This window comes from Variovorax sp. 10N420, from assembly GCF_056394705.1.
In genome coordinates this window covers 399,242-513,092 of sequence record NZ_JBFTIJ010000005.1, presented here as the reverse complement: position 1 = coordinate 513,092, position 113,851 = coordinate 399,242, and the positions used below count along the sequence as shown (strand labels likewise).

General features: G+C 65.0%; 106 protein-coding genes and 1 pseudogene (1 of these 107 only partly in view). 40 read left to right on the top strand and 67 right to left on the bottom strand.

The window, feature by feature from the left end; genetic code table 11:
• From AC1DEK_RS16295 to AC1DEK_RS16255, 9 genes are all read right to left on the bottom strand, one after another.
• Positions 1-2,310, bottom strand: the 5' portion of a protein-coding gene (locus AC1DEK_RS16295; protein ID WP_478126287.1) for an efflux RND transporter permease subunit. Its footprint begins 132 nt before the window's first position; only the first 2,310 of its 2,442 coding nucleotides appear in the window; its start codon is at positions 2,308-2,310; its stop codon lies beyond the left edge, outside the window.
• The gene (locus AC1DEK_RS16290; protein WP_478126286.1) at positions 2,310-3,374 is read right to left on the bottom strand and encodes a WD40/YVTN/BNR-like repeat-containing protein; all 1,065 of its coding nucleotides are present in this window, start codon (positions 3,372-3,374) and stop codon (positions 2,310-2,312) included. The genes AC1DEK_RS16295 and AC1DEK_RS16290 overlap by 1 nt, the downstream gene beginning before the upstream one ends.
• Before the next feature lie 13 nt (positions 3,375-3,387).
• Positions 3,388-4,749: a DUF1329 domain-containing protein gene (locus AC1DEK_RS16285; RefSeq protein ID WP_478126285.1), complete on the bottom strand. Its 1,362-nt coding sequence runs from the start codon at positions 4,747-4,749 to the stop codon at positions 3,388-3,390.
• Between the two features lie 41 nt (positions 4,750-4,790).
• The gene (locus tag AC1DEK_RS16280) at positions 4,791-6,626 is read right to left on the bottom strand and encodes a DUF1302 domain-containing protein (RefSeq protein WP_478126284.1); all 1,836 of its coding nucleotides are present in this window, start codon (positions 6,624-6,626) and stop codon (positions 4,791-4,793) included.
• Positions 6,627-6,703: 77 nt separating this feature from the next.
• A complete protein-coding gene (locus tag AC1DEK_RS16275) occupies positions 6,704-7,507 on the bottom strand; it encodes an SDR family NAD(P)-dependent oxidoreductase (protein WP_478126283.1) in 804 nt (267 codons plus the stop codon).
• Between the two features lie 9 nt (positions 7,508-7,516).
• Positions 7,517-8,758, bottom strand: a complete 1,242-nt coding sequence (locus AC1DEK_RS16270) for a thiolase family protein (protein WP_478126282.1) — start codon at positions 8,756-8,758, stop codon at positions 7,517-7,519.
• A gap of 7 nt (positions 8,759-8,765) precedes the next feature.
• A complete protein-coding gene (locus AC1DEK_RS16265) occupies positions 8,766-9,128 on the bottom strand; it encodes a hypothetical protein (protein ID WP_478126281.1) in 363 nt (120 codons plus the stop codon).
• A gap of 45 nt (positions 9,129-9,173) precedes the next feature.
• Positions 9,174-10,730 (bottom strand): class I adenylate-forming enzyme family protein, encoded by a 1,557-nt coding sequence (locus AC1DEK_RS16260; protein ID WP_478126280.1) that lies wholly within the window; start codon positions 10,728-10,730, stop codon positions 9,174-9,176.
• Positions 10,731-10,747: 17 nt separating this feature from the next.
• The gene (locus AC1DEK_RS16255) at positions 10,748-11,881 is read right to left on the bottom strand and encodes a saccharopine dehydrogenase family protein (protein WP_478126279.1); all 1,134 of its coding nucleotides are present in this window, start codon (positions 11,879-11,881) and stop codon (positions 10,748-10,750) included.
• Between the two features lie 365 nt (positions 11,882-12,246).
• Here AC1DEK_RS16255 and AC1DEK_RS16250 point away from each other — a divergent pair, with 365 nt between their 5' ends.
• Positions 12,247-14,793, top strand: a complete 2,547-nt coding sequence (locus tag AC1DEK_RS16250; RefSeq protein ID WP_478126278.1) for a winged helix-turn-helix domain-containing protein — start codon at positions 12,247-12,249, stop codon at positions 14,791-14,793.
• Between the two features lie 34 nt (positions 14,794-14,827).
• Here AC1DEK_RS16250 and AC1DEK_RS16245 read toward each other — a convergent pair whose 3' ends face one another.
• The 11 genes from AC1DEK_RS16245 to AC1DEK_RS16195 form a co-directional block, all read right to left on the bottom strand.
• Positions 14,828-16,321, bottom strand: coding sequence for a DUF1254 domain-containing protein (locus tag AC1DEK_RS16245; protein ID WP_478126277.1), 1,494 nt, complete (start codon positions 16,319-16,321; stop codon positions 14,828-14,830).
• 147 nt (positions 16,322-16,468) lie between these two features.
• Positions 16,469-16,849 carry a response regulator transcription factor gene (locus AC1DEK_RS16240; protein WP_478126276.1) on the bottom strand — a complete coding sequence of 127 codons (381 nt, stop codon included), beginning with the start codon at positions 16,847-16,849 and terminating at the stop codon, positions 16,469-16,471.
• 40 nt (positions 16,850-16,889) lie between these two features.
• Positions 16,890-17,537 carry a response regulator transcription factor gene (locus tag AC1DEK_RS16235; protein WP_478126275.1) on the bottom strand — a complete coding sequence of 216 codons (648 nt, stop codon included), beginning with the start codon at positions 17,535-17,537 and terminating at the stop codon, positions 16,890-16,892.
• A complete protein-coding gene (locus AC1DEK_RS16230) occupies positions 17,534-19,405 on the bottom strand; it encodes a sensor histidine kinase (protein ID WP_478126274.1) in 1,872 nt (623 codons plus the stop codon). Before AC1DEK_RS16230 ends, AC1DEK_RS16235 begins: the two co-directional genes overlap by 4 nt.
• Before the next feature lie 161 nt (positions 19,406-19,566).
• Positions 19,567-20,286: a maleate cis-trans isomerase family protein gene (locus tag AC1DEK_RS16225; protein ID WP_478126273.1), complete on the bottom strand. Its 720-nt coding sequence runs from the start codon at positions 20,284-20,286 to the stop codon at positions 19,567-19,569.
• Positions 20,287-20,457: 171 nt separating this feature from the next.
• Positions 20,458-21,402, bottom strand: coding sequence for a flavin reductase (locus tag AC1DEK_RS16220; protein ID WP_478126272.1), 945 nt, complete (start codon positions 21,400-21,402; stop codon positions 20,458-20,460).
• The gene (locus tag AC1DEK_RS16215) at positions 21,399-21,782 is read right to left on the bottom strand and encodes a VOC family protein (protein WP_478126271.1); all 384 of its coding nucleotides are present in this window, start codon (positions 21,780-21,782) and stop codon (positions 21,399-21,401) included. The genes AC1DEK_RS16220 and AC1DEK_RS16215 overlap by 4 nt, the downstream gene beginning before the upstream one ends.
• Positions 21,779-22,594, bottom strand: coding sequence for an SDR family NAD(P)-dependent oxidoreductase (locus tag AC1DEK_RS16210; protein ID WP_478126270.1), 816 nt, complete (start codon positions 22,592-22,594; stop codon positions 21,779-21,781). The genes AC1DEK_RS16215 and AC1DEK_RS16210 overlap by 4 nt, the downstream gene beginning before the upstream one ends.
• A gap of 16 nt (positions 22,595-22,610) precedes the next feature.
• On the bottom strand, positions 22,611-23,678 hold the full coding sequence (locus tag AC1DEK_RS16205) for an LLM class flavin-dependent oxidoreductase (protein ID WP_478126269.1): 1,068 nt from the start codon (positions 23,676-23,678) through the stop codon (positions 22,611-22,613).
• Positions 23,679-23,862: 184 nt separating this feature from the next.
• Positions 23,863-24,882: a Bug family tripartite tricarboxylate transporter substrate binding protein gene (locus AC1DEK_RS16200; protein ID WP_478126268.1), complete on the bottom strand. Its 1,020-nt coding sequence runs from the start codon at positions 24,880-24,882 to the stop codon at positions 23,863-23,865.
• Entirely contained in the window at positions 24,879-25,949 is a 1,071-nt protein-coding gene (locus AC1DEK_RS16195) for an LLM class flavin-dependent oxidoreductase (protein WP_478126267.1), read from the bottom strand. The genes AC1DEK_RS16200 and AC1DEK_RS16195 overlap by 4 nt, the downstream gene beginning before the upstream one ends.
• Positions 25,950-26,058: 109 nt before the next feature.
• Between AC1DEK_RS16195 and AC1DEK_RS16190 the strand changes: the two genes are divergently transcribed.
• Positions 26,059-27,018, top strand: coding sequence for a LysR family transcriptional regulator (locus AC1DEK_RS16190; protein ID WP_478126266.1), 960 nt, complete (start codon positions 26,059-26,061; stop codon positions 27,016-27,018).
• On the opposite strand, the gene AC1DEK_RS16185 is transcribed toward AC1DEK_RS16190, so the two are convergent.
• Positions 27,015-27,896 (bottom strand): SMP-30/gluconolactonase/LRE family protein, encoded by an 882-nt coding sequence (locus AC1DEK_RS16185; RefSeq protein ID WP_478126265.1) that lies wholly within the window; start codon positions 27,894-27,896, stop codon positions 27,015-27,017. The two genes, AC1DEK_RS16190 and AC1DEK_RS16185, sit on opposite strands and share 4 nt — an antisense overlap.
• A 364-nt stretch (positions 27,897-28,260) precedes the next feature.
• Here AC1DEK_RS16185 and AC1DEK_RS16180 point away from each other — a divergent pair, with 364 nt between their 5' ends.
• From AC1DEK_RS16180 to AC1DEK_RS16150, 7 genes are read left to right on the top strand one after another with little or no spacing between them, the layout of a single operon-like run.
• Positions 28,261-29,031, top strand: a complete 771-nt coding sequence (locus AC1DEK_RS16180; protein ID WP_478126264.1) for an enoyl-CoA hydratase/isomerase family protein — start codon at positions 28,261-28,263, stop codon at positions 29,029-29,031.
• 2 nt (positions 29,032-29,033) lie between these two features.
• The gene (locus tag AC1DEK_RS16175; protein ID WP_478126263.1) at positions 29,034-31,157 is read left to right on the top strand and encodes an acetate--CoA ligase family protein; all 2,124 of its coding nucleotides are present in this window, start codon (positions 29,034-29,036) and stop codon (positions 31,155-31,157) included.
• A gap of 8 nt (positions 31,158-31,165) precedes the next feature.
• Positions 31,166-32,383, top strand: a complete 1,218-nt coding sequence (locus AC1DEK_RS16170; RefSeq protein ID WP_478126262.1) for an acyl-CoA dehydrogenase family protein — start codon at positions 31,166-31,168, stop codon at positions 32,381-32,383.
• Positions 32,380-33,363: an acyl-CoA dehydrogenase family protein gene (locus AC1DEK_RS16165; RefSeq protein WP_478126261.1), complete on the top strand. Its 984-nt coding sequence runs from the start codon at positions 32,380-32,382 to the stop codon at positions 33,361-33,363. Before AC1DEK_RS16170 ends, AC1DEK_RS16165 begins: the two co-directional genes overlap by 4 nt.
• Before the next feature lie 14 nt (positions 33,364-33,377).
• A complete protein-coding gene (locus AC1DEK_RS16160; protein WP_478126260.1) occupies positions 33,378-34,136 on the top strand; it encodes an SDR family NAD(P)-dependent oxidoreductase in 759 nt (252 codons plus the stop codon).
• 20 nt (positions 34,137-34,156) lie between these two features.
• Positions 34,157-35,380 carry an SDR family NAD(P)-dependent oxidoreductase gene (locus AC1DEK_RS16155; RefSeq protein WP_478126259.1) on the top strand — a complete coding sequence of 408 codons (1,224 nt, stop codon included), beginning with the start codon at positions 34,157-34,159 and terminating at the stop codon, positions 35,378-35,380.
• Entirely contained in the window at positions 35,377-36,150 is a 774-nt protein-coding gene (locus AC1DEK_RS16150; protein WP_478126258.1) for a carboxymuconolactone decarboxylase family protein, read from the top strand. Before AC1DEK_RS16155 ends, AC1DEK_RS16150 begins: the two co-directional genes overlap by 4 nt.
• 3 nt (positions 36,151-36,153) lie before the next feature.
• Here AC1DEK_RS16150 and AC1DEK_RS16145 read toward each other — a convergent pair whose 3' ends face one another.
• The gene (locus AC1DEK_RS16145) at positions 36,154-36,864 is read right to left on the bottom strand and encodes a helix-turn-helix domain-containing protein (protein WP_478126257.1); all 711 of its coding nucleotides are present in this window, start codon (positions 36,862-36,864) and stop codon (positions 36,154-36,156) included.
• A 246-nt stretch (positions 36,865-37,110) separates the two neighbouring features.
• On the opposite strand from AC1DEK_RS16145, the gene AC1DEK_RS16140 reads away from it, so the two are divergent.
• The 9 genes from AC1DEK_RS16140 (at position 37,111) to AC1DEK_RS16100 (ending at position 47,560) form a co-directional block, all read left to right on the top strand.
• Positions 37,111-38,274, top strand: coding sequence for an NAD(P)/FAD-dependent oxidoreductase (locus AC1DEK_RS16140; protein WP_478126256.1), 1,164 nt, complete (start codon positions 37,111-37,113; stop codon positions 38,272-38,274).
• Between the two features lie 33 nt (positions 38,275-38,307).
• Complete coding sequence (locus AC1DEK_RS16135; RefSeq protein ID WP_478126255.1) at positions 38,308-39,762, top strand: M81 family metallopeptidase; 1,455 nt, start codon at positions 38,308-38,310, stop codon at positions 39,760-39,762.
• Positions 39,763-39,814: 52 nt separating this feature from the next.
• Positions 39,815-41,407, top strand: a complete 1,593-nt coding sequence (locus AC1DEK_RS16130; RefSeq protein WP_478126254.1) for an ABC transporter substrate-binding protein — start codon at positions 39,815-39,817, stop codon at positions 41,405-41,407.
• A gap of 21 nt (positions 41,408-41,428) precedes the next feature.
• Positions 41,429-42,364 carry an ABC transporter permease gene (locus tag AC1DEK_RS16125; protein WP_478126253.1) on the top strand — a complete coding sequence of 312 codons (936 nt, stop codon included), beginning with the start codon at positions 41,429-41,431 and terminating at the stop codon, positions 42,362-42,364.
• Between the two features lie 350 nt (positions 42,365-42,714).
• Positions 42,715-43,602 carry an ABC transporter permease gene (locus AC1DEK_RS16120; protein ID WP_478126252.1) on the top strand — a complete coding sequence of 296 codons (888 nt, stop codon included), beginning with the start codon at positions 42,715-42,717 and terminating at the stop codon, positions 43,600-43,602.
• Positions 43,603-43,626: 24 nt separating this feature from the next.
• Positions 43,627-44,676, top strand: coding sequence for an ABC transporter ATP-binding protein (locus AC1DEK_RS16115; RefSeq protein WP_478126251.1), 1,050 nt, complete (start codon positions 43,627-43,629; stop codon positions 44,674-44,676).
• The gene (locus AC1DEK_RS16110) at positions 44,673-45,668 is read left to right on the top strand and encodes an ABC transporter ATP-binding protein (RefSeq protein ID WP_478126250.1); all 996 of its coding nucleotides are present in this window, start codon (positions 44,673-44,675) and stop codon (positions 45,666-45,668) included. The genes AC1DEK_RS16115 and AC1DEK_RS16110 overlap by 4 nt, the downstream gene beginning before the upstream one ends.
• Positions 45,669-45,713: 45 nt before the next feature.
• Positions 45,714-47,192, top strand: a complete 1,479-nt coding sequence (locus AC1DEK_RS16105) for an N-acyl-D-amino-acid deacylase family protein (protein WP_478126249.1) — start codon at positions 45,714-45,716, stop codon at positions 47,190-47,192.
• The gene (locus AC1DEK_RS16100) at positions 47,189-47,560 is read left to right on the top strand and encodes a RidA family protein (RefSeq protein ID WP_478126248.1); all 372 of its coding nucleotides are present in this window, start codon (positions 47,189-47,191) and stop codon (positions 47,558-47,560) included. Before AC1DEK_RS16105 ends, AC1DEK_RS16100 begins: the two co-directional genes overlap by 4 nt.
• A 17-nt stretch (positions 47,561-47,577) precedes the next feature.
• Here AC1DEK_RS16100 and AC1DEK_RS16095 read toward each other — a convergent pair whose 3' ends face one another.
• The 4 genes from AC1DEK_RS16095 to AC1DEK_RS16080 all read right to left on the bottom strand — a co-directional run bounded on the left by AC1DEK_RS16095 (position 47,578) and on the right by AC1DEK_RS16080 (position 50,438).
• Positions 47,578-48,537: a universal stress protein gene (locus tag AC1DEK_RS16095; protein ID WP_478126247.1), complete on the bottom strand. Its 960-nt coding sequence runs from the start codon at positions 48,535-48,537 to the stop codon at positions 47,578-47,580.
• Positions 48,538-48,636: 99 nt separating this feature from the next.
• A complete protein-coding gene (locus tag AC1DEK_RS16090) occupies positions 48,637-49,038 on the bottom strand; it encodes a GreA/GreB family elongation factor (protein ID WP_478126246.1) in 402 nt (133 codons plus the stop codon).
• A 301-nt stretch (positions 49,039-49,339) separates the two neighbouring features.
• Positions 49,340-49,744 (bottom strand): VOC family protein, encoded by a 405-nt coding sequence (locus AC1DEK_RS16085; RefSeq protein WP_478126245.1) that lies wholly within the window; start codon positions 49,742-49,744, stop codon positions 49,340-49,342.
• 190 nt (positions 49,745-49,934) lie between these two features.
• Complete coding sequence (locus AC1DEK_RS16080; protein WP_478126244.1) at positions 49,935-50,438, bottom strand: DinB family protein; 504 nt, start codon at positions 50,436-50,438, stop codon at positions 49,935-49,937.
• Between the two features lie 138 nt (positions 50,439-50,576).
• Here AC1DEK_RS16080 and AC1DEK_RS16075 point away from each other — a divergent pair, with 138 nt between their 5' ends.
• Together AC1DEK_RS16075 and AC1DEK_RS16070 are read left to right on the top strand one after the other, a co-directional pair.
• Positions 50,577-51,209, top strand: a complete 633-nt coding sequence (locus tag AC1DEK_RS16075) for a TetR/AcrR family transcriptional regulator (protein WP_478126243.1) — start codon at positions 50,577-50,579, stop codon at positions 51,207-51,209.
• Positions 51,210-51,379: 170 nt separating this feature from the next.
• Positions 51,380-51,940: a lipid-binding SYLF domain-containing protein gene (locus AC1DEK_RS16070; RefSeq protein ID WP_478126242.1), complete on the top strand. Its 561-nt coding sequence runs from the start codon at positions 51,380-51,382 to the stop codon at positions 51,938-51,940.
• A gap of 106 nt (positions 51,941-52,046) precedes the next feature.
• Here the strand turns inward: AC1DEK_RS16070 and AC1DEK_RS16065 are convergent, their stop codons facing one another.
• The 8 genes from AC1DEK_RS16065 to AC1DEK_RS16030 all read right to left on the bottom strand — a co-directional run bounded on the left by AC1DEK_RS16065 (position 52,047) and on the right by AC1DEK_RS16030 (position 59,637).
• Complete coding sequence (locus AC1DEK_RS16065; protein ID WP_478126241.1) at positions 52,047-52,301, bottom strand: hypothetical protein; 255 nt, start codon at positions 52,299-52,301, stop codon at positions 52,047-52,049.
• Positions 52,301-52,573 (bottom strand): hypothetical protein, encoded by a 273-nt coding sequence (locus AC1DEK_RS16060; protein WP_478126240.1) that lies wholly within the window; start codon positions 52,571-52,573, stop codon positions 52,301-52,303. The genes AC1DEK_RS16065 and AC1DEK_RS16060 overlap by 1 nt, the downstream gene beginning before the upstream one ends.
• Positions 52,574-52,726: 153 nt before the next feature.
• Entirely contained in the window at positions 52,727-54,130 is a 1,404-nt protein-coding gene (locus AC1DEK_RS16055) for a Coenzyme F420 hydrogenase/dehydrogenase, beta subunit C-terminal domain (RefSeq protein WP_478126239.1), read from the bottom strand.
• Entirely contained in the window at positions 54,117-55,262 is a 1,146-nt protein-coding gene (locus tag AC1DEK_RS16050; RefSeq protein ID WP_478126238.1) for a polysaccharide pyruvyl transferase family protein, read from the bottom strand. The genes AC1DEK_RS16055 and AC1DEK_RS16050 overlap by 14 nt, the downstream gene beginning before the upstream one ends.
• A 194-nt stretch (positions 55,263-55,456) precedes the next feature.
• Positions 55,457-56,380 (bottom strand): HpcH/HpaI aldolase/citrate lyase family protein, encoded by a 924-nt coding sequence (locus AC1DEK_RS16045; RefSeq protein WP_478126237.1) that lies wholly within the window; start codon positions 56,378-56,380, stop codon positions 55,457-55,459.
• Between the two features lie 19 nt (positions 56,381-56,399).
• On the bottom strand, positions 56,400-57,557 hold the full coding sequence (locus tag AC1DEK_RS16040) for a CaiB/BaiF CoA transferase family protein (protein WP_478126236.1): 1,158 nt from the start codon (positions 57,555-57,557) through the stop codon (positions 56,400-56,402).
• Positions 57,558-57,571: 14 nt separating this feature from the next.
• A complete protein-coding gene (locus AC1DEK_RS16035) occupies positions 57,572-58,735 on the bottom strand; it encodes an acyl-CoA dehydrogenase family protein (RefSeq protein WP_478126235.1) in 1,164 nt (387 codons plus the stop codon).
• 32 nt (positions 58,736-58,767) lie between these two features.
• On the bottom strand, positions 58,768-59,637 hold the full coding sequence (locus tag AC1DEK_RS16030; protein ID WP_478126234.1) for an HTD2 family dehydratase: 870 nt from the start codon (positions 59,635-59,637) through the stop codon (positions 58,768-58,770).
• A gap of 89 nt (positions 59,638-59,726) precedes the next feature.
• Here AC1DEK_RS16030 and AC1DEK_RS16025 point away from each other — a divergent pair, with 89 nt between their 5' ends.
• Positions 59,727-60,617, top strand: coding sequence for a LysR family transcriptional regulator (locus tag AC1DEK_RS16025; RefSeq protein WP_478126233.1), 891 nt, complete (start codon positions 59,727-59,729; stop codon positions 60,615-60,617).
• Between the two features lie 194 nt (positions 60,618-60,811).
• Here AC1DEK_RS16025 and AC1DEK_RS16020 read toward each other — a convergent pair whose 3' ends face one another.
• The gene (locus tag AC1DEK_RS16020; protein WP_478126232.1) at positions 60,812-61,969 is read right to left on the bottom strand and encodes a CaiB/BaiF CoA transferase family protein; all 1,158 of its coding nucleotides are present in this window, start codon (positions 61,967-61,969) and stop codon (positions 60,812-60,814) included.
• A gap of 440 nt (positions 61,970-62,409) precedes the next feature.
• Here AC1DEK_RS16020 and AC1DEK_RS16015 point away from each other — a divergent pair, with 440 nt between their 5' ends.
• Complete coding sequence (locus AC1DEK_RS16015) at positions 62,410-62,730, top strand: hypothetical protein (protein ID WP_478126231.1); 321 nt, start codon at positions 62,410-62,412, stop codon at positions 62,728-62,730.
• Between the two features lie 403 nt (positions 62,731-63,133).
• Here the strand turns inward: AC1DEK_RS16015 and AC1DEK_RS16010 are convergent, their stop codons facing one another.
• The gene (locus AC1DEK_RS16010; RefSeq protein WP_478126230.1) at positions 63,134-64,033 is read right to left on the bottom strand and encodes a LysR family transcriptional regulator; all 900 of its coding nucleotides are present in this window, start codon (positions 64,031-64,033) and stop codon (positions 63,134-63,136) included.
• A 116-nt stretch (positions 64,034-64,149) separates the two neighbouring features.
• On the opposite strand from AC1DEK_RS16010, the gene AC1DEK_RS16005 reads away from it, so the two are divergent.
• From AC1DEK_RS16005 to AC1DEK_RS15975, 7 genes are read left to right on the top strand one after another with little or no spacing between them, the layout of a single operon-like run.
• On the top strand, positions 64,150-66,243 hold the full coding sequence (locus AC1DEK_RS16005; protein ID WP_478126229.1) for a hydantoinase/oxoprolinase family protein: 2,094 nt from the start codon (positions 64,150-64,152) through the stop codon (positions 66,241-66,243).
• A gap of 8 nt (positions 66,244-66,251) precedes the next feature.
• The gene (locus AC1DEK_RS16000; RefSeq protein ID WP_478126228.1) at positions 66,252-68,000 is read left to right on the top strand and encodes a hydantoinase B/oxoprolinase family protein; all 1,749 of its coding nucleotides are present in this window, start codon (positions 66,252-66,254) and stop codon (positions 67,998-68,000) included.
• 1 nt (position 68,001) lies between these two features.
• Entirely contained in the window at positions 68,002-69,084 is a 1,083-nt protein-coding gene (locus AC1DEK_RS15995) for an alanine racemase (RefSeq protein WP_478126227.1), read from the top strand.
• 22 nt (positions 69,085-69,106) lie between these two features.
• Positions 69,107-69,976: a transporter substrate-binding domain-containing protein gene (locus tag AC1DEK_RS15990; protein WP_478126226.1), complete on the top strand. Its 870-nt coding sequence runs from the start codon at positions 69,107-69,109 to the stop codon at positions 69,974-69,976.
• Positions 69,977-70,005: 29 nt separating this feature from the next.
• Positions 70,006-70,800, top strand: a complete 795-nt coding sequence (locus tag AC1DEK_RS15985) for an amino acid ABC transporter ATP-binding protein (RefSeq protein WP_478126330.1) — start codon at positions 70,006-70,008, stop codon at positions 70,798-70,800.
• Between the two features lie 10 nt (positions 70,801-70,810).
• Entirely contained in the window at positions 70,811-71,512 is a 702-nt protein-coding gene (locus AC1DEK_RS15980) for an amino acid ABC transporter permease (protein ID WP_478126225.1), read from the top strand.
• 13 nt (positions 71,513-71,525) lie between these two features.
• Entirely contained in the window at positions 71,526-72,197 is a 672-nt protein-coding gene (locus AC1DEK_RS15975) for an amino acid ABC transporter permease (RefSeq protein ID WP_478126224.1), read from the top strand.
• 57 nt (positions 72,198-72,254) lie between these two features.
• On the opposite strand, the pseudogene AC1DEK_RS15970 reads toward AC1DEK_RS15975, so the two are convergent.
• From AC1DEK_RS15970 to AC1DEK_RS15960, 3 genes and pseudogenes are all read right to left on the bottom strand, one after another.
• A pseudogene (locus tag AC1DEK_RS15970) lies at positions 72,255-73,073 on the bottom strand (transposase); the annotation flags it as partial.
• A gap of 684 nt (positions 73,074-73,757) precedes the next feature.
• Complete coding sequence (locus AC1DEK_RS15965; protein WP_478126223.1) at positions 73,758-73,913, bottom strand: hypothetical protein; 156 nt, start codon at positions 73,911-73,913, stop codon at positions 73,758-73,760.
• A gap of 700 nt (positions 73,914-74,613) precedes the next feature.
• Positions 74,614-75,138 carry a hypothetical protein gene (locus tag AC1DEK_RS15960; protein WP_478126222.1) on the bottom strand — a complete coding sequence of 175 codons (525 nt, stop codon included), beginning with the start codon at positions 75,136-75,138 and terminating at the stop codon, positions 74,614-74,616.
• Positions 75,139-76,134: 996 nt separating this feature from the next.
• Between AC1DEK_RS15960 and AC1DEK_RS15955 the strand changes: the two genes are divergently transcribed.
• Entirely contained in the window at positions 76,135-76,326 is a 192-nt protein-coding gene (locus AC1DEK_RS15955) for a hypothetical protein (RefSeq protein ID WP_478126221.1), read from the top strand.
• A 137-nt stretch (positions 76,327-76,463) separates the two neighbouring features.
• Here AC1DEK_RS15955 and AC1DEK_RS15950 read toward each other — a convergent pair whose 3' ends face one another.
• A complete protein-coding gene (locus AC1DEK_RS15950) occupies positions 76,464-76,817 on the bottom strand; it encodes a hypothetical protein (RefSeq protein WP_478126220.1) in 354 nt (117 codons plus the stop codon).
• Positions 76,818-77,016: 199 nt separating this feature from the next.
• The gene (locus AC1DEK_RS15945; RefSeq protein ID WP_478126219.1) at positions 77,017-77,430 is read right to left on the bottom strand and encodes a hypothetical protein; all 414 of its coding nucleotides are present in this window, start codon (positions 77,428-77,430) and stop codon (positions 77,017-77,019) included.
• Between the two features lie 430 nt (positions 77,431-77,860).
• Here AC1DEK_RS15945 and AC1DEK_RS15940 point away from each other — a divergent pair, with 430 nt between their 5' ends.
• Positions 77,861-78,976: an OmpA family protein gene (locus AC1DEK_RS15940; RefSeq protein WP_478126218.1), complete on the top strand. Its 1,116-nt coding sequence runs from the start codon at positions 77,861-77,863 to the stop codon at positions 78,974-78,976.
• Between the two features lie 714 nt (positions 78,977-79,690).
• On the opposite strand, the gene ccmI is transcribed toward AC1DEK_RS15940, so the two are convergent.
• Genes ccmI through napE form a run of 14 tightly spaced genes read right to left on the bottom strand, consistent with a single transcriptional unit; the run spans position 79,691 to position 90,678 of the window.
• Positions 79,691-80,911: a c-type cytochrome biogenesis protein CcmI gene (ccmI, locus tag AC1DEK_RS15935; protein ID WP_478126217.1), complete on the bottom strand. Its 1,221-nt coding sequence runs from the start codon at positions 80,909-80,911 to the stop codon at positions 79,691-79,693.
• On the bottom strand, positions 80,908-81,342 hold the full coding sequence (locus AC1DEK_RS15930) for a cytochrome c-type biogenesis protein (RefSeq protein ID WP_478126216.1): 435 nt from the start codon (positions 81,340-81,342) through the stop codon (positions 80,908-80,910). The genes ccmI and AC1DEK_RS15930 overlap by 4 nt, the downstream gene beginning before the upstream one ends.
• Positions 81,339-81,860 (bottom strand): DsbE family thiol:disulfide interchange protein, encoded by a 522-nt coding sequence (locus tag AC1DEK_RS15925; protein WP_478126329.1) that lies wholly within the window; start codon positions 81,858-81,860, stop codon positions 81,339-81,341. The genes AC1DEK_RS15930 and AC1DEK_RS15925 overlap by 4 nt, the downstream gene beginning before the upstream one ends.
• Positions 81,857-83,860 (bottom strand): heme lyase CcmF/NrfE family subunit, encoded by a 2,004-nt coding sequence (locus tag AC1DEK_RS15920; RefSeq protein ID WP_478126215.1) that lies wholly within the window; start codon positions 83,858-83,860, stop codon positions 81,857-81,859. The genes AC1DEK_RS15925 and AC1DEK_RS15920 overlap by 4 nt, the downstream gene beginning before the upstream one ends.
• Positions 83,857-84,315 (bottom strand): cytochrome c maturation protein CcmE, encoded by a 459-nt coding sequence (gene ccmE, locus AC1DEK_RS15915; RefSeq protein ID WP_478126214.1) that lies wholly within the window; start codon positions 84,313-84,315, stop codon positions 83,857-83,859. Before ccmE ends, AC1DEK_RS15920 begins: the two co-directional genes overlap by 4 nt.
• Positions 84,305-84,451, bottom strand: coding sequence for a hypothetical protein (locus AC1DEK_RS15910; RefSeq protein ID WP_478126213.1), 147 nt, complete (start codon positions 84,449-84,451; stop codon positions 84,305-84,307). Before AC1DEK_RS15910 ends, ccmE begins: the two co-directional genes overlap by 11 nt.
• Positions 84,448-85,218, bottom strand: coding sequence for a heme ABC transporter permease CcmC (ccmC, locus tag AC1DEK_RS15905; RefSeq protein WP_478126212.1), 771 nt, complete (start codon positions 85,216-85,218; stop codon positions 84,448-84,450). Before ccmC ends, AC1DEK_RS15910 begins: the two co-directional genes overlap by 4 nt.
• A gap of 11 nt (positions 85,219-85,229) precedes the next feature.
• Positions 85,230-85,895, bottom strand: coding sequence for a heme exporter protein CcmB (ccmB, locus tag AC1DEK_RS15900; RefSeq protein ID WP_478126211.1), 666 nt, complete (start codon positions 85,893-85,895; stop codon positions 85,230-85,232).
• A complete protein-coding gene (gene ccmA, locus AC1DEK_RS15895) occupies positions 85,861-86,538 on the bottom strand; it encodes a cytochrome c biogenesis heme-transporting ATPase CcmA (RefSeq protein ID WP_478126210.1) in 678 nt (225 codons plus the stop codon). Before ccmA ends, ccmB begins: the two co-directional genes overlap by 35 nt.
• Complete coding sequence (locus AC1DEK_RS15890; protein WP_478126209.1) at positions 86,531-87,208, bottom strand: cytochrome c3 family protein; 678 nt, start codon at positions 87,206-87,208, stop codon at positions 86,531-86,533. Before AC1DEK_RS15890 ends, ccmA begins: the two co-directional genes overlap by 8 nt.
• 18 nt (positions 87,209-87,226) lie before the next feature.
• On the bottom strand, positions 87,227-87,700 hold the full coding sequence (locus AC1DEK_RS15885; RefSeq protein WP_478126208.1) for a nitrate reductase cytochrome c-type subunit: 474 nt from the start codon (positions 87,698-87,700) through the stop codon (positions 87,227-87,229).
• A 19-nt stretch (positions 87,701-87,719) separates the two neighbouring features.
• Entirely contained in the window at positions 87,720-90,209 is a 2,490-nt protein-coding gene (gene napA, locus AC1DEK_RS15880) for a periplasmic nitrate reductase subunit alpha (protein WP_478126207.1), read from the bottom strand.
• On the bottom strand, positions 90,199-90,477 hold the full coding sequence (locus AC1DEK_RS15875; RefSeq protein ID WP_478126206.1) for a chaperone NapD: 279 nt from the start codon (positions 90,475-90,477) through the stop codon (positions 90,199-90,201). The genes napA and AC1DEK_RS15875 overlap by 11 nt, the downstream gene beginning before the upstream one ends.
• A 48-nt stretch (positions 90,478-90,525) precedes the next feature.
• Positions 90,526-90,678 carry a periplasmic nitrate reductase, NapE protein gene (napE, locus tag AC1DEK_RS15870; protein ID WP_478126205.1) on the bottom strand — a complete coding sequence of 51 codons (153 nt, stop codon included), beginning with the start codon at positions 90,676-90,678 and terminating at the stop codon, positions 90,526-90,528.
• Positions 90,679-90,930: 252 nt separating this feature from the next.
• On the opposite strand from napE, the gene AC1DEK_RS15865 reads away from it, so the two are divergent.
• Entirely contained in the window at positions 90,931-91,326 is a 396-nt protein-coding gene (locus AC1DEK_RS15865; protein WP_478126204.1) for a CBS domain-containing protein, read from the top strand.
• A 262-nt stretch (positions 91,327-91,588) separates the two neighbouring features.
• Here AC1DEK_RS15865 and AC1DEK_RS15860 read toward each other — a convergent pair whose 3' ends face one another.
• Positions 91,589-92,875 carry an alpha-hydroxy acid oxidase gene (locus AC1DEK_RS15860; RefSeq protein WP_478126203.1) on the bottom strand — a complete coding sequence of 429 codons (1,287 nt, stop codon included), beginning with the start codon at positions 92,873-92,875 and terminating at the stop codon, positions 91,589-91,591.
• Positions 92,876-93,070: 195 nt separating this feature from the next.
• On the opposite strand from AC1DEK_RS15860, the gene ctaD reads away from it, so the two are divergent.
• The 6 genes from ctaD to coxB all read left to right on the top strand — a co-directional run bounded on the left by ctaD (position 93,071) and on the right by coxB (position 99,241).
• Complete coding sequence (gene ctaD / locus AC1DEK_RS15855) at positions 93,071-95,026, top strand: cytochrome c oxidase subunit I (protein ID WP_478126202.1); 1,956 nt, start codon at positions 93,071-93,073, stop codon at positions 95,024-95,026.
• A 67-nt stretch (positions 95,027-95,093) separates the two neighbouring features.
• On the top strand, positions 95,094-95,618 hold the full coding sequence (locus AC1DEK_RS15850) for a cytochrome c oxidase subunit 3 (RefSeq protein ID WP_478126201.1): 525 nt from the start codon (positions 95,094-95,096) through the stop codon (positions 95,616-95,618).
• 7 nt (positions 95,619-95,625) lie between these two features.
• Positions 95,626-96,072 carry a hypothetical protein gene (locus tag AC1DEK_RS15845; RefSeq protein ID WP_478126200.1) on the top strand — a complete coding sequence of 149 codons (447 nt, stop codon included), beginning with the start codon at positions 95,626-95,628 and terminating at the stop codon, positions 96,070-96,072.
• On the top strand, positions 96,069-96,926 hold the full coding sequence (locus AC1DEK_RS15840) for a cytochrome c oxidase assembly protein (protein ID WP_478126199.1): 858 nt from the start codon (positions 96,069-96,071) through the stop codon (positions 96,924-96,926). Before AC1DEK_RS15845 ends, AC1DEK_RS15840 begins: the two co-directional genes overlap by 4 nt.
• A complete protein-coding gene (locus tag AC1DEK_RS15835; protein WP_478126198.1) occupies positions 96,923-98,233 on the top strand; it encodes a c-type cytochrome in 1,311 nt (436 codons plus the stop codon). The genes AC1DEK_RS15840 and AC1DEK_RS15835 overlap by 4 nt, the downstream gene beginning before the upstream one ends.
• 30 nt (positions 98,234-98,263) lie before the next feature.
• Positions 98,264-99,241, top strand: coding sequence for a cytochrome c oxidase subunit II (coxB, locus tag AC1DEK_RS15830; protein ID WP_478126197.1), 978 nt, complete (start codon positions 98,264-98,266; stop codon positions 99,239-99,241).
• On the opposite strand, the gene AC1DEK_RS15825 is transcribed toward coxB, so the two are convergent.
• From AC1DEK_RS15825 to AC1DEK_RS15790, 8 genes are all read right to left on the bottom strand, one after another.
• Positions 99,235-101,022, bottom strand: a complete 1,788-nt coding sequence (locus tag AC1DEK_RS15825) for a glycoside hydrolase family 15 protein (protein WP_478126196.1) — start codon at positions 101,020-101,022, stop codon at positions 99,235-99,237. The two genes, coxB and AC1DEK_RS15825, sit on opposite strands and share 7 nt — an antisense overlap.
• Before the next feature lie 67 nt (positions 101,023-101,089).
• A complete protein-coding gene (locus AC1DEK_RS15820; RefSeq protein WP_478126195.1) occupies positions 101,090-101,971 on the bottom strand; it encodes an SMP-30/gluconolactonase/LRE family protein in 882 nt (293 codons plus the stop codon).
• Positions 101,972-101,981: 10 nt separating this feature from the next.
• On the bottom strand, positions 101,982-103,637 hold the full coding sequence (locus AC1DEK_RS15815) for a GMC family oxidoreductase (protein WP_478126194.1): 1,656 nt from the start codon (positions 103,635-103,637) through the stop codon (positions 101,982-101,984).
• Complete coding sequence (locus AC1DEK_RS15810; RefSeq protein ID WP_478126193.1) at positions 103,627-104,280, bottom strand: gluconate 2-dehydrogenase subunit 3 family protein; 654 nt, start codon at positions 104,278-104,280, stop codon at positions 103,627-103,629. The genes AC1DEK_RS15815 and AC1DEK_RS15810 overlap by 11 nt, the downstream gene beginning before the upstream one ends.
• The gene (locus AC1DEK_RS15805) at positions 104,273-105,196 is read right to left on the bottom strand and encodes a hypothetical protein (protein WP_478126192.1); all 924 of its coding nucleotides are present in this window, start codon (positions 105,194-105,196) and stop codon (positions 104,273-104,275) included. Before AC1DEK_RS15805 ends, AC1DEK_RS15810 begins: the two co-directional genes overlap by 8 nt.
• A gap of 4 nt (positions 105,197-105,200) precedes the next feature.
• Entirely contained in the window at positions 105,201-106,985 is a 1,785-nt protein-coding gene (locus AC1DEK_RS15800) for a thiamine pyrophosphate-requiring protein (RefSeq protein WP_478126191.1), read from the bottom strand.
• Between the two features lie 55 nt (positions 106,986-107,040).
• Complete coding sequence (locus AC1DEK_RS15795) at positions 107,041-108,033, bottom strand: SDR family oxidoreductase (RefSeq protein WP_478126190.1); 993 nt, start codon at positions 108,031-108,033, stop codon at positions 107,041-107,043.
• A 523-nt stretch (positions 108,034-108,556) separates the two neighbouring features.
• A complete protein-coding gene (locus AC1DEK_RS15790; protein ID WP_478126189.1) occupies positions 108,557-110,089 on the bottom strand; it encodes a nitronate monooxygenase in 1,533 nt (510 codons plus the stop codon).
• A 719-nt stretch (positions 110,090-110,808) separates the two neighbouring features.
• Here AC1DEK_RS15790 and AC1DEK_RS15785 point away from each other — a divergent pair.
• Positions 110,809-111,129, top strand: a complete 321-nt coding sequence (locus AC1DEK_RS15785; protein ID WP_478126188.1) for a hypothetical protein — start codon at positions 110,809-110,811, stop codon at positions 111,127-111,129.
• Positions 111,130-111,234: 105 nt separating this feature from the next.
• On the opposite strand, the gene AC1DEK_RS15780 is transcribed toward AC1DEK_RS15785, so the two are convergent.
• From AC1DEK_RS15780 to AC1DEK_RS15770, 3 genes are all read right to left on the bottom strand, one after another.
• A complete protein-coding gene (locus AC1DEK_RS15780; protein WP_478126187.1) occupies positions 111,235-111,435 on the bottom strand; it encodes a hypothetical protein in 201 nt (66 codons plus the stop codon).
• Between the two features lie 109 nt (positions 111,436-111,544).
• Positions 111,545-111,805, bottom strand: coding sequence for a hypothetical protein (locus AC1DEK_RS15775; protein WP_478126186.1), 261 nt, complete (start codon positions 111,803-111,805; stop codon positions 111,545-111,547).
• A 237-nt stretch (positions 111,806-112,042) separates the two neighbouring features.
• The gene (locus tag AC1DEK_RS15770; protein WP_478126185.1) at positions 112,043-112,744 is read right to left on the bottom strand and encodes a CBS domain-containing protein; all 702 of its coding nucleotides are present in this window, start codon (positions 112,742-112,744) and stop codon (positions 112,043-112,045) included.
• A 116-nt stretch (positions 112,745-112,860) separates the two neighbouring features.
• On the opposite strand from AC1DEK_RS15770, the gene AC1DEK_RS15765 reads away from it, so the two are divergent.
• Positions 112,861-113,781, top strand: coding sequence for a LysR family transcriptional regulator (locus tag AC1DEK_RS15765; RefSeq protein WP_478126184.1), 921 nt, complete (start codon positions 112,861-112,863; stop codon positions 113,779-113,781).
• Positions 113,782-113,851 lie beyond the last annotated feature (70 nt).

Genomic DNA, 113,851 nt, shown 5'->3' with positions numbered 1-113,851 from the left:
GAACTTGATGGGCGAGAAAGCCCAGGTGACGACGCCCGCGGCGAGCGTGACACCCACGAGCGCAACGACCCTGCCCGTGAAGGTGACCGCCTCCGAGTACGCCTGGGCCAGGCTGAGCCCGCGCCTCTGGCCTGCCAACTGCACGGAGAGCAGGTACAGCGCATAGTCCACGCCGATGCCCACGCCCAGCGCAATCACCGGCAAGGTCGCCACCTTCACGCCAATGCCCAGCCACACCATCAGCGCCTCGCACAGGATGGAAGTGACCACCAGCGGAATCACCGCCACCAGCACCGCGCGCCACGAGCGGAAGGTCAGGAAGCACAGCGCGATCACCGCCGCATACACGTAGAGCAGCATCGTGCGATTGGCCTCGCGCACCACGATGTTGGTCGCCGCCTCGATGCCGGCCGAGCCCGCAGCCGGCAGGATCTGCACCAACGCAGGGTCGGTCGGATGCGCCTTGACGAAGTCTTCGACGACCGCCAGCACGCTCTGCAGCGTCTTGGCCTTGTGATCCGAGAGATAGACCACCAGCGGCATCACCGAGCACTCGGTGTTGAAGAGTTCCGGATTGTTCACCGTCGCCTGTTGCCCGCCGTAGTTCAGGACATCCTGGTTGCGGCTGATGGTGAGCCACTTCGGGTTGCCCTCGAAGGAGCCGGCCGTGATCTGCCGCACCACATCCTGCAGGCCCACCGTGGCGCGCACCTGCGGAAGCTGCTGCAGTTCCCAGGCGAGCGCGTCCACGTGCGCGAGCGTGTCGTACTTCAGGCACCCTTCCTTGGGCGTCTTCACGATCACCGCGAACAGGTCGCTGGAGAGTGAGTAGTTCTTCGTGACGAAGGCGTTGTCGCGGTTGTAGCGCGAGTCGGGCCGCAGCTCCGGCGCGCCGGGATCGAGGTCGCCCACCTGCAAGTTCAGGCTGACTGCAAAGCCGAAGACAGCGAGCGCCGCCGACACCAGGACTGCGCTCAGAGCCCAACTGCGCCTGCTGGCGAAGTTGTCCAGCAGGGCCCACAGCCGCGTGCCTCGCCCTGCAGCCTGTTCCTGCTCCACGCGAAGGCTGCGTGCGGCGGCCCTGGGACTCACGCCCACGTATGACAACAGCACCGGAAGCAACAAGAGGTTGGTGAAGATCAGCACCGCCACCCCGATGCTGGCCGTCATCGCGAGTTCGCGGATCACCGGAATCGGGATCAGCGCCAGCACCGCGAAGCCGACCGCATCGGCCATGAGCGCCGTGACACCCGCCAGGAACAGGCGCCGGAAGGTGTAGCGCGCAGCCACCAGCCGGTGCGTGCCGCGGCCGATGTCCTGCATGATGCCGTTCATCTTCTGCGCGCCGTGGCTCACGCCGATGGCGAAGACGAGGAACGGAACGAGCATCGAATAGGGGTCGAGTTCGAGCCCGAACAGCCTGACCAGGCCCACTTGCCAGAGCACCGCGACCAGCGAGCACGCGAGCACCATCGCCGTGCTGCGCACGCAGCGCGTGTAGCCGTACAGCAGCAGGGCCGCAATCAGCGTGGCGACGCCGAAGTACATCATCACCTGCAAGAGGCCATCGAGCAGATCGCCGATGATCTTGGCGAAGCCGATCACGTGCACCTTGACGCCCCAGGGCTTGCCGTCGGGCGCGACGCCATGCTCGTACTTGTCGCGGATCTGGGTCTCGATCTCGCGCGAGAGGCGCCAATAGTCCAGGCGACCGTCCTTGTCGTTGTCCAGCAGCGGGGCGACGATGGCGCTGGACTTGAAGTCGTTGGCCACGAGGCTGCCGACGAGCCCCGCGCGCGCGACATTCAGGCGCAGCTTGTCCACGCTGGCGCTCTTGCCGTCAAAGGTGTCGGGCATCACGGGGCCGCCCTGGAAGCCCTCTTCGGTGACTTCGGTCCAGCGCGTGGCCGGCGTCCACAGCGACTTGACCCAGGCGCGATCGACACCCTGCGTCAGGAACAGGTCGTCGTTGATGTGCTTGAGGGCATCCAGGTAACGTGCATCGAAGATGTCGCCGTTCTCGTTCTCGACGACCACCCGCAAGGTGTTGCCCATGCCGCGCAACTCGCTGCGGTTTTGCAGGTAATTCTGGATGTAGGGATGACCCACGGGGATCATCTTGTCGAAGCTGGCGTTGAGCGACACGCGCGTCGCGAAGAAGCCCAGCACCAGCGTGGCGACCACGCAAGCCAGAGTGACCACCAGGCGATGATTGAAGACCGCGCGCTCGAGCCAGTTGCCCGAGTTGCGAGGAAACTGGGCGAGGTCGCGCACGACCGGCATCTGGCCCAGTCCGGAAGAGGTGGCCATTACTTGTCCTTGGTGATGAGGTCCAGCGTGCGCAGGCCTCGCGGGCCGCCCAGCACGAGCGACGAAGTGCTTGCGAAGGCAATGGCCGCGAGCGGCGCCTGCGAGCCGATGGGCGAGCGCGTGAAGCTCAGGCCGCCGTCAATGCTGAAGGCGATGCCGCCGCCCTGGTCCGCCAGGGCCAAGGTGCCGTTGGCGGCGACCGCGGCACCGACGATGCTCGCGGCCAGCTGCGTATCCACGGACGACCAGGCCGCCCCGCCGTCGGTGCTGATGAACGCATGGCCGCGCATGCCGAAGGTCAGGATGGCGGTCTTGGTGACCACCAGGCCGAACAAGCTGCCCTTGTACGGCGAGGGCAGCGCCGTGAAGCGCTGGGCGCCCGCGTCCAGCTTGAGCAGCAGGCCGCCCTCCCCCGCGATGTAGACCGCTCCGCCTGCGGCGCGGATCGCGTAGAGATTGAGAAGACCGGGGTTGTCCACGCGATCGAACCACGGCTCCCAGGTCTTGCCACCGTCGGCGGTGCGCATCACGAGCCCGTAGGCACCCACCACGAAGCCCTCGTTCGCGTTGACGAAGCACAGGTCGAGGAAGGGCTTGTCGGGCCCGGCGTCCGCGTTGCGCTGCGCTTCGTCGAGCAGCTTGCGATCAGCTTCGCTTGCGTCGGACGTGGCGACGCGACGCTTCATATGTTCGAGCACCAGCGCGTTGACCTGGCGGCCATCGAGCAGGCGCGTCCAGCTGTTGCCGCCATCGCGCGTGCCGAGCACGACGCCGTCGTGGCCGGTGATGTACCCGGTCGTGTCATCGACGAAGCTCACGGCCGTGAGGTCCGAGCGCACCGGCACCAGCGCCTGCGTCCAGCTACGGCCGCCATCGCGCGACAGCACCACATGCCCGCGCTGGCCGACCGCGACCAGCCGCTCGCCGGTGCGTGCGATGCCGGTGATCAGCCGCTGGCTGGCCAGCGCACTCATGCGCGCGGGTTGCTCCAGGACCTCGCCGGCGCGCAAGGCGGAGGCGCCCAGCGTGCCGAGCACGGCCAGCAGCATGGTTCTGCGGTGCACAGGTCGCTCCTGCTCAGCGCACGCCCGAGCCCGCCAGCGCGTCGGCGGACCAGGCGTTGGCGGACAGCGGGTCGATGTACTTCACGCCCACGTTGTAGGCGCCCAGCAGCCCGGTCATGTTGTAGCCGCCGCTGGTGAAGTCGTGAAACGACTGGCCCATGGCCGCGGGTGCCGGCAGTTCGTAGGACGGGTTCGTATAGACGAAGCTCGCGCGATAGAGCTGATCGCGCGCGTCGTACATGTCCGAAGCCACCGCGACCCAGCTGTCCTCGTCCACGTAGAAGGTGCGCTTGGCATAGATGTGGCGCTTGCCAGGCTTGAGCGTCGCCTCCACCACCCACACGCGATGCGCCTCCCAGCGCACGTAGTCCGGGTTCAGGTGGTTGGGCGTCGTCACCGCATACGGGTCCTTGGCGTACACCAGCTTGAAGGTGTTGTAGGGCACCAGCATTTCCTGCTTGCCCACCAGCTTGAAGTCGTAGCGGTCCATCGCGCCGTTGAAGACCCAGGCGTCGTCGTAGGTCGATGCGCCCGCCGAACCCGGATTGGGTGTGTCGTAGGCGATGTCCGGTGCCAGCTTCACGCGGCGCTGGCCCGGCAGGTACTGCCAGGCGCGGCGGCCGTTCTTCATCGGGTTGATGTAGTCCTGCGCGAGCAGCGCCTCTCCGGCACGGCGCGCCGGTGCGGTGTAGGCGATCTTGGTGCGGAAGTAGACATCGTTGTCGGCCGAGGCGCCCGTGCGCTTGGGGTCGTAGTACGGGTAGTCCATGTAGATCTGGCCGGTGGTGGCGAGGACCGCCTTGCCGGCCGAATCGACGTTGATCGAGTCGTACTGCGTGAAGTAGCTTTGGCCCGTGTAGCGCAGCAGGTGGTTCCACATGACCTCGTTGCCCGTCTTGGGGACGGGAAAGGGAATGCCCGCGTAGGTGCCTTCCAGGCCCAGGCCGTCATCGGTGGTCTTCACCGATGTGGCGTTCTTGACGGTGTTGTCCAGGACGTACTTCGGGAAGGCGACCGAACGGTGCGACGGATAGACGTCCACGCGCATGGTCGGGTATTTCTTCAGCAGTTCCTTCGTGCCCGCTGTGAGCTTGCCTTCGTACTGCGCCATGTTCTGCGCAGTGATCGCATAGAGGGGCTTCTCGGCCGCGAAGGGGTCGGGACGCATGCCCGAGCCCTTCTCGTAGCCGGCCGGCGGCGTGGTCAGGCCGCCGGTGTACTCGGGGATGCTCTTGTCGGCATTGCCTGCACGTTCGGCACCCGTGGGCGTGAGGGTGGTGCCGAGCTTCTTCGCTTCTTCGGCGCTGACGGCGGCCAGCGCCGAATGTGCGGCCAGCGCGAACACTGCGCCTGCCACGATGGAACGGGTCTTCATGGGTTGTCTCCTGATGGGGGTGGGATGGCCTGGAAAGTGGCCTAGAAAGTAGCCTTGAAGGTGAACAGCACGTGGCCCCGGTCGGACAACACCGCGTTGGTGCCGTTGGCCACGTTCATCGCACCGGTGGGCGTGGTGCTGTAGTCGCCATAGAAGCCCACGTAGCGCAGCGAGAAGTTGTATTTGGCATAGACGTCCGCCGCGATGCCGATGCCGAACGATCCGGCGTTCTTGTTGCCCCCGGAAAGCACGGCCGAGTTGCCCGAGAGGCCTCCCGACCAGCTCAACGGCATCGAAAGGTCCACGCCCGGAAAGACCTGGTACCAGGTGGGCGTGAAGTTCAGGCCCAGGCCGAAATAGTCCTTGCTGACGGCATCGACGTTGGCAGGGTTGGCGATGTAGGCCGCGCTGCCCTTGAAGGCGCCAGGGTTCTGCGAGACGCTCAGCCAGCGGTTCCACACCAGTTCGGCATTCCAGGTGGCGGAGTCGAACACGGGTGTCTTGGAGAGCGTTCCGAGGAAGTTCAGCACACCATGCGCAGTGTTGCCGCGCGCGCCGGGCGTGTCGCCGCCGAGCTGGTTGAGCTGCGCCAGGGAGATCGCGCCCGTCGCCGGGTTGACCAGTGCGGCGGGCAGCACCTGCACCGGCACGCTCTGCAGCGGCATGTCGTGCCGATAGCTGAGCTCGGCGCCCACGCTGATTCCGGCTACGTTCTTTGACAGGCTCACGCCGTACATGTCGATGTCGCGGCCGTAGTAGGCCTGGTACTGGCCGACATAGCCCGCCTGGATCTGCGGCAGCGTGGCCGCGCCGGGGTTGATGTAGCAGGTCGTCGGGCCGATGGCGCGCAGGCCCGCTCTCGCGCAGGCGGCGGCGGGTACGCCTGCGGCCACCGCGGGCAGCAGCGCGAGCTGCGGCTGGATGTCAGCGGTGCGGCGGCCATAGAGCCCCGCGGTGCCGTCGAGCCACTCCGGGCTCCAGCGTGCCGAGAGGCCGAAGTCGCCGGTCTTCTTGGGGTCGCCGCCCGTGCTTTGCAGCAGCCGCTGGCCCGGTCCCGCGATGAGCGACTCACCGCCGTGCAGCAGCGCGTCGTTCACCGTCAGGTAGCTGCCCGACTCCGGATAGCGCACGCTCTCCCAATCAAAGAAGGTCTGCGCCGAGAAGGACAGCTCGGGCGACGGCTGCGCCTGCAAGGTCATCGAGTTGCGCGGACGATAGATCTCCTTGGCCTCGATGCCGGGGGTGGCCAGCGCCTTCCACAGGTCCAGCGAGTACTGGCCGTAGCTGATGCCGTGGATCGCGCCTGCACCCAGCAGGCTCTCGCCCCAGTACACGGTGTGCTTGCCAAGGCGCAGGCTGACATCGGTCTCGCCGAAGGTCTTGCTGCCGAAGACGAAAGCATCGAGCAGTTCGCCCGAGGGGCCCTTCGCATAGCGCGAGGTGTAGTCCGAGAGCGCACCGGCCGTGGGCAGACCGTAGACCAGCGTATTGGCGGTGGCGTTGCTGCGGTTGTCCAGGTTGCTGTATGCCGCGTCGTACCAGGCCGCGCCGCTGACGCGAAAGCCGTAGTTCTTGTCGACCACCAGGTCGAGTTCGCTCAAGAGGTCCAGGCGGTTGGCAATCAGCGAGTGATTGTTGAAGTTGCGGTCGCCATCGTCGAAGTTCGGGTTGCCGAGAATCGCCCTGTCCTGCCCTTGCGTGCGCTGGCCGAGGTTGTAGCGAATGGTGTTGTCCCAGCGCAGGACGACGTCCGGGTTGCCGGTGTCGATCTCGATGGCGTGTGACGTGGATGCGAGCGTGCAGAGCACGAGCGTTGCGCAAGTCAATGCGCTGAGGCGGTGCGCGGCAAAAGGCGTGCGCGCGAAGTGGTGAGGCATGAGCTTGTCTCTTGGTTTTTAGTTCTGATGGATGACGCAATGACGACGATGGCGGCGATGACGCCGAAGTGTTGGGCTCAGGCGATCAGCTTCACGAGGCTGTGATAGCTGTTGGGCATCAGGCGCGACAGCCAGAACAGCGTTGTCGACTGATTGCCCGTTACCACGCGCTTCTTGCCTTGGCGAACGCCTTTCAGGATGGCGGCGGCACAGTCTTCTGGCGGGGTGGTCAAGAGCCTCTCGCCCAGGGCCGAGAAGCGCGCTTCTTCCTGTCCGGAATTTCTGCAGCGCCGGCCCGCTCGCTCGAAGTTCGTCTTGATGCCGCCCGGATGCACTGAGAGTGCTCGCACGCCCGTCCCTTCGAGTTCGCGCCAGAGGCACTCGGTGAGCCCTCGAACGCCGAACTTGGAGATGTTGTAGGCACTCTGGGCCGGAAAGCCGACCAGCCCGAAGACGCTCGACAGGTTCACGATGCAGCCTTCGCGCTGCGACAGCATCATCGGCAGAAAGGCCTTGGTGCCGTAGATCACGCCCCAGAGGTTGATGCCGAGCTGCCACTCAATCTCGTCGATCTCCAGATGCTCCACCGTGCCGATCACGGTGACGCCTGCGTTGTTGAAGACGAAGTGCGCTGTGCCGAAATCGCGCCTCACGTCCTCCGCGTGCGCAAACACGGCCTCTCGCGACGAAACATCGAGCGCATAGCCGCGCACTTCGGTGCCGGCGGGAAGCAGGCGGATGGTCTGGGCGAGTCCTGTCGGATCGACATCGGAAAGAGCGAGCCGGGCGCCGCCCGCCGCCATTTGAAGGGCCAGTGCCCGACCGATGCCGGAACCGGCGCCGGTGACGACCGCGACCTTGTCTTTGAAATACGTTTGCACGATGTCTCCTTAGTTCTTGGTAAGAATGTGAATGGCCAGGGCAGCCTCTTCGACGCCATGGAGGCCGCCCCCGTTTTCCTGAATGGCACGGCGTGCGCCCTGGACCTGCCGCGCGCCGGCTTCACCGCGCAGCTGCGTGACCAGTTCGTGGATCTGGCCCAGTCCGGTCGCGCCCAACGGGTGGCCCTTGGATTCGAGCCCGCCGGACGGGTTGATCGGAATGCGTCCGCCGATGGTGAAGTCGCCTCGCTCCGCGGCGGGTCCGCCTTGTCCGAGTGGGACGAGGCCGAGGTTTTCGGCCTGGATGATCTCGCCCATCGCCGTCGCGTCGTGCACTTCGGCCACATGCATGTCGGCCGGGCCGAGGCCGGCCTGTTCGTAGGCCTGCTGCGCGGCGAGCCGGCCGATGTTGAGCTCCGGCTGATCGAGCCCACGCACCGTGAAGCTGCGCATCACGCTCGCAGCGAGCTTGACGTTGCGCGACGGCAATGCGCCGATGCGGCGCAGTCCGCTGGCGCTGCAGAGCACGACCGCCGCGGCACCGTCCGAGAGCGGCGCACACATCGGCAAAGTCAGCGGGTAGGTGATCGGCGGCGCGGCCAGGACTTCGTCGATCGAAAAGGGCTTGCGAATCTGCGAGAGCGGGTTGTGCACCGAGTGCAGATGATTCTTGGCCGACACGGCCGCGATCTGCCGCTGCGTGGTGCCGTGGGTCTTCATGTGGTGGCGGCACAAGGCAGCATAGATCGCCATGAAGCGGCTGTACGGCTTGTCGGACTCGGATCCGGGCGGCAGCGTGATGCCCTCGCCCATTCGCATCAACTGCTCGTAGTTCTCTTGCGTGCGCGAGACGTCCCAGCCCGCCTCGAAAAGTGCAAGCGCCCGGGGCTTGTCGGCGATGTTCATCTTTTCCGCGCCCAGAGCCAGTGCGACGTCGCAAGCGCCGGCCTTCAGGTACTGGACGGCCAGGTGCAGCGCCGTGCTGCCGGAAGCGCAGGCGTTCTCGACGTTGAAGATCGGAATGCCCGCGACGCCGCTCTTGCCCAGCACGACCTGCCCCGGGATCGAGAGCTGCCCCTGCAAGGGCCCGTTGGTGATGCCCGCGTAGAAGGCCGCACCGACATCGCCGACGCCACAGCCGGCATCGCGCAAAGCGCCGTTCAGCGCTTCGCGTGCCATGTCCTCGAGAGAGCGCTCCGGGTGGCGCCCGAACACGGTCATGCCGATGCCGGCGATGTAGATGTCGCTCATGAGGAACTCAGGCGGGGGTGCGCTGAAGGAAGCGCAGGAACAGCAGCGAGTAGATGACGTCTCCGCTCACCAGCAGGGCCATCTGCGGCGTCGTGCTGCCGGAAACCCAGTTCGCCCACACGATCGCCACGACCGCCAGCTTGCCGAGCACCCCGAGCGCGACGATGCCGCGGTAGGCCCTCGGCGCCATGCCGACCAGCCCGTAGCCGCATCCGAAAACGAAGATGGCACCGAGTGTGATCTGGCCGAACAGGGATTGCAGCGGCGGCTCCAGGCCCAGGGGGCGCGCGAACAGCACGAAGATCAGGACGGCGCCCCAGTTGAAGAGCGCGGCGGAATAGAAAAGCGCCCGGGTTTGTGCAAGTGTCATCGTGGTTCTCGCAGTTCTTGTGGATGTACCGCGCAATGCGAGCACTCAGATCGCGCGTGCGGCGTCGGCCCAGTACGGCGCGCGCAGGTCCTTCTTGAGGACCTTGCCTGCGGCGCTGCGCGGGAGTGCAGGCGTGAAGTCGATTGTCTTCGGCGACTTCACGGCACCGAGCTTTTCGCGGCACAGCGCGATCAACTCCTCGGCTGCGACTTCGTGGCCGGGGCTCAGCTCCACGATGGCCTTCACCGCCTCGCCCCATTTCTCATCGGGCACGCCGATGACGGCGCAGTCCTGCACGGCCGGATGCGCCCAGATCACCTGCTCGACTTCGCTCGGATAGACGTTGAAGCCGCCGCTGATGATCATGTCCTTCTTGCGGTCCGTGATGTGCAGGTAGCCCGCCGCGTCGAGGTGCCCGACGTCGCCGGTGTGCAGCCAGCCGTCGACGATGGTCTCGGCGGTCTTTTCCGGGGCCTTGTAGTAGCCCTTCATGACCAGGTCGCCCCGCACGCAGATCTCGCCGGTCTCGCCCGGTGCGAGCAGCTCGCCACGGTCGTTCATGATCTCCACACGGACCAGCGCATTCGGCCGCCCGACGGAAGACAGGCGTTCATCCCCTGCGATGCGGCCCAGGACGAAGTGCTCCGCCGGTGTCAGGAACGAGATCGAGGCCGGGCATTCGGTCTGGCCGTAGCCGCCCATCATCACCGGCCCGAAGACCTCGATCGCGCGCTTGAGCTTTTCGACGGACATGGGCGCCGCACCGTAGAGAAAGTAGCGCAGCGAGGCGAAGTCGACCTTTTCGATGCCGGGGATGTCCAGCAGCTTGTAGATCACCGTCGGAGGCAGGAAGACTTCCGTGACTCTGTGGCGAGCGATCGATCCGAGCAGGACGGCAGGGTCCGGCTTGGTCAGGACGACGACGGTGCCGCCGCGCGCCGTGCACGGAACTGCCAGCATCCCGGCGGTGTGAGTGATCGGCGCGGCGGCGAGGTTCACCGGGTATTCGTCGCCCCCATAGCTCGCGGCGGTCATGAAGTGCGCAATGAAAGCCTGCAGGCTGCGGTGCGTGTTCATCACGCCCTTGGGCATGCCGGTGGTGCCACCGGTGGGCGACACCGCGACCACGTCATCCATGTCGACGCTCACCTCCGGCCGGGTGGTCGGGGCCGATTCGATCCAGCTCGCGAGCGATTCGACGCCCGGCAGGGAACCGTCCAGGCAGATCCAGCGCTGGACCTTGGGCAGGCGCTCGCGCAGCGCGGCAATCTGTGCGCCAAAAGCTTCCTGGAAGAACACCACTTCGCAATCGAAGCTCTCCAGGATGTAGAAGTTCTCTTCCGCGGCGTTGCGGACGTTGATCGGAATCCACGTCATGTTCGCGCGCCAGAGGCCGAGGGTGCAGATCCATGCGGTCACGTCGTTGCCCGCCCAGACGGCACCGCGCGTGCCCTTGGGAAAGCCGTCCGCAAGCAGTTGGTTGGCGATGCGGCAGGACAGGCTGCCGACCTCGTCGAAGCTGAACTTGCGCTCGTCCTGGATGTAGGCGATGCCTGTCGGATTGATGCGCCAGCCGCGGTCGAAGAAATCGATGATGGCCATGGGGCCTCCTTGAAGTGTCAGAGCTGCGTGACGGTGGCTCGTGCGAGTCCGCGCTGCTCGAGGAAGCCCAGCAGGTAGCGATGGCCGAGTGCCTTGACCGCCGAAGCGAAGCCGACCTTGGCGGTATCGCCGTCGATCAGCTTGACCGCGGCCGCTGCCTGCAGCACGCCGGTGGAGATGTACGGGGTCAGCCCATGCACCGTGGCGCGCACTGCCGCCAGATGGCCGCGGCCGATGGCGAAGTCGACCGTGCGCTGGGCCGTGGTGCGTTCGCGCGGCGGCATCTGGGGCGTCGTGGAGTCGACAAGATGCTTGACGACCGCAGCCTGTTCGCCTGCGCTCAGGTGCTTGTACTCGGCTTCCCACTTCTGGCCGACCGAATGCACCAGCTTCATGACCTCGTTGTCATAGAAGCCGACTGACGATATGCACGAGCGCACGCGTGAGTCCTGCTCCAGGAAAACCGGCAACGAGGTGCCGCCCCAGGGCAGGCAGAAGATCGGCTGCATGAAGTCGGGGGACACGATGTTGAAGCTCGTGCCGGCCGCATGCGGGACAAGCTTTTTCTCCCAGAGGTAAAGCTCCTGCTGGCGGTACTGGCCGAAGATCGAAGCGGTCGAACCGACGGTCACGCCCGCGCCGACGCCGCGCAGGCCACGGCACAAGGTCGCAGTCTCGAGCGCGTCCACACCTTCCGTTTCGAGCGCCAGCTCGGCGGCGATTTCCGCGAAGGTGAACATGTACGAGGTCGAGGGCGCGACGAGAAGGCCGGCTTGGCGGAACAACGTGCCGAACTGCTCGCGCACCTGCAGGATGTAGGCCTGCTCGCCGGTGCTGTCGAGATAGTGGCAGCCGGCCTTGAGCGCGGCTTCGACCCCGACCAGCCCGTAATCGATAAACGGGCCCACCGTGTTGCAGACGACTTTGGCGCCCTTGAACGCTTTCGTGAGCGATTCAACGTCGTGGTCGCATTCGATGATCTCGTAGGTGGCGGATTCCAGGCGCACCACACGCTGCGCCATCATTTCCCGCGTGCGGGCGGCACTGCGCGCAACGGCCGTGAAAGGGATGTTCTGGTCGATGAGCGCGTCCATGATGAGCATGCCGGTGTAGCCACTGGCTCCATAGACGACGACGGGGTGCTTTGCCATTTGAGTGTCTCCTGATTGAATGTCTGCGCTGCTTGACGAAAGGGCTGAATGCCTCAGCCTTGCAGCGAGTGTCCGGACTTGCCGCCCGTGCCTCAATCCCGGAAAGCCGGGAATTCATTGGCCACATCCATTCACGGAAATCCGTGAACGGGCCCGCGGCAGCACCGGCGTCCATCGCGCGACCTGCGCCTTCGCCATAGGTATTTACGTAAGCCGGAATCGAAGTTGCCAGTGGGACAATCGCCGCACCCCGAAAGCCACCGCCCGCTTCTGTGATGTTGTCCCATGCTCCAAGGCCGCTTTCTCTGAAGCTGTGCGCTCCCCGTCCGGTTCCTCATGAGATAGAACGCACCGCAGTCGCTGCATTGATTGCACAGTCGCCTGCGAAGGTGGTGCTGGTCAATGCACCAGCGGGATACGGCAAATCCACCGCCATGGGGCAATGCCATCGCACGCTGCAAAGCCAAGGCACTCCAGTGGCCTGGCTCACGGTCGATCACGACGACAACGATCCGGAACGTTTCATCTTCGATCTGCAATCGGCACTGGCGCCGGTGTTTTCAATGCCGCCTCCCGGCGAAACAGGCGGGCGTGCCCATCGGCTGCTCGATGAACTGGCCGCATTCCAAGGCGGCTTCGTGCTGCTGGTCGATGATCTCGAACACCTCGAGAGCCCGGAGATCCTGCAAACGTTCGCCCGCGTCATCGATGCGCTGGGACCGAACCAACGCGTGGTGATCGGCTCGCGTTCAATGCCGTCGCTGACCTTGGGTCGGCTCCGCGCGCAGGGTGCGTTGCTGGAGATCGATCGAAAGTCTCTGCGCTTCTCGATGGAGGACCTGCGCGACTACCTCGCGGCTCGCCTGGCGGCACGCGTCGACGAGGCGAACCTGACCCTGCTCCAGAGCCAGACCGATGGCTGGCCCGTGGCCGTGCAGCTGGTTGCTTCGCTCATGGGTCCAGCAGGCGCCGATGCCGCATTGCGGACGCCGGACTTCTCGCGGGCCATGGCGAGCTATCTTGCGGAAGACGTTCTCGCCAGGCTGCCGGCGCACGAACTGCACTTCCTGTTCCAGACCGCCTTGTTCGAAAGCTTCTGCGCCGCCATGTGCGACACCGTCCTGGAGCGCCAGGACAGCACGGCCTTGCTGCAGAAGATCGAGCGCGAAAACATTCTTCTCTTTGCCGTTGAATCCGAGGGTGGCGGCTGGTTTGAATACCACCCGTTGTTTCTGGCGTTTCTTCGCAGCCGGCCGGGAGTGCCGGCGGGCGAGGACGCAAAGGGGATGCATGTCAAAGCCGCAACCTGGCTGGCCCACGAAGGCCGGCTGACACAGGCGATCCATCATGCACTCGCGGGTGGGGCCAGCGAAGTGGCCGCGGAGTGGATGTCGCTTTGCGCCTTGGAGATGATCAATACCGGGCAGATCGACATCTTGCGCAACTGGGTCGACGCGACGCCCGAACACCTGTTGGAAAGGCACCCTGAACTGGCGCTTTCCGGCGCCTACGCCATGGCCATCCGGCATCGCCATACGGCCGCCATCCGGCTGATCGACCTCGTCGAACGCGCGGCGCCCCTGGACCCGCAAGTCGCCTCGGAAGTGGTGGGCGCAAGACTCGCTGCTTTCTCGTGGGGTGACGAGGTCCCCAAAGCGACGGCACTCGCCCGTGCCCACGTGAGCGGTTTGGACGATGCCCCCCCGAGAGTCCGCGGCCTGGTCCTGAACGTGGCCGCCTACGAGTGCATCAGCCGGGGAAACTACGCCCAGGCACTGCACCATCTCGCCACTGCGAAGCGCGCCTATGGCGGCGAGATCCACGGGATCAACCACACGCTCTGCTTCGAAGGCGCCATAGAGTTGCACCAAGGCAATGTCGCCGAAGCGCGCCTGCGTTTCGAGGCCACATTGCGCAGGATCATCGACGCGGGGTATCGCTTCACCGATGCATCGGGCGTTGCCGCCGCTCATCTGGCCGAAGCTCTCTACGAGCAGAACGACCTGCAAGCCGTGGAGCTTCTGCTCGAAGACTACCTGCCCACCATTCGCGACGCCTGCACAGCCGATCACGTGATCGTCGCCTATCGAGTGGCCGCGCGCACGCACGCCTTGCGAGGACGCCTTCGATCCGCCCAGCAGACACTCTCGGAACTGCTGGACCTTGGCGACGCCTGGGCCATCCCCCGCATCGCCGCTGCAGCCCGGCACGAGAGGCTGAGACTCGCACTCTTGGGCGGCGACCTCGCGAGTGCGCGCCATCTGATGGCGTTGATGGAACAAAGCGTCAGCTGGAAGGCCGACGCCGGCCAGTTCCTCCATGCCGACGATCTCGACGATGGCTTCATCGCGTCCGTGCGGCTCTCGATGCGCTCGGGCGCGGCACCGTCGATGATTCCTCGCGTGCAGGAGGCGGTGGCGAAGGCCGAGGCCGCGCATCACACCCGCCGTGCCGTGCGCCTGCGCTGCCTATTGGCGCAAGCCTGCGAGGCCGCGCTGAAGCGCTCGCAAGCGCTGGAGGTGCTCGAGCAAGCGCTGCGCGTTGCCAGCACCAAGGGGCTGATTCGCGTGGTGGCCGATGAGCCCTGGCACCTTCAGCCCCTGCTCGATGCGATAGGAACGCGTGACGGCATTCACCTACCCCACCTGGCCGCCGTCTGCGACGCCATGCAGCCGATGCTGACCCCTGTGCTTGCCGCTTCGGAACCGAGCGCCGGCGAAGCACTGCTGAGCGATCGCGAGCGCCAAGTACTGCGCCTGCTGGCCGATGGGCTGTCGAACAAGCAACTGAGCCGCGACCTGTTCATCAGCGAGAACACTGTGGAGAGCCACCTTCGCCGCATCAATGGAAAGCTCGGCGTGAGGAACCGCATGCAGGCGGTCACGCGAGCGCGCGAGCTGGGCCTGGTCTAGCGGTACCTCTTCCGCGCGCTTTCTTCCGAAGCCATCAGGGCTGCAGTTCGATCTCTCCGGGGCGCCAGGTCTTGTTGAACCATGGTTCCAATGGGCCGTACAGGCGCAGGAGCATGAACCAGCCCTTGCCTGGAATCGTCTGCACCCAGTTGTTCTCCATGCCGGCCGGGGCCTTCGGCCCGAAGTAGACATCCACCGAGCCGTCCGCATTGGTCTTGACGCCCTTGTCCTGGCTGCTGACGCTCGGGGCCTTTTGGTCGGTTTGCACCATGGAGCGGGTCTGGTTGTCATAGACGATGACTGACCAGAAATCCTTGACCGGAACGTTGGGCGGAAGGCGCAGCTTGTAGTTCTTGCCGCCATCCAACGGATTGCCCTTCGCATCCTGCACCGACCACGGATATTGCGAGCCACGGCCCACCATCTTCTCCTCCATCGCCGGCGTCACGGCAATGGCGAAGTAATAGAAGAAGACCGCGCCGTCCAGGTTGCTGACACCCGGCGCGGATTCGAACTTGTAGCCGCCGAGGAACGGCAAGCGCCAAGCGCTGTTGGGGAAGAAATAGGCGTCCTTGGATCGAATCTTGAAGGCGATTGATCGAGCCGTCACAGCGCCGATGTTGGCCGCATCCGTCAGGATTTTCTTCATTCGCTCGTCAGGATTGAATGGCTGGCCCTTGACGATGCCGATCGAGGCGAACAAGCCCAAGGTGGTTGGATCGGAGCCATTGGCCGGCTCTTCCTGGATGACCTGGTTCAACAAGGTCCAGAACGAGTAGTCACCCGGTGAAACGAAGTTCGCGGGAACGCCGGAAGCGTTGACAAAATTCATTCGCGGCGGATTGGCGGCCTCGGCCAGCGGATAGATGCGCAGGTTCTTCTTGGCGGAGTCGATCGCAGGTTGCGTGGAACCCTCTACCAGGAATGAGCGAAAGACAAGATAGCTGCCAAATGTGTTCGGCCGCAATACGTGGTAGCCGACTGGAATGCTGCCCTGGAACCCGGGCGGCAACAGGAGGTACTTGCCACCCTCGCCTTTATCGGCCCCGGTGATGCCGATGTCGCCCACCCACTTGTACCAAAAGTCGTCGACCGTCCCGAGGACCTTGGGCGGAATCTCGGCCACGACCGGACCTTTGCTCGTGTCCACCCACATGAAGTTGTAGATCGTGTTGTCGTTGCCCGTCAGCGCGACGGTCTTCGAATCCATCAGACTCTCCCAGATCACGTTGGTCTGGTTGTCCGGTCCGAACTTGCGCAGCGACTCTCGCATGCCTGCCTGGTTGACGATAGGAATGGCCAGCAGATAAGCCTGCAGCGCCCTCGAACGGTCCAGGTTGTCGTAGATCTTCTCGACCGTGTCGGCCGACGGGTAGCCGTAGTCGAGGTTCAGGGTCCCGATCGACGACTCGATCTTGTCCGGCACAGCGACGCCCGGTGCGATGGGTGTCGTCATCTTGAAGGGCTGTGCGGAAGCCGTCGTTGCGAAGGCGGCGGCGATCGCCAGGCCGAGCAGTAGCTGTTTCATTGCTTGGATTCCTCTTCTTCTCTTGTAGATCTCGCAGCCTGCAAGTAGCGCTACCTGCAGTTTGTGCTGCGCAGAGTACCGACAAACGCCGCCGCACGCACCTTCCCTAAAGGGAAGTAGACACCCTGGCAATGGAAGGCGGGCGGCTCAGGCAGCCGCTCGGCGGATGGCAGCCAGCACATCGGCCCCAAGGTCGTTCTTGCGAAAGTAGGCCGCGCAGCCGATGGCCTGCGCCGCGGCACGCGTTTCCGGGTCATCGTGCGCAGTGATGAAAATGAAGGGCGGATGTGCGCCTTCGACGCTTTCACTCACCAGCCGCTGCGCCAATTCGATGCCGGACATTCCGCCGAGCTGGACGTCGAACACCAGGCAGTCGAAGCGGGGCCGCTTCGCATCCGCAAGAAACGCTTCTGCCGATCCATAGGTGATCGGCTGCATGCCAGCCGCGCGCAGCAGCCTGCCGAGGGATCGGCAATGGCTCTCGTCGTCATCGACGACGGCAACGTAGAAGGGGGTGATGGTGCTCATCGGAGTCGACGCCGACTTTGGGCGTCACCCAGGCCGCTGTCTACTGCCCCTTAGGGAAGGTGGGCAAACCCGCGGTCATGACACCCGCTTCCTGTGACAACTGCGTGAGCGCCGCGACGGACGCCACGCCGAGTTTCGCCATCATTGCGGCCCGGTGCAGTTTCACGGTGCGCTCGTTGATTCCCAGGTCGCCGGCTATTTGCTTGTTGAGCCGGCCCCGCAGGACATGCCGGAGAACCTCGAGCTCTCGCGACGACAAGGCGCCGAAGCGCTGCTCCATCTCGCGTTGGCGAGACCTCGCCTCCCGTTCAAGCCCGTTGCGCGCCAGGGCGCGGCGGATGGCGTCGATCAGTTCGTCCCTGGAAGCCCGCTTCTCCAGAAAGTCTTCCGCGCCGCCGCGCATCGCGCGCACGGTCGACGCGATATCGCCGTCGCCGGTCAGAAAGACCAGCGGCAGCGGATTGCGCGTCGCAGCGATTGCCGATTGCAGGTCGAGCCCATTGAGGCCAGGCATCCGCAGGTCCGCCACCACACAACCCTGCGCGTCGCTGTCGCACTGCGCCAGAAACTCATTCGCGGACAGAAAGCTTTTCACGGCAAACCCGCTGACGCGCAGCATTCGGGTGGTCGCGGTGAGAAACGATTCGTCGTCATCGACGACATAGACGATAGGCTCGATCGTGATCATGTTGCAGTCATTTCCACTTCGCCCGACGGCGTCGCTACATTGCGTGCGGGGGTCTGCGCGACCGGCAGCGTAAAGCGCAGGCTTGCGCCGCCACCTTCGCTGTTCTCGGCCCACAAGCGCCCTCCATGCGCCTCGATCAACGAGCGCGAGATCGACAGGCCCATGCCCATCCCCGTGGATTTGGTCGTGAAGAACGACTCGAAGATTTGCTCCGTTCGCTCCTTGGCAATGCCCGCACCCGTGTCGTTGACGGCGATCTCGACCGTGCCGGCGGCACGGCGCATTGCGCTGACCACAATGCGCCGGCCCTTGCCTGCGGCTTCATCGATGGCGTCCATGCCGTTGGAGATGAGGTTGAGCAGCACCTGCTGCAGATGGATTCGGTCCCCAAGCACCGCGGGCAGACCGTGAGGCACTTGCAAGACCACCCGAATATGCCGTGCCGCCGCATCGGGACGCACCAGCGCGGTGGCATCTTCCAGCAGCTCATCGACCTTCAGGGGCACGACTTCGATTTCGTGGCGCCGCAGCATCGCGCGCATGCGGTCGATCACGGCACCGGCGCGCTGGTCGTCGGCGCGGATGTCATCGACGATCTCGCGGATCTCGTCGAGGTCCGCATGACCGGAGCGCAACATCAGTTCAGCGGCTTCGGCATTGCGAAGGATCGCGCCGAGCGGCTGGTTGATTTCGTGGGCCAGAGCCGCTGCCAATTGACCCATGACCGACAGGCGGCCCGCATGAGCGATCTCGTCGCGCAGGCGCAAGTTCTCTTGCTCGGCTTCCTTGCTCGTGGTGATGTCGCTGCATACGCCCCGGCTGCGGACCGCGCGATCGCGGTCGAATTCGAACTGGCCCTGTGCCGAGATCCACCGCGAATTGCCCTCGGCGCCGCCGACGCGAAACTGCATCTGGTAGCGGCCATCCCCGACCCCGGCGGCCGCTTGCGCGAACGCCGACCGAACTGCGTCGCGGTCGTCCGCATGCACCTTCAGCAGCAATGATTCGAAGCTGATCTCCTCGCCCGGCGAGAAGCCGAACAGCTGGCGGGTTCTCGGGCTCGCCCAAACGGCATCGCTCGCCATATCGTGCATCCACAGGCCGAGTTTTGCAGCCTGCGTGGCGAACGTCACGCGCTCTTCGCTCTCGCGCAAGGCGTTGACCAGTCTTGCTGCAGAACGCACGTTGCGGCTCAGTTCGTAGGCCATTGCAAACACGATGCCCAGGGAAAACAAGCTCACCGTGATGGGCATCTCGATGAAGCCCCAGAAGACGAGGATCGCCTGAGCGACACCGCCCAGGGCGAACAGGCAGGCTGTCCCGCCGATGGTGAGCGCGGCGGACCTGTCGCCGCGGCGCCAGGCCGATCGCCCGGCATCCAGCACAAAGATGGCGAGCAGGCCCATTGTCAGTTGTCCGACCAGCATCCAGGGATTGGGCGTCGCGACAGCGACCGAGACCTTCTCGCCCAGGAAGGGAATGGCGCGCAGTGCCGAGATCTCGTTGAAGTTCAGTGACTGGCCGCTCAGGAAGTTGGGCACCAGCGTGAAGGTCCTCAGCGCGATGACTGTCCACCCCAGCCACGGTCGGCCGGCTCCGAGATAGCTGCGCACGAACCCGACCAGTGAAAAGGTGGCAACCCAGACAGCCACTTGCCCGACGCGGTTCCCGAACGCAAATTCTTCCGGCGTCTGCGACTTCATGATGAAGAGTTCGCAGAAGGCAAGCGCAGCCGTCGCCATGGCCAGCATCGACAGGAACAGACTTGGCCATGCCGCCCGATCCTTCACCCAAACCGGCAAATGCACTGCAGCCAGCATGAGGCAAGCGGAACCGACCATGGCCCACACAACCGTGACCCAGCTCATGAAAACTCCACGCGATGATCAAGCATCATTGTGGCTGGAGTATGGCGCAGCACACGCCATCGGCTGGGCCCGCCGCGGGCTCTGCGACCTTGCCGGGGTAGCAATGGAAAGCGGCGGATCCTAGAGCGGGATCTTCATGGCCGGCCGGGCCACCATGGTGCTCATGCGAAGAGCCCTCCCCAGCCTTTGACCGCGCGAGTGTCGATGCCGGTGATCTTGAGCGCCTTCCACACGACGGTGGCAACCGAGTCGTAGATGGGAATGCCGAGTTCGCGCTCCAGGTCGTCGGCCAGCGGAGCGCCGTGCAGGTTGGTGCACATCACGGTGATGGCGTCGGGCTTTTGCTGCGCGACCTCGCGGATCATCTTGCGCAGGGTGTCAGCATCGACTTCGGCGAACGAGAAGTTCACCGTCAGGTCGAGGTGGCGTTCCGCGACGCACTGGATGTCGAGCGCAGCGTAGTTGGCCACGATGCGGCGCTGCACGTCCTCCACATAGGGCGACACCAGCCCCAGCGTGCGTGCGCCCTGCGCGGCCAGCAGGTCGTTGAGCGCCAACACCGACGTGGTCGCCGGGATGCCGGTCACTTCGGTGATGCGCGCGCACAGCGCACGGTCGCGTTCGAAGCCCAGCCAGCTGGCGGAGGTGCCGCTCCAGCAGATGACGTCGACGTTCGCATCGGCCAACAGCCTGGCCGCATCGAGAATGAGGCGTTCGTCGAACTGGTTCTGCGAGGTATCGCCCATCGAGATCTCGGTCACGCGGAACCGCGAAAAGTGCGCCGTGACGCCCGGCACGCCGGCGACCATCGCGCTGGTCAGGGGCTCGAGCGCCGTGTTGGAGGAAGGCGTCAATACGCCGATGCGCTTTTGCTGGGACATTTTGCGGATCTCGAAAAGTTAGGCGGAGGGGGACCTTCGTGCTGCAGGCCAGCGAGATCCGTGCCTATGCCCGCGATGACCAAGGCAAAGCCCCACCAGCCGAGCATCGCGCCCGGGCCTTGGCTCGTCAACATCATTGCTGAAAAACGCGTTGACGCTAGCTGATTGAGCTCATGACCCTGCCTCATTGGCACGGAGCACCGTGATGAACTCGTCCAACGCTGCAGCGGCGCCATCGGCATCGCGCGCCCTCAGGCGCTCGACGACCTTGCGCCGAAGCGGGAACACATCAGGTCGGGGGTGCGCCGGAATGACAAGAGCCATCCGTTCGCGCAGCACCGCCGTCATCGTCCGCGCCATGAGCTGGAGCACTTCGTTGTGGCCCGCCAGAGCGATCGACGAGAAGAAGCTCGTCATCGCTTCGATGCGCTGCGGGAGCGCCTTCTCGCCCTGGTGCTGCTCGATCCGGTCAACCGCCTGCTCGATCGCATCGACTTCCGCTTCGGAGGCGCGCGCGCAGGCCAGGCGAAGCAGCGTTCCGTACAGCGCGCGATAGGCCTCGTCCATGTCGTTCGTGCCGAGCTGGCCTTCGAGCACCAGCTTGCGCAGCGACTCGGCCAGCATCATGTAGGCGCCCTTGTAGAACACCAGCGCATGGTCCGGCGAGCCGGGCGCCATGTGCTTGACTTCGCCGATGAAGATCTCGTGGTCGCCGGCCTCATGGCGCGCATAGACGGAGCACTCGAAGCTGGCAAGGCAGTCGTCGATGAGCGGAGTCCCGAGCGGCCCGGCGCGCCATGCGACGCCTTCGAACTTGTCGGAGATCTTGCTCGAAGCAAAGCGCCCGGAGAGCGCGTCCTGGCTCTGCGACAGGATGTTGATCGCGAAGGTACCTGCCTCCACGAAGGCCGGCAACAGGCTGCTCGCCTTGCGCAGGCTGAAGAGCACCAGCGGCGGCTCGAGTGACACCGAGCTGAAGGAGTTGCAAGTCAGGCCCGCGGGGCGCCCGTCGCCGGTGGTCGTGGTGACGACCGCAACGCCCGTGGGGAAGCACCCCAGCAACTGGCGGAAAAGTTGCGGCTCGATCGCGTCGATCCGCGGCGTCTCATAGCTCATGATGCCGGCGTCGGCTGACGCTTGAAGAGTTGAACGACGTTGCCCTCCGGGTCTCGCAGCGACAACACGGCGCCATGCGAGCCCATGTCGCGCACGCCGAGCACCTCGCCGCCCGACGCCGCGACGCGCTCCGCGACGGCCGCGAAGTCTTCCACTTCGAACACCATCACGACCCCCGAAGTCGCGGGAACCGCTTCCTCGCGGCAAGCCAGCGCGACGTTGCCGTTGCCCACGCCGTACTGGATCCAGCGGTCCTTGTCGCGGAACTTGAGCTGCAGTCCCAGTGCCGACTCATAGAAGCCGTGGAGTTCCGCCGGCCGCTGGGCCACGATGAACACGTTCTGCAGGCGCTTTGGGGAGTCCATGGTGTTGTCGCTCACGTTGCGTTGTTGTTGTAGATATTGGTCAGCGATGCCTTGAGGAAGCCGCCATCGACCACGATGTCCTGCCCGTTGACGTACGCCGACGCATCGCTTGCCAGGAAGGCCACCACCGAGCCGATGTCCTCCGGACGGCCGATGCGGCGTGCGGGGATGGCGGCAGTGCGGCTCTTCAGCGTGGCCTCGTTGCGGTAATGCGGCTCCGACAGCGGTGTGCGGATCATCCCCGGGCTGACCGAGTTCGCACGGATGCCGCGCGGTCCCCATTCAACGGCCATCTGGTGCGTCAGCGCCCTGAGCGCGGCCTTGGTCGGGCCATAGGCGCCAACGCGGGTGGGCACCTGGGCGGCAATCGAAGCCACGTTGACGATGCTGCCCGCCTGCTGGTCGAACATCATCGGCACCAGTGCCTGCGCGCACAGCAAGGCGCCACGCAGGTTGACGCGGAAGATTCGGTCCCACACGTCGATCGGAAGATCGTGCAAGGCCACCGGCGGTGCGGTGATGCCGGCGTTGTTCACCAGCACGTCGCAGCGACCGAAGCGGGATTGCACCTGCCGCGCCATCGCGGCGATGGACGCGGGCTCGCCGATGTCGCAGTGCATGGTCAGCGCGCCATTGCTTTCTGTGATTCCGGCAGATTCGGTGATCTCGGCCGGATAGCTGATGTCGACCTGCACCACGGAGGCGCCCGCCAGCCGCAGGTGTTCGCAGATCGCAAGGCCGAGGCCGCCGGAAGCGCCGGTGACCACGGCCACCCTGCCCTGCAAGGCCTTGGTGTCGAAGGCAGTGGGAGCCGTGGGAGAAGGCATCGAGGACATATGCGCCTCAGGCGGAGACCGAATTCATCGAATCGACTTCCTTGCGGATCGCCGGGATGATCTTTTCGCCCCACAGTTCGATCTGGCGGAGCATCGTCTTCTGATCGCAATCGCCCAACTGCGTCTGCAGCGCAATGTGCTTGGGCCGCAGGATGCTGATTTCCTCCAGCATCTTGTCGATCACCTGGTTGACCGAACCCACCGGCAGGTTCTTGCGCAGTTGCTCGAAAGTCGGGTCGGTGGCCGACGGCACTTCCTTGACCATGTAGCCATCGTCGGACTGCGCGCGACGGAACTTGAGGCTTTCGGAGATGCGGCGCTGGAAGCGCGCGTTGTCGAGGTAGTTGTCGATCTCGGCCTGCTTGTCAGACGCGAACGCGCAGCGCAGGAAGCCGAACTTCACGTCCTCATCGAGATCCGCGCCGTTGTCCTCTGCGACCTTGTCGAGACGCTCGCGCAGCGAGACGATCGCTTCGGTGCCATTGAGCAGTGCGGTGACGAAGAGGTTATGACCTTCGCGCACGCCGCGGCCGAGCGTGACCGGATTGCCCGAGGTGATCCACAGGGGCGGCATCGGCGACTGCACGGGACGCACCGCGATCGAACTCGGCGGCAGCTTGAGGAATTTGCCGTCGTACGAGACGATCTTCTGCGTCAGGCCCTTCGGGATGATGTCGAGGAATTCGTTGTAGATCGCGCCCGAGTCCTCGATCTTCACGCCGAAGCGCTCGAACTCGAACTCCTGGTAGCCGGAGCCGATGCCAAGCTCCAGCCGGCCGTTGGACACCGTGTCCGCAAAGCCCACTTCCGCCAGGAAGCGCGCGGGGTGATACAGCGGCAGGATGCACACCGCGGAACCCAGGCGAATGCGCTGGGTCTTGGCGGCCATGTGCGCGATCATCATCAGCGGCGACGGCGAAAGCGAATAGTTGTTGAAGTGGTGCTCCGCATACCAGGCGGTGTTGAAGCCGGCCTGTTCGGCCACCACGGTCTGCTCAATCGAGTTGTTGATGACCTGCTGCGAAGTCTGGTGATAGCCGCGCTGCTGGGCCAGGATGAATACGCCGAATTCCATGGGTTCCGCCTTCCGAAGGGGTGATGTGCAATGACGGAAATTCTCTTGTTCGATCCCTCGCTCGTGAATACCGAAGGAACGTGATTCAGTCCTGCAAAAAAAGGTGGGATGCGCGTTGCGGACGCGCAAAAAAAAGGACCGGAGCGCGTGGCTCCGGTCCTGTTCCCGGGATGCGCGGTGGCGCTTACTTTTCCTTGAGATCCGTCGTTCGCGCGAGTCCCTGCCAGATGGCGGCATCGCGCTTGATGGAAGCGGTGAACTGCTTCGCCGTGGCGCTCGCGGGCACGATCATGTTCTGCACTTCGATCTTCTCTCGCACTGCGGGCGTCTGTTGCAGGCGGTTGATTTCCGCGTTGAGCCTGTCGATGATTTCCGGCGGCGTTCCTGCCGGCGCGAACACGCCATACCAGCCATCGGCCTCGAACTTGTATCCCTGCTCCGAAAGCGTAGGCAGGTCCTTGGTCGCCGGCCAGCGTTGCGAGCCGGTCTGGCCCAGCCCGACGAGTCGGCCCGCGCGGATGTGCGGAACGGGCGACGCGATGTCGGTGAAGCCAACGCTGATGTTGTTGCCGATGAGATCGGTCACTTCCGAAGTCAAGTTCTTGTAGGGCACATGCGGCATGTCGAGGCCGTAGCGCTCCTTGATGCCCTCCATGGCGAGATGGCCCGACGAGCCGGTGCCCCAAGAGCCATAGGCGAGCTTGCCCGGGTGCGCCTTGGCATAGGCCACCATGTCAGCGAGGTTCTTGAAGCCGGTGCCGGGATTGGCCACCAGCAGGATGCCGGCCGCTCCCACCTGCGCGATCGGCAGCAGGTCCTTCTCCGTGTCATAGGGCAGCTTCGAATGGATGACCGGGTTGATGAGGATCGCGGACGACGGCGCGAACAACAGGGTGTAGCCGTCGCCGGGAGACTTGGCGACCGTGTCGCAGGCGATCAAACCGTTGGCGCCCGGCTTGGAGTCCACCACCACCGGCTGCTTGAGCACTTCGGCCAGGGGCGCTGCGATGAGGCGCGCAAAAATGTCGCCGCCGGCACCGGGCGAACCGGCGACCACGATGCGGATGGGTCGATTGGGCCAGTTGCCCGTGTTCGCGAAGGCACTGAAGCCGGCACCCAGCAGCATGCTGCCGAGGAGGACGGTACGACGTTTGATGGGTATCTGGGTTGAGGTCGGGATCGGGGTTGGGGTTGGGGTGGTCATGCAAGTCTCCTGTTTTGATGGGTGCCCAGTTCCTTCTGGATGGCGGGAATGATCTTTTCGCCCCACAGCTCGATCTGCCTGAGCATCGTCTTCTGGTCGAAATCGCCCAACTGCGTCTGGATCGCGATGTGCTTGGGCTTGAGGATGCTGATCTCTTCGAGCATCCGGTCGATGACCTGGTTCACCGAGCCCACGGGCAGGTTCCTGCGCATCTGCTCGATGGTGGGGTCCGTCTCGTACGGCACTTCCTTGATCATGTAGCCGTCGTCGGACTGTGAGCGGCGGTACTTCAGGCTCTCGGAGATGCGGCGCTGGAAGAGCGCGCATTCCAGGTACGCGTCGATCTCGGCCCTGTTGTCGGACGCGTAGGCGCAGCGCAGGAAGCCGAACTTCACATCGCCATCGAGATTCCTGCCGTTGACGCCGGCCACGTTCTCCAGCTTCGCGCGCAGCGTGCGAATGCCCTCCGTGCCATTGAGCAACGCGGTCACGAACAGGTTGTGGTTCTCGCGAACGCCGCGGCCCAGCGTGACCGGATTGCCCGACGTGATCCAGATCGGCGGCATCGGCTCTTGCACGCAGCGCACGGCGATCGAGCTCGGCGGCATCTTCAGAAAGCGGCCGTCATGCGAAAAGATCTTCTGCGTCAGCCCCTTCGGGAGGATGTCGAGGAATTCGTTGTAGATCGCGCCCGAATCGGCAATGTCGACGCCGAAGCGCTCGAATTCGAATTCCTGGTAGCCCGAGCCCACGCCCAGGTCCAGCCGGCCATTGGAGACCGTGTCGGCAAAACCGACCTCCGCCAGAAAGCGGGCCGGCTGATAGAGTGGCAGGATGCATACGGCGGTGCCCAGGCGAATGCGCTGCGTCTTTGCCGCCATGTGGGCCACCATCATCAGCGGTGACGGCGAAAGCGAATAGTTGTTGAAATGGTGCTCCGCATACCAGGCGGCATCAAATCCAGCCTGTTCCGCCATGACGGTCTGCTGGATCGAGTTATTGATGACCTGCTGCGAAGTCTGGTGATAGCCGCGCTGCTGGGCGAGAATAAATACGCCGAATTCCATTCTTTTCTCCGGGAAAATACCGCCCGCAAGGATCGATAAATTCTAGAGAGACGAGCCGCATCGGCTATGGCTGAAACTGCAGATCAGAACTGCACCAACTGGAGGATTCATGGACAGGTTGCGCGCAATGGAACTGTTCCTGTCGATTTCCCAGACCAAGAACTTTTCCGAGACCGCACGTCGCTTCGGCATCTCGGCGACAGGCGTGTCGCGGATGATCACGGACATCGAGGAAGAGCTGAAGGTCAAGCTGCTGCTGCGCTCCACGCGCCAGATCGCGCTGACCGAATCCGGGCAGGAATATGCGCGCCAGCTCGAAAGCATCCTCTGGCGCATCAACGAACTGCAGAGCAACATCACGGCGATCAGCTCGGCGCCGCAGGGCTTGCTGCGGGTGCATTCGCGAATGATGTTCGGCCTGGGCGTATTGCCCAACCTCATTGCCGGCTTTCGCAAGCTCTATCCCGAGATCCACATCGAACTCACTCTGGGCGAGGCTGCGGTGGACCTGCGACGCAACCAGTTCGACGTGGACTTCCGCATCTCGCCGCCGGTGGAGGCCGGCGTCAAGCGCCGCATGCTGTTCCAGAGCGACCGCTACCTTGTCGCATCGCCCGCCTACCTCGCCGGCAGGCCGGAACTGACGGAACCCGCAAGCATCCTGGCCCACGAGTGCCTCGCCTATCAGCTGCCCGGCGATGAATACACCTGGACCTTCAAGCAGGAGGGGCAACTCGACCAGATCGCATTCAAGCCCCGCCACATCACCAACAGCGGCATTGCCCTGCTGGAGCTTGCGCGGCTCGGCGAAGGCATGGCGCTGCTGGACGACTACACGGTGCACAACGACATTCGCCAGGGTCGCCTCGTGCGCCTGCTGAGCAACTACCGCATCAGCAACAAAGGCTTCGACGAGGGCATGTACGCCACCATCCTCGACACGCCGATCATTCCGGCCAAGATCCGTCTCTTCCTCGACTTCGTGGCCGAGCGCGTGGCCGGACCCGAGCTTCGATTCCTTGCGCACGGCAAGGCCGCGGGACTGGACCCGTCGCCGGGCTCGCCCTAGAGCGGCAGGCGACACACCGGCCGCGCCAGGCCCCGGAAGCCCACGCCCGTGAGCTTGAGCACGGCGCCGTCCATGGGCCCGGATGCGCTGAGCCGTCCACTGTCGCTGATGCTGGTGACGAACAGGTCCGCCATGTCGGGGCCACCGAAACACAGCGCGCTGGGGTACGCCACCGGCAGATCGATGCGATGCGTCAACTGGCCCTGCATGTCGAAGCGCCCCAGCGCGCCTGCGCGCACCAGCGCGGTCCAGAGCCCGCCTTCGCTGTCGAAGGTGCAACCGTCAGGCCCGGAGTCGCAGGCATCGGTCCGCACGAACACCTGCTTGTCGGCCAGCGTGCCGTCGGGCGTGATCGCATAGGAATAGATCACCCGCTCGGCACTGTCCGCGACGTGCAGGCGGCCGTTGACGGGATTCACGCACGGCCCGTTCGCGATGCCGATTCCGCCATCGAGCTTGTGCAGGCGCAAGGCTGTGTCGAGGCGATACAGGCCACCCAGCGGCGGCTCGCCGGCTGCCCGAAACACATGCATCGTGCCGGTCACGAAGCTGCCGTCGGCAAGCGCAACGCCGTCGTTCAGTCGCAGATCAGGATGGCTCGCATCAATACGCGCCAGCGATCGCAGCTTGCCGGTGCGCAGGTCCAAGGCGGCGATTTCTTCCTTCAGGGACAGCACGATGCAGTCGCTGCCATCGCCATTGAATGCGAAGGAACCGAGGGGCGCGGGGGCTTCGTGGCGCGCAGTCACTTCGCCGGTGTCCGGATCCATGGTCAGGATCAGCCCCTGCCGGCAATCCAGCAGCCACAGCCGGCCGCCATGCCAAAGCGGGCATTCGCCCAATGCCAGTTTCAAGTTGCCGAGGCGCTGAATTTTCATTGATTTTCTGACTCGCTAATTAGCTCGCCAATTAATCAGCCAATTAACTGCATTAATTAATGCGACGAATTCAAACTGAATTGTTCAAGTAGACCCGGGTTGACGAATCCGCGCTGGCGCATCCTAGCAGCCATGCCCCAACGGACTCCTTCATTTTTTGCAGAACACTCCTTCAGAATGAATGGAGAACGATTCGGAGTGCCATTTCTATAATTTTCCGCAAGAGACAAACAGGCGGAACGGGCGTTTCATGCCGTCGCCGAAGCCAGGAAAAGAATTTGCCGCAGCGAAAAGCCTGTTTGTCGGAATCGTCCTTTATTCAGATGGATGCCGCAGCGCGCGGTGCCGATTACCGAGGTGATGTATGAGTGATGAATGGGTTCGTTTGGAAGTCTCCGAGGGCGTCGGCCTGGTCACGATGGACCGCAAGCCCGTCAATGCCCTGAACCGCGAAATGCGCCGCCAACTGGTGGCGACGTTCGACGCCATCTCCGAGCGTGAGGACATCCGCTGCGCCGTGCTGACCGGCACCGGCAGCGTCTTCTGCGCGGGCGCCGACCTGAAGGACCGCCCCGATCACACGATCGCCGGCGACTTCCTCGATCACAACCGCATCACCCGCGAGACCGGCAATGCGATTCGCGAATGCGCCAAGCCGGTGATCGCCGCAATCAACGGCACCGCCCTGGGCGCGGGGCTCGGCCTCGCTGCCGCCTGCGACATCCTCTACGCCTCCGAGAACACCACCGTGGGCATGCCCGAGATCAATGTCGGACTGGCCGGCGGCGCCTCGATGCTCAAGACGCTGTTCGGCCGCTCGACCTTGCGCCGCATGTTCTTCACGGGGCAGCGACTGACCGCGGAAGAGCTCTTCCGGCGCAACGTGATCGAGGAAGTGGTTTCCGAGAAAGACCTGCTCCCGGTGACGATGGCGCTCGCACGCGAGATCGCGTCGAAGGCACCGCTGGCCATCATCTACGCCAAGCGCGCGGCCAACATGGTCGACCTGATGCCCCAGCGCGACGCCTACCGCTTCGAGCAGGAATTCACCGTTGCGCTGTCAAAGACCGAAGACGCGCGTGAAGCGCGCATGGCCTTCCTCGAGAAGCGCACGCCGGTCTTCAAGGGACGGTGAAGATGCTGACCCAGGTTCAGGCCACGCCGGGCGCGGGGCTCGACGCATTCTTCAGCGCACGCAGCGTTGCGGTGATCGGCGCGTCCGACGACGTCACCAAGATCGGGGGCCGCCCGGTCCAGTTGCTGCGCAAGTACGGGTATGCGGGCGCGATCTATCCCATCAACCCGAAGGGCGGAACCATCCAGGGTCTGCAGGCCTACGCTTCGGTGCTGGACACGCCCACGGCGCCCGAACTCGCCATCGTGGCGGTGCCCGCGAACGCCACTCTGCAGGCCCTACGCGACTGCGGCAACCGCGGTGTGCGCGGCGTGGTGGTTCTCTCCACCGGCTTCGCGGAGGCGGGCGCCGAGGGCGCGGCGCTGCAGGCCGAACTGGTCCACGTGGCGCGCAACCACGGCATGCGTCTGCTCGGGCCGAACTGCCTCGGCGCGGTGAACGTGGTGGACCGGCTCGTGGCCTCGTTCTCCATCGCGCTCGAACAAAGCATGCCGCCTGCCGGGCAGGTGGGGATCGTCTCGCAGTCGGGAAACATCGGCAGCTTCACGATGCGCTGCATGGCCGATCGCGGCCTCGGCGTGAGCCGCTTCATCGCCACCGGCAACGAAGCCGACGTGGATGTCGCCGATGGCATCGCCGCACTGGCGAACGATTCCGCCACGCGCATCATTCTGTGTTGCATGGAGACCTGCCGCGATGCAGGAAGGCTGATCGCAGCGCTCGACATGGCACGTCGCCATCGCAAGCCGGTGATCGCGCTCAAGATCGGCGCCACCGCGCAAGGCCAGGCCGCAGCCGCCTCGCACACGGGCGCGCTGATGGGCTCGGACGCGGTGTTCGATGCGGTCTTCCGGCGCTACGGCGTGCTGCGCGTGCGCTCGTTCGAAGAACTGCTCGACGTCGGCCACGCAGCGGCCCTGCTGGGTGCGGACCGCCTGCCCACCACCGATGCAGTGACGCTGGTGGCTGCATCCGGCGGCTTCGGCATCATGATGGCCGACGCGATGGTCGAAGCCGGCATGACGCTTCCGCAACTGGCGGACACGACCCGGGCCCTGATCCGCGAAGCCGTTCCGACCGCCGGCACGAACAACCCGGTGGACGCATCGGCACAGATGTCCGCCCGGCCGGACATCCTCTTGAAGATGCTGACCGCACTGCAAGGCGATGCGGGCGGCAGCACACTGGTGCTGCTGCTCGCCCTCTCGCTGTACAACCCGCGGCTGCGCGGCGTGTACATGGAAGCGCTGTCGAAGATTCGCCAGAGCCACCCCGATCGCCTGATGGTCCTCATCAGCAAGGGCCCGGCCGATGCGGTGGCCGAGATCAATGCGCTGGGCATCCCCGTGTTCCCGAGCATCCCTGCGGCGGCCAGCGGGATGGCCGGGCTGGTTCGCCTCGGGCAACTCGCCAGTCTCTCTCCGGCAGCGGCGTACAGCGGCCCTGTCGACAAAGTCGATCCGGCTGTGTTCCGCAACGAGTTCCACGCCAAGAAGGCGCTGGCAGCCGCCGGCATCAGCGTGCCGCGCGAAGAGGTGGTTTCTTCCGCTGAAGAGGCCGTTCGCAGCGCACGGGCGACAGGCTATCCGGTGGTCCTCAAGATCGCATCGGAGGACATCGCCCACAAGACCGAAATCGGCGGCGTGGCGCTCAACCTGAAGGACGACGACGCGGTGCGCCAGGCTTATGACCGCCTGATTGCCAACGCACGCCAGCATGCGCCGGAGGCGCGTCTCGACGGGGTGCTCGTGGCACCGATGGCGCGCGGCGGCGTGGAACTGATCGCCGGCGTTTCGCGCGACCCCGTATTCGGTCCGGTCGTCATGGTGGGGATGGGCGGCATCCATGCGGAAATCCTGAAGGACGTCGCCGTGCAGGTCGCGCCCGTTTCCGAGGAAGAGGCCGCGCGGATGATCCGCAGCCTTCGCATGTATCCGCTGCTCGACGGCGCCCGGGGCCAGGCCAAGTCCGATGTCGGCGCCGCCGCGCGCACCGTGGCAAGGCTGTCCGAATTCGCATGCCGCCATGCGGGCGACGTGGCCGAGATCGACATGAATCCGATCCTTGTCAGGCCCGAAGGCGAGGGTGTGCTCGTGCTCGATGCGCTGATGGTTCCCACCTCTTGAAGGCTCTCATGCACACGGAAAAAAACCCGGCCATCCCGGCCGCCTCGGCGGGTCCGGCCGTCTACCGCCAATATGCGCGCGAGTGGCTCCGCACCCATCTGCCCGGGCACATGCGTGCCGACAGCCTCGACTACCGCACACCCACGCTGGACGAGTGCCGCGACTGGGAAGCCTCCATGTACGACGCGGGCCTGGCCGGCATGACATGGCCCAAGGCCTATGGCGGCCTCGGGCTCACGCTGCGCGAACATCTCGCCGTCAACAAGGAAGTGGGCGCGCTCGCCATGCCCGAGAGCGTGAGCTCGATCGGCAAGGAATTGGCCGGCCCCATCATCCAGACTGTGGGAACGGAAGAGCAGAAGCAGTTCTTCCTGCCGCGCATCCTCTCGATGCGCAACTACTGGTGCCAGGGCTTCTCCGAGCCCGACGCGGGCTCCGATCTCGCGCGATTGCGGACCAAGGCGGTGCAGGAAGGCGACACCTGGCGCATCAACGGCCAGAAGATCTGGACCAGCGGCGCGGCCAAGGCGCACTACTGCCTGCTGCTGACGCGCACCGGCACCGTCGCCGACAAGCACCGCGGCCTGCTGATGTTCGCGGTGCCGATGGACACGCCCGGCATCCGCGTGGTGCCGATCAAGTCGATCGACGGCAAGGACTCGTTCGCCGAAGTGTTCTTCGACAACGTGGTGGTGCCTGACAGCGCAAGGCTCGGCGCGCCCGACGAAGGCTGGAACGCGGCGATCCGCGTGCTGTCGATCGAACGCGCGACCAACCGCATCTACCGCGCGTGGCGCTTCGAATGCGAACTGCGCCAGCTCGTCAACGCCTGCAAGTCCGATCCGCAGTTGTCGAAGTTGCTCGATGACGGCTATTACCAGCGCCGCATCGGCGATGTGGTCGGCGAAATCGCGGCGCTCAAGGGACTGGTCGAACGCACGGTGGACCAGCTCGCGGCCGGCGACAGGATCGGCGCGCGCGGCTCCCTGACCAAGCTGTACTGGTCCGAATGCCACCAGGCCTTCATGGGCTTCGCGCTGTCGATCGTGTCCCAAATCAATCCGCGGTCGAGCCCGCTGGCGCAACGCGCGCGCAAGCACTTCACCGGCGCCTATCTCTATGCCCGCGCCGAAACTATCTATGCGGGCACCACCGAAGTGCAGCTGGACATCATTGCCCAACGCATCATGGATTTGCCCACGGACCTCCAGGAGTCGCTGAAATGAGCGCATCGGACAACGATCTCAAACCGGAGGAGTTCGCACAGGCCGCTGCCGATGCGATCGCAGACGCACAAGCCGCACAAGCCGCACAAGCCCGCGGCTTCCGCGAGGCCGCCGCAGTGCTCGCCAATGCGGGGCTGTGCGGCGTATGCGCAAGCGAAGATGCCGGCGGACTTGCGCTGGGAACCGAGTTCGCGCTGCCCATCGTGGCCGAGGCGGGCAAGCTGCGCCTTCAGTGGCCGCTGCTCGAAACGCTGCTGATCGCCAAGGCGCTCGGCGATTCGCCGCTCGCGGCGGAGCTGGCCGGCGGCACGCGTGTCGCCACCTGGGCGCTGCAAGGCAACCTGCGGGACGGCTTTGCAGGCCACGCGCGCCATGCACGCCACTGCGACTGGGTGCTGGTCGCCGATGGCCAGGGCGGCGGCGCGCTGCTGGATCTCGATTCGATCGAGATTCAGGACGACGCCGCGCTGGACCCGGACTACCCGCAGTCGTGGCTCACGCTCAGCAACGCCAAGGTGCTCGCCGAGATCGATGCCGGCACCTTCGCCACTCTGCAGCGCGACGGCGAGATCCTGATCGCCGGTTGGGTCAACGGCGCGGCCGAAGGGGCGCTCGCCACCACGGCCACCTACATGGCGACCCGCGTGCAGTTCGGACGCCCTCTCTCGGCCAAGCAGGCGGTGCGCCACCTGCTGGCGCGGATGCGGCTGGTGCAGGAGGCATCCAGCGCTGGAATCCAGCGTTTGTTGCGCAAAGACGAATACGGCCATGTGCGCGCGACCGGACCGGTGCTCGCCAATGCGCTGGCGAATGCGGCCTTCGTGCTGGAGAAATCCATCCACCTGCATGGCGGGATGGGCTTCACCTGGGAAGTGCCTCTGCACTACGCCCTGCGCGAAGTGCGCAAGTTCGATGCGGCGTTCGGATCGGGATCGCTGGCGCGCCAGGCCGGACTGGACTTCATCCAGTCCGCGGCATGAATGAAGGAGTTCGAATGAATCAGGATCTGCTCGGCCGCGTGGCCCTCATCACCGGCGCAGGCGCCGGCATCGGCCGCGAGACCGCACTGCAGATGGCGGCCCGCGGCGCCACGGTCTGCGTCAACGACATCAAGGAAGAACTGGTTTCCCCGGTCGTCGACACCATCAAGGACCGCGGCGGAAAAGCATTCGCCGTGCCGATGAACATCGCCACGCGCGAAGGCATCCGGGACGCCATCCGGCGCTCTTTGGAGCACGGCGGGCGCTTCGACATCCTGGTCAACAACGCGGCCTGGGTGCGCTACCAGACCATCCCCGAAATCATGCCCGAGACGATGGACCGCATGCTGGACGTCGGCTTCAAGTCGGTCGTCTGGAGCCTGCAGGAAGCCGTCGCAGTGATGGACCCGCAGCGCGGCGGCTCGATCGTCAATGTGGCATCGGTGGCGGCCCTGCGCTCGGCCGCCAACTCGGTGGTCTATTCGGGCATCAAGGCCGGGATCATGGGGATCACGCGTGCGGCGGCAGCGGAGCTCGGCGCGCGCAACATTCGTGTCAATGCGGTGTGCCCGTCGGCCGTTCCCACAGAAGGCACGCAGCGCAACCGCGACGCCGCGCGCGATGCCAACCGCATCGCGCGAACGCCGCTGGGCCGACTCGGCACGGTCGAAGACATCGCGCGCGCCATCTGTTTCCTGGCGAGCGACGAGGCGGGATTCATCACGGCGCAGGGCCTGACGGTGGACGGCGGCATCACGCTGACCAACATCTGACATTCGCAGGACACCCGCAGATGCAGACGGTCCTCATCACCGGTGCCGCTTCGGGTATCGGCCGCGATGCCGCGCGACGCTTCGCCGCCGCGGGCTGGCAATGCGTGCTCGTCGATCACAACGAAGAGGCCTTGCATGCGCTGGGGCGGACGTTGCCTCTACCCGCTTCGTCGGCGCATGTGCTCCGCACGATCGACCTCACCGATCCGGCGCAGATTGCATCGCTTCGGGACGGCACGCCGGCACTGGACGCGCTCATCAACAACGCCGGCATGTCCGATGCATCGAACACGCCGCTGGCCGAACAATCGCCGGCACAGATGGCCCGATTGCTGGCGCTCAACCTGGCTGCGCCGGCGGCCGTGATCGACGCGTGCATGCATCTGATCAAGCCGGCCGCGCGAATCGTGAATGTCGCATCCGGCGCGGGGCTGCATGCGATCCCATGGCGCGGCGCCTACAGCCCGAGCAAGGCGGGGCTCATCGCGCAGACGCGAGCCCTCGCGGCAGCGCGGCCCGACTGGTGCGTGACGGTGCTCGCGCCTGGCTTCGTGCGGACCGAGTTGGTGGACGGGCTGATTCAGGCCGGCCGGATCAAGCCTGAGAACGCCGTCGGAAAGATTCCGCTCGGGCGCATGGCCGCCCCTGCCGAGATGGCGCAGGCGCTCTTCTTTCTGGCAAGTCCAGGCGCGGCGCCTCTGCATGGACAGGTGCTGGCGTTCAACGGTGGCTCTTCCATCTTCGGAGGCAGCCAGCGCTTCGAGCCGGCCACGCTGGAGCCGCTGCCCTTGGACCTGCCGCTATGCCTCGAAGTCCACGGCGGCGATGCTGCGACGTGGCAAGCCGCGGCGACAGAGCCCACCGCGGCGCAGCACTACAACGGGTGTCTCGACCTGTCGCCGCTGTCCTGCGAAGGACCGGGCCTGTTGCAGGCGGTGCATGCCGCTGCCACGCGCTTCCATGCCCGCTACAAGCAGCAGGCCAGCCTGACGGTGCTGCTGCCACGCACCGGGCAGGGCCGCTGGCAGGAGGCGGGCGACGCTGCAGCGGCACGCATGCTGGTGTCGACCCTCGCCTGCGAATGGGGCGGTCGCGCCATGCGCATCAATGCGCTGGAAGTGCCGGAAGACCTCGATCCGAAATCACTCCACCCGCTGCTGCGTTTCGTCTGCGGCCCAGCCGCGCAGTACCTCACGGGGCAGACGCTGGTATGCGGCGGCGCCGCTCAGGGAGAGGCACGATGAGCGCGCAGCCGGAAAACATCACCGATGCCGAGCTCGCGCGGATCAAGGAGACCTTCATCGCCGAGCGCGGCTACTGGCGTCCCTGGACCGAGACCATGCTGCAGGCGTGTCCCGGCTTCGTGGCGCAGTACGCGCGCTATGCCGGCTATCCCGCGCGCACCGGGCCGCTCTCGCCGCGCATGGTCGAGCTCATCTATGTAGCCCTCGACAGCTCTTCGTCTCACCTCTTCGAATCAGGACTGCAGACGCACATGAAGCGCGCGCTCGAAGTCGGCGCGACGCAGGCCGACATCTTCGACGTGCTGCACCTCTTGGCCGTGCAAGGGGTCGCCAGTGTGGGGCAGGCCGCCGACATCCTCGCGGAGCTTGCCGGTACGGATGCACCCGGGTCAATCGGCGACGCGCTTCGGGGCCGGATCGATTCGCTCGGTCCTGCACATGGGCTGTCCCTTGCCGCTATTGCAAGGATGGACCCGGGCTATGCCGAGGTGCTGCTCGACTTCATCGAACAAGGCCGGCCTGGAGGCGGCCTCAGCGCGGCGGAGCGCAGTCTGGTGCAGGTGGCATTGCACGCATGCTTCACTGCCTTCAATCCCGAAGCGACGAGGCAGATGCTGTCGGTCGCGCTTTCGCAGGGCGTACCGCCGGCCGAACTGCTGCAGGCCATCCAGTTGGGATCACACCTGGCGGTGCATGGCACTGCATTGGGTGCGAATGTCTTCCGGCAGTTGGGACCGTTGCGGCAACCACCGCAGCAACTCACGTCGTAGCCGTCAGCTCTTGCCCACCTTGGCCCGCGAACGCACCGCAGGCTTGCTCACAACGGCGCGGACCGGCCCCCGCTGCTCCCCCGCCCGCGCCGTGCGCATCAAGAGGCTTTCCGTCGAAGTCACGCCGACGATGCGCGCCAGTTGCCGGCTGATGCTGACGTAGGCATGGCCGATGCGGCTGTCGAAGTAGAGCGAATCGCCGCGCTCCAGACGCACGACCTCGCCGACTTCGAAATGCACTTCGATCGTGCCCGAGAGCACGTAAGCAAACTCCTCGCCGTCATGGCGCGCGAAGTCCTCGGGTCCGTCGATGCGCCGCGCATGCACGGTGCCGATCACCGGGCTCATGAGCTTTCCGGTGGCGGTCGTACCCAGAAATTCGTAGGCAAAGGAAAGGCCGCGATACACCACGCCCTTTCCGGATCGCGTCACGACCGGCGCCTGCAGGGCCGTGGTCTTCACGCCTTCGCCCGCGAACATGGCGTTCATGTCCATCTTCAGTGCGCGGCCAAGTGCTGCGAAGTTCTCGTAGCCCAGCGCCAGTTGCCCGCGTTCCGCGCGCGAGATGGTCGGCACCGAAACGCCTGAGAGTTCCGACAACTGCTGCAACGTCCAGCCGAGACTCTTGCGGGCGCTTCGCAAACGGCGTCCGAAGGTCTCGCGGTCCAGCAACTGACCCTCGGGCTGCGCGTCCTCGCTCTCGCGCGGCTTCATAGATTCATCCTCGATCTCCTGTGTGTCTCGGCGGGCCTGCCCAGCAGGGATTCTGCCAGCCGGCGCCATGGACACGGCTGCTTGCTGGCCTGGATTTTGCGTCAACGCAAATTGCGGATGCGCAAATTCACCAATGTGAGCGGTGAGTGTTTACCCTGAAACTCCCCGACTGTTTTTGCGTATCCGCAAATTTGTCCCTACACTCCGCGTCTCCCGCACCCCTGACGCCAATCGCTCTTCCAAACCATGACTTCCGAGACCGCCGCCATTCAAGCCGACTTCCTCGTGATCGGTGCGGGCATCGCAGGCGCATCCGTCGCGCACTGGCTTGCACCGCATGGGCGCACCATCGTGCTCGAGCGCGAATCACAGCCCGGCTATCACTCGACCGGGCGTTCGGCGGCCCTCTTCATGGAAAGCTATGGCACCGAGCAGGTGCGCGCGCTCACGCTGGCCAGCCGCGCATTCTTCGAGTCGCCGCCAGCGGGTTTCACCGAGCATCCGCTGCTGACGCCTCGCGGCGCGATGATGGTCGGAACGCCCGAGCAGCACGCCGAACTCGACGCGCACTGGGAGGTGCTCAGCGCGATGTCGCCCCGTGCTCGCCGCCTGACGCCCGCCGAAGCGTGCGCGCTCGTCCCAGCCCTGCGGGCCGAGTTGCTGCACAGCGCCGTCTACGAACCGGATGCCGCCGACATGGACGTGCACGCAATCCATCAGGGCTATTTGCGCGGCATGCGGCGCGCCGGTGGCACGCTGGTGTGCGATGCCGATGTCTCGCAAATGCGGCGCGTGGGCGGCCGCTGGCAATTGACCGCAGGAGCGGCGACATACGAAGCCCCGGTCGTGCTCAATGCAGCCGGTGCGTGGTGCGACGTGATCGGGCAACTCGCCGGCGCACGGCCGCTGGGCCTTCAGCCGTGCCGCCGATCGGCATTCATCTTTGCCGCCTCGCCCGGGCAGGACCCCAGCCATTGGCCGATGGTTCACGGCGCGACGGAAGACTGGTACATCAAGCCGGATGCCGGCATGTTGCTTGGCTCACCCGCCAACGCAGACCCTGTCGATCCGCAGGACATCCAACCCGAAGAGCTGGACATCGCCATGGCCATCCACCGCATCGAGGAAATGACCACGCTGCAGATCCGCCGGCCCACGCGCACCTGGGCCGGGCTGCGTTCCTTCGTGGGCGACGGCAACCTTGTCGGCGGCTTCGACGATCAGGTGGAGGGCTTCTTCTGGATCGCCGCCCAAGGGGGCTATGGCATCCAGACTTCCGCCGCAATGGGCGAGACCTGCGCCGCACTCGCGCGCGGGCTGCCGGTGCCCCCGCACCCTTCTTCCTTCGGCCTCACCGAAGAGATGCTGAGCCCGCGACGTCTGCGCAAGCAGGACGTCGTCTCTGTCTGATTCCATTCGTCATTCACAAAGGAGTACTCCGCCGTGCGTGTCTTCAGCGCTTCCCTCGCCACCGAAACCAATACCTTCGGACCCATGCCGACCGGCCTGGCGTCGTTCCGTGATCGCGGCTACTTCCCGGCCGGCAAGCATCCCGATTCGATGATGCTGTTCTCCGGGCCCCTGTGGGCTGCGCGCCTGCGCGGCAAGGAAGCCCGCTGGACGCTCATCGAAGGCATGGTCGCCGCAGCCCAGCCCAGCGGCATCACGACGCGCCACGCCTACGAGTCCCTGCGCGACGAGTTGCTGCGCGACCTGAAGGCCGCCCTGCCGGTGGACGTGGTGCTGCTCGGCCTGCATGGTGCGATGGTGGCCGATGGCTACGACGACTGCGAAGGCGACCTGCTTCAGCGCGTGCGCGCGCTGGTCGGCCCGGACACGGTGGTCGGCGCCGAACTCGACCCGCACTGCCATCTCACGCCCGAGATGGTGAAGCACGCCAACCTGCTCATCGCCTTCAAGGAGTACCCGCACACCGACGTGCTCGAACGCGGCCTGGAACTGGTGGACCTGTGCGTGGCTGCCGCGCAGAAGAAGATCAGCCCGGTCGCCGCCGTGGTGGACACCGGCTTGATTCTCACGGTCCACACGTCCCGCGAACCCGCGCGCGGCTTCGTGCAGCGCATGCAATCGCTCGAAGGCAAGGACGGCGTGCTCTCCGTCTCTCTGGCGCACGGCTTCAGCTGGGGCGACGTGCCCGGCATGGGCACCAAGATGCTGGTCTACACCGACGGCGATGCCGCAAAGGCGCAAGCGCTGGCACGCCAGCTCGCGGACGAGGTGATCGGCATGCGCGATGCGCTGACCGTGAACTATCCCGCCATCGATGCCGCGCTGGACGAGGCGATGGCCTTCAAGGGCGGCCCGGTGGTCATGGCGGACGGCGCCGACAACGCAGGCGGCGGCGCCGCGAGCGATTCGACCTTCGTGCTGCAGCGCATGCTCGAACGGGGAATTACGAATGCCGCGCTCGGCCCGCTGTGGGACCCGATCGCCGTGCGCATCGCCTTCGATGCCGGTGAAGGCGCGCGCCTTCCGATGCGCATCGGCGGCAAGATCAGTCCGCTTTCAGGTCAGCCGCTGGACCTGGACTGCACCGTCAAGGCGCTCAAGCCCGCACTTGTGATGACGGGTCTCGCGGGCACGCCCACGGCAATGGGCGATTGCGCGCTCGTCGAAGTCGCGGGCATCGAGATCGTGCTGATCACGCTGCGCAACCAGGCCATGGGCACGGACCTCTTCACGCAGCTCGGCTGCGATCTCACGGCCAAGCGGCTCATCGTGGTGAAGTCTTCGCAGCATTTCTATGCGTCCTTCTCCAAGGTGGGCAAGCACGTGATCTATGTCGCCGCGCCGGGCTCGGTGACGCTCGACCTCAACACCCTGCCCTACCAGAAGATCCGGCGTCCCAAGTGGCCGATGGACGCGCTGGCCGCCTGACACGCGAACCCCTTTCCCTTCCCTTGTGACGACCCTTCCCGGAGTTCCGACGATGAAACGACGCACCCTTGCTGCCCTGGCCGCCCTTGGCGCCCTCACGCTGGGCATCCTCAGCCCGGCCGCGATGGCGCAGACGCAGCCACCGGCGAAGACCCTTCGCATCGTGGCGCATGCCGACCTGAAGATCCTCGATCCGACCTTCACCACGGCCTACATCTCGCGCAACTTCGGCTACATGGTCTACGACACCCTGTTCGCGCAGGACACCGCCGGCAAGCCCCAGCCCCAGATGGTGGAGAAGTACACCCAGTCGCCGGACGGCAAGCAGTGGAGCTTCACGCTGCGCCCGGGACTGAAGTTCTCCGACGGCTCGCCCGTCACGCCCGCGGACGTCATCGCCTCGCTGCAACGCTGGACCAGCCGCGACAGCCTCGGCCGCGCGCTGGCGGCAAACGGCGCCGAATGGAAGGCGGTCGACGCCCGCACCTTCACCCTGGCGCTGAAGGAGCCCTTCGGCATGGTGCTGGACGCACTCGCCAAGCCTTCGGGCTACCCGGCCTTCATCCTGCCGGAGAAGCTCGCCAAGCTGCCTGCCACCTCGCCAATGACCGAAGTGCTGGGTTCCGGCCCCTTCGTCTTCAAGCGCGACGAGTGGGTGCCCGGCAACAAGGCGGTCTTCGTGCGCAACACGCAATACGTGCCGCGCACGGAGCCCGTCAATGGCCTGTCCGGCGGCAAGAAGAGCAACTTCGATCGCGTGGAATGGCTCTACCTGCCCGACGCAAACAGCGCCGTGGCCGCCTTGCAGCGCGGCGAGGTGGACCTGATCGAACAGCTCCCGCCGGACTACATCGCACCGCTGCGCGCCGACAGCAAGATCAAGGTGGGGACCGGCGGCAGCTACCAGGCCTTCCTGGTGCTCAACCAGCTGCATCCGCCCTTCGACAACATCAAGGCCCGCCAGGCTTTCCAGTTGGCGGTGAACCAGGAGCGGTTCGTCGCGGCAATGGGCTACCCGGCGGACATGCGCATGGCCTACTGCCACACCTACTTCATCTGCGGCAGCCCCAACGACACGGCGGCCGGCTCGCAGGGTCACGCCAAGCCGGACCTCGCGAAGGCCAAGGCGCTCCTGGCCGAGTCCGGCTACAAGGGCGAGAAGGTTGTGCTGCTGGTGCCGACAGACGTCACCTACCTCAATGCGCTCGCGCTCATGGCCGCGCAGACCCTGCGCAGCATTGGCGTGAACGTCGACATGCAGTCGATGGACTGGGCCTCGATCGGTGCCCGCCGCGCCAAGCGCGACGCACCGTCGGCAGGCGGCTGGAACGTGTACGTGACCGTTGCCGGCGAGTTCGACGCCAACTCGCCCATCACCAATGCCTACCTGAGCCCGGCCTGCGGCAATTCCTTGCCCGGCTGGCCTTGCGACAAGGAACTCGACGCCTTGCGCGCCGCCTGGCTCCAGGCCACCGATGCGTCCCAGCGCAAGCCGCGACTCGACGCATTCCAGGCCCGCGCCTACGAAGCCGTGCCCTACATCAACGCCGGCCAGTATTCCGCCGTCTATGCCGCGCGCGCCGATCTCAAGGGCCTCGACAAGCTCTGGGGCGGCATGCCGCTGGTCTGGGCGCTGGACAAGTAAGACTGCCAGCAAGCGCCAACCATGGGCTACATCCTGCGTCGCCTTGTCGCCACCTTGCCTGTCATGGCGGTGGTGGCGGTGGTGGTCTTCCTGCTGATCCATCTGTCGCCCGGCGATCCGGCCGCGCTCATCGCGGGCGACCTTGCCACCGAGGACGACATCCGCCACTTGCGCGAAGCCTTGGGCCTGAACCTGCCGATCTGGCAGCAGTTCCTGATCTGGATCGGCAAGCTGGCGACAGGTGACCTGGGCACGTCGATCTTCACGCAGGTCCCGGTGACGACCCTGCTCGGCCAGCGCATCGCGCCCACGCTGACGATTGCCTTGGTCACGATGCTCTTCACGATCCTGATCGCCATTCCGCTCGGCACGCTCGCCGCGCATCGCGCGGGCAGTTGGGTCGATCGGCTGGTGATGCTGTTCGCGGTGCTTGCGTTCTCGGTGCCCTCGTTTCTGGTGGGCTACCTGCTGGTCTACGGCTTCGCCATCCGGCTGCCGTGGTTCCCGGTGCAGGGCTATGTGCCAATGAGCGAGGGCCTCGGCCCGTGGCTGCGAAGTATCGTTCTGCCCTGCGTGAATCTCGCGCTGGTCTATATCGCACTGGTCACGCGAATGACGCGCGCGACGGTGATGGAAGTACTGCACGAAGACTACATCCGCACCGCGCGCGCCAAGGGTCTCGGTGTGCTGCCTGTGCTGGGCCACGCATTACGAAATGCGGCGGTGCCGATTGCAACGACAGTCGGCGTGGGCATCGCATTGCTCATCGGCGGCGTCGTCGTGACGGAGACGGTGTTCGCCATTCCCGGTGTGGGGCGGCTGGTGGTCGATTCGGTTCAACGACACGACTATCCGGTGATTCAGAGCGTGCTGCTGCTCTCTGCGGGGGTGTATGTCGTGATCAATTTGCTGATCGACTTGAGTTATCAGCTCTTCGATCCTCGGATTCGGTATTGAGATGAAGCCCATCGTGCTTGGAATGCTGAAGCGAGGGCTGGGGCGGGATCGCGCCGACGGCGTACTCTGCTCCGCGAATGTCCCCCGGCCTTTGGCCTCCTCCTTTATTTCGCTGCGCAGAGCACACCATCGTCGCGATCCATGGGCGCAGCGGTGGTTGATCCGCCGGCACAACACGAGCGTCACTGTGGCGAGGATGCCCGGTGGTCCCCGCAGCGAAATAAAGGAGGAGGCGAAGCCGGGGGACATTCGCGGAGGGGACCACCGGGCATCCTCGCCACACACCCCCACCGCTTCAATGCAGCCTTCCACTGCATCCCATAGCTCCTGACACGAGGCACAACAACCCGATGTCCGCCGTCCCCCTATCAAAGACCGCACCACCGAGCGACGAATCGGTGTTCGTTCCTCCGCGCTGGCGGTGGGTGCGCAAGCATCCGACCCTCATCGTCGGCGCCGTGCTGCTGTTGATCATGGCTGCGATTGCCTTGGCAGCCCCGTGGATTGCCACCCACGATCCGCAGGACATCGACCCGCTCGCGCGCATGCAGGCGCCTTCATCGGAACATTGGTTCGGCACCGATGCACTCGGGCGCGATGTGTTCAGCCGCACTGTGTGGGGGGGACGCGTCTCGCTCATCGTCGGCATCAGCGTGGCCGTGGCTTCGACACTGCTTGGCGTGATGCTCGGGCTGGCGGCGGGGTTCGTGCGACGCGTCGATGGCTTTGTCATGCGCATCATGGATGGGCTGATGGCCATCCCCGGAATCCTGCTGGCCATTGCGCTGATGGCGGTGACGCGCGCAAGTCTCGCTACCGTGATCGTCGCGATCATCGTGCCCGAGGTGCCTCGCGTGGTGCGGCTCGTGCGGTCGCTGGCGCTCACGTTGCGCGAACAGCTCTTTGTCGAAGCCGCACACGCCGTGGGCACGCGGCTGCCGGTCATTCTGCTGCGCCATGTGCTGCCGAACATGGTCGCGCCGCTGGTGGTGCAGGCCACGTTCATCGCTTCGTCCGCGGTGCTGATCGAAGCGGCGCTTTCGTTTCTCGGTGTCGGCGTGCCGCCCACCACGCCCAGCTGGGGAAACATGATGGCTGAAGGGCGCAACTTCGTGGCCGTGGCTTTCCACATCATTCTTTATCCAGGGATGCTGCTGGCTGCCACGGTGCTCGCCATCAACCTGTTAGGCGACGGCCTGCGCGATGCGCTGGACCCGCGCCTGGCACGTCAACTCTGAAGCGAGGCTCTTCGGATGAACCGCATGGACATTCCCGCACGCACCGCGCCACCAGCAAGCAAAGGACATGGCGAGGTCCTGCTCGAGGTGGACAACCTCTACACCCGCTTCGACACGCTCGACGGCCCGGCGCGTGCAGTGGATGGTGTCTCCTACACCGTGCGCGCCGGACAGACGCTGGGCGTGGTCGGCGAATCGGGCTGCGGCAAGAGCGTCACGGCCATGTCGATCATGCGGCTTCTGCCCACGCCACCGGCGCGCCTGTATGGCGCGGTTCGGCTGCGGGGCACCGATCTGCTTTCGCTCAGCGAAGCGGAGATGCGCGCTATTCGCGGCAACCGCATCTCGATGATCTTTCAGGAGCCGATGACCTCGCTCAACCCGGTGCTCACGGTGGGCCGGCAGATCGCGGAGACGGTTCGCCTGCATCAGAAAGGGAGCCGCGCCGAGGCGATGGCACGCGCGGTGGAGATGCTGCGCCTGGTGCAGATCCCGGAGCCGGAGCGCCGCGCGAAGGAGTATCCGCACCAGCTCTCGGGCGGCATGCGCCAGCGCGTGATGATCGCGCTCGCACTGGCGTGCAACCCGGAAGTGCTGATCGCCGACGAGCCCACGACGGCACTCGACGTCACCATCCAGGCCCAGATCATCGATCTGATCAAGCGCCTGCAGAAGGAGTTGGGCATGGGCGTGGTGATGATCACGCACGACTTGGGCGTGGTGGCCGAGAGCTGCGACGAAGTGGCCGTGATGTATGCCGGGCGCAAGGTCGAAGAGGCTGATGTGCAGGACCTGTTCGACCGGCCACTGCACCCCTACACCCGCGCGCTGATGGCGTCGATGCCATCGATGAACACCCGCAGCCCGCGACTGACCGAGATCCCCGGGCTCGTGCCTTCGCCGCTGGCGCCGCGCCGAGGCTGCGCCTTCGCGGCCCGCTGCAGCCTCGCCAACGCGCGCTGCAGTGCGGAGATTCCGGGCCTGACAGAGCAAGGGAACGGCCACCGCGTGGCCTGCTTCGCGGTCGAGGAAGGCCGCTATACCCCTTCCACATCGGAGGCAGCGAGCGCATGACCGCGAACAACACCCTGCTGCGGGTCGAAGGCCTGCGCAAGCACTACAGCAGGCCTGGGCGCTGGCTCTCGCGCCCGCAACCGCCGGTCCAGGCGGTGGACGATGTCTCTTTCACGGTGGCGCGCGGCGAGACACTGTCACTTGTCGGCGAATCGGGCTGCGGCAAGACCACGACAGCCAAGTCCGTGATGCGGCTGATCGAACCCACGTCCGGTTCGGTGCTGCTCGATGGCGAGGACCTTCTCAAGCTCAGTCCCACGCAGATGCGCCAGCGCCGGCGCGACGTGCAGATCATCTTCCAGGACCCCTATGCGTCGCTGAGCCCACGTCTGAAGGCTGGCGAGATCGTGGCCGAGCCGCTGAAGAACTTCGGCGATCAATCCGCGGCCGAGCGTCGCGAACGCGTGCAGTGGCTGTTCAGCAAAGTGGGCCTTCGGCCCGAGGCGATCGACAAGTACCCGCACGAGTTCTCGGGCGGCCAGCGGCAACGCCTGGGCATCGCCCGTGCGCTGGCAATGCAGCCCAAGCTCATCGTCTGCGACGAACCGGTGTCCGCCCTCGATGTCTCGGTGCAGGCTCAGGTGGTCAATCTGCTGATGGACCTGCAGGCCGAGTTCGGGATCGCCTATCTCTTCGTCGCGCACGATCTCTCGGTGGTCCGCCACATCAGCCACCGCGTGGCTGTGATGTACCTCGGCCGCATCGTCGAACTGGCCGACCGCGACACCTTGTTCAACGCGCCGAGCCATCCGTACACGCAGATTCTGTTGTCGGCGGTGCCCGTGCCGAACCCGCGCTTGCCGGCACAGCGCATGCTGCTGCAGGGCGATCCGCCGAGCCCTGCCAATCCGCCTTCGGGCTGCCGCTTTCACACGCGCTGCCCGCTTGCCCAACCGGTCTGCAAGGAACAGGCGCCGCCGCTGTCGGCGCGCCCGGTCCCTGCCGGATCGGACGGCACGCAGGAGCACTGGGTGGCTTGCCACTTCCGTTGAGCGGCACCGCCGCCCTTTCGTTCAGGAGTCTTTCAGGAGTCGACCATGACCACCAACCACCATGACCTGCTGATCCGCGGCGGCACCGTGATCGACGGAACGCGCGCACCCCGCTTCGACGCGGATGTGGCCGTGCGCGACGGGCGCATCAGCGCAATCGGCGATCTTCGCGATCACAGCGCAGACAGCGTGATCGAAGCCGCCGGCCGCATCGTCGCGCCGGGCTTCATCGATTCACACACGCACGACGACCAGGCCGTGCTGTCGCAGGCGACCATGCCCTTCAAGGTCTCGCAAGGCGTGACGACCGTCATCGCCGGCAACTGCGGCATCAGCGCCGCGCCGCTGCGTGCCGAGATGGAATTGCCCATGCCGCTGAGCCTGCTGGACATGCCCGCCAAAGATCGCTTCACCACCTTCCGCGCCTACCTCGATGCGTTGCGCGCGCAACCTTCGTCGGTCAATGTGGCGGCGATGGTGGGGCATTCAACGCTGCGTGCAGTCACCATGGACTCCACCGACCGCGAAGCCACGCCCCAAGAGATCGCGCAGATGCAGACGCTCGTCGAGGAGGCGATGGAAGCGGGCGCCATCGGCCTTTCGACAGGCACGTTCTATCCACCGGCGGCCAAGGCCACCACCGAGGAGATCATCGAGGTCTGCCGCCCGCTCAGCGCGCGCAACGCGCTCTACGTCACGCACATGCGCGACGAAGGCGATCAGGTGATGGAGTCGCTCGACGAGACCTTCCGCATCGGCCGCGAACTGGGCGTGGCGGTCGTCGTCTCGCATCACAAGGTGCAGAACACGCAGAACTTCGGCAAGTCGCAGACCACGCTGCCGCACATTCGAGAGGCCATGAAGAGCCAGCGCATCTGCCTGGACTGCTATCCCTACACCGCCGGCTCCACCATGATCCGCGCGGACCGCGGGATGCTCGACTGCCGCGTGCTCATCGCGGACAGCCAGCCGCACCCTGAATGCGCAGGCCGCGACCTGGACGACATCGCGCGCGAATGGGGCGTCGACAAGGTCGAGGCATCGCGCCGTCTCCAGCCCGGAAGCGCTATCTACTTCCTGATGGACGAGAACGACGTGCAGCGCATCCTCGCCTTCGATGAAACCATGATCGGCTCCGACGGCATTCCACTCGGCGAGAAGCCGCATCCGCGCCTGTGGGGTACCTTCCCGCGCGTACTGGGTCATTACAGCCGCGACGTGGGGCTGTTCCCGCTGGAAACGGCGGTCTGGAAGATGACCGGTCTCACCGCACGCAACTTCGGGCTGCACGAGCGCGGCGCGCTCAAGGTCGGGCATTGCGCCGACATCGTCGTTTTCGACGCCGGCACGATCCGCGACTCAGCGAGCTACGAAGCCCCGAAGACCCCGGCCGAGGGCATCGAGGCCGTCATCGTGAACGGCCTCGTCACCTGGAAGCACGGCGCGCACACGGGAGCGCGCAATGGGCAGGTCATTACCCGGCAATCCTCGAACCCACAACAACAGCAAGGTGCACAGCCATGAACATCGAACGCATCCCCTCCCCTTTGCCGGTCCCGTTCTCCAAGGCAGTGCGAGCCGGTGGTTTTCTGTTCCTCTCGGGCGTGCTCGCGATGGACGCGAAGGGCGGCGTGATCGACGGCGACGTGCAGGTGCAGACCCGCGCCGTCCTGGAACGCATCGCGCAGACACTCGGGGAATGTGGCACCAGCATGGCCAGCGTGATTCGCGCGACCATCTGGCTGTCGGACCTCGACGACTTCGCCGCTTTCAACCAGGAGTACGCAAAGCACTTCCCGGACGGCCTGCCTTCGCGCTCTTGCGTGCAGGCCGTGCTCTACAAGGGCGCGAAGGTCGAGATCGAGGTTCAGGCCCTCGACGTTCGCCAGTGATCAAGGTTCATTGATTCTCACGCGCCACCCAGCATCGCGGCAGGATTGGGAAGGCGCGGTGGATTCGGCGCACCGGCCCTGACCCGGCGTACCTCCGGCTCTTCACTTGAAAGCCTCTTCGAAGCGGACGCGCTGGATGCGCGTTCGCAGTCGTTCGGTACCACGAGCACGTCCGTGTCCGAGCGGCCGATGATGCGATTGGCGGTGCTCTCCAGAAAGAGATCCCTCAGTCGCGACGAGGGTCGCCTGCCAACGACGATGAGCTCGGCACCGCTGTTCTGCTGTTGCACGATCGTCTGCCGCGCGGCGTCGCCGTGGCCGACGGCCGACAGCACCCGGTTGCGCCTCGAATCGTACGAATCGGTCAGCCAGAACATCCGGTCCTGTGCGTAGCGCCGGCATTCGCTGCGGTAAGACCTGATGGCCCGATCCGAGACCTCGGCGTAGCGGAGCTTCATCTCATTGGCCGTGCTCACCGCATGGAAGAGCTCGACACGCGCCGATGGATTGAGCGCAAAGCCAAGATCAACGAGCCCGCGTGACGCCTCGGAGAAATCCACGGCAACGATCAGGCGGCGGTAGTCATGTTCGGCTTCGCGTCGCACGACGAGAACGGGCCTTCGGACGGTTCGCAGCAGCTCTTCAACCGGCTGCCCCAGGAAGAATGTCCTCAAGCTTCGGACGGTGGCCGTGCCCCAGACGACGAGGTCGGCGCATCTCGCTTCGGGGAGGACATCCTCGAACGTGAACGCGAGCCTGCCTGCCGCACGCACACGAATGCCATGGCGCTGCCTGAGCTGCAGGGCGTGGTGCGTCAGCCTGCAGGCAGCATCGCCAGGGGGAGCCTCTCCGGGATATGCAAGGTAGACGAGCTTGAGCGTCGCGCCGTGCTCCGCGCACAGGAGTGCTGCTCGCGCGAGCGCGTTGTCTCCCTGCGGGGAGAAATCAGTCACGGCAAGAATGGAGTGAGGAGTCATGGCAATTCCTTTCGATCCTTTCGATACTTTCGAAAAGGCTAGCGCCAGCCTTCCAACGCGCAAGTCGCGATGAAGGGAAAGCGGGGTGAAGGTCAGCGACTACCGGGAGTAGTCCCCGGCAGCCTCGGGCTGGTACTGGATGGCGGCGATTTCGGCTTCGCACGCTTCGCCTGTGGGCGTGAGCCACTTGGCGACGTCGCCGGTCCTCAGGCCCAGGAGATTGATCCCCACCGGCGAGAGCACCGAGATGTAGCCGGCCGCGGGCTGGGCATCGCCCGGGTAGCAAATCGTGAGCACCTGGCGCCTGCGCGTATGCACGTCGACGACTTCGACGCGCGAATACATCGTGACGACGTCAGCTGCGACGGCGCGCGAGTTCGTGACCTCCGCGCTGGCGAGCAGGTCCGCAAGCGGGGGTGGAAGCTGCTGGCCCAGGAGCTTCGTGAGGCGGGCGAAATCAAGTTCGGTGAGCGTGCGCTCACCGTGAACAACTGCATGCATGGTTGCACTCCATCGAATGCGAGTGCCGTCTGTGAATGGCACCCGCGGACGCGCGGGGGAGGTGCCCGGCGGTGGATGGTTGCGCTGAAGAGGAGAGAGCGGACCGCCGGGCTTAGGAGTGTGCTGGCGTCAGCTGACGACGTGCCTTCTTTGCGGCCGCACGTGCGCGGGTCGCTGCGCGAAGCAGCGTGCCCGGGGCAACGAGGGAGCAAATCAAGGGGGTGGTCATGGACGCAATCATAAGCAGTCGGCATGCATTCCGCATCATTTCAGGCCGATGCCCTCACGACGCCTGCCAGATTCATGCGCCATCGACGGCCGGCGCATGACAGGCCGCGCACAGCTTGTTCCCGTCAGGATCTCGAAAGTACGCGCCGTAGTAGTTGTCGTGGTACTGAGGGCGTAGGCCGGGTGGTCCCTCGCAGATGCCACCGTTCTGCAACGCGGTTTCGTACGCGGCACGCACGACTGCGCGAGACGTCGCGGCAAAGGCGGTCATCTGCCCATTGCCGGGGTTGTGCGGCTGCCCGTTGAATGGCTTGCAGATGACGAACAACGGGCGTGCGCCCCCTTGACTGTTCCAGCCGGCCCATGGCCTCTCTCGCTCACAGAAGCGCAGTTCGACGCCCAAGCTGTCCATCACGGCGCTGTAGAAGTTCAGCGCGCGTTCGAATTCGGTGACGCTGATGAAGATGTGGGAAAACACTTTGGCTCCTCAGGCTGGGGGGCGGGCAAGCGGGCTGAAAAACGATTGCAGGCAAGGTCTTTCTACGCCACTGTAGCCCGAGGATCCACAGACAGAAATGGGCCCGCTGGTCAGTCGCGCCCAGCAGGAGCGCGTGCAGCGCTATGTCCGCCCGCGCCTCGACTGACGGCCGAGCCGCAGTCGGCGCAGTTCAAGCGACGGCCCGCCTTCTCGTCGACGGTTCGGCCTCGTGCAGATAGGTGGTCAATCCATCCTTGGCCGGCGCAGCGGAATTGAGCAGCATCACTGCGCTCACTTGTCCGCGGTGACCTGTTCCGTGCGTGATGACGTGCATGAGCATCTCCTCCCGCGACATGCAGCCTGGCGCACCGTCAGTGAAGACGAAATCGATGGGTTCGGCCAGCTGGTCCGCATCGAGCGTCGACACATAGTCGATGTACGCCTGGTCGCTCTTTCTGAGATCAGCGGATAGATCGCGCAGGGTCGGCATGTCCGTCAAGTTGGCCGACGTGTAAGCGTGGGCTTCTCGCTTCATGTGTGCGGCGAATATGCGATCGACCACATAGGTGTGGCTCAAAGCCCTGACTGCCAATGGAGTGATCGCGGACTTGTCGTCCAGCCGGGCCAGCGCCGTCAAGAGCTGGTCGTTCGCCCAGGCCTTGTATCTGAAGAGGCGGTGCAGTGTGTCGTCCATTTCATGGGTCTCCTGAAGGTGTGCGCGCGACCGGACCGTGGGTGCAAGAAGAAGGGGCTCCTGAGTGCATTCCGTGCGCGTGTACTTAGAATACGAGCGAACATTTGCTTTTTCTACTCGCATTGGCGGCAGTCAAAAATGGCACGAAAGCCGGTCATTGGCCCCAGGAAAATCGCCACCCAGGCACGATCGCGCGCCACTGTGGACAGCCTCGTCGAGGCAACTGCTCGCATTCTGGTCAAGGAGGGCTTCGACAAGGCCAGCACCAATCGCATCGCGGAGGTGTCGGGGATAAGCGTCGGTTCGCTCTATCAGTATTTCCCGAGCAAGGAGGCTCTCGTGGTCGCAGTGATCGAGCGCCACCAACACCAGATCATGCGAACAGTACGCAGTGGCCTGGCACGAGTCTCGTCGGAGCCGCTGCAGGAGGCCATGCGCCAATTCGTCAGGATTGCGGTGAAGGCCCACCGTGTCGATCCCGAGCTGCATCGAGTGCTCGCGGAGCAGATTCCGCGCATTGGAAAGCTCGAGAAGGTAGAAACCTTCAGCCGCGAAAACTTCGGTCTGTTCAGGGACTATCTCGAAGGCGCCCGGGACGAGCTTGGAGTCGATGACCTCGAGCTCGCATCCTTCGTATGTGTCACGACCATCGAGGCGTTGACGCATAACGCGGTGCTGCACTATTCAAAGGCGCTGACGGAACATCAAATGGAAGCGCTCATCGACGAGGGCGCGCGGCTTGTGACTGGCTATCTGAAAGGCCATGGCTGAAGCATGTCCGAGCGCCTCGGATGCATCCCTTGTCCTACGCGCCCGGGGCTCCTATTCTCAAAATTCATGCGTATGCGCCTATCGGCAAATCAGGGAATGTCCGACGTCCTCACGTCCGGCGTATGGAAGACTTTCAGGCGGATCCGCACGACTCGTGAAAGGAGAACGCAGTGAAACGTCGCAAGCTACTCGTCATTGGTGCATCGCTGGCATCGTTGCTGGCCGGCGGTGCCTACGCACAGGACAAGCCCGCCAAGCAGGCCGAGATCAGGGCAAAGGCCATGCAGGCGCTCGAGGACTTCTACAAGGCCGATCCCAAGATCAAGACCGCCGTAGGCAAGGCCCCCGGCTACGCCGTGTTCACGACCTACGGTTTGAGCTTCGGGCTTGGCGGAGCGGGCGGGAAAGGCATAGCCCACGACAGCAAGTCCAAAAAGGACACATACATGAACATCGCTCAGGCGAGCGCAGGCCTGCAGATCGGGGCCTCCGATACGCGCTATCTCTTCGTGTTCAAGGACGCCAAGTCGCTGGCCGACTTCATCGACAACGGCTGGGATGCCTCGGCCGGCGCTGCCGCGGGCGCGGGCACCGGCAGGGACGAGGCCAATGTTGGGGTGGGTGCTGTCGCGTTCTCGGGCGGCACCGCTTACGTGCTGACCAAGGCCGGCTTGCAGGCGGGGGTGTCCCTCGGAGGCTCGAAGGTCTGGAAGGACAAGGACCTGAACTAAGCGCCGTGTTCAAACAACCGACGCCTATTCCATGCGCCGGCTGCGCGCTGGGCATGCTCGGCTCTTTTCTACGATGGTGAGCTTCAGGAGCGCGCAGCCCATGTCGCTACTGCTTGCCGCCAGTGGCATCGTGCGCCTGCTGGTTGCCGAAAGTCAGTGGCGCCGTGTTGCAAGCGAGCACTGTTTGCCCCGTGCCGGTCAGTTTGATCAGAACCAGCGCCGTGTCTTTGGTACCCGGCTCTCCGCCGTCGGTGAAGGTAAATGCAATTTCTGCCGGCAGTCCATTGAAAGTACCGGTTCCCGCTCCGTCGAAGGTATCAAAGCCTGCATTCGGCGGCTGCTGGATAGCGTCCAGTGTCACTACAGACTGCCTTCTGTCAGCGTGGTCAGATGGAAGTTGTCGCCGCCCGACAAATTGATCTCGAGATTGTTGGGCTCGGCCAAAGTGGCCGGTGGATCGCCCTTGCAATGCAGCTCAAAGCCGTGCGTCACTTTTTGTTGGCTCTGGTCACTGCACACAAAGCTTCCGCCCCCGGTCATCCGACCGAGTTGATGAGCCCACGTGGGACCCATCGTCGTCGCCGCAGCTATGGCGGCGGAGCAAAGCACAGCCTTTCCTAGCAGTTTGTTCATGATCTCTTCCTCTGCCCGCCACGGGCGGTGATTCCAGGGCCAAAGCCCTCCACTCAGGAGGTTGAACAAACAGGCGCAAGGGCCAATGGGCGGCAAACGTTTTACTCCGCGTCAAGGCCGCCCTCCATATCACCAATGGCTTATCCCGGCGCCTCAATCATCGGGCGCGAACCGCGCCACCAACGCACCCAGGCGTCCGGTGGAGTGCGCCAGGCCCTGGTAGATCGCCCGCACGCCCAGTGCCCAACCCACGTACAGGCGCGTCGCACCGGTTAGCCGCGCCAGGCGGAAGAGGTGCCGGCTCCAGAAGGTGATGGATGCACGCGCGCGATAGATCAACTTGCGCCGCCACGGCAGGCCGGCGTCGGGCATGACGCGCTTGCGCGGGCGCAGGCCGCGGCGCCGCCATGTCAGGCGGTAGGCGAGCCCTTCGCGGCGCTGGCGCAGCCCGGCGGCCTGCGTGCGCGCCACGAAATCCGCATCGACCGCCTCAAGCGCCAGCCGGCCTTGCGCGATGGCGTCATGCACCATGGCGTGCAGGTGCGCCGAGCGGATGATCACCACGTTGTTCCCGCGGCCATCGGACGCATAGGGCTCCACCCACGCGTCGCCGAACGAGATGTCCGCGGTCTCTGCGACGACGTCGTCGCAGACGTTGCACGCAGCGTTCTGGAAGAAGCCCGCGCCCCAGTCGCCTTCGGCCAGGTGGAACCAGTCGCGCTGCGCCGTGCGCCCGTCGCGAAGCTCGAAACGCGCGGTGTACCAGTTGGCCGGCCGCCGCGCGTCCTTCAGCCGATAGTCCATGCCGCGCACCTCGTCCAGCGGGACGTCCATTTGCCACGCAAAGCTCTCGGCCAGGCGCGTGCTCTTCATGTGCCCGCAGAACAGGCCCAGCGTGAAGGACACGCGCGCCTTGAGCACCGGGTCTTCCTGGCGCAGCAGCTGGATGGCCTTGATGAAGCACGGCACGCCGACCACGGCGTAGCGGCCTGGCGTGGCGCGAATCGCCTCGAGCACGCCCGACAGCTCCACCGGGTAGTACCGCGACTTGGCGCCGGCACACACCTCGTCCACCGTGCGCGACAGCCTGTAGGCGAAGAGACGTTCGCCGTCGCTTGCCTTGCCGGGGCCAACGTGCGCCACGGCATCCACTTGCCCGGTGCGCAGCAGTTCGGCGGCGGTCCAGCTGACCATGCCGCCTGAACTGCCCCTCTCGCGATGCCCGCACTCTGCCGCGTGCCCGACGTAGGCGGACTCGAATCTGCCCACGCGACCATCGGCGTGGGCGGCACACGGAAAGAGAGCGGCGGCCAGCGTCGTCTCGTCGTTGGCGGCGGGCGAGAAGGGACAGGTGCGCGCAAAGTCGGACGCGCCGCGCCGCAGGCGACGGGCAGCGCCGGTGGGCTTGAACTCGCCGTCACGGTCCAGTCTCATCCGGATTGCGCCGGCAGTGCCGGCCTGCGCTGAACGCGCCGCGCAGCTCCCGCAGCCGATGCACATGCCGGCGCGAACGATGTCGGCAGGGCTGACCGCGGGGGCGCCATCATGCGACGGCATGGCGGGGACCTTCGACCTGCTCGGGTGCGACGTCCAGCGCTTCGTCCAGCCAGGCGTGCGACGCAGCGCGCAGCACCTGCAGGCGCGCCTCGACGGCGAGCGACGGCGCCTGCGACAGGCGCGCATCGATATCCGCGGAGCTTGCTCCTGGCCCGGCGAGATGGTCGTCCGCTTCCATCAGGGCGAGCAGGTTGCGGATCTTCACCGCGCGGTATGACGACTCCTCACACACGAAGGGCCTGTGGTGGCGCAACGCGAAAACGCAGCCGTGGAAGAAGTTCGTTGCGACCGCGTCGGCACGTGCCATGAAGCGGGCGAAATCTTCAGGCCCGGCGGTAAGCCATTGCGTGTCGCACCAGTCGTTGCGGTAGCCGATGCTGGCCAGGACCAGGCCGCGACGGTCGGCCCATGCGCGCAGCAGCGCAGCAAAACCCGGGCTGAAGTTGTGGCCGTAGACCGCCACATGGGGCTTGGCCGCGCCGCCGCCGGTGAATGCGCTCGCGCCCACGTGCGGAAATTGAAGGCAAGGGTCGAGCACGACGGGCGGCGCCGTGCCCAGTGCGCCAGCCACGAGCGCCTGGGCGTTGGCATCGCGAACGGCAATGGCGTCGAAGTTCCCGAGCCATCCACGCCACGGCGCGGGAAGGCCGCGCTCGGCGCTGTAGTTGCCGAAACTCGCCGCATAGGCAATGCGCCGCCGCGCCCGCAAGCCTTCGCCATAGAACAAACTGCACCGGCCGTACCACGGGTGCGCGAGGTTCCAGACTTCGTCGCTGCCGACGACCACCGTGTCGACCGGCGCCATCTGCACGGGGTCTTCCAGCGAGAACGGCCGCGACAGCGGCAGCGCGGCAACGGCCTGCAGCAGCGCCCGCGTCTTCCGTGCATACGCCGAACGTTCAGCTGCGCTGGTCGGCAGCGGCAGCACGGGATTCAAGGCGCAGCGCCACTCGGCCCAGTCCACGCGCCGCGAACGGTGATCGAGCACCTGGACGTGGTGACCTCGCGCCTGCAGCCCTTCGACCAGGCAACGCGTCTGCCAATAGGAGCCGTAGTTGATGCAACGGTGGAACGTGAGCACACCGAGGGACGAGGACGGCGCCGAGGAGGGCGTGCGAAAAGGAGCCAGCATGCGTGCAACGCTAGGCAGCGCTGCTCGCCTCTGGCGTCGGACGCTGCGCCGTCAGGCGGTACGCGCGGCGAACGCAGGCGGGCAGGCCGCGTCTCGCCCGACGAGCAGTGGAATCACGAAGGCCATCAACACCAACGCGATGAAGAAGTCGAGCACCACAAAGGCTTGCGACCTCTGGACGCTGTGGCGCCTCTTTAGAGCCGATTCAGAACGCTGCTGCGCGCCCGCAATTGCCGCGCCAGCCGCAGCACCGGCGCATCGACCATCTTGCCGTCGACCATCACGGCGCCCTGCACTGACTGCGCGGCCGCGGCAAGCACGCGAGCCGACCATTCCACCTGCGCCGCCGAAGGCTCCATCGCGAGATGCACCGCGGCCACCTGGGCGGGATGGATGCACAGCCTGGCCCCAAAGCCGAAGTGCAATGCCCGGTGCGTCTCGCGGCGAAGTTGCTCGACATCGTCGATCGCAGGGGTGACGCCATCGATCGGCGGGGCAAGCCCGGCGCGGCGCGACGCGAGCACGAGCGCCCAACGGGCCGGCGCCAGAGCCTCCTGCGCCTCGCTCGGTTCCATCGACAAGTCCGCCATCAGATCGAGGTGGCCAAGGCTCAGTCGCAGTACCCGTGGCGCCCGAGCAATGGCGTCCAGCCCGAAGAAGCCCTCGCCGGTTTCGACGAGCGGAAACAGCGGCAGTCCGGGGCATGCGCTTGCCACGGCGTGCAGCGCCTCTGCGCCCTCCGCCTTGGGCAGCATCAGGCCGCCGAGCCCCTGAAGCGTGAGATCGGCGGTTAGTTCGAGGTCTTCCCTATGCCATTCGCTGGTCGCCGAGTTCACACGCAAGACCACCCGTGCACGCGACGCTGCATCCAGCACCGCAAAGGCCAGGCGAAAGGCTTCGCGTGCCACAGCCTTGGCCGCAGGCGCGACCGCGTCCTCCAGATCGACGATCACCGCGTCGGCGCCGGATGCCAGCGCCTTCGCCAGGCGCTCCGGACGGTCTGCCGGCACAAAAAGAAAGGTGCGCGCTCGTGCAAGCGCAGCCTGCCTCTCGAACGTTTCGATCATCGCGCTCAACCCAGCTGCGAGCCTTGCGCCGGGTTGTTCATTGACTGTCATGAATTGTTCCCTGCAGTTTTCAGTCCGCACGCACGGGCGGATGGCCGATCTCGCGCAGGATGGCTTCGGTGTGCTCGCCCAACGCCGGCACTGCGTCCATGCGCGGCACGTACCGGTTGCTGCGCGCGGGCGGCAGCATGGCCGTGACATTGCCGGCGGGCGTGCCGATGTCGCACCAGACCTTTCGCGCGGCCAGCTGCGGATGCGCCCAAAGCTGCGCCATGTCGCGCATGCGGGCGTTGGCAATGCCGGCGTCCTCGAGCCGCTCGATGACCTGCTGGGTCGACAAGGACGAGAAGGTCTGGAGGATCAAGGTCCGCAAGGCGGCCCGGTTCTCATTGCGCAGTGCATTGGAGGCGAAGCGCGGATCGGTAGCGAGCGCGCCCCGGCACATGACCTTCTCGCAGAACTGCTTCCATTCGCGCTCGTTCTGCAGGCCGAGCATCACCGTGCCGCCGTCGCCAGCCGCAAACGGGCCGTAGGGATAAATGCTCGCGTGCGCCGCCCCTGCGCGCGGCGGCGGCGTTGCGCCTTCGTAGGCGTAGTAGAGGGGGTAGCCCATCCATTCCGTGAGCGATTCGAGCATCGACACGTCGAGATGGCTTCCCTCGCCTGTGCGTCCGCGCAAGATCAGCGCATTCAGGATCGCGCTGTAGGCGTACATGCCTGCAGCGATGTCGGCGATCGAGTTGCCGGCCTTCGAAGGTTCGTCGGGCGTGCCTGAGATCGACACGAGGCCCGCCTCGCTCTGGATCAGCAGGTCGTACGCCTTCTTCTCGCGCATCGGGCCGTTTTCGCCGTAGCCCGAAATGTCGCAGACGATCAGGCGCGGGTGCGCCTGGTGCAGCGAGGCGTAGTCCAGCCCCATGCGAGCGGCGGCCCCCGGCGCCAGGTTCTGCACCAGTACGTCGGCCCGCGATATCAGCGCGCGCAAGGCGTCCAGCGCGTCGGCCTCCTTCAGGTCCAGCGCAATGCTCTCCTTGGAGCGGTTGGTCCACACAAAATGGGACGACAGTCCGTGCACGCGCTTGTCATAGCTGCGCGCAAAGTCGCCCACATCGGGGCGTTCCACCTTGATGACGCGCGCGCCCTGGTCCGCCAACTGCCGCGTGCAGAAAGGCGCTGCAATGGCGTGCTCCAGCGAGACAACGGTGATTCCCTCAAGCGGTCGTGTCATTGGCATTGCTCCGTTCAGAACGAGCGCGGCAGTCCGAGCACATGCTCCGCCACGTACGACAGGATCAGGTTGGTCGAGATCGGCGCCACTTGGTACAGGCGCGTCTCGCGGAACTTGCGCTCGACGTCGTATTCGCAGGCAAAACCGAAGCCGCCGTGGAACTGCAGGCAGGCGTTGGCCGCCTCCCAGCTCGCCTTGGCTGCCAGGTACTTCGCCATGTTGACCTCGGCGCCGCACGCCTCGTGGCGATCGAACAGCTCACAGGCCTTGAAGCGCATCAGGTTGGCCGCCTCTAACTCGATGTGCGCCTCGGCAATGGGAAACTGCACGCCCTGGTTCTGTCCGATGGGTCGGCCAAAGACCACGCGATCCTTCACGTAACGCGAGACGCGGTCGATGAACCAATAGCCGTCGCCGATGCACTCGGCGGCGATCAGTGTCCTCTCGGCATTGAGACCGTCTAGGATGTACTTGAAGCCCTGTCCTTCCTCGCCGATCAGGTTCTCGGCCGGGATTTCCAGGTTCTCGAAGAACAGTTCGTTGGTCTCGTGGTTCACCATGTTGGGAATCGGCCGGATCGTCATGCCGCTCTTTACCGCATCCTTCAAGTCGACCATGAAGATCGACATGCCTTCGGACTTCTTCTTCACGTCGGCGAGCGGCGTGGTGCGCGCCAGCAGGATCATCCAGTCCGAATGCTGCACGCGGGAGATCCAGACTTTCTGGCCGTTCACCACGTAGCGGTCGCCCTTCTTCACGGCAGTGGTCTTGATCTTGGTCGTGTCCGTGCCCGTGGTCGGCTCGGTCACTCCCATGCACTGGAGGCGCCATTCGCCCGACGCGATGCGTGGCAGGTAGAAGTCCTTCTGCTGCTGCGAACCGTGGCGCAACAGCGTGCCCATGTTGTACATCTGGCCGTGGCAGGCGCCGGAGTTGCCGCCCGAGCGGTTGATCTCTTCCATGATGACGGACGCCTCGGCCAGGCCAAGCCCGGAGCCGCCGTATTCCTGCGGGATCAGCGCGGCCAGCCAGCCAGCTCGCGTCAGGGCGTCGACAAAAGCCTCGGGGTAGGTGCGCTGCTCGTCGATCTTGCGGTGGTACTCGTCGGGAAACTCGGCGCACAGGGCACGCACCGCGTCGCGGATGTCTTGGTAGTTGTTGTTGGAACTGGCAGTCATGTGGTTGGGTCTCGGAAATTCTTCAGATCGATTCAGGCCAGGGTGGCGCTCGCGCGCATGGCCAGGAAGCCCTCGTGGTCGCTGGCCCACAAGCGGACGGTCTTGCCGTCTTCCGACGGTGCGCCGTTGAGCGTGAAGGGTCGGCCGTCGAACATGGGTCGTTGTGCCTTGAAGTCGAAGGCAAGTAGCTGTGCGTCCGGTTGCTGCCGACGCACCAGGTCGACCAGCAGCGTGGCTATGAGCGGGCCGTGCACGATGAGGCCCGGATAGCCTTCCTCCTGCGTCACGTAAGGGCGGTCGTAGTGGATGCGGTGGCCGTTGAAGGTGAGCGCGGAATAGCGAAACAACAGCACCTCGTCCGGATGCACCTCGCGCTGCCAGGGTGCATCGGCTTCGGCCAGCACGGGCGGCGGCGAGGATTCGCCGGGGACCGCTGCATCTCGATAGACGATGTCGTGCTCTTCTTCCACGGCGAGGCCAGCGGCATTGGCATAGCGGTGCGACACCAGCACGAACACCAGTTCGCCGGAGCGCCCGGACTTGGGTTCGACGGAAACGATGCGCGAGTCGCGCTGCACCGTATCGCCGACGACGAGGGCGTTGGTGGAAGACCAGCGCAGCCGCCCGCCGGCCCACATGCGACGTGGCAACGGCACCGGCGGCAGGAACCCGCCGCGCTTGGCGTGGCCGTCGGCGCCAATCTCGCGTTGCAGGTGCTGCGGCAGGAAGTAGAGCCAGTGCCACAGCGGCGGCACCGCACTGCCGATGCTTGGTTCCGGATCGTCACGGTCCAATGTGGCCGACAAGCCCCGAAGAGGCGCGGCATCGATCTGATCGTGCAGTGTTTCGCTGCGGCCGACCCAGCCGGAAAGATCGACTTCAGAAGTGGGAATGTCTCGCATGCCTCGATGTTGATGCGACGAGGGCGGAAGAACAATCGATCTTTTTGAGATACTGCCTTCGTCATTCCCGAAGGCTGCGCAAAACCTCCATGCAATTCGACCTGACCGATCTGCGCCTTTTTGTCCTGGTGGCCGAGGAGCTCAACCTCACCCGCGCCGCCGCCCGCCAGCAGCTCTCGCTGGCTGCGGCAAGCGCTCGAATCAAGTCGCTGGAAGAGCAGGCGGGGCTGCCATTGCTGGTGCGCGAGGCGCGCGGTGTGAGCCTTACCGCCCCTGGCGAAGCCTTCCTGCATCACACGCGCGCAATCCTGCGCCAAACGCACCAATTGCGCTCCGATCTGCAGGACTACGGCGGTGGCCTTCGCGGTCATCTGCGGGTGTTTGCCAATACCACGGCGGTATCGGACTTCCTGCCGGAAATCTTGCCGGCCTACTTGGCGTCGCATCCTCGAATCAACATTGACCTTCAGGAAAAACCGAACGCTGAAATCGCCCGAGGTGTGCTGGATGGTGGCGCCGACCTCGGCATCGTGGCGGGCGAGACGGACACGCTGGGGCTGGAGAAACTGCATTTCAGCACCGACAGGTTGGTGCTGGTCACGCGCCGTGGGCACCCGCTGGGCAGGCGCAAGAGCATCGACTTCGCGCAAACATTGGGCGAAGACCACGTGGGCATGCACCAGGGCAGCACCTTGCAGACTTTCCTGGCCGATGTGACCGAGCGCCTGGGCAAGCCGCTGAAGCTGCGCATCCAGCTGTCGAGCTTCGACGCCATGTGCCGGATGATCGGCGCCGGCGTGGGAGTCGGCATCGTTCCCGAGAGCGCGGCGCGGCGCAATGCCGAGGCCGGACAGCTGTCCCTGGTGGCCTTGAACGACGCCTGGAGCATTCGCGAGCGCTACGTGCTGGCGCGCGAACGCGCACGGCTTCCAACCTACGCGCAGGAGCTGGTCGAGGCGCTGGTGCGCCACTATCAATAGTGAATAGTGCTCTGGCACCTCGCTTGTCGTCAGCCTTGTGTGGCGCCGCGCAACAAGGCCTTGTTCCCGCCCACCGTGCACGGCTTCGACGAGTTCTTCGGCAACCTTTATCACCTCAACGCCGAGGAGGAGCCCGAAGACCCGCAGTACTCCATCCGCGAGCACGCACCTGCTCTTTCTTTCGCGGCGTTGCCTCAGCCTTGCCCCAGATCCATCAGCGCCGAGTTGCGCCATGTTTCGTATCGATCCGGCGGAAGCCATTGCGCCAGTAGTTGCTGCGCAGCCGCACCGTGCAACGGCGCTTGCGGCGGCTTCGGCGTTTGCGCTGATGTGCGCTCGAAGCGCGGTGCAGGTGCCGGCTGCACGACGCCATCGATTTCGATCAGGGTCCCGCGCGCCTTCAGGTGTGGATGATCGGCCGCCTCTTCGAACGACAGCACCGGTGCAAAGCAGACATCCGTGCCTTCGAGAAGCTCGCACCACTCGCTGCGCGTGCGTGTCTTGAAGACCCGCTCGTAGGCTGCCTTCGCCTGGGGCCATGCCGCCTCGTCGAACTGGCCGCCGATCGTGCTCGGATCGATGTCGAGCCGTCGCAGCAAGTCGGCATGAAAACGCCCCTCGATCGGACCGATCGAAATCCATTGCCCGTCGCTGCATTCGTACACGTCGTAGAAAGGCGCGCCCGAGTCGAGGATGTTGCTGCCGCGCTGATCGTTCCATTGGCCTGCCGCCGAGAGCCCGTAGAAGGCCGTGGCCAGCGAGGCCGCGCCGTCGACGATGGCCGCGTCCACGACCTGACCCTGTCCCGTGGCGCGCGCATTGAGCAGGGCCGCGAGCACGCCCATGACCAGGAACATCGCGCCGCCTCCGAAGTCGCCTACCAGCGCCAGCGGAACGGTAGGTGGTTGATCCTTGCGGCCAATCGCGCGCAGAGCGCCGGTCAGAGAGATGTAGTTGATGTCATGGCCTGCTGCCTGCGCAAGCGGGCCGCTCTGGCCCCATCCCGTCATGCGGCCATACACGAGCCTCGGGTTGCGCGCGAGACAGATGTCCGGCCCCAATCCCAAGCGCTCGGTAACACCGGGCCGAAACCCCTCGATCAGCGCATCGGCCTCGCAGACGAGGTCGAGCACCAGGCGAATCGCATCGGGGTCCTTCAGGTCGAGCGCGATCGAAGGTCGATTGCGCAACAACAGGTTGAACTTCAATGGCCGCTTCACACCGAGATCGGCCGCTTCGCGGCGCTCGATGCGCAGCACGGTCGCGCCCATGTCGGCCAACTGCATGGCCGCCATGGGCCCGGGGCCGATGCCGGCCAGTTCGATGATCTTGATGCCTGCCAATGGGCCCATTGCGGTGTCTCCTTGATGTGTCGGTGCGACGTGCGGCTTTCGTCAGGCTGAGAGTGCCACATCGGGCGCGGGGACGAGCCGTGTGATCGCAAGTTTGCTAAGGTCGCGGACATTTTCGACTAAGGCATTCTCGAGTTGCGGATATTTTCGGAACTTCAGCACCGAATGTTTCCAGACTTCGCTGACGAGCGCATACTTTTAAAAGTGCGGCCCCCACAGCTGGGGCTTAGCCGAGCCGAAGAGGGCGGCCGCTGCAGTTGCTGACGGACCGGATTGAGCCTGTGGCGAAGGTCGCTTCTGGGCCCTGAGCTGTCTTCCAAACTCATCAACCTACTGTTTAGGGTTGTGCGACACCTGCCCTCCGGTCGTCGTCGGCATTGCGCTGCGCCAGTCTCCGGGCAGGTATCTCACAACCCTAAACAACAACAGTCCTTGGGTGTTTGGTTCTCATCAACAACATCTGGTCGGTCTCTGGCTCATCGACCAATCCCAAGATCAACCAGCTCGTCCTGCAGCCCTTCGCGAATTACAACTTGCCGGGTGGGCTGTACCTGACCACATCACCCTTGATCACATCGAACTGGGAGGCAGCAAGCGGGCAGAGATGGACAGTGCCCCTCGGCGGGGGCATCGGCAAGATCTTCCGCCTTGGGAAATTGCCGCTGAATACCCAGAGTGGGGCCTACTACAACGTCGTGCGCCCGGATTACGCGCCATCTTGGACACTGCGGGTCCAGGCGCAGGTTCTATTGCCGAAGTGACATGTGCATCCTATCCGACAGCGCTTGGGTTTTGTCCCAGATCGACAGGGTCGGAATGTTCCTCCGAGCCCAGCGACACAGCGAAATGGGTGAAGGCCATCCTTTGAGCGCCCGGCCCAATGGCGGCGACCGGGCGCAGCGAGGTAGTTTTCATTGCCTCAATTCGAGCCCCCTCATTGAAAAACAGGAAGCAGGACTGAAAGCCTCTCGTAGGATTGACGTAGCCGTCCCCGGCTAGCCGACAGGGCTACCACAAGCAGACGTTCGACGTCCCAGCTCAATTCGCGAAAATGCTTTTCTGCGGGCTGCAGAAGCGGTGACGGTCGCTCTTGCTGGGCACTCCATCGCGCGAGGCCGTGCGACGACGCCTTTGCGCACGCTTTCAACGCCGACTTCGCTTGGCTCACGCTGGCGCGATCAATTCACTTTCCTGCAATGACTCCATGATCGTTCGCACCAGCGGCCTGTAGCGGTGCGCGGGCCCGGCGTACGCCACGACCAGCGTGCCGGGCGCTACGGGCGATGCCACCGGCAGCAGGCGCAACTGGCCGCTCTCGACTTCGTTGCGCACCATCGCCGTCGGAAGCACCGCGGCGCCCTGCCCTGCAGTGACCAGCCGCGCCATCAGGGTCAGCGAGTTGCAGGTGCTCATGCGCACCGGTTCCATGCCGCTGGCGTCGAACCAGTTGCGGATCGCGCGATAGATCGTCGATGGCTCGGGCATCGTGAGGATCGGCACGTTGCGCAGGTCCGCCGGCTTGAGTGCGCGTTGCGGAAGCTTCAGCTGCGGCGCCGCGAACCAGGCCAGCTCGATCAGGCCGACGGACTCGACGGTGATCGCGTCGCTCACCTGCGGGTCGGTGAGCACCGCGACGTCCAACTCGCTCGCGTTGAGCTTTCGATTGAGCGCGGCCCCGACGTCCAGCGTGAGTTCGACCTTGAGCTCGGGATAACGTGCCACGAAGCGCGGCAACAGACTGGGCAAGGTCATCAACGCGACCGATTCGACCGCGCCCAACCTCAGCAGGCCGCGCAGGGTGCGACCGCTCTGGCTGTGCGCCGCGATGTCATCGCTGAGCTTGAGCATGCGGTCCACGGGCTCGACGATGCCACGACCCCGCGCCGTCAGTTCGGCGCGCTGTCGGGTGCGCGTGAAAAGTTTGGTGTCGAGCGTCGCCTCCAGCTCGGCGATGCGCGCCGAGATCGTGGGCTGGGTGACGTGCAGGTGGCGCGCCGCCGCATGAAAGCTGCCGAGCCGCGCGATCCAGTAGAAGGCTTCGAGTTGGGCGATGGAAGCACGCATGATCAGAAAATCTTATCACTGGAGCGTCGATTTCCGATTACCTCCCCGATGCGCCGCCCTCCTACAGTGTCCTTCCAACGCGCCGCTGATTCGCGGGGCCTATCACGAAGGGCAGCATGCAGCAGATCGGATTCGATGTCGGAGGCACCTTCACCGACCTGGTGGTGACCGACGCAGAGGACAACATCCGGACTCTCAAGGTCCTGTCGACGCCTCACGACTACAGCCAGGGCATCCTGGGGGGCATCGCCCAGATGGTCTCCAGCGGGGTGCTCGAACCGGCGTCGGTGGAACGCATGGTGCATGCCTTCACGGTCGCCACGAACGCGCTGCTGACACGCACCGGCGCCAAGGTCGGCCTGATCACGACACGGGGCTTTCGCGACGTGCTGGAGATCGGCCGTCTGCGCATGCCCCGTCTCTACGACATGGAGTGGGACAAGCCCGTCCCGCTGGTGCGCCGCAGCTTGCGCCTCGAAGTCACAGAGCGCCTGTCGGCCACCGGCGAGGTCGTGACGCCGCTGGACGAGGACCAGGCCGCACAGGCGGTCGACAGGCTGGTCGCGGCGGGCGTCGAGTCGATCGCGATCTGCCTTCTGCATGCCTACGTCGATCCGCGCCACGAGAAGCGTCTGCTCGACATCGCACGGCACCGCGCGCCGCAGCTGGTGGTGTCGGCTTCGCACCAGGTCCTGCCGGAGATCCGCGAGTTCGAGCGCACCAGCACCACCGTCGTGAACGCCTTCGTGAAACCGGTAGTCGACGAGTACCTCGGCCGGCTCGAACGCGGCTTGCAGGCGGCAGGGGTCACGGCGCCGCTGATGATCATGCAATCGGCGGGCGGCGTGATGAAGGCGGGCACGGCGCGGCAGCTGCCCGCGTACTGCATCGAGTCGGGCCCGGCCGCCGGGGCCGTGGGTGCCGCGGCGCTCGGCAAGCTGCTCGGCATCGCGAACATCATCGCGTTCGACATGGGCGGCACCACCGCCAAGGCCTGCCTGATCGAGAACGGCGAGCCGCGGCTGACGGCGGAGCTCGAAGTCGGCGCGGCGCTCAATGCCGGCCAGCGGCTGTTGAGTGGAGGCGGCTACGTGGTGCGTGCGCCCGCCATCGATCTGGCCGAGATCGGCGCGGGGGGCGGCAGCCTCGCCTGGATCGATGCCGGCGGCGCCTTGCGTGTCGGGCCGCAAAGTGCGGGATCGGTCCCCGGCCCTGCCTGCTACGGCCTGGGCGGCGACGTGCCGACCGTCACCGATGCGAACGTCGTGCTCGGCTACCTGAGCCGCAGCCACCTGCTGGATGGCGCGATGCCGATCGACAGCGTGGCGGCCGACGGTGCGATCCGAAAGCACGTCGCCGAGCCCCTGGGCATCGCGGTGCACGAAGCCGCCCACGGCATCCATGCGGTGGCCGATGCGACGATGGTGCGCGCGGTGCAGGCCGTGACCAGCGAGATCGGCCGCGCCCCCGGGGATTTCACGATGATCGCCTTCGGTGGCAGCGGGCCCGTGCATGCGGCATCCCTCGCGCTGCACGCCGGCATCGCCCACATCGTGGTACCGCCGGCGCCGGGCGTGTTCAGCGCGTTCGGCCTGCTGTTCACGCGCATCGAGCACCGGCTCGTGCGCACCTGCGCCATGGACGCCGACAGCGCCGACCTGGAACGCATCGGCAACCTGCTCCACCTGCTGCGCGCCGAAGCCGACGAGCTGATGCACGCCGAAGGCGTCCCGCCGGCGGACAGCGAACTCACGCATCAACTCGACCTCCGCTACCGCGGGCAGAGTTCCGAGATCGCCATGCCGCTGCCGCTGCCGCTCGAACCCGCCTCGATCACCGCTGCCGTCACGGCCTTCCATGCCGAGCACGAGCGCACCTATGGCTATTGCAGCCTCGACGAGCCCGTGCAGATCGTCAACCTGCGCCTGCGCGTTCGCTCGCGCAGCGGCGGCACCGCCAGCGTGAACGCCGACGGTGTCAAGCCTGCGCTGGCGCCCTTGCGCAGCGGCGTGCTCGGCAGCCGCAAGGTCTACTTCGGCGCGCGCTGGGGCTGGCAGGAGACGCCGATCGTTCGCCGGGCCGGCCTTGCGCCCTGCCACGGACCGATCGTGATCGAGGAGTACGACACCACCGTCGTCGTGCCGCCGGGCGCGAGCGCCCGTCTCGACGGCACCGGCAGCATCCGCATCGACCTGACGCCCATCCTGTGACGCCCACCATGAACATCTCGCGCGATCCGATCCGGCTCGAACTTCTCAAGAACGCCTTCGCCGCGATCTCCGACGAGATGGCCGCGACGGTGGTGCGCACCGCGCGCTCCTACGTGATCAAGGAAGCGATGGATTTCTCGACCGGCCTGATAGACGCCCAGGGGCAATTGATCTCGCAGGGACTGTGCCTGCCCATGCACATGGGGTCCTTCCCGCCGACCATCGAGACCGTCCTGCAGCGCTTTGCCGGCGACATGCACGAAGGCGACGTCTACATCACCAACGACCCCTACACCGGCGGCGGCACGCACCTGCCGGACATCTACGTCTTCAAGCCGATCTTCCACGACGGCGTGCTGCTCGGCTTTGCCGCGGCGATCGGCCATCAGACCGACATCGGCGGGCGGGTCGCGGGAGGCAACGCCTGCGACAACACAGAAATCTTCCAGGAAGGCCTTCGCATCCCGCCTGTGCGGCTGTTCCACCGCGGCGTGCTCGACGAAGACCTGATGGCCATCCTGCGGCTCAACGTGCGGCTTCCGGACAAGGTGCACGGCGACGTAATGGCGACGGTCTCTGCCTGCACGCGCGGCGAGCGCGCCATGCTGGCACTGGCCCGGCAATACGGCACGCAGGTGCTGCGCGAGGAAATGGCACACCTGCTCGACTACACGGAGCGCATGACGCGCGCCGCGTTCGAGGCGCTGGCCGATGGCGAATGGAGCTTCGACGACTACCTCGACGACGACGGCTTCAGCGAGGACCCGATCCGCATCCGCTGCAAGCTGCAGAAGGCAGGCGGCACCCTGAAGGTGGATTTCTCGGGCAGCTCCCCGCAGGTGCGCGGGTCGATCAACCTGCCGTTCTCCATGACGCAGTCCTGCACCTACGCCTGCGTGCGCTGCATCCTGGACGCAGGGCTGCCGACCAACAGCGGCTTCATGCGCGCGATCGAGGTGGCCGCGACGCCCGGATCGGTCGTCTACCCGACCACGCCGGCACCCGTGGCGGCGCGGGGCCTGACCGCGATGCGCGCCACCGAGGCGATCTGGGGCGCGCTCGCCCGCATGCTGCCGTCGAAAGTCTTCGCGTGCGGCGCCCAGGGCGACTTCGGCGTGACGATCGCGGGCTACGACGCCCGGCAGGAACCGTTCGTGCTGCTCGAATTCCTGTTCGGCACCTGGGGCGGCCGGCCGGGCAAGGACACCAATGACGGCCTCTCCTCGCTGGCCGTCAACTATTCGAACTCGCCGGTCGAAGTGGTCGAGGGCGAACAGCCGCTGCGCATCGAGGGCTATGGCTTCCGCACGGATTCGGGCGGGCCGGGCAAGCACCGCGGCGGCGTGGGCATGATGCGCAGCTACCGCCTCACGGGCGTGCCCGAAGCGGTGCTGCAAGTCCGAAGCGACCGGCAGAAGTTCCGGCCCTACGGGCTGCAGGGCGGCCACGACGGCGCCTTCGCGGCCAACTACCTGAGCAACGAGGGCAGCGAGCGCACGCAGTTGCCCGGGAAGTTCATGCGCACTTTCGCGCGCGGGGAACTGTACGAAGCCGTGCTCGCAGGCGGCGGCGGCTGGGGCGATCCGCTGGAGCGCGATCCACATGCCGTGCGCGAGGACGTCATCGACGAGAAGGTGTCGGGCGAGGCGGCCTTGCGCGACTACGGTGTCTGCCTCGGCGGCGACGGGCGCGTCGACGAGGCCGCCACGCTGAAACAGCGCCAGATCATGCGAGACTCCCGCCGGCCCGGCGACTGACATGGAACTGCGCACCCCCACTCTCCTGCTCGACCTCGACGCGTTCGATCGCAATGTCGCGCGCATGGGCCGCACGATCGCGCAGGGCGGCAAGCGCTGGCGTCCCCATGTCAAGGCCATTCGCTCGGCCGCGCTCGCCCGGCGCCTGTTGGCCGCCGGAGCACGCGGCGTGACCTGCGCGACCGTCGACGAGGCGCAGGCCATGGTGGACGGCGGCATCGATGACGTGCTGATCGCGTCACAAGTGATCCAGCCCGCGGAGCTGCAGCAACTGGCCCGCCTCAACCGGCATGCGCAGGTCGCGGTGGCCATCGACGCCTTGGCCCAGGTCCGGCCCCTGGCGCATGCGGCACGCAGCTCGGGAGTCACGATTCCGGTGCTGATCGAGGTCGACGTGGGCCTGCGCAGGGCTGGCGTGGCACCGGGGCCAGCGGCAGCGGAACTGGCCCAGGGGCTGGCACCAGAGGACGGCGTGCGCTTCGAAGGCCTCATGGCGTGGGAAGGCCACACGACACGGGTCGCGGCAGGCGCACGACGCCACGCCATCGTCGAGGCCGTGGGCCTGCTCGCCGAAAGCGCGCGCCTTTGCGCCGCTGCCGGTCTTCTGCCGCGCGTCGTGAGTTGCGGTGGAACGGGGACTTTCGAGACGACGGCCACGCTCGATGGCGTGACCGAGATCCAGGCCGGAGGCGGCGTGTTCGGCGACCTGCGCTGCCGGGAGGATTTCGGCATCGACCTCGAAGCGGCGATGCGGCTGCGCGCCAGCGTGCTCGCGCGCCCGACGGCGACGCGCATCGTTTGCGATGCGGGCTGGAAGTCGCTCGCGGTCTACCCCAAGGCGCCGCGCGTGCTCGGCATCGCCGGCGCGGCGCGCATCGCGCATTCGGCTTCTCTCCTCACGCTCGAACTCGACGCCGGCGCGTCGTCGCCCGCCATCGGCGCCTCCATCGAATTCGACATCGGCTACGCCGACGCCACCGTCTTCCTGCACCGCGAAATCGTCGGCCTGCGAGGCACGCGGATCGAGACCCGTTTTGCGCTGCAGGACACGCGCCCGGGCGCGCAGCCCGCTTTCCAACCCTAGGCCACCACCGGAGAACCCCACCATGGACTCACTGAACGCCAGCAACAAACGCGACTTTCTCAAGGGCACCGCACTGCTCGGCGCCGCGGCCACAGGGCTCGCGACGACCGCGGTGGGCCTGATGCCCCGCGAGGCGCTCGCGCAATCGCTCGACAGCGGCATCCGGCCCGAATCGACGCTCGCCAAGGTGCTCAAGGCCGGCGTGCTGCGGGTCGGCTATGCGCAAACCGGCCCCTTCTTCTACAAGAACGCGAAGACCGGCGAACTCGGCGGCATCTACTTCGACGCGGCGACCGAACTTGCCAAGCAGATGGGCGTCAAGGTCGAGTTCAAGGAGGTGACCTTCCAGAACGCCACCGTTGCCTTGCGGCGCGACGACTACGACGTGTTCGGCTCCGCGCTCACCTACACGATGGCGCGCGCCATGGCGGTCGACTACATCGGGCCGATCTACGAAGTCGGCAGCCTGCTGCTCGTGCACAAGGACAACGCAGGGCGCTTCAAGAAGCTCGAGGACTTCAACGATCCGGGCGTGACATTCTCGGTCGTCTCGGGCGGCAGCGAAGAGCCGCGCATCCCCGTGCTCTTCCCGAAGGCCAAGCTGATCACCACGACGGGCCAGGCCGAGCTCGGCGCCGAGCCGGTGCGTGCCAAGAAATCGGACGTGTGGATGAGCAGCCAGGTGGCCGTGCAGCTCATGGCCAAGCGCGTGAACTGGGCCGTGGCCTTCGAGCCCGATCATCCGATCGACCGCCGCCCGAGCAGCTGGGCCGTGCGCTACGGCGACTACGAATGGAAGAACTTCCTCGACTTCTGGGCCGGTTTCCTGCGCACCAATGGCGAGACGGAGCGCCTGATGAAGCTTCACATGGAAAGGCTCGGCAACGCGTGAAGCCGGCGCATCCCCCGGCCGTCTCCCTCATGCCGCTCGAATCCGCACCGCCCGAAGCACCGCCCCAGGTCGGCGAACCGTGCATCCGCGTGACAGGGCTGCACAAGCACTTCGGCACGCTGGAGGTGCTCAAGGGCATCAGCTTCGACGTCCATCGCGGCACCGTGCTGAGCATGATCGGCGCGAGCGGGTCGGGCAAAAGCACGCTCTTGCGCTGCATCAACCGGTTGGAGACGCCGAGCGCCGGGGATGTGCTCATCGACGGCGAATCGCTCTGCGTGCGCGATGGACGGCCACGTTCCGTTGCTGACGTGAACCGGATCCGGCGCGACCTCGGCATGGTGTTCCAGCAGTTCAACCTGTGGCCGCACATGACCGTGATGGAAAACGTCACCGAAGCGCCGCGCCACGTGCGCGGCCTCTCGCGCAAGGCGGCCCGGGAGGTCGCCGAGGCCTGCCTGCACCGCGTTCACATGATCGACAAGGCCGGCGCCTATCCCGCGCGGCTGTCGGGCGGGCAGCAGCAGCGCGTCGCCATCGCGCGCGCGCTGGCGATGCAACCCAAGGTGATGCTGTTCGACGAGGCGACCTCCTCGCTCGATCCCGAGCTGACCGAAGAGGTGCTGGCGGTGATGCGCGACCTCGCGAGGGACGGCACGACCATGATCGTCGTCACACACGAGATGGCCTTCGCGCGCGAAGTCTCGGACCACGTCATGTTCCTTCACAACGGGCTCGTGGAAGAGCAAGGCCCGCCCGCCGAGCTGTTCGGCGCGCCCCGCTCGGAACGGCTGCGGCAGTTCCTTAGCAAGGCCGGCGGCTAGGAGTGGCACGATGCCCGAGGTGTTGAGAGAAACGTTCGACCTGTCCTTGTTCTGGGAATACCGCCAGGCCCTGCTCAAGGGCCTGGCGATGAGCCTGGGCGTGTTCGCCTGCGCAGCCACGATCGCGGTCATGGCCGGGCTTGGCGTCGCGCTGCTACGCCGAAGCCGCTTCGCACCGTTGCGCTGGCTCGCGACGCTGCACACCGAGATCTCGCGCAACTCGCCCGACTACATCATGATCGTCTGGGTGCACTTCGTGCTGCCGCTGCTCATCGGCACGCTGCTGTCGCGCCGGCTCGAGTTCGACCCGTTCGTCTCGTCCGTGATCGCGCTGGGCTACGTCTACAGCGGCTACTTCGCAGAGACCTTCCGCGCAGGCATCGAGGCTGTGCCACGCGGCCACTTCGAGGCCGCGCAGTCCTTCGGCATGTCCGAACGCCACATCATGTGGCGCATCGTGCTGCCCCAGGTCGTGCGGCGCATGCTGCCCGAATCGACCAACCAGTTCATCTCGATGTTCAAGGCCACGAGCATCGTCTCGCTGATCGCCGTGCCGGACCTGATGTACCAGGTGTCGATGGTGAGCGCGCAGGAGATGAAGCCGATGCCGCTCTACACGGGCGCCGCGCTGGTCTACTTCGTGATCGTGTTCTGCGCGGCCTCGCTGCTGCAGGCTCTCTCCAAGCGCTGGCGCGCGAAGGTGTTCGCATGACGAGGTCCGCGTCGTGAGCAATTGGCAGCGCCTGGTCTGGGACCAGCGCGACGCGTTCGCCGCGGGCTTCCAGGTGACGCTCGAAGTGTGCGCAGTGTCCTTCGTGTTCGCGCTCATCGGCGGACTGCTGCTGGCGCTGGTCCGGCTTTATGTGAAGCCGCTGCGGCCCGTCGCGATCGGGCTGATCGAGTTCTTTCGCGCAACGCCGGTGCTGGTGCAGCTGCTGTGGGTCAACTACGTCTGGCCCGAGCTCATCGGCTGGCCGAACTCCTTCTTCGCCGCGGCCTGCGTGGCGCTGGCGCTGCAGTCGAGCGGCTATCTGGCAGAGACCTTCCGGGGTGCGATCGAGTCGATGCCGCGCGGGCAGATAGAGGCGGCCAGTTCGCTCGGCATGTCGCGCGTTCGTGGGTTTTGGCGCATCGTCTTGCCGCAGGTGCTGCTGGACGCGGCGCCTTCGATCGGCAACCAGTTCACGGTAATCGTCAAGTCGTCGGCGCTGGTGTCCGTGATCGCGGTGCCCGATCTGATGTTCCAGTCGCAGAAGCTCGTGAACCGCTGGTACGAACCGATCGAGATCCTGACTGCGACGGCGGCGATCTACATCGTCTTCATCTTCGCGGTGTCGGCCTTGCTCAAGGCCTTGGCGGACGCATTGCGGCGGCGCTTCGGCCTCAGCGTGCCCTGACCAGCTCCCGTCGCGTTCGCCTGTCGGTCCGCGCCTTCCATGAATCGCTTCATTGCCATCTCGCTTGAAACTGCTGACCTCGTGCGCCACGATCAGGTGATGCCTGGCGTCGACCGCCGCCTGGACGTTGCAGCCCACCAGACCCGAGCCCTTGGCTTGCGAGTTCATTGAACGTGCATCGGGATCGGTGAGCGAGCGTTGCCCGTCGGGTTCCTTCTTCAACTCTTCCATGGTGTCGTCGAGCTGCTTCATCTGCTCGCGCAGCTTCTTGATCTTCTCCGTCAACCGCACGGTCTTGGCTTCAACCTTCACCAGCTGCGTGCGCTCGGCCGTCTCCAGCGCGTCGAGGTAGCGTTGGATGCTCTGCTCGATCTGCCGTTGCCGAGCGTCGATCTTGCCGGGCGTGAAGTTGCGGTCGCGGCTGTTGACCGCCTTGAACTTGCTGCCGTCGATGGCCACGATGGCGTGGGAGAACAGCTTGGGCTCGCGGCACAGGCCGACGAAGCGGCGGCAAACGTTGCGAGTACCGGCTCCATTGTCGTGTTGGAAGCCGGCGATGGTCTTGAAGTCCGGCGCGAGCCGGCCGGTAAGCCACATCAGTTCGACATTGCGCTGCGCCTCGCGCTCCAGACGCCGGCTGGACTGAATGCGGTTCAGGTAGCCGTAGATGTAGAGCTTCAGCAGGACCGAGGGGTGAAATGAGGGGCGCCCAGTGGCTGCGGGTTCAACGCCTTCGAAGCCCAACGCATAGAGATCCAACTCCTCGACAAAAGCATCGACGACCCGCACCGGGTTGTCTTCGCCGATATAGTCGTCAAGGCACTCTGGCAGCAGAGTGACCTGCTGACGGTCCTCGCCTTCGATGAATCGCTTCATGGGCCACCTCGCTCAGACGGGTTGCTCAATATAGGCGACCATCAATGGAGTTTCCACACACCCTCGGCCGGGAGCGGCTGGCTGCGGATTGTTGACCGGCATTCCGTCAGTGCGCACGCGTTTCGATTGATCGCACCCCTGCGCTCGCCCCGCCCTCCCCTGCCCCGCTCGTTGCCGTCGCTCCCGGGCGGGGCGTTCAAGGGAGCGACGGCCGATTTCTCATCGAATCAACAACTTGCGCGCGCCGTCGTCAAAGTTAGGGTCTAAATTTGATGGAAATCTGGTCTAACTTTGAACGAGCTCACCGAACATCGAGCGAGCTGAGTTCCTCCAAGGTTGTCTCACCTAGTTACCCAAGGATCAACAGCTTGCGAGCGCCGTTTTCGAAGTTGCACCGGTCGCCTTTTCAAAGTTCTGCCGGCACCGGCGCAGCGAGCATCCAACAGCCGCTTCCGAGCCCCATTGCTGTCCGCTGTAAGCCCGGTTCGGGCCCATCAGCGACATTCACGAGCATGAAATCGGCGCCGGAAAGCTGCCAGAGGGGCACAGGACCTTCAATGGCCCTTAGTCCCTGCTAGGCTGCAACCATCGCTGGATAGCGCCCTTCAGGAATCGCTGACGCGCCTCAAGCAGATCAGCGAAGCCGCGCTGCCGCGCCGTTGAGGTCGCGCGGTGGGTGCCCAGCTATCGCAGGCCTGGGCGCAGGATCTTGCGGACCGTGGATTCGGGAACCAGGGCCTTGCGCAGTGCGCGCGGATGTCGTTCACCCAGTCCCGGGTCTGAGCGAACCACCACGGTCTTGACAGCCTCGCCCCTGGCCTCGTCGGGAATTCCGACCACTGCGCATTCGAAGACACCCTGATGTTTGATCGAGCACTGCGAGATCGAAGTCGACCGGTTCTTGAAGAACAGGTTGACCGGCAGTGACTCCTGCGAGCACTGCCGAACGTCGAATGGAGGTCGGCCGAACTTTATCCGCTCACTGCATTGAACTGCTGGCCTAACTGGAAGGAGCCTGAGGCCGAAGTCAGATCAAGTGTCCGGTACTGTTGGGGTGACCCTTAGCGCACGCCGAATCCAGCACGATGTCGGTGGAGGTCAAGCTCCGAATTTCCTCGCCGCTCGCGGTTGCCGCCGACCGGGCCACTCACTCAAGTCTGACCGAAAATGGCCCGCTCGAAGCGGGCCCAAGGACTGCCTTGAACAATCCCCTTGAGGACTCGGTTCCAGTTTTTGCGCCTGCGCTTTGTAAAGGGCAAGACCGCTCGATCTCTCATTTGCCCATGACGTCTCAGGCGTTCTTCTGCGCGACAAAGCGCGTCCCGCGTTGTGGGCGAGCTGGTCCTGCGTGGCCTCACATGACGGCCTCCGCAAGGTGGAAACGGTTGCCACGATCTTTGGACATGTTGATGATGACCGCAGAAGCAGAAACGTGCCTTTCGCGCCCAATTGCGAATTGGTCACGTGCCGCCACTCATCTCCTGGCAAGCGTTCGTTGATCGCACGGCTGCCGCCGGGCAATGCGATGGGTGATAGCCCGCTAGTACTTGGTGTCGCGCTTTTCCTGGCGTCCGCCCTGCTTGGTCTCGTGCTTGTCTTGCCGGCACTGAGCGTTGCTCTTCTGGTTTTCGGCCCGGCAGTCGATCTTGTCCGAACGCGCGTCCTGTTTCGCCGCCTGGTTCGCGTCTCTGCCTTGCTGACGCTGTTGCGACTGATCGGTGGCCAGGGCAGCCCCCGATAGCATCAGGAGTCCGACCGCGGCCAGCATTCCGCCTGCCCGGCGCCAGTTTCCGCCTCTCGAGTCGATCATTTGCGTTCTCCAAGGTTGATGGATTGAGACCGAGGTCCAAGTGTCGCACCAAGCCGCCTTCGTTGCCCTTGAACGGTCAGAGACAAGAAACCTCCCACGGACAAACGAGCTTCCATTGCCGCTCGGGTCATGGTCGCGCCAATCACTGCCGAAGTGAACGAATTTCAATCCGAGTTCGTCGCCAGCAGGTCGCAGTTGCTCGATAGGTGGTCCGCGATCGCCGCGATTCGATCGACCTGACATGAGGACTTCCATGAGGGCTTCCCTGTCAGTCTCTACAGCGCCGCCGCAGCAGTTCGGGTTCAGCACCGCGCAAGAGTCCGGCCGGCGGGTCGGGGATCCTTGGCGGCGGCCGCGGCACACGAAGACTCGCTCGTACTGGAATCGGCCGCCAGACTGCCGCGCGAGGCGGTAGGATGGGCGCATGGGCGCAACCGAGACCATTCCGTTCGTCTACGCGCCGGAGGATTTTGCGGTCAATGCGCCCGGATCCTCCGCTCCATGCGGACTGCTGGGGTTGAAGGGACGGCGGTTTTCGGCAAGACCGCAGACGGCTGGACCCGGGTCGTAGTCACGATCTCAGGGGAACCGGAGCCGATGCGCATCGCACGCATGGGTCTTCCGATGGAAGCTCAGGACATCGGCTGCGATCGCCACAGAGCGATCAAGACGCTCCCGAACAAGTGAGGCACCTCGTGGCTCATTGGTCTGTTGGTCGAACGCCAGAGTTGTTCACTAAACTGCTTACGGCATCGTTGCAGCAGGCGCGGCAGGCGCACGAAGCCGCCAATCAGCCCCAGCATCATCGGGGTGTAGATGAGGTAGACGTCCGTGGGAGGACGCGCCAGCAAAAGGGTCAACAGCGCCGGGGCGCATTGCGTTTGCTCAAGAGCTTCGGAGATCCGGATGCGGCTGCCAACCCTGAAGCTGCTGCAAGCGGAACACCACCGTCGACTCGCCGCGCCGGACCCTGCCAGTTCAAAGAGACACCCGTATGCTTCGGGCCGGACGCGTGACCCACATGCACCGCACTGCAACCTCTTGATCTCCTTCATCTCGACAATGACGCGGCTTGTATTCACTTGGCGCGAGCGCTCTTCAAATAGCGCCAAAAATAATCTCGCCCAAAGCCAAAACACGAAACACGCAAGTAGAAACAAGTGCCGCCTGAGCGAGACACTCAGGAATATGGCCCGACGTTCGGCGCGATGCCCCCTATCGATAGGATCGGCACCGTCTGCAAAGGATTACATGGACAAAAACGAGGTACAGGCGCTCGCTTGGGTGAGATGGGAAACCGCCGCTGAGCGGATTTCGCTTGAATTGGCCCCGCCGGACGGCGAGGTTTGGGATGAGCAGCCACGCGATCTCAAGGCCGCTGTGGAACTCGCCCGCGCTGCGCTCGATGCGATCGAAGCAGCATACGGCCTCGACAAATCCTGAAGGTCTGATTTGCTCCGCCAGGGTTTGCGGCCGAGAGAGTCCCAGTAGGCGCGGCCACCCTGGTGGTTGGTCTCGAAGGTGCGCTGTCGGCAGTTGGGCGGCGGGTACTGGCGCTGGTCTTCAATCGAACACGGAGATCAGGATTGGCACTGCCCGATGACGCCGGTCACGCTCGTCTCTGGGCCGCGGAAACCAACCATCGAGCCGGATCCATTGGTCGCCGGGCGCACCATGGCGGCGGAGCCGCTTGGTGGCATCTGACCAGGAACGAAGACATCGAATGCCGTGTCATTCGCATAGACGTACTGCGTGTAGACAGTCTGCCGGGTACCTGTGGCCCATTTCTGCGCGATGCATGCAGCGGCTGCCTTGGGGGGAAGCTGGCTCTGACCGACAGGACGCACCTCCGATGGCAAGGGTGATGGTGATGACGTTGGTTGGCTCGCACACCCAGAGACTGCAAGAACCAGAGCGGGCAGGACAAGTTTCATGATGATGGCTCCATATCAAGAACGCGAAACAGCAAACCTATCGAGTCGCAACTCGCGAGTCTTCATGGTGTGGGTCCTGGGTGCGCGGACGTTCAACGCACATTGCGCACGCGCCCTCAGTGGATTGCAATTTGTGCGCTTCGCACCCCCTGCAGAAGGCAGGCCGTCTCCTGCACACGAGCGCTGCGCCCGCCTCGCCTCAGTCCAAGCCCCAGACCTTGAGGGTGGCTGATGGCTTGTCGCCGAGGATCTTGTACTGGACCGTGACTGCCGTCAGTCGCCCTTTCCGACCCGGGGCATCCGCTGCGGCGGTCTGTCCGCCTGCCTTGATGACGCCAACATCCTTCACCGTGTCGTCTCTGCGGTTGTCCCAGTTGAGCACGAGCTGCGTGATCTGAACGTCGGCACCCTCTGCTGACAACTTCACCTGTTTGACGTCCTTGTCCCATCGACCGCCTTCGCTTTTGATCTGCGCGCTGGGGTCCGAGGATTTGATTGTCTGCTCGCCGAGCACGAACCACTGGTCCGCCGCTGTCGCGCTCTCCACAGCGCCCATGAGGGACGCGGACGCAACAACGAAGGAGGCCGCCAATATATGCATCTTCATCTTCATGGAGTTTCCTTCCGATCCCGCGAGCATGCAGGATGAATACCGTCAATGCAAAGTCCCTGAAAAATTCAATGTGTGTGCCACCATTTTGTCCAGACGGCTCGAGGCAACATGTTGTTCCGTCCTTGGGCGGTCGGGCAGTTTAGGCATCCATGGAGTGAGCGCGCATTGACGTTTGTCAGTTGATGCGAATCTATACATGGTCCGTTCCACAAACACGCTTTTGCTACTTAATTCGGCATCAATGCACACGTTGCCAATGAGCAACCATTGGTAGTTGGTTCTGACTTAATTGAAACAATGATGTCGATAACTGGTGATTACACAACGTTTGGTGACGTCTCAACGCATCGAACTGCCAAGGCCGCCTCTATCGTGGATTCGTCCGGCTTCGGCTGAGGCTCTCATCAACGTCAACAACTGCGGAGTCTTTATGTTCGATCGACGCGCCCTTGCAGCTTGCTGCGTACTCGCCATTCCGTGCGGTGTCTCTCTGGCCCAGACCAGCTTCGCACCGGATCAGTACTACGACAACCGCTGGTACATCACTCCCTTCGGCACCTACGTCCATCCGGACAACAACTGGAATGCGAAGAACGGCTGGGGCGGAGGCGTCTCGATCGGCAAGCCGATCAATCCTTACTGGAACATCGAGGGGCGCGTGCAGTACGAGCAGCTCGACAGCAAGTTCGGCACTGCCTTCGGCGTCTTCAACACTCACGACAAGTACAAGAACCTCAGCGGCACGATCGATGCGCAGTGGTTCTTCCTGGGCCGCCAGGGGATCAATCGCTGGCAGTCCAGCAGCGTGCAGCCTTATGTCGTTGGCGGTATCGGCGCGCTCGACAACAAGGTGGATACCCTGTTCGCCAGCAGCAGCAGCCACACCAGCTTCACCGCCAATGCGGGGCTGGGCGTGGTCTGGCCGTTTTCATCGTGGGGCCGGCTGGTGGCGGATGCACGCTACCGCTATGTCGACAACGCGAGCAACGTCAGGTTGGCAAGCCGCCAGCAGATGAACGACTGGATGTTCACGGTCGGATTGCAAATCCCCTTCGGTCCGCCGCCCGTGGTGGCGCAGGCACGTCCGCCATCACCGCCGCCAGCAGTGATGCCGCCGCCTCCACCGCCGCCTCCGCCTCCGGCCGCGCGCAACTTTGAACTCAAGGCCGATGGCACCTTCGCCTTTGCCAAGTCGGACCTGACGCCGGCCGGCCGCGCACGGATCGACAGCACTCTGCAGGAGCTCAGGTCCTCCGGCATCCGGCTGCGTTCGATCTCCATCGTCGGGCACACCGATCCGATCGGCGGTGTCGAGTTCAACCAGCGCCTGTCCGTGGCGCGCGCCACCTCCGTGCGTGACTACCTGGTCGCGCAAGGGGTGCCTGCGAACATCATCCAGACCGAAGGCCGCGGCGAGACCGAGCTCAAGATCACCGAGCAAGAGTGCAGAGCGCAAGGCAAGGCGAAGAATCGCACCGCGCTGATCGCCTGCTTTGAGCCGAACCGGCGCGTGGAGATCCGGGCGACGGGCGAGCAGGGGCTCTAGAGGGTTCGACTCCAGCGACTTGAGAGGTCGTCAGGCGCTGGAGATACAGTGACCAGAGAAACTGTTGGCTCGACCGGTGAACGGGCAAGCGCTTCAGGATGACAACCGCAGCGAAACGGCAGCTCGCGTCGAGCCATCGCATCGGTCCTCGTGGAAAGGGGCAAACTTCGAATGGCATCCCCAAGCGCGCGTGCGAAGGTGGGATTCAGCCGGATTGAGCCGGCGCGTTGGGGCGACGATAACCGCTTGGACGCGCCTCGACGAGCGTGTTGCTGCCGCGAATCAGCTCCTGCTCTCTCTATGGGGCAATCACCGGCGCGATCGCGTAGGCTCCGTTCAGGTCCCGGACAACTCTTCCTTCGTGTCGTCGAGCTGCTCCATCTGCTCGCGCAGGTTCTTGATCTTGTCCTGCAGTCGTTAGGTCTTGGCTTCGACCTCCGGGGGCTGCGTGCGGTGGGCGTCTCCAGACAGCTGCACGTTGCCTCCTAGCAAATCGGTAACCGCACCCGCACGGTCCCGAGTCCACCGAAGCCTGGGCCGAGCGCCACGCGTCAGGAGCGCGCGCGCCAATCCGCGCAAATGCATTTGCACAGCCGGCATCCATACCCACTTGCTGGACAGTTGGGGCGAAAACCGACTATCGACCAGTTCAGCGCACTGCGGCGGTCGGGCGATATGTAGTGAAGCGTCCGGTCAGGCCCATGTCACCGGCCTTCACCGGATCACCTTGTCCGCCTCCAGCGTGACGGCGTCCTGCCCCAAGGCCACATCGGCCACCGAGCCGGTCAGGTCACCCGGCTGCGGCGCTGCCTGACCCGACCGTGTCACGCGCACCTCGATCGTCACCACGTCAAAGCGCGAGATCGGGAGGTCCGGTGACATTGCCAGGGTGTCGTCGAGCACGAACTTCGCAGGCAGATCCTTGACTTGCAGGCGCAGCACCGCGACCGGCATGCGCCCGGTGGCGGGGGACTTAGCCAGCACGAACACTGTGTCTTGCGGCGTAGTCCTTTCCCGCAATCCCGTGGCAATGGACACGGTGCCGCCGACGCGCTTGCCCGCCGCTTCGACGCGCGGCGCTGCCGACTGCTTGGCCGCGTCCAGTTCGGCGAGGTTGGCGCCGATCCTCTGGGCCGCCTCGGAGTCCGGCGGCAGCAAGGACAGCACATGCTCCCAGCGTTGCCGGGCCTGCACGAGGTCGCCGCGCTTGAACGCGGCCATGCCGGCCAGCGCGAGCGCCTTCGGATGGTCGGCGTCAATGGCCAGCGCGGCATCGATGGCGGCCTGAGCCGGGCCGCCCAGATCGCCGTCGCGGGCCGATGCCAAAGCGTCCGCATAGTCGGCCAGCAACTGAGGCTGGTTCGGCGCCAGCGCCATCGCCTTCTGGTAGGCGACCACCGCGTCGTCGTAGCGCTGCAGGTATTCGTAGGAGCGTGCCAGCACGATCCATCCTTCGACATCGTCGGGCTGGGTGCGCAGCCGTGCGGCCAATCCACCGACCATGGCCTCGACCTCGCCGCCCTCGCCCTCATGCGAGCCCGAGCGCTCGGCCGCCAGCATCTGGCTCGCGGCGGCCATCGGATTGCCGACCTGCAGATACAGCAGTAACGCCGCGGCCGGCAGGCCGACGCTCAAGACGCCAGCGACGCCCCAACCCATCCACGGCCGGAACACGAGCCCGGTGCCAGGCGACGATGGCGTTGCCTCGTCGAGCACCTGCCGCTGCAGTTCGTCGATGGCCTGCGCGCGGTCCTGCGCGCTCAGCGCATCGGACTCGAAGTCCTTCTCGATCCGGGCCAGTTGTTCCGCATGAAGCCTGCGCACGGCATCACCCTGCGCCAGCGGACGCGCTGCCGATGCCCTGAGCAGCGGAGGCACGACGAAGAGCAGCGCCAGCACCAGCAGCGCTACGGCGGACAGCCACAGGACCGTCACGGCGCGTCCCCTTTCAGGAGCGCGGCCGCTCGTTCCCGTTCAGCCGGCGTCAACGGCGCGGGCTCCGAGCGGCCATGACGGCGCACCACACGCCACAGCGCCGCGAAGCCCACTGCGAGCAGCACGAAGGGTCCCACCCACAGCAGCCAGGTGGACGGCATGAAGGGAGGGTCGTAGCGCACGAAGGCGCCGTAGCGTTCCTCGAAATAATCCCTGATCTGCTGCTCGCTGCGGCCCTGGCCGAGCTGCTCGCGGATCTGATGGCGCATGTCCGCGGCCAGCGGCGCGTTCGACTCGGCCAGAGTCTGGTTCTGGCACACCAGGCAGCGAAGGCTGCCCGAGAGTCGCGCCTCCCTGTCCTCGATCGTGCCGGCGGCGTCCGCGCCGTGCATCAGCGCCCAGAGCAGGATGAGGCAGGCCCAACGGCTCATTGCAGGCTCTTCACGACCGGCAGCAGGCGGTCGCGCCAAATGTCGGCGCTGATCGGACCTGCATGCTTGTAGCGAATGCGGCCCGCGCGGTCGATCACGAAGGTCTCCGGCACGCCGTAGACCCCGTAGTCGATGCCGACGCGTCCATCGCTGTCGACTGCAGACCCGCGATAAGGATTGCCCCAGCGCTGCAGCCAGGTGCGCGCCGCGTCGCTCTTGTCCTTGTAGTTGAGGCCATAGAGCACCACACCGTCCTTGCCGGCGAGCTCCATCAGCACTGGCAATTCGTCGCGGCAGGGTGCGCACCAGGAGGCCCACACGTTCAGCAACCAGACCTGCCCGCGCAGACCTTCGACCTTCAACCGTTGCTGGGGGTCGTGCAGCAACGGAAGGTCTATTTCGGGCGCCGGTTTGTCGATCAACGCCGAAGGCAATAGCTTCGGATCGCGAAGCAAGCCCACCGCCAGCATGATCGCCAGCACGATGAAGATCGCGAAAGGCAGCTTGAACCGCATCAGGCGCCCTCCTGCGGCCGCAACGCGGCCGTGGCGCCGATCGCACGGGTCTTGCGCGCGGCCATGCCGAGGCGGTAGCGGCGATCGGTCGCCGCGAGCAAGCCCCCGAAGGCCATCAGCAGGCAGCCGGCCCAGATCCACGCCATGAAGGGCTTGACGTGGAGGCGCATCGTCCACGCGGCGTCTCTGGCCGGCTCGCCCAGCGCGACGAAGAGATCGCGCGTCAGGCCGACGTCGATGGCGGCCTGGCTCAACGGCATCTGCTGGGCGCGATAGATGCGCTTCTCGGGATGCAGCGTCACGACCGGCTTGCCGTGGCGCGACACCTGCACCGTAGCGCGCTGCGCGTCGTAGTTCGGCCCACTGGCCGGCGCGATGCCTTCGAACCGAAACTCGAAGCCAGCAAGCGCAACCTGCTCGCCCAGATTCAGCTTGAGTTCCTGCCGCCTTTCGAAACCGTTGGCCATCGTCGCGCCGAAGATGAAGACGCCGATGCCCGCATGCGCGACCAGCATGCCGTACCAACCGCGCGGCTGGCGGCGCGCGCGTTCGAGCCAGCCGCCGGGCGCGCCACGCAGCCGCTGCCAGGCGTGCGCCACAGCGCTGGCCACGGCCCAGGCCGCCACCAGAAGTGCAAAGGTCGACATCGCCGGCCAGCCCCGCTGGCCGGCCGGCAGCGTGAAGGGCATCAGAAGCGCGGCCACGCAACTGGCAGCGAGGGCCCAGCGCAGGCGCCGCGCCAGTTCGGGCAGCGGCGCATGCTTCCAGCGCGCAATCGGCCCCACGCCCATGAGGAAGATCGCCGGCACCATGATCGGCACGAACACGGCCTCGAAGTAGGGCGGCCCGACGGAGATTTTCTGGCCCGACAGCACGTCGAGCGCCAGTGGATAGAGCGTGCCGATGAGCACCGACATCGCCGCGACCGTCAGCACCACGTTGTTGGACAGCAGCAGCGACTCGCGCGACAGCAGGCCGAAGCGCCCGCCCAGGCCGATGCGCGGCGCGCGCCAGCCGAAGAGCAGCAGCGAACCGCCCACCACCGCGACCATGAAGGCCAGGATGAAGAACCCGCGCCCCGGATCGACCGCGAAGGCATGCACCGAGGTCAGCACGCCGGAGCGAACGAGGAATGTCCCCAGCAGGCTCAGCGAGAAGGTGCAGATGGCGAGCAGCACGGTCCAACTGCGGAAGGCGCCGCGCTGCTCGGTCACCGCCAGCGAATGGATCAGCGCCGTGCCCACGAGCCAGGGCATGAAGGAAGCGTTCTCCACCGGGTCCCAGAACCACCAGCCGCCCCAGCCGAGTACGTAGTAGGCCCATGCGCTGCCCATCAGGATGCCCAGGGTCAGGAACATCCATGCGGCCACGGTCCAGGGGCGCGACCAGCGCGCCCACGCTGCGTTGAGTTCACCCGACAGCAGCGCCGCGATGGCAAAGGCAAAGGCGACCGAGAAGCCGACATAGCCCATGTAGAGGACCGGCGGATGTACCACCATGCCCGGGTCCTGAAGCAGCGGGTTCAGGTCGCGCCCCTGCAGCGCGGGCGGCATCAGACGAGTGAATGGATTCGACAGAAACAGCAGGAAGAGGAGAAAACCCACGCTGAGCCACCCCATCACCGCGAGCACGCGCGCGACGTAGGCCTCGGGCAATTGCCGACTGAACAGCGCCACCGCCACGGTCCATGCACTCAGCAGGCAGAGCCACAGCAGCATTGAGCCTTCGTGCCCGCCCCACACGGCCGCAAACCGGTAGGCGGCGGGCAGGTCGGCATGCGAGTTCGACGCCACGTAGAGAACGGAGAAGTCGTTGTCCAGGAAGCACCATGCGAGGCACGCGAAGGCGATGGCCGCGAAGATGAATTGGCCGAGCGCCGCCGGGCGCGCCAGCCGGATCCAGCCGGTCACGCCCCAGTGCGCACCCGCCAGCGGCAGGCTGCCCTGCACCATCGCCACCAGCAGAGCCAGCACCAGGCTGAAGACGCCGAGCTCGGGGATCATTGGGGCGCCTCCAGCGTCGGCGCCGTGTGGGACTGCCGCGCCTGCTCCAGGGCCCCCGCAGCCTCGGGCGGCATATAGTTCTCGTCGTGCTTGGCCAGCACCTGGGTTGCCTCGAAGGAGCCGTCGGGCAGCAATCGGCCCGCCACCACCACGCCCTTGCCTTCGCGGAACAGGTCCGGCAACAGACCGCGGTAGCTCACCGGCACGCGCTGCGCCAGATCAGTCACCACGAAGCGGACTGTCAAGCCGTCATGGCCCCGCTGCACCGAGCCGTTCTCCACCACCCCGCCGATGCGGAAGGCGCCATGGCGCGGCGCGGCGCTGGCAGCGACCTGGCTCGGGCTGAAGAAGAAGACGAGGTTCGAGCGCAGCGCGTTCAGCACCAGCAGCGCGGCGAGCCCGAACGCCAGCAGTCCGGAGCCGATGATCGCCAGGCGCCGCGTCCTAGGCTTCATCGTGCAGCTCCGAAGGTAATAACGTTCGGGATTGAGCGCGGCAGCGGCGCACGAGCATCCAGACCTCGGCGGCGATCAGCACCGAAGTGACACCGTAGGCTGCGAGGAGGTACAGGGTCGGGTCGCTGCCGCTCATCGCCGCCTCGCCAAGGTGTCGCGCTCCACGATCAGGCAGCGAACGCGCGCCAGCACCACCGCCACCGAATAGGCCCAGCATGCGCCCGCCATCAGCAGCATGCCCGCGAGCATGGTGTGCGCCATCGCGGGCGCGGCCGTGAAGCTGATCGACGCGCCCTGGTGCAGGGTGTTCCACCACTGCACCGAAAAATAGATGATAGGCACGTTGACCACGCCGGCCAGCAGCAGGATCGCGCCGCCGCGGTCCGCGCGCCGTGGATCGTCGACGGCCGACACCAGGCCCAGGTAGCCCAAATAGAGAAAGAGCAGGATCAGCTCGGAAGTCAGCCGCGCATCCCACACCCACCAGGTGCCCCAGGTCGGCTTGCCCCACACCGCGCCAGTCCACAGTGCGATGGCGGTGAAAAGTGCCCCCGTGGGCGCCAGCGCCCGCGCCATCAGCGCCGACAGCCGCGTGTGGAAGGCGAGCCCCATCGCGGCATGGAACGCGGCCACGAGGTAGATGAACATCGACATCCACGCCGCAGGCACATGGATGAAGATGATGCGGTAGATCTCGCCCTGCTGGTGATCGGTCGGCGCCACGAGGAAGCCGACCACGAACCCCACCACCGCGAGCACCACGGCCAGGGCCGCGAACCACGGCACCATGCGGCCCGCCCAGCCATGAAACACCGCAGGAGACGCCAGCCGCCGCCATCGGCCGCGCCGAGCGGCCGCCGACGGCGCCAGGCCTTGCGGGTCGATACGTCGAAGCGAATCCATGGCGCGACCGCTCATTCGACCGCCAGGCGCAGGGCCGCGCTCGCCGCCCAGGGACACAGGCATGCTGCCACCAGCAGGCAGGCGCCGAGGAGCGACAGGTGCGGGTTCACCGGCAGCCCCTGGTTGCTGGCCGCGACCGCACCGCTACCGAAGATCAGGACCGGCACGCACAGCGGCAGCACGATCAGCGCCAGCAGCACGTTGCCGCGCAGGCCGAGCGTAAGCGCGGCACCCAGCGCGCCCAGCAGCACCAGCGTCGGTGTGCCCAGCAGCAGCGACAGCAGCAGCACGCCGATCGCCTGTGCCGGCAGCCCGAACTGCAACCCCATCAACGGCGCAACGGCGACCAGCGGCAGGCAGGTGATGAGCCAATGTGCCGCGATCTTTGCGTAGACGATGCCCGTGAGCGAACGCGGCGACAGCAGCAACTGTTCGAGCGCGCCGTCCTCCAGGTCGGGCAGGAAGAGCCGATGCAACGAGATCATCACGGCCAGCAGCGCAGCGACCCACACGACACCGGGACCGATGGCCGCCAGCAGTGCCGCATCGGGCCCGACGGCCAGGGGGAAGACGCTGCCCACGACGATGAAAAACAGCAGCGCGCTGAGCGCGTCCATCGGCCGGCGCGACGCCGTGCGGACTTCACGCCCGATGATCGGAAGGGCGGCAGTCAGCATCGCTCAGCCTGTTCATGTCCAGCGTGCGCGCGCAAGGGCCGTCGTGGCCAATGTCGCGATGGGTCGTCACCACGGCCATGCCGCCGCGGCGGGCGTGATCGGACAGGGAGGCGTCGAAGATGCGTTCACCTTCGGCGTCCAGGCCAGCGCACGGCTCGTCGAGCAGCCACAACGGCCGCTGGCTCAGGAGCACGCGCGCCAGGCTCAAGCGACGCTGCTGGCCCTGCGATAGATGGCGGAGCGCCTCGTGCTCGCGGTCCGCGAGTTGCAGTCGTTGCAGCACATCGTGGCATGCGGCATCGCCGCTCGCGCTGCCGGCGACGTGCAGCGAGAAGCGCAGATTTTCGAACACCGTGAGTTCGCCGCTCATGCCGACCGCATGCCCCATGTAGGCCACCTCGCTGGCAAAGCCGGCGTCGTGTGCGCCGACGCGCCGGCTGCGCCAGTGCACGCCGCCATCGATCGGCTGCAGGAGGCCGCACAGCAAGCGCAGCAGGCTGCTCTTACCGCTGCCGTTCGATCCGCGCACCTGCACCACGTCGCCGGGCGCAGCGTCGAAGGTGAGGCCGGCGAACACGCGCCGTCCGCCGCGCGCGCATGCCAGGTCGCGAACGCGAAGACCGTCGTGCAAGATCTCAGCCACCCGTTTTGGCGCCGCCCGGCGCCCCGCCAGCGGGCGCCATGGCCTCGTCGCCTTCCTTGGGAACGACCTGGCCCGGCGTGTCGGTCGGTGCCTGGCCCGGCGGGATGTGGGGCAGCCTGTGGGCGATGCCCTTGTGGCAGTCGATGCAGGTCTTCTCCTTGTTCGCCAAGAAGGTCGTGTGCATGCTCTGAGCGCGCACGCTCTGGCGCGTGAAGTCCATGGACTCGTAGTTGTGGCAATTGCGGCATTCCAGCGAGTCGTTGGCCTTGAAGCGCGCCCACTCGTTCTGGGCCAGCCGAAGACGTTCCTCCCGAAACTTCTCCTGCGTCGAGATGCTGCCGAATATCTTGCCCCACACCTCCTTGGAGGCCTGCATCTTGCGCGCCATCTTGTCGGTCCAGTTGTGCGGCACGTGGCAGTCGGAACAGATTGCGCGCACCCCGGATCGATTGGTGTAGTGGATGGTGGGCTTGAGCTCGGCGAACACGTTGTCGCGCATCTCGTGGCAGCCGGTGCAGAACGCCTCGGTGTTGGTCAACTCCATCGCCGTGTTGAATGCGCCCCAGAAGACGATGCCGCCGATGAAGCCGCCCAGCGTCAGGAAACCCAGGCTGAAATGCACGCTCGGCCGGCGGATGATGGCCCAGTAGCGCTTCAGGAGTTTCATCATGGTGTGGTGTTCCCGCGGCTACTTCTTGTCGGCCCGCGTAGGCTCGGCGGCCCGCTTCGCGATCGTGTCGGCATTCTCGAAGCCGTTGCCCACCAGCGGCTGGACCGGGTCCTGCGCCACGTGGCACTGCATGCAGAAATAGCGCCGCGTCGAGATCTGCGGCAGCACCTTGCCGCTGCGGTCGATGTAGTGCGTGGGACTCACGGGAATCGCCTGCGAGAAATCCGTGCGGGTGCGCGCATGGCAATCGAGGCACTTGTTGAAGTTCTTGTCGATCTGGTAGCCGTCGACGCGATGCGGGATCGTCGGCGGCTGCATCTCGTAACTGCGTGGGCGCCGCACGTCGTCGTTGATCGCGTTGCCCAGGCGCGGCGGCTCCGTGGGGTCAGGCACCGGCACCGGGCCGCGCGCCGGGTCCACCAGGCCACCCGACTGAGCCCACGCGAAGGCGGCCAGGAGGCCGAGCAGCGGGAGGAGCTTGCGTGGGGTCATGCCGGTGTCTCTGGACGGCTCAGACCCTGACGATCTTCACCGCGCACTTCTTGAAGTCCGTCTGGAAGGAAATGGGATCGGTCGCATCCAGCGTGACCTTGTTGATCAACTGGCTCGCATCGAACCACGGCACGAACACCAGCCCGCGCGGCGGCTTGTTGCGGCCCCGCGTCTCCACCCGCGTGCGCATGCTCCCGCGCCGCGAACTGATCTCCACCTCGATGCCGCGCCGCACGCCCAGGGCCCGCGCGTCTTCCGGATGCATGTAGCACACGGCGTTGGGCACCGCCTTGTGCAGTTCGGGCACACGTCGCGTCATTGAGCCCGAGTGCCAGTGCTCCAGCACACGGCCGGTCGACAGCCAGAACGGAAAGTCCTTGTCGGGCGACTCCGGCGGCGGCTCGTAGGGGAGCGCGAAGATCAGCGCCTTGCCGTCCGGGTGGCCATAGAACTGGAATCCGGTGCCGGCCTTGACGTAGGGGTCCGAGCCTTCGCGGTAGCGCCACAAGGTTTCCTTGCCGTTCACCACGGGCCATCGCAGGCCGCGGACCTGGTGATAGGTCTCGAAGGGCGCGAGGTCGTGGCCATGGCCGCGTCCGAAGGCGGCGTACTCCTCGAACAGGCCCTTCTGCGCGTAAAAGCCGAAAGCCTTTGCCTCGTCGTTGTCGTAGCCAGCCTCGATCATAGAGTTCGGGAACTTGTCGACCTGCCCGTTGCGGAAGAGCACGTCGAACAAGGTCTTGCCCCGAAGCTCGGGCTTCTTGGCGATCAGTTCCTCGGGCCACACTTCCTCGACCGTGAAGCGCTTGGAGAACTCCATCAACTGCCAGAGGTCGGACCGCGCTTCGCCGGGCGCGCTGACCAGCTGGTGCCAGAACTGCGTGCGACGTTCGGCATTGCCGTAGGCGCCCTCTTTCTCGACCCACATCGCTGCCGGCAGGATCAGGTCGGCACTCAGCGCGGTCACGGTCGGGTAGACATCCGACACCACGATGAAGTTGTCGGGGTTCCGGTAGCCCGGGTAGCCTTCCTCCTTCAGATTGGCCGCCGCCTGCATGTTGTTGTTGACCATCACCCAGTAGGCGTTGAGCTTGCCGTCCTTCAGCATGCGGTTCTGCAGCACCGCGTGGAAGCCGGGCTTGTCAGGGATGGTGCCTTCGGGCAGCTTCCAGATGTGCTCCGCCTCGGCCCGGTGCTTCGGATTGGTCACCACCATGTCGGCCGGCAGCCGGTGAGAGAAGGTGCCGACCTCGCGCGCGGTGCCGCAGGCCGATGGCTGGCCGGTCAGCGAGAAGGGACTGTTGCCCGGTGTCGCGATCTTGCCGGTGAGCAGATGGATGTTGTAGACCATGTTGTTGCACCACACACCGCGCGTATGCTGGTTGAACCCCATGGTCCAGAAAGACATCACCTTGACCTTCGGGTCAGCGTACATCTCGGCCAGCGCCTGCAGGCGGTTGCGCGGCACGCCGCTGAGCCTGGCGGTGTAGTCGAGGTCGTAGGTGGAGACGAACTTCGCGAACTCGTCGAAAGTCATCGGCTTGGAGCCGCCTGCGTCGCCGGCGTTCTTGGCCGCCTTCTGCAGCGGATGCTCCGGCCGCAGCCCGTAGCCAATGTCAGCGTTGCCGAGCCGGAACGAGGTGTGCTTGTCTACGAAGTCGCGGTTCACGCGGTTCGTCGTGATGATATGGTTGGCGATGTAGTTGAGGATCGCCAGGTCGGTTTGCGGCGTGAAGGTCAGCTCGATGTCCGCCAGCTCGTAGGAGCGGTGCTCGAAGGTCGACAGCACCGCCACCTGGACGTTGCGCCCGCTCAGCCGCCGGTCAGTCACGCGGGTCCACAGGATGGGATGCATCTCGGCCATGTTCGAACCCCACAGCACGAAGGCATCGGCCGCCTCGATGTCGTCGTAGACGCCCATGGGCTCGTCGGCCCCGAAGGTCCGCATGAAGCCCACTGCCGCCGACGCCATGCAGTGCCGCGCGTTGGGGTCGAGGTTGTTCGAGCGAAAGCCGGCCTTCATGAGCTTGAGCCCGGCATAGCCCTCCCAGATGGTCCATTGGCCCGAGCCGAACATACCCACTGCCGTCGGGCCCTTCTCCTTGAGCACACGCTTGAACTGCGCGGCCATCACGTCGAAGGCCTGGTCCCACGAGACGCGCGTGAATTCGCCGTCCTTCGCGTAGTGGCCGTTCTTCATGCGCAGCAAGGGCGTCAGCAGGCGATCGTCGCCGTACATGATCTTGGAAAGGAAGTAGCCCTTGACGCAGTTGAGGCCGCGATTGACCTCGGCTTCAGGGTCGCCGTGGGTGGCGACCACGCGGTTGTCCTTGACCGCCACCGTCACGCCGCAACCGGTGCCGCAGAAGCGGCACGGCGCCTTGGACCACTTGAGGCCGGCAGCGTCGGGAGCGACCGCCTGCGCGATACCTGTCAGGGGAATGCCAGCCACCGCGCCCGCGGTCGCCGCCGCGGTCTGGCGGATGAAGTCCCTCCTGTCAATGGGCATCGGGGATCTCCTCGTTCATCGCTTCTACTGTGTCCGCGTACTGGTACACCAGCGCGGCGGAAAGGACGCCTTCGGTGCGCTGGATCGCGTTCACTCGGGAAAGCATCGCGTCGGCGCTGTCGGCATCGAGCGTGACGACCAGCTTGCCGTTGGGCGAACTGCCGTACACCCGTGCGCCGGGCATCAGCGCGATCGCGTCCTCGACACGTCGCAAGCGTTTCGGCGTGGCATGCACGACCAGACTGCTGATGTGTACTTCCTCGGACACGTTGGCTTCCTTTTGACAGGTGACTGGTGTGCTGCGCGAGATGCTGCGTCAACCTCGGCTGCCGGGCGGCCCCGCAAGGAGAAGCTGGTACATCCAGACAAGAAAGCCGTAGCCCGCGACGATGATGCCCGCCAGCACTGGCGCCATGACCACGGAGAGGAACAGGAAGCTGCGCAGCTCCTGTGCTTTTGTAAAAGGCACATTCGGGTGTTCCACAGGTCTCCTCCATCTTGGGCTGCCGCAAGAACGCCGGGCCGGGAATTGAGAAAGTCGAATTCATTCTTCACCGAAGGGCTGGCAGTGTCAATTTGCCCTAAGGTGCTACAAGTTCCTGATCGGCGCTGGCCCCGGAAACGTCGTAGCCGCGGTTCGACGCAATCTGCTGTACTTTCTGGGGGGCGAGAGGGTTTCGTCGCACAGTTCCTCACGCAGGCGGATGACCTCCCCCGTCGAATGTCGATCGTCGAGCTCCTTCTTCTCGCGCTCCTTGTCTATTTCGGCCAGGGACAGGCACACCGGGCTTTCCCCGTGCTGAGCGGCGGCGCGCTAAGGGGCATTGTTGATTGCGGGATGCTGGCGCGTGCTCTTCGCACGCCCGGCGCGACGGTGGGCAGCGCCTGCGAAGGCTCAGTGCTGCACTTCGCGCTGCCCGGCGAGAATTGCCGCACGGTCGCCACGCGGATGGCCCGCTATCGGCTCGAGCGGCTTCCGGTCGTCTCCGATGCGGCCTCGATGTCGCTTGTCGGCATCGTGTCGCGCAGCGATCTGATCAAACCGTCGATCGTGCATTTCGACGAAGAAGAAAATCGCGAACGGCTGCGCAGCATGCCCTGGCGATCGCAGCCGTAGTTCGGCCCCCGTGGTCACTTCGCGAGGGCGTCCACCTGGGCGGCTTGCCCCCTGCCACTTTCGTCGTGGTGGTCGGCGGCAGGCCGCGCCCGCTTTGCTTGGAGAGAGCTCGCAATGGTTGCCTCGGGTGTATCCGCAAATACACGCGACATCCGGAAGGCACGCGAGGAATCTTCCCTGGCGCGTCCCACGTGTCCTTTGTAACTCCTTCCTCGTCAGCCCAGCCGCTCTGACCCTCTCTGAGCAACGCGGACGCCCCATGTCATCGCCTTACGGTCAGGTCAGACCGTGACATCTTCCACGGGAGCTCCTTCGTTCGCACGAGCGCTTGAGGGTCGAGCTGATCGATGCTCGGCGCGCCAAGCTGGCCCAATGCATTCATCGTTTCGTCCCGAAGGATGTCGAGGGCGCGAGCCACCCCGTCCGCGCCACCCGCGCAGAGCCCATAAAGAGGCGCACGCCCTGCAAGCACGGCATCCGCTCCCAGTGCGAGCGCCTTGACGATGTCGGTGCCGCGCCGGATGCCTCCGGACATGAAGAGCAAGACGCGATTGCCGGCGATGCCGCGCGCAACGGGCAGCACGTCGAGAGCGGAAACGGCCCAGTCGAGTTGCCTGCCGCCGTGAGTGCCGAGCATGATGCCGTCGACGCCGCTGTCGCACGCACGCCGAACGTCATCCGGATGCAAGACTCCCTTGATGAAGAACAGCTTGCGCCAGCGCGAACGGATCTTCTCTACTGTCTCCCACGATAGCGAGCGGGACATCTGGTCGCGGATCCAGAACGCGCTCTGGAAGAAGCCGCGCTGATCCTTCGGGACGAAGTCGATCACGTTTGCGAACACGGGCATGCCGTGCGTGAGCAGCGTCGATGCGAGCCAGTGCGGATGCAAGGCGGCATCGAAGATCGCAGCGGCCGATGGACGCGAGCGGGTCGCGCGCGTGCGCTCATCCCACTCGCGGTTGCCATAGATCTGCGCATTGGTGGTGAGCACGAGCGCTTCACACCCGCAGGCGTCCGCACGCCGGAGCAACTCCTGCCAGACTTCGTCGCCGCCGAACACGTACAGCTGCCACCAGTGCCGCAAACCCGCAACCTTGGCGACCTCGTCCATGCTGTCGTTCGACATGGTGCTCTGGATGAAGGGAACGCCCACGCGTGCGGCACCTTGCGCGAGTGCGACGTCAGCGCCATGCATGAAAAGGCCGTTCAGACCTGTTGGCGCAATCAGCAGCGGCAGCGCAGCCGGCCTCCCCGCAACGTCGCGCTCCGCACTGCAATGCGCCACATCGACAAGGGTGGGCGGGACAAAACGCCATTCGGAGAATGCTTCCAGCTCGCGGCGAAGCGTGGCCTCTTCCTCGGCGCCGCTTTCGAGGTACTCCAAAACGAAACGCGGCATGCGCCTGTGCGTGCGCGCGCGCAAGTCCTCGATGGTCTTCGCCCTCTTCAGGTCCGCACCGCTGTAGTAGCTGCGGCGTGGCGTGCCGCATAGCTGGGCGGGATCTGACGAAAGTTCAGACGTCGTGAAAGCGGGTGAATATGCCATGGCATTGGTTCCGGCGATGCTTAGGTTGCGGAATCCATTAGGTCATAACATGATGTATTGATTCCCCACCAACGCACTATTCGTCGATGCCCGCTTTGGAACTCGGTGAAGTCCTACATCGAATTCACAGCTTCTGGGTCGAATCTCACCGTCCTCGTTTGCCTGTCGTGATCGCGGACTGATGGAGCAATCGGCATGCACGCATCTCCGGGTTCATTGGTTCGAACGCCGATCATCGGCAAGGTGGAGCCGCAGTCCGCCCAGGCAGAAGCGCTTCGCGCGATTTGGGAGACCAGCCCCGGCTGGATTGGCTGGCTCGGTTCGGTCGACCACAAGGAGATCGGCAAACGCTACCTCGTGACGGCATTCCTCTTCCTGCTCGCTGGCGGCGTCGAGGCGCTCGTCATGCGCCTGCAACTCGCCCGGCCGAACGAGACCTTGCTGACACCTGAACAGTACAACCAACTGTTCACGATGCATGGCATCACGATGATCTTTCTGTATTCGCTGCCCGTGCTCTCGGGTTTCAGCAACTTCCTCTGGCCGCTGCTCCTCGGCTCCCGGGACATGGCGTTTCCTCGGCTGAACGCGGTGTCGTATTGGATCTTTCTTCTTGCTGGCGTGTTTCTGTACGCGTCGTTCCCTCTGGGCGAAGCGCCCAATGCGGGCTGGTTCAACTACGTGCCATACGCATCCCGCACGTACAACCCGGGACCCAACATCGATGTCTACGCACTGGGCATGATCTTCCTCGGACTCTCGACGACGGTGGGCTCGGTCAATTTCGTGGTGTCGCTGTTTCGCACCCGGGCCCCGGGGATGTCGATCAATCGCGTGCCCATCCTGGTATGGGGCACGCTCACCGCTTCGGTCGGCAATCTGCTCGCGGTACCTGCCGTATCGCTGGCCTTCCTGATGCTCTGGCTCGACCGCCAGTTCAATACGCACTTCTTCGACTTCACCGACGGCGGCAAGCCGCTGCTCTGGCAGCACCTCTTCTGGATGTTCGGGCACCCGTGGGTCTACGCGCTTGTTCTGCCAGCCATGGGCATCGTCTCGGACGGGCTGCCGACCTTCTGCCGTCGTCCATTGGTGGGTTACACCGCGGTCGCCCTGTCGACCATCTCCACCATGATCCTGGGCTTTGGCGTGTGGGTGCACCACATGTTCGCCACCGGCTTGCCGCCATTGTCATTGTCGTTTTTTGGCTCGGCCAGCATGGTGATCGCCATCCCGAGCGCGGTGGCGGTCTTCGCGTGGATAGCGACGATCTGGTACGGCCGCCCGGTCTTCAAGACGCCGTTCCTGTTCTTCGCGGGGTTCGTGTTCCTGTTCGTCGTGGGCGGCGTCTCCGGCTTCATGACAGCGGCCGTGCCGCTCGACTGGCAGCTGACCGACACCTATTTCGTGGTTGCCCACCTTCACTACGTGCTGCTTGGAATCAACGTCTTTCCGGTCGTCGGAGGCATCTATTACTGGTTCCCAAAGTTCACTGGCCGCCTGCTGAGCGAGCGGCTCGGCCGGTGGGTGTTCTGGACCATGTTCATCGGGTTCAACCTGGGCTTCTTTCCAATGCACATCTCTGGTTTGCTCGGGATGCCACGCCGCGTCTACACCTACGGCCCGGAGATGGGATGGAACACGGTGAACATGGTGACCTCACTGGGCTCTTTCGTCTTCGCGGCCGGTGTCGCTCTATTCGTGGTCGATGTCGTGACCAGCTATTTCAAGGGGCCGAAGGCGGGGCCGAATCCCTGGGATGGTGCCAGTCTCGAGTGGGCAGTTCCGTCTCCGCCGCCCCCCTACAACTTTGCGGTAATCCCCATCATCGCCAGCCGGCACCCGCTTTGGGAGGGGCGAATGGAAGAGACCGCGGGACGCTCTTCGATCGAAGAAGGTGCACTGCTGAACCATGGCCGGGAGACTCTCGGATCCACCATGCTCGACGCGGTGCCTGACGTGATCCTGCACATGCCAGGAGATTCGCTGACCCCGCTGTTCACCGCGCTGACCTTGGGGCTGGCATTCCTCGGGCTGCTAATGCATTCGGCATTCACTGCCGCGCTCGGAACGCTCGTGTTGGGGTTGACCCTGGCCGTATGGCTTTGGCCGGCGAAGCGGGACGCACACGCACGAGGTGCTCATGGATAGCGCGATGCTCCTTCAACGCCCGCTGCCCATCCGGGGTTCGCGATGGGAGTCGACTGCATGGTGGGGCATGGCGTTCCTGATCCTCACCGAAGGGTCGTTGTTTGCTTATCTTTTCTTCAGCTATTTTTATCTGGCGTCGCAAAGCACCGGCACGTGGCTGCCAAACGGGCCGCCGGATTTGACGAACGCATCGATTGGCACGGTTTTGCTGCTGTCGAGCAGCGGGCTCGCGTGGTGGGGCGAGCGCCGAATTGCGATGGGCAACACGCGCGGGCTCTCGATCGGACTGGGCGCGACCATCGTGGTCGGCATTATCTTCATCGCCATCCAAGGCCGTGAGTGGGCGACCCGGCCGTTTGGTCTTTCCAGCAGCCCCTACAGCTCGCTCTATTTCGTCATCACCGGATTCCATGGCGCGCACGTGATCGTCGGCCTGCTCATGCTCTCTGCGCTGCTGTTCTGGAACTTGACCGGACGCTTCGCGCAGGGATGGCACCTGGAAGTTTCGGTGGGCATCGTGTACTGGCATTTCGTCGATCTCGTCTGGCTGGCGGTCTACGCCACGCTCTACCTCAGCCCTCGCCTTAGCTGAGCACGTCATGGCCGAGCGCGCGACCCACGACCCGGAACTTGAGATGCCGCGACCCAGCCGGTCTCGACCGGGGGCGGTACGGCTGTTCGCCGGCATGGTCATTGCGCCGACCGCATGGTCGCTGCAGGTACTCATCGGCTACGGGTTCGCGGCATATGCCTGCTACCCGACCGACAGGGCTCTTGCTGCGCCCCTTTGGGAGAACTTGCGCACGATCGTCGGCCTGGTTTCTGCCGTGCTGTGGCTCCTCCTTTTCGTGGGCTGTGGCATCGCATGGGGAAACTGGAAAGCCACGCGCTCGCAAAGCAACGTCCATCCGCGCACGACCATCCAGGCGGGCACCGGACGAGCGCGCTTCATGGCCTTGTGCGGGGTCATGGTCAGCGGCCTGTTCGCTATCGTCCTGCTGTTCACGAGCATTGGTATCTTCTGGGTACCGAGCTGCGGGCCATGACAGTCGCCGCCGACGTTGCCATTGGGGGGGCCCGCATGCTGCCACGGGGGTGGGAGCCGGAGCCTGTCGTATGTCTGTTGCTGACCGCCATTGCCGCCATCTACGTCGCCGGACTGATCCGCCAGTCGCGCGAGCGTCGGCTGCCCAGGCATGCGCACATGCGCGCGCTCAGCTTCTCGACGGGCATCGTCGTCCTTGTGCTGGCACTGCTCTCGCCGCTCGACGCATGGGGCGATGAACTTTTCAGTGCGCACATGGCGCAGCATTTGATGCTCATGATGGTCGCGCCGCCGCTCCTCGTGCTGGGACGGCCCGCGGTGGTCGCGCTGTGGGCCTTGCCTCGTGGGCGGCGACACGCGCTCGGCGCCTGGTGGTTGCGCAGCCGGGCATTGCGTCCATTGACTGAAATGATCCGCGCACCCCTGACCGCGTGGCTGCTTGTCAGTGCCTCACTCTGGTTCTGGCACCTGCCGAAGCCCTATGCATTGGCGTTCTCGCACCCGACGGCGCACGCGCTGGAGCATCTGTCGTTCTTCCTGACGTCCATTCTGTTCTGGCGCGTGGTGATCGGCGGCCCGCAGGCGGGACGACTGTCGGCCGGCGCGATCATGGTCTTTCTCATCACATTCGCGATGGAGAACGCAATGCTGGCGGCAATCCTCATCTTCGCGCCAGGTGTGTTGTACGTCGTGCATGCGGTTGCCCCGGCCTGGAGCCCTTGGACCCCTGTCCAGGATCAACAGGTCGCCGGCATTCTCATGTGGTCGGTCACCGCCGCGGTGGACTTGCTGGCGCTTTGCCTGCTGTTCGTCGCGTGGCTTGCGAGCAGCGATCGCAGGATGCAACGCGCATGACAGCCGCGACTTGCCTTCTCCTGGCGCGGATCGCCCTGTTGGTCGTTTGGACACAGGCGGGCGCTGCAGCGCTTGCGCAAGGCATGCCGGCGACAGGCTCGGTCGACGCCGATCTGGTCTCTCGCGGTGCCTACCTCGCGCGCCTGGGGGATTGTGCGGCATGCCATTCGGTGCCGGGCGAACCCGCTTTCAGCGGCGGTCTGCCGTTGCATTCGCCGCTCGGCACGATTTATTCGACCAACATCACACCCGATCCCGAAACCGGCATCGGGTCCTATTCCCTGCAAGACTTCGACCGGGCCGTGCGATCGGGCGAATCACCTCGCCACCATCTGTATCCGGCGATGCCATATGTGTCGTTCGCGAAGATGTCGAGCGAAGACGTCGCGGCGCTCTACGGCTATTTCATGCACGGCGTAGCGCCTGTGCACCGAACGCCGCCAAAGACCGCCCTCACCTTCCCCTTCAATCAACGCTGGGGACTGGCCGTATGGAATTGGTTCTTTCTCGAAAAGGGCGCCTACGGCGACGACGGCGCGCGAAGCGCCCAATGGAACCGCGGCGCGTACCTCGTCCAAGGCCTGGGTCACTGCGGCTCATGCCACACCCCGCGCGGGCTCGCGTATCAGGAGCGCGGCTATTCGCAGACATCGAGCCACTACCTGACCGGCGGCATCACGGATCACTGGCTGGCGCCGAATCTCACGGGTGACCCGATCAGCGGCCTTGGCGGCTGGAGTGAAAGTCAGATCGTGCAGTTTCTGAAAACCGGCCACGGGGGCCGGTCCATGGCATTCGGACCCATGAAGCAAGTGGTCAGCGACAGCACGCAACACTTCGATGACGCCGATCTCGCGAGCGTCGCGAACTATTTGAAGTCGCTGCCGCCGCAGCGCCCGGCCACGTCATTCCTGCCGCCTTCCCGCGCGAACCGTACCGTCGAGTGGCTCGACAGCGGCGACGTTCGAGTACCGGGCGCCGGGCTCTTCAACAATTTTTGCGCCAAGTGTCATCAAGCGAGTGGAGCGGGCAACCCTGCCAAGGCGCCGGCGCTCGCGGGCAGCGGTGTAGTGCGCGCCGAGGACCCATCCTCGGTCATTCACATCATCCTGAGCGGCGCCAAGCCGCACCAGGCTGCCGACATGCCGCCGGTCGAGCCCATGCCAGGGTTCGCCGACCGATTCGATGACCGCGAGATCGCGGAGGTCGCGAGCTTTGTGAGGCGCTCCTGGGGCAACGACGCCCCGCCCGTCACCTCGCGGAAGGTGGGGCAGGAACGTGCCCAGATCGCCGCCGAGAAGCCGTGAGTTGCAGACCGACGACGAAGGGGTTCCCAAATGAATGACGCCGTCGCTCCGCTGGCCTACTTTCACACGGCCGGGCCCGCCGCCGATCCGATCACGCGACTCGGCTGGGGCCTCGCCCTCGTCTCGATAGCGGTCGTGGTCATCATTTCGGTGCTGCTGACGCTGGCGATCTTTCGCAAGCGGCTGCGCAGCGAAGAGAATTCGGAGCAGGACGGCGGGCAAGCCAGGATGCCGCTGCACGAAAAAGCGGGGCTGACCTGGATCGCGGTAGGGACAGGCATTTCCGTCCTGGCCCTGTTCGGTTGCGCAGTCTGGACACTCTTCACCTTGAGCGCCGTCGCCGCACCCACCACCACGCCGCGGGTGGTCATCGAGATCCATGGCTACCAGTTCTGGTGGCGTGTGCGGTATCTCGATGCGAATGGGCAGGTGCTGCTTACGACCGCCAACGAGATTCACATTCCGGTCGGAGAGCCCGTGCGGGTGCGTCTTTCAAGCAGCGACGTCATTCATTCGTTCTGGGTGCCCGCCCTCGGTGGAAAGATGGACGCCATACCTGGTCAGACGAACGTGACGTGGATGCAGGGCGATCAGGTGGGTCGATACCGCGGCCAATGCGGCGAATACTGCGGGCTGCAGCATGCGCACATGGCACTCTTCGTCAACGTCGATTCTGCTGCCGATTTCGATCGTTGGCTCGACTCGCAACGCCGCCCGGCAAGTGCACCCGAGCAGCAGAGCATCGCGGGCGCCCGCATATTCATGGACAACTGCGCAGGTTGCCATGCGGTTCGAGGCACCGCAGCACGCGGCGCACTGGGTCCCGACCTCACTCACCTCATGACGCGAGAGACCATCGCAGCTGGCGCATTGCCCAATGGGGCCCCATCGCTGCGACGCTGGATTGCCCAAACGCAGAGCGTGAAGCCTGGAAGCGAAATGCCGGTCGTGGGGCTCAACTCGTCCGAGTTGGACGCGACCGTCGCGTACCTGGCGACGCTTCATTGATCATGGGGTCTGCTTGCAGAGGTCTGATCCAGGTCGACGCGACGCAGCGCAAGAACGCAATGGATCAATGCGAGATGACTGAGTGTTTGGGGATAGTTGCCGGCCAAGCGTTTGCTAGCCACGTCGTATTCCTCTGACAGGAGGCCAAGCGGACTGCGCAATGCCAGCACGCGCTCGATGGTCCTTCGGGCATCCTCGTGGCGACCCTGCCGGATCTGGCATTCGGCCAGCCAGAACGAGCACGCCAGGAAAGCTCCCTGCGGAATTTGGAACTCAGACAGGTTTCGCAGCACCAGCCCGTCGACTGTGAGTCGCTGCTCGATCAATGCGATGGTGGCGGCCATGCGCGGCTCATCGGCCGGGAGAAAACCGACGATCGGCAAGAGCAACAGCGACGCGTCGACCGATTGACCGCCGAAGAAACTGGTGAAGGATTGCAGGCCTTGGTCGAAGGCTTCCGCACAGATCACCGCATGGATGTGGTCGCGCAAGGCGTGCAGGCGCTCGCGCTCATGAGTTGAACATTCGTCACCGCCCTTGCCACTCAGGAACCGCTGCAGGACCACCCAGGCCATGACCTTGGAATAGGTGTAGTGGCGTGCCTCACCACGACTTTCCCATAGACCCTGATCGGGTTCGACCCAGATACGCTCCACATGCCGGACGATCGCGAGTTCAAGGTGGCGTCCCTGTTCGTTGCGTTCGAGGCCAGCGTCTTCGGCGTCGTGCAGCGTCCGCAGCAATTCACCCCAGACGTCCAGCTGCAGCTGACTGGCCGCCGCATTGCCGATGCGCACCGGCCGCGCGTACCGGTAGCCGGGAAGCCATTCCAGTTCGGACTCATCGAGCCGACGCGAGCCATCCACGCGATAGACGATCTGCATCTTGTCAGGCGCCCCAGCCACTGCCCGCAGGATCCAGTCGCGCCACGCGGCAGCTTCGTCGAGAAAGCCGCAGCCAACCAATGCGTTGAGCGCGAAGCTCGCGTCTCGCAGCCAGCAGAATCGGTAGTCCCAATTCAGTGTCCCGCCCGGCCGTTCCGGCAGTGAGGTGGTGGGCGCCGCGATGAGGCCCCCGGTCGGGCGGTGGATCAGGGCCTTGAGGGTCAGCAGCGACCGGCGTACGGCATCGGCGTATTCGACGGGTCGGTCGAAGCGCGCAATCCAGTCGCGCCAGAACGCCTGTGTCGCAATGAGCGCCGCCTCTGGGTCGACAGGACCCGGCTCCGGCTCATGCGATGCGCCATAGCGCAGCACGAAGACGTGCCGACTGCCCGTGTCGACAACGAAATGGGAAACGACAGCGTAGTCCTCCACGGTGAATTCGGTCGGGCCATGCAGGACCAGCTTGTCGGGTCCGACGCGCATGACCGCGTGGCCGTTCGTCGTCTCCGTCCAGGGCGGCATGTTGCCGTAATCGAATCGAAAAGCGGCGTCCAGCCGAGCACGGACACTGCCCGAGACGCCGGTGACGATCCGCACCAAGGCCGGAGCCCCGTCCCGCATCGGCATGAAGTCGGTCAGGCGAATGGTGCCCGTGGCCGAGGTGAGATCGGTCTCCAGGATCATGGTGTCGCGCTGATAGCGATGCACGCCTTGTTCGATCGGATCTTCGGGTGCGATGGACCACCGCCCGTGCTGGCTCGTTCCCAGCAACGCCGCGCAACAGGCGGGCGAGTCGAACCGGGGCAGGCACATCCAGTCGATCGAGCCCAGGCGCGAGACCAACGCCACGGTCTCGCCATCGCCGATCATCGCGAGGTCTTCGAGCGGCAGGGTCATGGCCCGACACTCTGGCTTGCCGTCCGAAGCGCGAACCGATGGCGGGCGATACACGGGGGCGTCATCGTCAACGCACTGCAAACAGACGGGCGATGCCACGCGCGCCGGGATTCACGCGCATCAGGGCGCCAGCCATCGGCTCGCGTTGTTTTTGCTCCGGGCTCATCGCGGAAGAAGCGCTGCTGACATACATCGTCGTGAGGTCATCGCCAGCGAACGCGCACATAGTCGGCTGGCTGACCGGGAGCGTGAGGTCTCGATCGGGCGACCCGTCCTGGTTGAACCGCCGCAGCTTGTTGCCGCCATGAAGCGCGCACCAATAGCCGCCTTCGACGTCGATCGCCGCGCCGTCCGGGATGCCGTGCGCCTTGGGTATGGTCGCGAACAGTCTGCGGTTGGACAGGCGCCCGTCCTGTGGCTCGAAGTCGAAGGCGAAAATCTCTCCGGCATAGGTGTGCGAGACGAAGAAGGTGCGCCAGTCCGCGCTCCATGCCATGCCGTTGTGCAGTTCGGAGGCGTCGGGCTCCTCGCGCAACCCGCCTTGCAGCGTATAGCTGTGCAGTCGGCCCGGCCGCGGCGAGGCATCGGCGTCGAGCGGGTCGAACATCACGCCCACCCAGAAGCGCCCATTCAGGTCGCATGCGCCTTCGTTGAAGCGAAAGAGCGTCGGATCGTAGGGCGGAGGCGTCAGGAGTTCGAGGCTCCCGCTTTCGAGGTCCAGGCGGTGCAGGCCCTGGCGCAAGGCGACGAGCGCGGCGCCATCCGGCAAGAGCGCAAACGCGCCCAGGTCGCTGGTCACCTGCCAGCTTCGCAGCGCGCCGGTATCGATGTCGAGTCGATGAAGCGCCGGCGCCTTGACGTCCACCCAATAGAGCGCTCGTTGATGAGCGACCCAAGTCGGCGATTCGCCGATCTCGGCGCGCATGGCAGTAAGGGGTTCGATGGTCATTGGGCCTCCATCAGAGTTCACGGGCGGCGGCCAGCTTCTTGATCCTGTCCGCAGTTCTGAGGGCGAGGGCCTGGATCGTCAGGGACGGGTTGACTCCCCCGACCGTTGGGAAGACGGAGCCGTCGCATATCCAGAGGTTCAGGATGTCCCAACTGCGGCAATCCGCGTTCACCACGCTCTGGTGGGGATCGGTTCCCATGCGCGCGGTGCCGCCGAGGTGGCAGGTGTCGTCCTCCTGGCGAAAAATATCGGCTGCGCCGATCACCTCGATTGAGCGAGTCATCTGGTCCAGCGCATGCGCGATCAGGGCCTTGTCGTTCGCGCCCCACGTATAGGTGATCCTGGGGACGCGCAACCCGTACGGGTCCGTCTCGTCGGCAAGAGTCACGCGATTGGCTTCGTCGGGCAGCATTTCGCCGACCATCTTCACGCCGATCATGTGGTTGTAGTCGAGCATCGCGGTGCGCAGTCTCTCGCCCCACAGCCCGCGCGCAGCGGTCAGCATCGACACCCACTCGATCGGCAGTGGCCCCTGGCCCATCCAGCAATAGCCGCCATGGAAATCCTTGCGGTCGTCGTAGTTCCAATGCTCTGTGATCGCGAGGCTCGGCGGTCCCTTGTACGAGCGGACCTCCTGCTCCATGCGCCCCCAGACGGCCTGGTTCGACTGGGTCATCAGGTTCTTGCCGACCAGTCCGGAGCGATTCGCCAGGCCATCGGGAAAGCGGTCGTTTGCGGAGTTGAGCAGCAGTCGAGGTGTCTCGATCGCGTAACCGGCGACCACGACATTCCGGGCGCGCTGGAAATGCCACCGGCCCTCGCGGTGGAAGTGCACCCCGACGGCACGGCCGTGGGGGCCCGTCTCGATGCGCCCGACCATCGCGAGGTCGCGAACCTCGGCGCCTGCCGCGAGTGCGCGCGGAATCCACACGGTGAGCGCCGAGCGCTTGGCGTTCGTCGAACAGCCGAACCGACAGAAGCCGCGATAGACGCAAGGCGGCGAGCGGCCCTCCGGCCCCGCGTGCGGCGCCGAGAGCGTCGCGAGCGGCGTTTCGGTCCAGGCCATGCCGAGCGCTTCGCAACCCTTGGCAAGCAGTTTGGCGGCCGTGTTGAGTTCGTGGGCGCGATAGGGATAGCGCGGGCGCGGCGGACCCCATGGGTAGTTCAGCGGGCCGGCGACGTTGAGCTGCCGTTCAACGAGGTCGTAGTAGTGCCACATCTCCTGCCATGAGATGGGCCAGTCCGCGCCATAGCCGAGCGACGTGCGGGCCTTGAACCACTCGGGCCGGAACCGCAGCGACACCATCGCGAAGTGGACCGTCGAGCCACCGACGGCCTTGCCCGAGTTGTTGCCACCCATGTTGATCGGATTGGCACCATCGACGATGCGCCTGTCGGTCCAGTAGAGCTTGTTCTGCGCCGTTTCGTCAGAAGCGAAATCTTCGAGTGGCCGGAAGTAAGGTCCCGCATCGAAGGCCACCACCGAGAACCCGAGTTCAGCGAGCCGGGCGGAAAGAGTCCCGCCGCCGGCGCCCGTGCCGACGATGACGAAGTCCACCTCGTCGGTGTGCCGGTATTCGCGCATCGGCACCCACGCGCCCTCGCGAAAGACGTCCGGCGCTCGCGCATCCTTTGCGCGCGGCGCGCTCAGCGGATCAGACGACATGGCGATTCATCCACTCGGCGTCGTCCCGATCGCCTCCAGGCGTCGCTTCGACGGCTTCCCAGGGGTCGAGTCGGTCGCCGTCGAGTCGAACGTAGCCCCGCGGGCTCGCCGGACCGCCGAAACCAATCTCGTCCCATGCGTTCGGATGACCGTAGTAGAGCGCGGGCACGTCCACCAGCACACGTTGCTTGAAGAACTTCTCGGCGCTCATCCCGCACCAGTGCTCGCCCTTCAGGTGGCCGTGCTGCATCGAATCGATCAGCGCGTCCTTGTCCTGATCGTCGAGACTGCGATACGAGCGGCCTGCATGCCGGTTTTTCGCTTCGACCTCCAGCGCTGCAAGTCCACAGCGCCAGGCGTCCTGCATGGCAGGCATGTCGACCTCGCGAAAGCCTTCGCCCAGATCGCGCAGCAGCTTGGCGTCGAGCAATGCGACGAGCGACACCGGTGGCCGGTCTGGAGCCTGTGGCATGACACGGCGGCAGAGCGCCTCCGCCACGGCCCACTCCTGAGCGGTGAAGAAGCGAGGATGCTCGGGCGTGCGAAGGCGTTCGTCGATGGCCCGCCGGGTCTGCTCGTTCCACGAAAGGGTGTCGCGCTTCGCGAGCACGCGGTAGCCGGGAAACCGTGAAGCTTCAGTCATCGTGGGCCTCCGCCAGCAATGCAAGTGCGGCCAGCCCCGCCAGTGCGAGTCCGGTGAATGAGGGCGGCGCAGGCAGCGGCGGACCGGCGAGCGCGTTCTGGCGCCAGTTTTTCCATCCCCCCATGCCTCGCGATACGCCCCAGGCGTGAAAGGCGACGCCGCACAGCCCCATCAACCCGGTCGCGGCAAGCCACCAGCGCGACAGCGGCCGCGGCGTGTCGCGGCGGCGGCCCAATGCTGCCGCCGCGAGCAGGCCGGCGGCCACGGGCGGCATGGTCACAGGCAGTGCCATCGCAGGGTTGTGGAATGCGCCCCTGAAGTGCAGCAGTCCCGCTTCGGCCGTGGTGCCGAGGAGCGACGCGCTGGTCAGTCCCGCGACCACACGGCCGGCATCGAGGCCAGCGATGCGCGGCGTCGAGCCGGTCGGATTGCTCCGCACGCGCTCGCCCAGAAAGCCCATCAGCCCCGAGAGCGACATGGCGGCTGGCGCGCCGAGCGGGGCTGAATAGAACACGTTCTGCCAGCTCAACCCGCCCACTTTCTTGGTCACGTTGTAGACGTGAAAAGCCGTACCGACCACGCCCACGACGCCGGCCGCGCCGTAAATCAGGTCGCGCCCGAGGTGGGGACGCGCGCGCCGATCCACGTGGCCGTGCATGCTCGCGCCAATCGACAACACAGAGGTGAGGATGGGCGTCCACATCGCCTTGTTGTGGAAGTTGCCCCGGGCGTGCTCCATGGCGCTGTCGAGCAGCACGGACGCCGCCAGCGTGCCAGCCGAGCGGTTGAGCCGCGTGGCGGAGCGCACGATCAACCCCGAAGGGGTTTCGGCGATCTCCGCATGGGGAGCCTCGGTGTGACGGCCGCTTTTGGCCCGGGCGGGTGATGCCAATGCGGCAAGCGCGACTGCTTTCATCGCTTCAGCTCTTGCCGGGAATGACGCTCGCCAGCAGCTCCTTGGCGCTGTTCTTGAGGACGCTTCCGAGCTCGGGTTCGTTGCGCATCATTGTCATGAAGTTGCGCGCGTCCTTTAGGGTGATGTGCGGTGGCAACGGCGGCACGTTGGGGTCGGCCTTGAACTCGATGATGACGGGCCGGTCCGCCTCAAGAGCCTGCTTCCAGCACGACGCGATCGCGTCCGGGTTGTCGCAGAAGATGCCTTTCAGGCCGATCAGTTCCGCGTATTTGTGATACGGGAAGTTGGGAATGGTCTGTGTCGAAGGTGTCTTGCCTTCGCCCAGCTGCACGCGCTCCTCCCATGTGACCTGGTTTAGGTCCTCGTTGTTGAGCACCATGATGATCAAGCGCGGGTCGGACCACCGCTGCCAGTACTTGCTGATGGTGATCATGACGTTCAGCCCGTTCATCTGCATGGCGCCGTCCCCGATGAAGCCGATGACCGGCCGATGCGGGTAGGCCATCTTTGCCGCTACTGCATAGGGCGTCGCCGCCCCGAGTGAGGCCAGTCCGCCCGACAGCGAGCCCATCATGCCGCGCCGCATCTTGATGTCGCGCGCATACCAGTTCGCCACCGAGCCACTGTCCCCCGTCATGATGACGTCGTCTGGCAGCAGCGATGAGAGCTCCCAGAAGATGCGCTGCGGGTTGATGGGCGTCGCGGCCTCCATCGCGCGTTCTTCCAGCGTCTTCCACCACGACGCGACATTGCCTTGGACCGTCTCGCGCCACGCAGTGTTCGTGTTCTGCTCCAGCAGGGGCAGGAGGGCAGCCAGCGTCTGCTTGCTGTCGCCCACGAGCGAGTACTCCATCGGATAACGCAGGCTCACGTTCGAGCCGTTGATGTCGATCTGCACGCCGCGCGCGTCTCCCGGCTTGGGCAGGAACTCGCTGTAGGGAAAGGCCGAACCCACCATCAGAAAGGTGTCGCATTCCTTCATGAGATCCCAACTCGGCTTCGTGCCGAGCAGGCCGATCGATCCGGTGACATACGGCAAGTCGTCCGGGACGACCGCCTTGCCCAGCAGGGCCTTCGCGACGCCCGCGTTCAGCCGGTCGGCCACGGCAATGACTTCGTCAGTGGCGTGCAGCGCGCCCGCGCCGACGAGCATCGCCACCTTCTTGCCGCGGTTCAGGATTTCAGCCGCACGCCTGAGCGCGTCCATGCCGGGCAGGGTCGCCTCGCCTGCGAAACCGACTCCGGTGTGCGTGGCGCCATGCGCCATCGGAGGCTCTTCGTAGTCGAGTTCTTGCAAATCGTTGGGCATGATCACGCAGGTCACCGTGCGTTTGGAATGCGCGATTCGCACGGCGCGGTCGATCAGCGTGCGCACCTGGGTCGGGACGACGGCCGTCATGACGAACTCGCTGGCCACGTCCTTGAAGAGATTTTGCAGGTCGACTTCCTGCTGGTAACTCGCGCCGAGCGCGCTGCGCGCCTGCTGTCCGACGATGGCGACGACCGGCATATGGTCGGCCTTCGCATCGTAGAGACCGTTGAGCAGGTGGATCGCTCCTGGGCCGGAAGTCGCATAGCACAGCCCCACCTGCCCCGTGAACTTGGCGTGGGCCGAGGCCATGAAGGCAGCCATCTCCTCATGGCGTACCTGCACATAGTCCATGAAGTCCTTGGCCTTCTCGAGCGCGACGTCGAGGCCTCCGACGCCGTCGCCCGGGTAGCCATAGACGCGTGACAGTCCCCATTCGGACAATCGCTTCCAGACGAATTCAGCAACGTTTTGGGACATGATGAGATCCTCTGCCAAAGGGAAAAATGGTTTGGAACAGGCGGCGAGCGGGGCGTTAGCGTGAGGCACGTCGAGCCAGGAGGCCCGTGATGGCGAGAAGCGCGAGGCCAACGAGCGCGAAGGCGGCGCTGCGGTGCCGTTCGGTAAACATCTGCCAGCTCCGAGCGCTGGCTTCATCATCGAAGCGGCCGTGCGCTCCGAAGTCGCCAGGCACGGGCGCGAACAGATTGGCTGGTGCGTCGGGACTCGTGGGGTGATCGCTCAGTTGTCCTGAATAGCCGACCTTTGCGAGATACCGGTCCAACAGCCCGGGCGCCACGCGGTTGGCCAGAATGGCCTTGACTGTCGGGAATCCGATCCAGACCTCGCGCCGCTTGTGCGTGGCGGCGAAAAAGATGGCACGGGCCGCGACCTCGGGCTGAAAGATCGGCGCAACAGGCTTCGCGCGACGGCCTGTCTTGTTCAATGCCCAGTCGAACTGCGGCGTGTTGATTGCAGGCAGATCGACGATCGAGAGTTGAATCTTCAGCTTGTCGTGAATGATCTCCGATCGCAAGCTATCGGTGAACCCCCTGATCGCCGCTTTCGCGCCGCAGTAGATCGACTGCAGAGGTACCGAGCGGTACGCCAGCGCCGAGCCAACGTTAACGATCGTGCCGCGGTTGCGCATACGCATCCGACGCATGGCGGCCATCATTCCGTGGACCTGACCGAGGTACGTCACTCGCGTGCCCCGTTCGACCTCGGCCGCAGTGAGATCTGCGACAGGCGCGAACACCGTGGCCATGGCGACATTGACCCAGATGTCGATCGGACCGAGTTCCCTTTCCGCGCGGTCCGCTGCCGCATCAACCTGCTCAGCATCGGCGACATCTGTTGGAATTACCAGCGCTCTAACACCGTGCTTGCGGAGTTCGGCAGCAGTGCGTTCAAGCCGGGCTGCATCGCGCGACATCAAGGCAACGTCGTAGCCGTTCCTAGCGAACTCTTCAGCGGTCGCACGCCCTACTCCAGCGCCAGCACCCGTAACTACAACAATCTTGGACACTCGACCTCCTGAAAATGGGCGGACGCCTCACGCAACACCCAGCTAACTGGGAGGTTCCCCGAAGCACTGCCGCCCAGATAATGGGCGCCGACGCACGGGCGAGCATCGTCAGCCGAGCTCCTCGGTCAATGGCAGACGCGTATTACAAGCACGTACGCGTTTCACTGCCTAGCGATGGCACTGTCGGGTTGGGCTCATCCCGTTGGCGGAAGACTGCAGCAATCACTTTCCTCCCACTCCATGCCACATGCGACGAAGGCATCGGGTGGGCCCTATTCAGAAGACTATCGGGATGGCTTCCATTGCGTCCAGCCTCCAGACCAGCCCGGAGTGACGCAGGAATGGGGCCCTGCGTCGCGGTTCCTCATAGACGGGTCACACAGCCAATACCGGCCTGTTTCGGAAGCTCCAAACGACGCCGTTCACTTCAAAGATCACTGCGACAACTGACGCGATTCCTCTGCCACTCTCAAACGTGCGGATCTCTGGACACTTCAACGGCAAGAATGCAGAGCAAATGGGATCAATCCCCCTCGCAACCCTTCAAGGCGCGAAGGTAGCCATCCAAACTTTGGATGTTCAGCCTGTGCGATTGCGACATCTCCGCTATTTCATTCTGGAGGCGTTTCTCGCGCAGTCGAGGCGCTAAGGCGTCCAGCTTCCTGGCCACCCAGAACTGAGCGCGATTGAAAAACTTCAATCGTTTTCTCAGATTGGGAATGGCCATCCATCTGTCGTAGAACTCGCCGGTACGCGTGCTCGGCACCGCATTGCAGGCTTGTATTCCCCGGATCAGCACGCCGCACCATCTGACCTCGTCTTTCGATAAGCCGCGCGCTATCACTCTGAGCGCTCCATCACCGGCGTCGCGGGCAAGTTCCATGGACACGCGAGCGCCGGCGCGTTCTGCCTCCAGCAGTTCGTTCAATGCGCCAACCACCTCCTCATTGTCTGCGAGCTCCACATACGCCTCCTCGATTTCACTGGCGTAGCAGACCGGCGAGGAGACTTCAACCTTTTCGGCGACGGTTTCGGTGGGGAGAAACAACGCCGCCGCAGCCTCGAGCGCAATGCTCCCGATACGCTCGGCGGCAGCCCGAACGTCCCGGATGCGCGCCGCACCTTCTCCCGCGTAAAGAGCCATGGCCTCCAAGTCCCCGGTCGTGATTCGCAGAGGTGAGTCGGTGCTGAACAGATAAACCGGTCGATCTGCTTCGCGGCCGATCGGCGTCAATGCATGCCCAAACGGCTCACCCCGCTCACCTCGAGTCACGCTGTTTTGCAGCACCCGAACCTGTGCATCAGATGGCCAGTTGATGTGAAACGCGTGCGTCAGGATCGTGTCGCCGTCGCGCGAGTCGACAATCGCCTCCTTGTGGAAGTCGTGGGCGAACGACTCGCGTGTTGCCAGCAAAGCGGTCCCGAGCACCGCACCCTGTGCGCCCAGCGACATGACGCCCGCCACGTCCTGACCATCTGCCAAACCTCCTGCTGCAAGGACCGGAACGTCCACCTTGGCAAGCACGTGAGCGAGCAAGTCGTGCAATCGGTGGCTGCCGCGCACATGACCGCCGGCCTCCCTCCCCCGCGCGATCAGGACCTGGGCTCCGGCTCTCTGTGCCCATAGTGCCTCTTCGACACTGCCGATCTGGCACATGACCATCGTGCCCGCATCGCGGAAGCGTTCAATGATGGGTTGCGAAAGATCCCAGAAGAGGCACACCACGGGCACCTTCAGATCGATGCAGGTGAGTACTTGTTCATCGAGCAGCTTCTTTGAAGTGGCCGCGGGAATGATGCTCACGCCGAATGGGCGACTCGTCGACGATCGAACCTTCTCGACCTCTTGCCGGATCAGACGCGGTGATTCCCTCACCATCCCGAGCAGACCGAAGCCGCCGGCATTGGTTACTGCGCACACGAGCTCCGAGCGCGCAACTCCACCCATCCCCGCCAGAACCAGGGGGTATCGGCAATCCAGCAGATCGCACACGGGCCGATATAGCACACCGGAGCGCAAAGGCTCACCGGTAGGTGGCCGATCAGAGACCGTCATGGGCAGGTCCTGGCTCGATGGGACGACATGTGTTCTCTCCTATACGGCCGGCAGCACTCCAGCAGAGTTGAGGCGATCTTCAGTTGCAGTCGCATCGCGCCCGCGTTGAACACATTTTTGCGCGGGCGAACGCTGCTTGTAAAACGAGATTTATTGCTGTTTGAATGCGATCTTTCATTATCAATCTTGAAGGCGACCATGGATCTGCCGCTCGCGGAGACTTTCCTGCGGATCGTTCAAGTCCGAAGCTTTCTGCAGGCTGCTGGGCAGCTGCACGCCACTACACCTCGCTCAGGCGCAGGATCAGAACTTTCAAGGAACTGCTGTGATGCAGTCTGTTCGTGCGAAACAAGTCAGGCGCTGTCCTGACACTGGGGGCGAACAGTTCCTTCCACATGCGCCGAGTCTGACGCAGGTGTCGGAGCGTGCGAGACACCTGATGGCCGTGCCCGCAGGCCGTCGCGCTGTCTTGACGACCGGCTGCGAGATCATCCCATGACCTTCAGTGGTTGCTCCGGGATGCGCTCGGCCGGGCCGAATGTTTCGCCTCGACAGTGGTCTTGCCGAGCAGTCACTGAGACTCTCGTCCTGCAGTTGCTCGGCCGATATTCGTCCTCTGGATCGGGAAGCCCCCGGAACTCAATCAATCAACGCGCCTCTAAAAATATGCGGCGCAATCGGATGTCACATCTAGGATCAGTAGAGGCACGGAGGCGATCATGCAAAGCACAATTGGTCTTGTCGAGCAGCACATCCGGGAATCAGAGGCGCGTCTGCGTCATATCGACGAACTAATGGCGCGGTCGAGCCACCGCCCCATTGATGCGGCCGCAGTTCCTCAAGTCCACACACTTCTGATTCACACCGAAAAATCTCGCGCGAAGCTGGCGAATGAACTTCAAGACCTCCGCCGAGGAAGCATCCACGGCGCTGACCAGGCTCTGGTCCGCCGCAGCGAGGGCCTTAAATCTCTTCTTGAGGCAGTGGGAAGGCAATTCGAAAAGGCCCTCTCTGGGATTTTCGATTGCCGCGGACTGTAGTTGCAGGTGCTCGAGGGACGTTTCCGGCTACACCGGACGCTCATCGGCATTCGCCATGCCACCGCCGGCACGACGACGTACGCGTCTTGTAGCCCAATGCAGGCTTCAGTCCCGCACCGGATGAAGCTTCTCGTACCGTGCCGCCTCCTCATCGAACAGCTGAGTCAGATGCATGAATTCAGCCAGACAGGCAACCGTTGCGAAGATTGCAAGGATCAGTCGAAGCGGGCCAATCGCCCCGATGACAGTCGACAGGAGTCGAAAGGAAAGGAAGGTCGCCGCTACGCTGATCGAAGCGGTGATCATCAGGATGCCCAGGCCTTGCGCTCCGACTGCCAGGCATCTCACCCAATATGTCGAGAGAAGCATCGGCATCGTGTTCACTGATGGCATGCATGGCGATATCAGGCCCGCGCTACGGAGCTTTGGAACGCGCTTCGCGAACTCGGTAGTCAAGAAGCTTCGCTCGAATGAGGTCACCGGGGCGACCGCCTCTCTCTTCCTCATCGCACGCATCGGCGACCTCGGCACAAAGTGATACGACAGCCATCGAGAAACCCCACAGCGCGTCATCAATCTGCTCCTCGGTGCCGATCAGGCCGTAGCGGATCGCCAGCGCCTTGAGCAACCCACGGGGATCGCGCGCGGCGGCACTCGTTGCCTCGCCTTCGGTCATGATGTCTTCCTTTCTGCGTAGTGACTCTCACCGCGCCTTGATAGGAGTGCAGGTGCCGGTGCTCGGGTGCTCGCGACGGGCGGTTTTCAACAGCGTCGAAGCGGCCTCCGTGCTCTCGCCTGGGGGCCCGGGCGCGGTGCCTCGCCCGGCGCTGATCCCAAGGTCGAGTCCATATCCACTGGCCTGCCGGAGAGCGCGCGCGTTCTCGATCCTCTTCGGGAGAGTACGGCGCCTGCATCAGAAGATGGTCTGCAGTTCGCTCTCCACCCCGCGCTCGTCCTCGACGCCGCGTACCCCTGGAATGTTCTCTGCCGCGATGCGTGCAGCTTCTTTCTGACTCTCTCCCTGGACGAAACCGATGAAGCGGACCACGCCTTGATTCACGACAACGCTGGACCATGTACCCACCCACCACGGTTGCTTTGCAAGCTCAGCCAAGAGCCTTGCACGGATCTCAGCGTCCTCGAGCGGTCGCGAGGGCGCCGCGGCAGGTGCGCACATCCGCGCGAGGGCGCGGACCAGGTCGGCGCGTGTCACGAGGCCGACCATGCGCCCGTCGCGAATGACGGGGACACGGCGGATGTGACGTGCTTCGAAGATCGTGGCGAGCCGGTTCAGCGGGGCATCTTCCGCGACGGACACTACATTCCGGTCCATCACATCGCGAGCATGGACGCCGTGCGATTGGACGTATGCCAGGGGGCGCGGATCAATCTGAAGCAGCCGCTGCCACCAGTTGCGCTCGTCGGCCGTGCTCTCCGTGCCGAGCTCGTGCCGGTGCAAGAGGTCACCGACGCCGACGAAGCCCTGCACCCCTTCGTTCTCGACCACCGGAACACCGCTGATGCGGTGCTTCAGCAAAATGTCCACCACCTCGCGAAGTTCCGTGGCGGGTTTCACCGTGATCACTGCCCGTGTCATGACGTCGCTGGTTTGCATGTTCGCGCTCCTTCGAATCCAGGTCCACGAAAACATGATGCGCGCTCCGCAGGTCCGGGTAAAACGATATTTATTGGCAATTGAATGCAAGATATTTGAATATAGAAGGAGACGCCATGGACATCGATCTCGCGCTCACGTTTCTGGAAATCGCGCGCTCGCGCAGTTTCCTTCGCGCGGCAGAGCATCTGCACGTCACCCCGACGACTGTTAGCGCCCGCGTTCGCACGCTGGAAACTTTGCTCGGGCGGGCACTGTTCATCCGCAACAAGGCCGGTGCCGCGATGACGCCAGCGGGCGAGCAGTTCCTTTCCCACGCCAGCCTCTTGGTGCAGGTGTGGGAGCGCGCGCGGCATCAGGTCGCGGTGCCTGCGGGTCGACGCGCCGTGCTCTCGGTCGGCTGCGAGATGAGCCTTTGGGATCCCCTTTTGCGCGATTGGCTGCTCTGGATGCGCTCGGCTGCCCCGCAACTGGCCGTTCGCACGGAGGTCAGTGCGGCACAGGAATTGGTCGACAAGGTTGCGACCGGCGTCCTGGACATCGCGATCGTCTATGCGCCCCAACAGCGCCCGGGATTGCGCATTGAGCTGCTGATCGAGGAAAAGCTGATCATGGTCTCGAGCTCACGGACTGCAAGACTGCCTCGTCCCGACGTTTACATCTATGTCGACTGGGGACCGGAGTTCGCGCTGCAGCACGGCATGGCGTTTGCAGAACTGTCAAACCCCGGCGTCACCGTCGGCCTCGGACCCCTCGGGCTCGAATACTTGCTGGCGGCCGGCGGCGCCGGCTATTTCAGGCTTGACGTGGTACGGGCCCATCTCGCGGCAGGGCGGCTGTATCGCGTCAAGGATGCGCCGGAGTTCTTGTACCCGGCGTACGCTGTGTATGCTGCGGAGGGGGATGCAGGCATCATCGAACCAGGACTGGCCGGGCTCAGGCAGGTCGTGCACCCCCGGGGTGATGAAGCGCCGCCCAGTAGGCGCGAACGCACGCAGCTGTCAGGAACGCGCGCACGTAGTCGGTCGCGGCGATGACCGGGCCAGTCGCACCGCCAAGTTGTTGAGCGATGAAAGGCAACTCAGCAGCCTCACCTGCGCGCGCGCT

Coding starts and splice junctions, on each gene's coding strand:
- AC1DEK_RS16285 (WP_478126285.1), bottom strand. CDS start 4,749: ATGAAGACCCGTTCCATCGTGGCAGGCGCAGTGTTCGCGCTGGCCGCA.
- AC1DEK_RS16280 (WP_478126284.1), bottom strand. CDS start 6,626: ATGCCTCACCACTTCGCGCGCACGCCTTTTGCCGCGCACCGCCTCAGC.
- AC1DEK_RS16270 (WP_478126282.1), bottom strand. CDS start 8,758: ATGAGCGACATCTACATCGCCGGCATCGGCATGACCGTGTTCGGGCGC.
- AC1DEK_RS16265 (WP_478126281.1), bottom strand. CDS start 9,128: ATGACACTTGCACAAACCCGGGCGCTTTTCTATTCCGCCGCGCTCTTC.
- AC1DEK_RS16260 (WP_478126280.1), bottom strand. CDS start 10,730: ATGGCCATCATCGATTTCTTCGACCGCGGCTGGCGCATCAATCCGACA.
- AC1DEK_RS16255 (WP_478126279.1), bottom strand. CDS start 11,881: ATGGCAAAGCACCCCGTCGTCGTCTATGGAGCCAGTGGCTACACCGGC.
- AC1DEK_RS16245 (WP_478126277.1), bottom strand. CDS start 16,321: ATGAAACAGCTACTGCTCGGCCTGGCGATCGCCGCCGCCTTCGCAACG.
- AC1DEK_RS16240 (WP_478126276.1), bottom strand. CDS start 16,849: ATGAGCACCATCACCCCCTTCTACGTTGCCGTCGTCGATGACGACGAG.
- AC1DEK_RS16235 (WP_478126275.1), bottom strand. CDS start 17,537: ATGATCACGATCGAGCCTATCGTCTATGTCGTCGATGACGACGAATCG.
- AC1DEK_RS16230 (WP_478126274.1), bottom strand. CDS start 19,405: ATGAGCTGGGTCACGGTTGTGTGGGCCATGGTCGGTTCCGCTTGCCTC.
- AC1DEK_RS16225 (WP_478126273.1), bottom strand. CDS start 20,286: ATGTCCCAGCAAAAGCGCATCGGCGTATTGACGCCTTCCTCCAACACG.
- AC1DEK_RS16220 (WP_478126272.1), bottom strand. CDS start 21,402: ATGAGCTATGAGACGCCGCGGATCGACGCGATCGAGCCGCAACTTTTC.
- AC1DEK_RS16210 (WP_478126270.1), bottom strand. CDS start 22,594: ATGCCTTCTCCCACGGCTCCCACTGCCTTCGACACCAAGGCCTTGCAG.
- AC1DEK_RS16205 (WP_478126269.1), bottom strand. CDS start 23,678: ATGGAATTCGGCGTATTCATCCTGGCCCAGCAGCGCGGCTATCACCAG.
- AC1DEK_RS16200 (WP_478126268.1), bottom strand. CDS start 24,882: ATGACCACCCCAACCCCAACCCCGATCCCGACCTCAACCCAGATACCC.
- AC1DEK_RS16195 (WP_478126267.1), bottom strand. CDS start 25,949: ATGGAATTCGGCGTATTTATTCTCGCCCAGCAGCGCGGCTATCACCAG.
- AC1DEK_RS16190 (WP_478126266.1), top strand. CDS start 26,059: ATGGACAGGTTGCGCGCAATGGAACTGTTCCTGTCGATTTCCCAGACC.
- AC1DEK_RS16185 (WP_478126265.1), bottom strand. CDS start 27,896: ATGAAAATTCAGCGCCTCGGCAACTTGAAACTGGCATTGGGCGAATGC.
- AC1DEK_RS16180 (WP_478126264.1), top strand. CDS start 28,261: ATGAGTGATGAATGGGTTCGTTTGGAAGTCTCCGAGGGCGTCGGCCTG.
- AC1DEK_RS16175 (WP_478126263.1), top strand. CDS start 29,034: ATGCTGACCCAGGTTCAGGCCACGCCGGGCGCGGGGCTCGACGCATTC.
- AC1DEK_RS16170 (WP_478126262.1), top strand. CDS start 31,166: ATGCACACGGAAAAAAACCCGGCCATCCCGGCCGCCTCGGCGGGTCCG.
- AC1DEK_RS16165 (WP_478126261.1), top strand. CDS start 32,380: ATGAGCGCATCGGACAACGATCTCAAACCGGAGGAGTTCGCACAGGCC.
- AC1DEK_RS16160 (WP_478126260.1), top strand. CDS start 33,378: ATGAATCAGGATCTGCTCGGCCGCGTGGCCCTCATCACCGGCGCAGGC.
- AC1DEK_RS16155 (WP_478126259.1), top strand. CDS start 34,157: ATGCAGACGGTCCTCATCACCGGTGCCGCTTCGGGTATCGGCCGCGAT.
- AC1DEK_RS16150 (WP_478126258.1), top strand. CDS start 35,377: ATGAGCGCGCAGCCGGAAAACATCACCGATGCCGAGCTCGCGCGGATC.
- AC1DEK_RS16145 (WP_478126257.1), bottom strand. CDS start 36,864: ATGAAGCCGCGCGAGAGCGAGGACGCGCAGCCCGAGGGTCAGTTGCTG.
- AC1DEK_RS16140 (WP_478126256.1), top strand. CDS start 37,111: ATGACTTCCGAGACCGCCGCCATTCAAGCCGACTTCCTCGTGATCGGT.
- AC1DEK_RS16130 (WP_478126254.1), top strand. CDS start 39,815: ATGAAACGACGCACCCTTGCTGCCCTGGCCGCCCTTGGCGCCCTCACG.
- AC1DEK_RS16125 (WP_478126253.1), top strand. CDS start 41,429: ATGGGCTACATCCTGCGTCGCCTTGTCGCCACCTTGCCTGTCATGGCG.
- AC1DEK_RS16120 (WP_478126252.1), top strand. CDS start 42,715: ATGTCCGCCGTCCCCCTATCAAAGACCGCACCACCGAGCGACGAATCG.
- AC1DEK_RS16115 (WP_478126251.1), top strand. CDS start 43,627: ATGGACATTCCCGCACGCACCGCGCCACCAGCAAGCAAAGGACATGGC.
- AC1DEK_RS16110 (WP_478126250.1), top strand. CDS start 44,673: ATGACCGCGAACAACACCCTGCTGCGGGTCGAAGGCCTGCGCAAGCAC.
- AC1DEK_RS16105 (WP_478126249.1), top strand. CDS start 45,714: ATGACCACCAACCACCATGACCTGCTGATCCGCGGCGGCACCGTGATC.
- AC1DEK_RS16100 (WP_478126248.1), top strand. CDS start 47,189: ATGAACATCGAACGCATCCCCTCCCCTTTGCCGGTCCCGTTCTCCAAG.
- AC1DEK_RS16095 (WP_478126247.1), bottom strand. CDS start 48,537: ATGACTCCTCACTCCATTCTTGCCGTGACTGATTTCTCCCCGCAGGGA.
- AC1DEK_RS16090 (WP_478126246.1), bottom strand. CDS start 49,038: ATGCATGCAGTTGTTCACGGTGAGCGCACGCTCACCGAACTTGATTTC.
- AC1DEK_RS16080 (WP_478126244.1), bottom strand. CDS start 50,438: ATGGACGACACACTGCACCGCCTCTTCAGATACAAGGCCTGGGCGAAC.
- AC1DEK_RS16075 (WP_478126243.1), top strand. CDS start 50,577: ATGGCACGAAAGCCGGTCATTGGCCCCAGGAAAATCGCCACCCAGGCA.
- AC1DEK_RS16060 (WP_478126240.1), bottom strand. CDS start 52,573: ATGAACAAACTGCTAGGAAAGGCTGTGCTTTGCTCCGCCGCCATAGCT.
- AC1DEK_RS16055 (WP_478126239.1), bottom strand. CDS start 54,130: ATGCCGTCGCATGATGGCGCCCCCGCGGTCAGCCCTGCCGACATCGTT.
- AC1DEK_RS16050 (WP_478126238.1), bottom strand. CDS start 55,262: ATGCTGGCTCCTTTTCGCACGCCCTCCTCGGCGCCGTCCTCGTCCCTC.
- AC1DEK_RS16045 (WP_478126237.1), bottom strand. CDS start 56,380: ATGACAGTCAATGAACAACCCGGCGCAAGGCTCGCAGCTGGGTTGAGC.
- AC1DEK_RS16040 (WP_478126236.1), bottom strand. CDS start 57,557: ATGACACGACCGCTTGAGGGAATCACCGTTGTCTCGCTGGAGCACGCC.
- AC1DEK_RS16035 (WP_478126235.1), bottom strand. CDS start 58,735: ATGACTGCCAGTTCCAACAACAACTACCAAGACATCCGCGACGCGGTG.
- AC1DEK_RS16030 (WP_478126234.1), bottom strand. CDS start 59,637: ATGCGAGACATTCCCACTTCTGAAGTCGATCTTTCCGGCTGGGTCGGC.
- AC1DEK_RS16025 (WP_478126233.1), top strand. CDS start 59,727: ATGCAATTCGACCTGACCGATCTGCGCCTTTTTGTCCTGGTGGCCGAG.
- AC1DEK_RS16020 (WP_478126232.1), bottom strand. CDS start 61,969: ATGGGCCCATTGGCAGGCATCAAGATCATCGAACTGGCCGGCATCGGC.
- AC1DEK_RS16010 (WP_478126230.1), bottom strand. CDS start 64,033: ATGCGTGCTTCCATCGCCCAACTCGAAGCCTTCTACTGGATCGCGCGG.
- AC1DEK_RS16005 (WP_478126229.1), top strand. CDS start 64,150: ATGCAGCAGATCGGATTCGATGTCGGAGGCACCTTCACCGACCTGGTG.
- AC1DEK_RS16000 (WP_478126228.1), top strand. CDS start 66,252: ATGAACATCTCGCGCGATCCGATCCGGCTCGAACTTCTCAAGAACGCC.
- AC1DEK_RS15995 (WP_478126227.1), top strand. CDS start 68,002: ATGGAACTGCGCACCCCCACTCTCCTGCTCGACCTCGACGCGTTCGAT.
- AC1DEK_RS15990 (WP_478126226.1), top strand. CDS start 69,107: ATGGACTCACTGAACGCCAGCAACAAACGCGACTTTCTCAAGGGCACC.
- AC1DEK_RS15985 (WP_478126330.1), top strand. CDS start 70,006: ATGCCGCTCGAATCCGCACCGCCCGAAGCACCGCCCCAGGTCGGCGAA.
- AC1DEK_RS15980 (WP_478126225.1), top strand. CDS start 70,811: ATGCCCGAGGTGTTGAGAGAAACGTTCGACCTGTCCTTGTTCTGGGAA.
- AC1DEK_RS15960 (WP_478126222.1), bottom strand. CDS start 75,138: ATGGAAGTCCTCATGTCAGGTCGATCGAATCGCGGCGATCGCGGACCA.
- AC1DEK_RS15955 (WP_478126221.1), top strand. CDS start 76,135: ATGGACAAAAACGAGGTACAGGCGCTCGCTTGGGTGAGATGGGAAACC.
- AC1DEK_RS15950 (WP_478126220.1), bottom strand. CDS start 76,817: ATGAAACTTGTCCTGCCCGCTCTGGTTCTTGCAGTCTCTGGGTGTGCG.
- AC1DEK_RS15945 (WP_478126219.1), bottom strand. CDS start 77,430: ATGAAGATGAAGATGCATATATTGGCGGCCTCCTTCGTTGTTGCGTCC.
- AC1DEK_RS15940 (WP_478126218.1), top strand. CDS start 77,861: ATGTTCGATCGACGCGCCCTTGCAGCTTGCTGCGTACTCGCCATTCCG.
- AC1DEK_RS15930 (WP_478126216.1), bottom strand. CDS start 81,342: ATGAGCCGTTGGGCCTGCCTCATCCTGCTCTGGGCGCTGATGCACGGC.
- AC1DEK_RS15920 (WP_478126215.1), bottom strand. CDS start 83,860: ATGATCCCCGAGCTCGGCGTCTTCAGCCTGGTGCTGGCTCTGCTGGTG.
- ccmE (WP_478126214.1), bottom strand. CDS start 84,315: ATGAAGCCTAGGACGCGGCGCCTGGCGATCATCGGCTCCGGACTGCTG.
- AC1DEK_RS15910 (WP_478126213.1), bottom strand. CDS start 84,451: ATGAGCGGCAGCGACCCGACCCTGTACCTCCTCGCAGCCTACGGTGTC.
- ccmC (WP_478126212.1), bottom strand. CDS start 85,218: ATGGATTCGCTTCGACGTATCGACCCGCAAGGCCTGGCGCCGTCGGCG.
- ccmB (WP_478126211.1), bottom strand. CDS start 85,895: ATGCTGACTGCCGCCCTTCCGATCATCGGGCGTGAAGTCCGCACGGCG.
- AC1DEK_RS15890 (WP_478126209.1), bottom strand. CDS start 87,208: ATGATGAAACTCCTGAAGCGCTACTGGGCCATCATCCGCCGGCCGAGC.
- AC1DEK_RS15885 (WP_478126208.1), bottom strand. CDS start 87,700: ATGACCCCACGCAAGCTCCTCCCGCTGCTCGGCCTCCTGGCCGCCTTC.
- napA (WP_478126207.1), bottom strand. CDS start 90,209: ATGCCCATTGACAGGAGGGACTTCATCCGCCAGACCGCGGCGGCGACC.
- AC1DEK_RS15865 (WP_478126204.1), top strand. CDS start 90,931: ATGTCGATCGTCGAGCTCCTTCTTCTCGCGCTCCTTGTCTATTTCGGC.
- AC1DEK_RS15860 (WP_478126203.1), bottom strand. CDS start 92,875: ATGGCATATTCACCCGCTTTCACGACGTCTGAACTTTCGTCAGATCCC.
- ctaD (WP_478126202.1), top strand. CDS start 93,071: ATGCACGCATCTCCGGGTTCATTGGTTCGAACGCCGATCATCGGCAAG.
- AC1DEK_RS15850 (WP_478126201.1), top strand. CDS start 95,094: ATGGCGTTCCTGATCCTCACCGAAGGGTCGTTGTTTGCTTATCTTTTC.
- AC1DEK_RS15845 (WP_478126200.1), top strand. CDS start 95,626: ATGGCCGAGCGCGCGACCCACGACCCGGAACTTGAGATGCCGCGACCC.
- AC1DEK_RS15840 (WP_478126199.1), top strand. CDS start 96,069: ATGACAGTCGCCGCCGACGTTGCCATTGGGGGGGCCCGCATGCTGCCA.
- AC1DEK_RS15835 (WP_478126198.1), top strand. CDS start 96,923: ATGACAGCCGCGACTTGCCTTCTCCTGGCGCGGATCGCCCTGTTGGTC.
- coxB (WP_478126197.1), top strand. CDS start 98,264: ATGAATGACGCCGTCGCTCCGCTGGCCTACTTTCACACGGCCGGGCCC.
- AC1DEK_RS15825 (WP_478126196.1), bottom strand. CDS start 101,022: ATGACCCTGCCGCTCGAAGACCTCGCGATGATCGGCGATGGCGAGACC.
- AC1DEK_RS15820 (WP_478126195.1), bottom strand. CDS start 101,971: ATGACCATCGAACCCCTTACTGCCATGCGCGCCGAGATCGGCGAATCG.
- AC1DEK_RS15815 (WP_478126194.1), bottom strand. CDS start 103,637: ATGTCGTCTGATCCGCTGAGCGCGCCGCGCGCAAAGGATGCGCGAGCG.
- AC1DEK_RS15810 (WP_478126193.1), bottom strand. CDS start 104,280: ATGACTGAAGCTTCACGGTTTCCCGGCTACCGCGTGCTCGCGAAGCGC.
- AC1DEK_RS15805 (WP_478126192.1), bottom strand. CDS start 105,196: ATGAAAGCAGTCGCGCTTGCCGCATTGGCATCACCCGCCCGGGCCAAA.
- AC1DEK_RS15800 (WP_478126191.1), bottom strand. CDS start 106,985: ATGTCCCAAAACGTTGCTGAATTCGTCTGGAAGCGATTGTCCGAATGG.
- AC1DEK_RS15790 (WP_478126189.1), bottom strand. CDS start 110,089: ATGACGGTCTCTGATCGGCCACCTACCGGTGAGCCTTTGCGCTCCGGT.
- AC1DEK_RS15785 (WP_478126188.1), top strand. CDS start 110,809: ATGCAAAGCACAATTGGTCTTGTCGAGCAGCACATCCGGGAATCAGAG.
- AC1DEK_RS15780 (WP_478126187.1), bottom strand. CDS start 111,435: ATGATCACCGCTTCGATCAGCGTAGCGGCGACCTTCCTTTCCTTTCGA.
- AC1DEK_RS15775 (WP_478126186.1), bottom strand. CDS start 111,805: ATGACCGAAGGCGAGGCAACGAGTGCCGCCGCGCGCGATCCCCGTGGG.
- AC1DEK_RS15770 (WP_478126185.1), bottom strand. CDS start 112,744: ATGCAAACCAGCGACGTCATGACACGGGCAGTGATCACGGTGAAACCC.
- AC1DEK_RS15765 (WP_478126184.1), top strand. CDS start 112,861: ATGGACATCGATCTCGCGCTCACGTTTCTGGAAATCGCGCGCTCGCGC.